Below are 115,343 nucleotides of genomic sequence, written 5' to 3' on the forward strand. Positions count from 1 at the left end.
GAGCAGAGGAATTATCCATTATCCCTTCAACAATTCAAAAAAGCTTTCGAATTAAGCGAAGAGGCCAACGATATCTACACCATGATTCGAAGTCTGAACAACATTGCATTCAACTACATACGAATGGACAAGTTGGATTCAGCTAAGTATTATGTAACTAAGGCCATTTCTACAAATGAGCATGCAGGTTCTCCCTATTTACTTTCTTTTTCAAATCGCTTGAGAGGTGACATCTACTTCAAAAACAACCAACTTGATTCTGCTGAGATAATCTTTGCCAAGGCTATTGAAAACGGTAAAATTCAAGGACTCGAGAATTTCACAGCCAGTGTTCTCAACTTACTCGGCAAAACCTATCTCGCTGACAATAAACCGGAGCAAGCGCTACAGGTTATAGAAGAAGGTATGGAAATATCCAACAGGCTTGGCATTTATGAGCAGCTGGCTATTTCTCACCAATTGCTTTCGGAATATTACTTTTTGAGAGGAGATTATAAAAAAGCCTATGAAAACCAATCTAAATTCATATCTCTAAATGACTCCCTGGTTACAAAATCAGGCAGTGATAGGTTAGCTCTCATGCAAGGGATGTTTAAAGATGATTTGGAACAATCAGAGCTTGAGTTATTGCTTGCTCAAAACGAAACCCAAGCAATAGCTTTAGAAAACAATAAGCGTATCATTCTGCTGGTGAGCATAGGTTCTATTTTGATTTTTTTCCTGGTAGTATGGTTGCTTTACCTCAATAGAAACATCAAAAGGTATAATAAGAATTTGATTCTTCGGAAGCAGCAAATACGAATTCAAAATGCTGATTTGGAAGCCAAATCAATCCAATTAGAAGAAATCAATCAAACCAAAAACAAGCTTTTTTCAATTTTAGGACATGATTTGAAAGGTCCTGTGGGTCAAGTAAAATCTGTAGTCGATTTACTTACTGATGGACATTTGGATCAGGAAGAGTTTGATATACTGATCCAGAATTTGAAAAAGGATGTGGACTCGGTTTATTTTACCTTGAACAATACCTTGAAGTGGTCACTTACGCAGATGGAGGGTTTTAACCTTCAAAAGGTGAATTTTAACTTGGCCATTTTGGTGAATTCCACGCTGTCCCTCATCGAGCCTCAGCTCAAAGAAAAGTCTATTGAAATAGACGACACCTCCTTGCTGACTGATATTGAAGTGTTTGCAGATAGGGATTTAATAGAAGTGGTCATCAGAAACATTTTGAACAACGCAATTAAATTTTCCAAAGCTGGCGATGTAATCAAAATCTCTGCTGAGCTAGAAAATGATATGATCGTGTGGTGCGTGAAAGATAGGGGAATAGGGATGAAGGATGAGCAAATCAAAAAGTTGCTTTCTTCTGAGTATGTAATATCTGATTCTAAGCGTGGTACCCAAATGGAAAAAGGATCAGGTCTAGGGCTACAGATCTGTAAGGAATTCACCCGTAGAAACGGTGGTGAATTGTCTATCACCAGCAGAGAGGGAGAAGGAACGAAAGTTTGTGTACGGATTCCTGCCAGCAGAATCCTAATCAATAATTAATAGCTGCTGATGAGTTAGAAATTTTTCCAGTAATATTTCTTCTTTTATGATCCCCAAATCCTTCATTCTTTTCATAGATTCTACTAATTGATTTCTGGAGATTTTTGCATCTACAGCCCAAGACGTCTGGCCGAGCCATTCTTTTACGTCTTCGATTTTTAGATCATAGTTTTTGGCTATTTCAGTACTGGCAGTTGGGCTAGTTTGAAGCTGCTTAGACGCCTCATAGACTAAGTCTCGCAAAAGAAAAATAACCTCCCCAAATTCAACTAGTGCTTTGTCAGAGGCAATAATCGCAAAACACGGCCAAGGACTTGGCACTTCCTTGATCCGTTTCATTTGTCCAGAATCTACCCAAGGTTTGGTGGTGTATTTTTCCCAAAGAAACATGTCGGGTCCTTTAGCAGTCATTGCTTCTAAAGCCCCAGGGAGATTGTTTACTATTTTAAATTCTAAGTTGGATGCACTCCATCCTGCCTGCTCCGCAAGAACATAGCTCATCAAGTGTGACCCTGAACCGCTTCTGCTGATCAAAAAAGTTGGGTCTTGAATATCAGCTATGACTTCTACTGTAGATTTTCCAGCTATATGAACTCCCCAAATCAGTGGGGAAAGGACGTGAAAACCAATCATTTTAGATGGATTTCCTGCCTCAAAATCTTTCAGGTAACTCTCCGTGAGCACCAGGGCTATATCGGTTTTGTCTTCCCTCAAATCCTTATTCATTTGCCCGGATCCTCGGGATTCATCTGTCCATTGGAGAAGAATCCCATTTTTTTCAAATGGTTGTTGTGCGATGATCTTTTTCCATGGAAAATTGAAATGCTCAGGAACTCCGGTGATTCTAAGGGTTTTCATAGGGATAATTTTCAGATGTGGCAAAGGTAATAACCACCTATAGAATCATTTTCCTATTAATAAAAAAATTCATCTGTATGAACATACGCTTACTTATCAGGAAAGAGCCAAAAGCACTATAACATCTGGATAACTTATGAATTCAGGCGGTATTAAACATCGGTCTTCAAGCTAGATAAACTAGGATTTCACGTCGGTCGGGCTCATGACGGATTAGCAAATTAAGCGTTTAATCGTGTGCTGCTTTTCGATCTTGAATCAAAAGATTACTCAATCCAGCCAAGATTAGAAGTGTGCCAGCTAGAAGCATGGTATTGATTATCGCTTCACCAAAAAGTAGTTTGTATAGGAAATTGACACCACCTAAGGCAGCAATGATCTGAGGTATGACGATAAACATATTGAAGATCCCCATGTAAACACCCATTTTTTTCGGATCAACAGAACTGGAAAGCATGGCGTATGGCATGGATAAAATACTTGCCCAAGCGATGCCAACCAACGCAAAACAAATGTGAAGCATCCAAGGCTCACTGATGAAATAAATCAGTATGAAACCAAATCCTCCAGCCATTAAGCTTACTAAATGGAGCAACTTTCGGTTGATTTTATATTTACTGGTGAACACCGACAATAGCAAAGCTGCAAACATAGATACCAGTCCGTAGGTGCCTAGATAATTTCCCACACTGTCAGCTGCGTTGTTGTAAGCTACCGAGCTGGTATCTGTGGCTTGGAAAATGTGCTCCGTGATCGCTGGAGTAGCAAAACTCCACATGGTGAAAAACGCAAACCAAGAGAAAAACTGTACTATCCCCAGTTGCTTCATGACCAATGGCATGGCGGCTATACTTCCAATAATTTCTTTAAATCCTGCCAGCAACCCTTTACTCTTAGCTTTTTCAGCTTCAAATTCCTCCAGATTTTCCGGTGGATATTCTTTGGTCGTAAGTATGGTATAGAGAATGGACGAGAAAAGCACAAAAGCTCCAATAGCAAAGGCATATTTCACAGAATCAGGCACTACTCCCTCAGGAGCAGTATTTGGCACACCTAGCTTAGTCATTAGCCAAGGTAAATTAGAAGCTATCCAAGTACCCGTACCGATAATTAATGTCTGTACTACGAACCCATAGGATCGTTGGGAATCCGGAAGCTTATCTGCCACCAAAGCTCGAAAGGGTTCCATGCTGATATTGATAGAAGCATCGAGTATCCATAGAGCACCTGCCGCCATCCATAGTGTGGATGAGTAGGGGGTAAAAAATAGAGCAATTGAAGTCATTACAGCCCCTACGAAAAAGTAGGGTTTTCTTCTACCAAACTTGTAGGACCAAGTACGATCACTCATATAACCCACGATCGGCTGAATCAATAATCCCGTCAGGGGAGCAGCAATCCAAAGCATGGGAATAGCGTCTTTGTCAGCTCCGAGTGTCTGAAAAATTCTCGACATGAATCCCCCTTGCAGCGCAAACCCAAATTGAATTCCTAACATTCCAAAACTCATATTCCAGATTTGCCAGAAGTCTAACTTCTTTTTCATAGGGGTCATTTGAGTGAATTTGTAAATAAAGTTGATAAAATAGCTTTAAACCAAGCCAGTGATTTCCATTCTCTCTGAATGTATCGGTAGCTCCAAATATTTCAGATTTGAAATGGACAAATGCGGAAAGCTTGAATCTGGCAAAGGATCAAACTCACTCAATGCATCTAGAAAAGCAAAATTCTCTTGTTTCAAGCTAAGGCATTGCTCCTTATATACAACGGAGTCGGTGGTGAAGCCATGTAGATAAACCCGAAGCCTATTAAATTGGCTGATGAAGTGACCCACTGCTTTATTGATAGTTAAGCATTGATTCATTGGGGAATAGCTAATCAATCGCTCATGGTAAACACCCGACTCAAAGTCAAAACTAACCCCATCATCTTCATAGTGAAGGTACTCACTCCCTTCTGAGCCCGCATACACATGGATTCTTAATATTCCGTCATGCTTGGCTGAGCTATGAGCTACGTCACTTTGCAGCGCAAGGATACTTCCTGCTTTGACAAAAACCGGAAGGTTATTCAACGGACAGTCTTGGTAGATAACCTGCCCACCGCTGTGGGCTTGATCATTGAAAAAGTAATACCAATCTCCAACCGGTAAATAGACTTTTAAAATTTCCTTGAAACTTTCTACAGGAGCTATTAGAAATGAATCACAGAATAAATATTGGTTCTGAAAGGCAGGCGTGAAAATCAGAGGGTCGTTCGAATAAGCTATCGCTAAACTAGCCGCTAAGGGTAATCCTGTATGGGAGCTTTGGCGAAATTTACTGTATATCGTCGGGAGTAAATTATACCTCAATTTCATGTAAGTTCTGGAGATCTCTTCCACTTCCTCGCCAAAAGCCCAAGGTTCAGCATCATTGCTGTTGATCATGGAATGTGCACGAAAGAGCGGAGAAAATGCGGCTATACTCATCCAGCGCGCATAGAGTGACTTAGTGGCCTCTCCCGCAAAACCTCCTAAATCATATCCTGAAAATGGGACACCGCTCAATCCTAAACTATTGACCAAGCGAACTCCAGCTAGCATATGCTCTTCGGTGGAGACATTGTCACCTGTCCAGACTGCTGCAAATCGTTGAACCCCTGCAAATCCCGCTCTGGTCAATACGAATGGACGTTGATTAGGTAGGTTTAAGACAGAACCTTCCTGGGTACTTTTGGCCATCTGCATGCCGTAAATATTTCGAGCTTTTCTATGGGAGGCGGTGGTTCCTTCGTAATCAAACTCGATTAAATTTGGAGTAAACTGACCCCAAGAAGCTGGCTCGTTCATATCGGTCCAGAATCCATCCACACCAGCTTCTGTGTAGAAAACTAGTTTTTCCATCCACCACGAACGAGTATCTGGATTGGTAAAGTCTGGAAAAGCGCACCATCCAGGCCAGACTTGAGCTACATAATCTTTGCCATCAGGATATTTTAAGAAAAGTCCCTTTGCCTTGCCTTCTTCATAAGGTAAATAACCCGCCTCGGTTTTGATGCCTGGATCTAAAATCACCACCACTCGAAATCCCTTTTCTTTAAGTCTAGAGATAAGATTTTTCGGATCCGAAAATTTCTCACCATCGAACGTGAACACCTTATATTGCTCCATGTGGTGGATATCCAGGTAAATGACGTCTGCGGGAATTTTTTTATCTCGAAAAGTCGTTGACAACGCCAATACCTCACTGTCTGGGTAATAGGAATATCGGCATTGCTGATATCCTAAAGCCCATTTCGGTGGCATTTTCATTTTTCCTGTCAATGTTGCATAGCTGCTAATGATTTCTGCTACAGTCGGCTCATGGATGAAATAATAGTCCATATCACCATCTTCTGCATTGAAGTAGGAAAATCTATCTGTAGAAGCACCAAAGTTGAAAACGCTTTTGTGGGTATTGTCAAAGTAAATCCCGTAGGCTTTCTCTCCGTGCAAACCAATATAGAATGGAATGCTGGCATACAAGGGATCGTCGTTGATTCCATAGCCGAAATAATCCGTGTTCCAATTGGTGTAAGCTCTTCCAGCTCGATTCAGATTCCCTGTTTTTTCTCCTAGACCTATGAATTTCTCGTTGGCTTGAACCTCCTTGTAGCAAGTAACTTCGGTACCTAGCCATGAAATCCCCAAAGAATCATCTTTATTTAGAAGGAAACCATTCAAATCGAAGAAGGAGCAAATACCTCCTTGTAGATCAAACTGTACTTGAACTTGAGAAGTAGTAAGGATAAGAGAGTCTTCCTGTTCTTCTAAGAAGAAATCAATTTCCTGAGGTTGGGCTACAATTGAATAGGGATTCACATCAAACGAATCATTTCTGGTTGCTTGAATGCGAATAATACCAGCTCGTATCACAGTGATTTGGACTTGGGCTATCTCACTTTTAGCAGAAAAACCATCTGAAGTTCTTGTCCATTTATCAATTTTCCCAATGGGTACGTATCGGGAGGAGGATTGGTGCTGAAGGGTCGGCTGTGGGTTTTGAATCATGGATTAAGTGTGCACGTTCTAGGTGAAACGGTTCTAATTTATAACCAATTCTTAATCACAAAAAATCATTTAACGCAACCCCAGCCGAGAATCTATAGCTATACTTATAGACGATCTGTCTTGATTGAAAAATTTGCCCTATTCAAACGTTTGCACTTTTATCTCAAAAAAATTCAATTTTTTTGAGATAATTTTTTCGAAGAATCCCTTTCCATCAATTTAGTCTCTAGAACGAGGGTTTTTTCCATCGTGCTAGGATCTAATTTCTTTTCTATAATGTCGAGTAATATCTCTGTCGCTCTTGCTCCCATCAAAAAACCTGGCTGTGAAACCGATGAAAGCTGAGGTTCTAGCATAGCGCAAAATTGCCAATCGCTGAATCCTACAACCCCAACATCCTCTGGTATCTTCATACCTGCATCACGACATGCCATCATGGCACCCACTGCACCGATATCATTGCAGGAAAAAAAGGCATCTGGCTTTTCGGGATGGGATGCTAGCAGTTCGCTGACCAACTCACGGCCTTCCTCCATGGTTCCTTTTGGGCAAGTAATAATATATGCGGGATTTACTTCGATTCCATATCTTTTGAGGGCATCCTTGTAGCCATTTTCTCTATCGATACTAATTTTAAGCGTTTTTGGTCCGGCTAGATGTACGATGTTTTTATACCCTTGGAGGATCAGATGCGAGGTAGCATCGAACGCGCCTTGATAGTCATCTACCATCACATTGATGGCATCGGGGATAGCGGGAGCACGGTCAAAAAAAACAATGGGGAATCCCTGATCTAAAACCTTTGTAAAATGCTCAAACGATTTTGTTTCCTTGGAATAACTAACTAAAACTCCATCGATTTGATTAGAAAGCATGGTTTCAATACTCGAAATTTCCCGTTCTAGTTTCTCGTTCGTTTGTGCTAAAATCACATTGTACCCTCTGGAATTAGCGATTTCTTCGACTCCGCTGATAACTGTTGAAAAAAAGAAATGAACCACTTCAGGAATGATTACACCTATGGTAAACGACCTGCTTTTACGAAGGGAAAGGGCGATAGCGTTAGGTCGATAATTCATTTTTTCGGCTATTTCCTTCACTCGACGCTTAGTTTCATCGCTGATACCTGGATAATCTTTCAATGCTCGAGAGATGGTGGATGCAGAGAGGTTGAGCTCCCTAGCTATATCCTTAATAGTGGCTTGTCCTAATTTCATAAATTTATTCTTTTACAGCAATTTTTTTAACTCAAAATCGGTAAACAGAGCAGATGGCAATCTATCCAATTTTGAAAGAAAAACTCCCTCCTTTTTCGTTTAATCTCTTAGTATTCAATTTTTTGTTTTTTATGCAAACGTTAACGCAAACGTTTGCAATAAAAAATTAGGTATTTACATACTTGGGTTACTTGTATTTACGATGAGTTTCAACTAAAATTTGGCAACCATTGTTGCCCTGCAAGCTATTTTCTCAAAAAATAGGAATGATTAAAAGGAAGTTATAGTGGTAAATAAACAGACAATTATAAATCAAGGTTAAACCCAAAAATTATGAAAACAAGCTACAAATTTGCCTATCTGGCTTTTCTACTTCCGGTGCTTTGGTCATGTGACAACTATGACATGCCGCCAATCATCCCTCAGACTGGAGCCGATATAACTAACCCTGCGCAGGGTTCAGCCTTAGAGCTGAGTTTGGATGATCAAGACGTAATGATTCCGTTCTCAGTGACTGCTGCGGATTTTGGCACTGCAGGAGAAGTAACTAATGTGCTACAAATGGATCTTCCGGGAGCTTCTTTTGCCAATGCAGTAGATTTAGGATCTTCTATGACCACAACGATTGAAGTTCAGACTAAAAAGCTAAATGACGCTTTGATAGCTAAAGGTCTTCCTGTAGATGCTGCTGCTAATGCAGAGTTCAGAGTGAAATCAACTTTCAATCAGCCGATGGCGCCAATAGTCGGACAGACACTTACGCTATCAGTAACACCGTATAGCACATTTGTGCCGTACCCATTGATGTACGTACCGGGCGATCACCAAGGCTGGAACCCAGGCAACCTAAACACTACGCTGAAGTCGGTAGGTTATAATACTACCTTCACTGGTTTTGTCCACATTCTTACTGGAAGCAAGGAATTTAAATTCACTGAGCAGCCAGCCTGGGTGGACGGGAAGAACTACGGTGATACTGGTGCTGATGGAAAGCTTGATAATGCAAGTGATGCAGCTAATATTAAAGTAGCTGAATTTGGTACTTATGAAATGACGGTAGATTTATCCTCAAAAACCTATACCATTTCAGCGCCTAAGCTTTGGGGTGTCATAGGCAATGCCACAGCAGGTGGATGGGATGCTGAAACTCCTATGAATTTCAACAGAGATCTGAATGTGTTGACTCTTACACTAGATCTCAAAGTGGGAGACATCAAATTCAGAGCAAATCAATCCTGGGATTATAACCTCGGTCCAAAAGATGGCAAGTTGGTCAAAGACGGTGATAACATTCCCATCGCAACAGCAGGCAACTACACTGTTACGCTCGATTTCAATGTGCCAGGGGAAGTTTCTTATACGCTTAAAAAGAATTAAAGCTAATCTCAATTCACCAAAGTTTACCTATGACTGGCTTGGGCATCTATGTCTAAGCCAGTCATTCTTACTATAAACCCATGAAGACCAATCTACTTATCCTTAGACTTCTGCTGCTTCTGATTTTTTCCTCAGAAACTATGGCGCAGGTGACTACGGATCCTACAGTACCAAATGCCGCAAATAAAGTTAAGATTACTTTTGATGCTTCACAGGGCACAGGAGGGTTGAAAGACTGTAATTGTGAGGTCTATATTCATATTGGGGCAGTGACAGAAAGTGTACAGTCCATCACTTGGGCTATTGTACCATTTACCTGGGGAACAGCTGATGACAAGGCTAAAATGACTAAAGTGCCAGGTCAAAATAACCTATACACTTACGAACTAACTCCAAATACATTTTTTCTAAACCCCAACGGACAAACGATCTATCGGTTAGGCATGGTTTTCCGAAATGCTGATGGTTCTAAAGAAGGCAAAACTGCCAGCGGAGGAGATATTTTCGTTACACTCACTCAAGGTTTTCAGGTAGTTTTTACTTCCCCATTGACTTCCTCTATTTCTTTGGAAGTAGGAGAAAACTATACTTTCAAAGCCGAAACATCTTCTTCATCGGCAGATATAGCATTTGAATTAGATGGGGCAGTTGTGAAAAGCGAGGCAGGTGTACAATCACTTTCCTATAGCTATACAGCTACTCAGGCAGGTAATTTTAAGCTAGTAGCCAAGGCAAGCAGCGGTTCAAATCAGGATACGGAAACTGTAAACATCGAAGTTTTTGCGCCTTCTACAGTCGCTCCACTTCCTGCTGGCGCAAAGCTAGGAATCAATTACCTCTCTGATACCGAAGTTATTTTGGCGCTTCATGCTCCAGGGAAAAAGCTCGTCAACGTCATCGGTGATTTCAATGACTGGTCCAAAGTACCAGAATACCAAATGAACAGGACTCCTGACGGAGAGATTTTTTGGTTAAAAATATCCGGCCTTACTCCCAAGAAAGAATACATTTTTCAATACTTAGTAGATGGTGAGATCCGAATTGGAGATCCTTATGCGGACAAAACTTCAGATCCAAACCATGATCAAGAAATTATCAGCCAAGGTAGATACCCTGGTTTGAAGCCTTTTCCAGCTGGAAAAACTCAATTTCAGGCCACTTACTTGCAGACTGCTCAGGATGAATTTATATGGAAAAACACAAACTACGAGAGACCAAGACCTGAGGAATTGGTGATTTATGAGCTTTTAGTCCGGGATTTTGATGACAGGAGAAGTTACAAAGCAGTGGAATCTCGACTTGATTACCTCAAGGAGCTGGGAGTGAATGCCATAGAGTTGATGCCCGTTGGTGAGTTTGAAGGTAACCTTTCGTGGGGTTATAATCCTTCATTTTTCTTTGCTCCAGATAAATACTATGGTACCAAAAATGATCTTAAACAACTCATAGACGCAGCCCATGGTAAAGGAATAATGATCATTATGGACATGGTGCTCAATCACGCATTTGGTCAGAACCCTATGGTAAGATTGTACAATGATGGAGATTATGGCGCACCTACACCAGACAATCCATGGTTCAATAGGGACGCTAAGCATCCCTTCAATGTAGGCTATGACTTCAACCATGAGAGCGAGTACACTCAGGCTTTTGTGGACTCAGTGAACAGCTACTGGCTGACTGAGTACAAGGTAGATGGCTTCCGATTCGATCTTAGCAAGGGTTTTACGCAGGTTTTTTCTGGAACAGACGTAGGGAAATGGGGACAGTACGATCCGTCTCGAGTCAAAATTTGGAAGCATATTTATGACAAAATCAAGGCAAATCACCCAGAGACCTATGTGATTTTGGAGCATCTTTCAGAGAATAGGGAAGAGAAAGAATTGGCTGATTATGGTATGATGTTTTGGGGGAATATGAATTTTGATTTCCGAGAGATGGCCAAAGGAGGCAATAAAAATTTCAACTGGGCTTATCATGGCACCAGAGGATGGAACGATCCAAATCTGGTCGCCTATCAAGAAAGCCACGACGAAGAGCGCGTCATGTGGGAGACGTTGAACTTCGGTGCCATTTCTCCTATTAATTTGAAGCAATTAGAGAACGGTGTTAACAGAAATCAACTTTTAACTGCCTTCTATTTTGGGATTCCCGGACCAAAAATGATCTGGCAATTCGGGGAGTTTGGTTACGATGAAGAGCTGAATAACGACCGATTGGGTGTCAAGCCTACAAAGTGGCAATACTTAGATAGTCCTCAACGTCAGCGATTATTTCAGCTTTATCAAGAAATGATCAAATTAAAAGATGCACATGAAGTATTCAATAAACCAGATAATACGACACTTTTCCTCAACGAAACCGTCAAATCTATTTTTTTAGAGAGTGAGGAAATGGATGTGGTAATGCATGGTAATTTCGGGTTGAGCACTGCAGCGAATGTTCCTCTTAGGTTTCCTAAAACGGGCACTTGGTACAATTACTTCACTGGGGAAGAACTTATCGTCAGCAGCACCACCGTCAATTTTAGCCTTAGATCTAGTGAGTTCTATCTCTTCACAGATCAGAAGCTAGCCAAGCCAGTTGCTGGAATACTTCAGGAGGATTTTGTAACCGAAATCCCCAAAGAGATAGGTGCAGATGATGCCTTCAAACTCTATCCTGTTCCTGCTCAGAGTCAACTGATGATTCAAATGCCTAGCGATATGAGTGTGGCAAATTACCGTGTAATTGACATGACAGGGAGGATTCTGATAGAAGGAACTTCAGCTGAAGGCTCGCAAATTTTAGAATTGGATGTAAGGGATATTCAGGCAGGGATTTATATCTTTGAAGCTTATGACACGAAAAGAGTGCTTTTCAAGCGCTTCATTAAGAACTAATCAAATCTATTAACCTATGAAATTTAAACCTGGAGTAAAGTACGGGGAAGAGCTTAGAGACCTCTATGCATACGCAAAAGAGAATGAGTTCGCCATGCCAGCTGTGAACGTCATCAACACCAACTCTGTGAATGCAGTGTTGGAGACAGCAAAGAAGTTGAACTCCCCGGTGATCATCCAATTCTCCAATGGTGGAGCTCAATTTTTTGCAGGAAAGTCTCTAGCAAATGATAAGCAGCAGGCAAGCATTGCAGGTGGAATCTCAGGTGCACATCACGTGCATTTGATGGCTGAAGCTTATGGAGTGCCGGTTGTGTTGCATACTGATCATGCTGCCAAGAAGTTACTGCCTTGGATAGATGGTTTGCTGGACGCAGGCAAGGCTTACTATGCTACGCACAAAAAACCTTTGTATAGCTCACACATGCTCGATCTTTCCGAAGAGCCTTTGGAAGAAAATGTGGAGATTTCTTGCAAATACTTCAAGGAATTTGAAAAGCTAGAAATGGCGATTGAAATCGAACTTGGTGTAACTGGTGGTGAAGAAGATGGAGTTGATAACACAGATGTCGATTCTTCTAAATTATATACTCAGCCAGAGGAAGTTGCTTATGCTTACGAGCACCTGAAAGAAATCGGTGATCTATTCACGATCGCGGCCGCATTTGGAAATGTACACGGTGTTTATAAGCCTGGTAACGTAAGCTTGAAGCCAATCATTTTGAAGAATTCTCAGGATTTCATCAACCAGAAGTATGGCTTGACAGGTAAGCCACTAAATTTCGTGTTCCATGGTGGTTCTGGATCTACTTTAGAAGAGATCAGAGAAGCGAATAGCTATGGTTCTATCAAGATGAATATCGATACAGATATGCAATGGGCATTCTGGGAAGGTATTTTGAACAACTACAAAAAGAATGAGGCCTACCTTCAGACTCAATTGGGTAATCCTGATGGAGCAGATAGTCCAAATAAAAAACATTACGATCCAAGGAATTGGTTGCGTAAGGGGGAAGAGAACTTTGTGAAGAGACTTGAACTTGCCTTTGAAATGCTTAACGCAGTGAACAGAAATTAAAACGATCAAAACGCAAAAAAGTCACTTTGTAATGAAGTGACTTTTTTTTTCTCAAATTTTTATGAAAACATCCAAAATTTCCTCTGTCTTGATAGGGCTAGCATTACTTTCTTCCTGTTCTGAAAAACCTACACCACCAGTAGTAAATTACTGGCCTCAGGCAGGAGTCACGTATGAGATTTTTGTGCAGTCGTTCCATGACAGCGATGGAGATGGAATTGGGGATTTGAATGGGGTCACTGAGAAGTTAGATTATGTGAAGGAATTGGGAGCCAATGCGATTTGGTTTATGCCTATCATGCCTTCCCCGAGTTACCACAAGTACGATGTGACGGACTACAAAGCCATACATCCGGACTATGGGACCATGGAAGATTTCAAAAATCTTTTGGTAGAAGCACACAAGCGAGACATCAGGATTGTGATCGATCTGATCATCAATCATAGCGGAAGTGGCCACCCTTGGTTTGAGGAGGCACGAAAAGGCCGGGATAATCCCTATCGAGAGTATTACGTGTGGGCGCAAAAGGATACCATCGCTGAATTCATCAATAAGAAAGTGATCACCCTGGACAGTGATAACATCCGTCAATGGCATGAACCAGGAAATGGAGATGATTTTTACTACGGATTTTTCATTGGTGGTATGCCTGATTTGAATTATGACAGTCAAAAGCTACGAGAAGAAATCTACGAGATTGGTCGATTCTGGCTAGAAGAAGTAGGAGTGGATGGCTTCCGATTGGATGCCGCCAAGCATATTTTTCCGGATGATAGACCTCTGGATAATCATGCATTTTGGAAGGAGTTTCGTGCCAAAATGGAAGCAATCAAACCGGATGTCTATTTAGTAGGAGAGGTCTATGATAAAAAAGAAATAGTTGCTCCTTATTTGACAGGTTTACCTGCTTTGTTCAATTTTGATTTTCATTACACTCTTCTGGAAGCGCTGAATACTGAAAATGGAATGCTGCTTCCTACAAAACAGAAAGAGATTTTAGACTTTTATCAAGGGATCACACCAAATTTTATAGACGCTACTATTTCCTCTAACCATGATCAGCCGCGCTTGCTCAATGAACTCGGCTCGGACCCCCAGCGCTACAAACAAGCAAGTGCGATTTTGATGACTATGCCTGGTGCTCCTTATATTTATTATGGTGAGGAAATTGGTATGCTAGGATTGAAGCCTGATGAGAATATCCGTGAACCCTTTCTTTGGGATGAGAAAGAAAAAGATACCGGTAGAACGAGTTGGATCGAGCCAGTGTACACTACGGATGCTACAGTGACTCCCTTGGCAGCTCAGAAAAATGATCCTGAGAGTTATTTTAATCATTACAAAAATCTCATCTCACTTCGAAATACCAATCCAGCTTTGGCAATAGGAACTTTGGAATTGCCTGAAGAAGAATTTCCCTCAGAAATCATGGCGTATGCTAGGAAGTCAGATAATCAGGAGATTTTTGTGATTCATAATCTAGGGAAAAAGGAAGTATCAGTTGCCGCTCCAGAAGGTTTTAATCAATTAGTTTTTTCACTTGGTAAGGTCGAGCAAGTGGGAGATAAATTCAAATTGGGTAAAAACTCCAGTCTGTTAGTCACGAAATAAACTGAAAGACTAACTGGAATGGGATGAATTGCTACTATGCCAATTGCCTTGATTTGGTTCCTGATTAAGTTATAGGACCGAAGTATTCTCAATCTTTACATTTGTATTTCCTTTCTTATTTTGCCTCTGTACAGGTAGAATAGCAGATATATATTAATTTTTCAGTTGGTTTTTTGTCTCAGATTGATCCTCCAATTCTTTCAGTTTAGCTACAGCACTATCAAAGGTAGGTTCTAAGGCAACAACTCTTTTGAAAACTTCTATGGCACGAGCTGTCTGCTCATTCTTCGCCAATGCTTCTGCATAGCTATTTAGCACTCGCGGGGAATAGGGAAAAATCACCGAATTGATTTCATACGTGAGTAAGGCTTCCGGCAAACGGTCTGAAGTTTCGAATAAATATCCTAACGTATTCAATTCCTTTTCCTTGCCAATTCGCTGATACACTTCATTGAAATGTGTTTGGACATTTTTGTAGATAGAATCCAGTGGTACTGAATCAAATAAGTTAAGAAGGTAAGTTGCCGCTCGATAATTTGGTTCCGAGGAATATCCCAGGGCGATTTGAGCTAAATCAGTTTCTAAATCATTCACAGGAAATTCAACAATGCGAGCGTATTCTTGATCATTTTCCGTGAATATGAACGTCGGTACACGGTGAATTAACTTCCCTTTTTCTTCTCCATTGGGGCCTTGTTTGTAATGTTCTTCCCCGTCATACAAGGCTGTGAATTTTAGTTGATTTTCTTCCAGTCCAATCTCTTTCCAAAGTTTGACAAACTGCGGAACCCAGCGTTTGCTATCTCCACACCATGTGCCCAAGAATATCTCGACCTCAGTATTCACAAATCGCTTTTTCCAGTCGGTATTTTTTCCTGAAAGTTGAAAAACTTCAGAATACTGATCAAACCAAACTTGGTAGGTGGTGTCCGTTCGCAATATATCAAGCTCAAAATCACCGGCTAGGTGTATGTCTCCCGAAGAGTTTGTGTAGAAAACTGGAGTTTGAGCATAACTTTTTAGTGAGTACAAAAGAATACTGGCAAGAAGAAAATAGTGCTTCATAGAAGTGTATTTAAAGCGTAGTGTAAAATTGAATTTTGGCTATTCGCTGGTAAAAATTCAGATTTACGAATTAAGCTAATACAAAAAGTCCAAGCGGAAATTCTTGGAGTTCTATTTTTAGAATTTTTAATAGATCCACCGCCTTGGTCTGTGTCCTTACAGGCCACTTCTGTATCAACACGCATCTGTTTTGGCAACTAGCAAAGCATGTTTTGGCATCATTTCGGCCAAAACCCGCCATCATTTGAATCATCCTTTCCCCCATGCTGAAAAATGGGGCTCCACCAAAGGCGGACAGTTACAATAAAAACGTATCTGCGATGCTATATCACAAATTGGCGATGTATTTCTATGTTTTCTATCATTTCTATGTGGTTTAAAAAATACCACATGTTTAATTAGAGTGAAAGATGTTTTGCCCCTACGGGTTCAATAATTTGTTGTAGGGCGAATCAATATTCGCCCTACTTTAAATTTTAAATCCTTTGAGGCTAATTGTTTACGTGGACAAAATCTTCGCTACACGGAAATCATCCTCATCTACAGATTTGTCATCTACAATTGCTTTCTTAATAGGGGTATAGACCACCTTATTATTGATCAAGCCAGCCATCACATCGTATTTTCCTTGCAACAATCCTTCTACAGCTGCCACACCGAGTTTGGAAGCAATGAGACGATCAAAGGAGCTAGGAGAACCGCCCCGCTGCAGGTGACCTAGAATAGTCACTTTAATATCGTAATAAGGCAGGTGTTTTTTGACAAGATTGGCTATTTCAGTTGCACCACCACTTTTTCCCCCTTCTGCTACGATCACGATATTAGATGCTTTTTTGGCTTTAGTTCTGATTTTCAATTTATCCACCAGATGCTCAATGGGCATTTTCTTCTCAGGAATCAAAATAGCTGCTGCAGCACTTCCGATTCCAGCGTTGATAGCAATAAAACCAGCATCTCTCCCCATCACTTCTACGAAGAAAAGCCTGTCGTGAGAAGTGGCAGTATCTCTGATTTTATCTATGGCCTCGATGGCGGTATTACAGGCCGTATCAAAACCGATGGTGGAGTCTGTGCCAGAGAGATCATTGTCTATCGTGCCAGGAAGGCCAATGGCTGGCACACCATATTCCTTGTAGAATAAGTGTGCTCCTGTGAGCGATCCATCTCCTCCGATTACCACCAAGGCATCGATTCCATGGGACTTGAGGTTATTATAGGCAGTTTGACGGCCTTCAGGTGTGCGGAACTCTGCACTTCTTGCAGACTTGAGAAAGGTGCCACCTCGCTCCAAGACATGGGTGATATGTCTTGATTCTAGTTTTTTGATATCATTCTGTATCATCCCCTCGTAGCCTCGGTAGATGCCATACATTTCTAAGTCATAATACAATCCTGCGCGAACTACCGCTCGGATCGCTGCATTCATACCTGGAGAATCGCCTCCAGAGGTCAGAACGCCAATTTTTTTAATGGTTTTAGGTTCCATTTTTTAGGTTTGAGTGAAAGCTTTAATCATCAATTCAGCCGAAGCTGGGTTCGTAGCCAAAGGAATATTGTGCACATCACAAATCCTCATCAGCATTTGTACATCCGGTTCATGGGGATGCTTATCAAGTGGATCTCTAAAGAAAACAACCATGGCTAGTTCTTTCTGTGCAGCCATAGCTGCTATCTGTGCATCACCCCCAATAGGACCCGAGAGTAATTTTTGAACATCAAAACCTGCTTTTTCAATATGAGAACCTGTGGTGCCGGTGGCGACCAACTCCACGTCTTTCTGAAGCAGTCTTTCGCGGAATCCACTTAAAAAATGGACCATGTCAGCTTTTTTACCGTCATGGGCTATTAGAGCGATTTTCATTAGGTTAAGTATAATAGGTTCGGGCCAAAGTTAGGAAAAAATATTTCTTCGAAGCCTTGGCATTGTTTATTTAAAGGTGGCTTAACGCTATACTCAAATCAATTTCTCCAAATAGAAAAGGAAGGTATATTCCAATGCCATTTCTCTAAGAGAATTGAATCTTCCTGAAGCCCCACCATGACCTGCATCCATATTCGTATGAAGGAAAAGTAACTTGGAATCCGTCTTCAATTCCCGAAGTTTTGCAGCCCATTTGGTAGGTTCCCAATACTGCACTTGGCTGTCATGAAGTCCAGAAGTAATCAGTAGATTAGGGTAATCTTTGGCTTCCACATTGTCATAAGGCGAATAGGAAAGCATGTATTCGTAAAACTCCTTGTTTTTTGGATTGCCCCATTCTTGAAACTCGCCGGTGGTCAATGGAATGCTCTCGTCCAGCATGGTAGTCACCACATCCACGAACGGTACAGCTGCTATCAGACCGTTAAATAAGTCTGGGCGCAGATTCATCACCGATCCCATCAATAAGCCCCCAGCACTGCCGCCCATAGCGTATAGGTGCTCCGAAGAGCTGTATTTCTCTTCAATCAAGTGCTCTGCGCAGGTAATGAAATCCGTGAAGGTGTTACGCTTTTTAAGCATTTTTCCATCTTCATACCATGCACGTCCCAGGTCTTCTCCACCTCTGATATGTGCTATCGCAAAGACAAATCCTCTATCCAAAAGACTCAGACGACTGCTGGAGAAGTAAGCATCCATGCTATAGCCATAGGATCCATAAGCATACAGTAGGAGAGGATTTGACCCATCTGGGGTGAAGGTGTCAATCTTATAGACCAACGAAATAGGAACCATAACACCATCGCTAGCCTTGGCCCAGATTCTAGCTGAGGTGTATTGTGAAGCATCGTAACCGCCAATAATTTCCTGTTGCTTCAGCAGCGTTTTCTCTTTAGTCACCATGTGGTAATCAAAGGTGCTGGCTGGGGTTACGAGTGAATTGTAGCCAAAACGGAGAATAGGTGTATCAAATTCTGGGTTTGTACTGATCCAGGCGGTGTAGGTTTCGTCGTCAAATTCTAGAAAGTGGCTAGCGGTACCATCCCAAGGTTTGATGTTGATTTTGCAAAGCCCCTTAGTTCTCTCCTGAACTACCAAGAAATCAGAGAATATATCAAAGTCCTCTAGCAATACGCTCTCCCTATGTGGGATTACATCTTCCCAATTCGCTAGTTGTGGAGAAGAAATAGGGGCTTTGACAAGCTTGAAATTCTGTGCGTTGAGGTTTGTTTTGATCCAAAAATGTTCTCCATAATGATCAGCGGCATACTCCAAGTGAGGAATTCTAGCCTGCAGCAGGGTAAATTCCCCAGTGGGGTTAGAGGCATCTAGAAATCTCATTTCGGAAGAAATGGTACTTTCAGAGTGAATCAGGATAAACTTTTCAGATTTGGTTTTGTGGACCATGCAGGAGAACTCCTCATCTTTTTCGGTATAAATCAGGAGATCTTCAGCGGTTGAAGTCCCTAGTTTATGCGAATATATTTGATAGGAGCGAAGCGTATCTGGGTCTTGCTTGGAGTAAAAAAGCGTCTGGTTGTCTTCAGCCCAAGCGTAATTCCCTGTGATTGCTGGAATTTGGTCTGCTAGGATTTCGCCGGTTTCTAGATTTTTGAAATAAATGGTATAAATTCTTCTCCCAACCTCATCAGCGGCAAAGGCGAGTGTTTTTAGATCTGAAGTAGCTGCTGTACCACCCACCTGATAATAGGACTTTCCTTCTGCAAGTTGGTTTACATTCAAAAACACCTCTTCCGGTGCATCTAAACTTCCTTTTTTGCGACAATAGAGCGGGTACTCACCTCCTGTTTCGTACTTCGCATACCAGTAGTAGCCAGATTTCAGATAGGGTACACTTTCGTCATCTTCTTTTATTCTGCCTTTCATTTCCTGGAATAATTTCTCTTGAAAATCTTCCGTGGATTTCAGGCTTGTTTTAAGGTATTCATTCTCAGCAGTGAGGTAGGCTATGACTTCTGGGTTTTCCCGATCACGCATCCAATAGTAGTTGTCAGTACGCTGATGACCATGAGTTTCTAACAGATGAGGGATCTTTTTGGCTTTGGGTGCCTGCATTTTTTCGATAATTAAGGATGCAATGTTAAGGAAAAAAGGCACTCAATAGTTCTGTTTTTTTGGAAGAAATAGGGATGATATTGCCGTTGAACCCAATAAAAATGAAGTCGAAATGTTACATGTGCTTGTTTGAAAACATTTTTTTTGAAATATTCCACAAATAATTCAACCATCAATCAAACATTATGGGATTTCTAAAAGAATTTAAAGAGTTTGCTATTAAAGGCAACGTAGTAGATCTAGCTGTGGCGGTGATCATAGGTGGAGCATTTGGGAAGATCGTGGCTTCCTTCGTCAAAGACATAGTGATGCCACCGATAGGGCTATTGCTAGGTGGTGTAGAATTCACTGATTTAGCAATAGTACTGAAGGAAAATAGTGTAGGGCCTACCGGTGAAGACTTGGGTCCGGTATTGTTGACCTATGGTGTTTTTATTCAGAATGTGGTTGATTTTGTGATTGTTGCGTTTGTGATTTTTGTAGCTGTCAAAGGGCTAAATAGCCTGAAAAAGAAAGAAGCTGTAGATCCAACCCCTCCGCCTCCTGCATTATCTAAATCTGAAGTTCTCCTCGAAGAGATCCGAGACCTTTTGAAAAAAGGGAATTAAAAAGAAAAAGCGGCCTTAGAGCCGCTTTTTTTTTAATTTTTACTATCCTCCCTTTTATGCCTTTGATAGATATGTCGGGCAAATTCTCTGGATAAACCGTTTAATTGAATGATCTGATTGTAGGTGAGGACACTAGATAGGTCTTTGACAAACTTCTCCTCATCAGCAATTAATTTTCTTTGAAGCTCGAATTTTTTTCCAATTCTTGCTTTAGCTTCTGCTTCAGAGAGTTTGATGTCTTTTACTCTTCCCAATTCAGACATTTCTTTAAGAATCTTATCTCTTGTCTCGTCAAAGACATTATATATGGGCCAAAATTTTTCTGCCTGTTCAGGTCTCAGATCTAACCTGGTGGTGATAAATGCCACGCGGGCAGCTTCTAACTTTTCTTTGTCATACCGTTCATCAGAACGCTGAGCGAAGGTAGTACCCAACCCCAAGAAAAACAGGATAGCTATTGATATGTATTTTTTCATAGTCATTAATACCAGTTTTGATCATTTTCATCAATGACGTCCACCTCGAACGCCATTTCTTCAACAATAATCTGATCCAAAATTTCTTCTGGATTATCCACCATGCTCAAAACGTCTTCTGCTGTCCAGTATTGACTATCAATATAGAAAGCCACCTCTTCATCCATGGATAGAACCTCCACCTTTTGATTAGTATTGGAAAATTGCCAGACGCCAAGACTGATGATTACCATAGCTGCGGCTGCCGCATACTTCATCCAATGGATAGTCCGCTGTGGCTTGATCTTTTCCATGATTTCATCTGGAAGGTGATCGAAGTAAGTATCTGGTGCTTTGAATTCCTTAAGTTTTGGAAGTTTATGCATGGTATAAGTTTAGACTGGGTTGGAGGTCAATAGTTTATTCTTTGGTCAGTGAAAGTTCGATTTTTTTCACTGCGTGGTGGTAGCTAGCTTTGAGCGCACCAATACTAGTGCCAGTGATTTCCGATATATCTTCATAGGATAGATCTTCTTGGTACTTGAGATGAAACACCAGACGTTGCTTATCTGGCAATGTAAGCAGGGCTTTCTGCAGCAGACGTTGGATTTCATCCCCGTCTATATTTCCAGGCTGATCTATGTAGGACTCTAATTTCTCCTGATGATCATCTAGAGAAAAAAAGTAGCGTTTTTTCTTCTTTTCCAGGAAGGTGAGGGCTTCATTTGTCGCTATTCTATATAGCCAGGTAAAAAGGCTGGATTGCCCTTGGAACTTGTCTATATACTGATGTGCTTTGATGAAGGCATTTTGGGTGACATCGTCGGCATCTTCATGGATCAAAACCATTCTTCTGATCACATGATATACACGCTTTTGGTAGGTCAGGATGAGCTGCCTGAAACCCATATCCCTGGTTTTGGGATTTTGTATGAGTTGTAGGATTTCCTGATCACCGATTTTATTCATTGGCCTTTTAGACCCAAGTTATGGAAAAGGGTTTAGAGGCTACATGAAAAATGAAGCTTAAGGCTTGATTTTCAGAGGAAAAAAAACAAAAACAGAGTTAACTCCAATATTGCCACTGTCCAAGATTTTTTGAATCATCTGAAATGAGGCCTGAAATAGCTTCAGATCTTAAGTTATCCAAAGGCTAAATTGCTTTTATGATTATCCGCAATAATGCCAGTCATCTTAAATTCCTTGCTTATCTGGTCGGAAGACCGATGACTGAAGTGGCCTCAATTCTTAAGTTTAACATTTGCTACATTGCTTATTCCACCTTACTGGTAGAAAGGCGGATAAACATAATTGCTTTTGATCCTTTTTTGCTTTGAAAGCAGATTTACTTTTTTTTCAAAAATCCTTTTCTCTTAGATTTCGAGAATATAATCCAAGATTCCGGCATTCTTTCCTTTTGGCCGTGTTACCAACAGTGGTATGCTGTCATTGTACTGAATCAATCGCTCCGCCATACTTCCGATGAAAAGGGCGGTGGCAGCTGTTCGGCCTTTAGCGCCTATTATTATTCCATCAGCTCCAATTTCTCTGGCTTTGGCGACGATTTCTTCTACAGGATCATCATTCACATCTTGGGTATATACCGGCTTGATTGTATTGCTTTTGGTGTCAATCTTACGGATGAATTTTTTGTAATTGATTTCAGCATGCATCTTCATGATCTGCGTGAATTCCTCGTAGCTTTTACCGGTATAATGATAGCCTGAAGGGACAGTGAAAACATTCTGGCAGACGATTTCAATTCCGCCATGCTTTTCTCCGATCATGATAGCTTCTTCCAATGCATCTTTGGAGTAATCTGAAAAGTCGCTAGGTACCAATAGACGTTGCATTCTGGTAACAGATCCTTCAGGAACGATCAGTAAGGAGCAGCTAGCGCGTCTAGCCAGTCGAGATGAAGCAACTCCAGTGCCTGGCAGATGGACTTTTCTTCCAATCAGGATCATATCTGCAGATTTCTCCTCGGCTAGCTTAAGTATTTTCTTAGATAAAGAACCTTCCTTTACGATGAAATTCAGGGAGATTCCTTTGGTATTTTTGAAATGCTCCTTGACAGTAGCTTCCATAGCCTCCTGTCTTTCATTGATCATGTTTTCGACCAAATTTGGGAATTCCTCTAACACTTCTTTCGGAATGCTGAGGTTCTTAATCACATTTACGAAGTAGATTTTTTTGGTTTGGTTAACCTGAGCAATAAAAGCTGCATGTTGAACCAGAGTTTGATCCAGTGAAGTCTGATCCAGGCAAACGACCATTTTTTTAATCAAATACATAAAGCGCCAACGGTTTTAGAAATGCAAATTTAAGGGTAAATGAAATAAGAAATCAGCTTGCTGTTAAAATAAAATTCTGAATAATCGCTATATCTATCTAATTAAAGCTATTTATGCCTTGTATTGCTGGTATGGATAGAATTTTATTCGGATATAAGATTTCAACTACTATAAGTTTTGTTTATTTGACTCTACATAATCGGCATCAACTTTCATTTTTGCCAACCTACCGTGTAATAAATCGTATATTTGCACTGTCCGGGTCGCCGACATGTTCAAACTTCACAAATTACATAATTACCGAGTATAGCTATTTCCAAAAGCAGGCCTCATCCCAGTTCCGATCTATTAGGACGGGACCTCGCCCCTCAGAAGGCAGGTTAACAGTGGAAGTTTGCGGTCAAAAAGCAGCTCAAATCTTGTCAAGTAGGAGGTTTGCAACACTCTAAGATCCGGACTTTTTTACTTTATTTTTTATCCATTCCCACTCTTCATTTCCCACGTTTAGTAATCGGGAGAAGAACCAATAAACCAATACCACTGCAATGCTTGTGAAAAGCATGTTTGCAACTGGTGACTCAGTGAATAAATTCAGGTAGCCAGGCATACAGGCTGTTATTCCAACTAAAATGATTCTAGACGTTTCCCAGGAAAAGGGATCAAAACCAAGTTTAATTTTGAGAAACAAGTATTTCACAAAATTGTACAAAAACATCACCGCAGCCGAAGCCATGGCTGCACCGTCAATCCCATATATAGGAATCAGGAGGTAATTCAGTGCAATAATCAAGACACTCATCCCGATGGTAGCGATAAGATTGAAGCGGTAATGCTTTGAGAAAACTAGTATTTCACTGTTTACTGAGAATACCACATCAAAGAGTTTTCCCATACCGATCAATAGAACCACCTGCTTTCCTGTTGCGTAGATTTCGCGATTAGGGATGAAATAATACAGGGAATCGAGATTTGACCAGATGCCTATGAAAAGCAGCAAACAAATGTAGAGTTGCCGGTTGGAGACCTGCTTGTAGAGGATATTTATTTCCTCATGATTTCCCTTAGCAAAATGATCTGCTATCACTGGCATCACTACCTGGGAGATTGCTCGTCGGGGAAGCTCTATTACCAAAGCCATGCTAAAAGCTATAGTATAGACTGCGTTTGCTTCAAGACTAATCATCGAACTCACCATGATGCTGTCGATTTTCATGATCAAGGTAGAAGCGGCAGTAGCTAAGAAGGTGATAAGGCTAAATTGTATAAATGAGCTTCGAAATCCCTTCGGGAAAGTGTTCCATCTAAAGTCAAACTTCACCACTCCCAGCCATAGCAAATAGACCAATACACCCAATAAAGCAAAACCATACACCGCTACTAGGCCCTGCATCACCTGAGGGAAGCTGATCCACTGTAGCAAATAGGAAGCTACTAAAATTCCCGTGAGTAGGCGAAGGAAAACTTCCCGAACTAGGGTAGGGACGGCTACTTTCAGAAATGACCGACTATACGCATCGAAAATGCTACTTAATAAAGCGAATAAAGTAATCAGCAATACGATCCCGAAAAAGTCAATCACCTCTGGTGAGTTGACAGCAAATAAGTCGATAATCTGAGTTTTGAAACCCAGGAATATCAAGCTGACCAGCACAAAACCAACTAAAGAAAATACCAATCCATAGCTGAGGAAGGCAGATTGATTGGATTTGAGTTGAGGGAAAAAGCGGGTAATGCCATGCCCTACTCCGAGCTGAGCAAAAGGAACAAATAGCAGCCCTAAATCTTGGATCGTACGAAATGTCCCCAGCTGAGAGGCGTCCAACGCATAAGGATACAGCCAAAGTACATTGACATATCCTATGACTACGCCTAGGTAAGAAAAAATGGTGGTTTGAATGCTCTGCTTGGCTACGTTGCCCATGAGCTTAAAAGTATAAAAAACTAATTATAAGACGTAGCTTGGCATGAAAATCAAGGTTTGGCGCATTTGTCACATCCAGCCTTTGTGCTTGATTTGATGAAGTATTTTTTCACCAAATAAGCCAAAGCAGCTAATACGATTACTCCAACTAGAATTTCTTGCCACATTTTATGAGAGGATTTGATACACCAATAGCGCAGATATGTACGCCAAAGCCGTCATATATACCGTCTGAATCAACGGCCATTTCCAACCTTTAGTTTCTCGATAGACTACAGCGAGCGTACTCATGCACTGCATCGCAAAAGCATAGAAAACCATTAAGGAAAATGCTGTAGCAGTAGTATAGACCTTTTCTCCCGTATCCGGATTGACCTGTTGATTAAGCTTTTCACGAATAGTTAGTTCATCTTCAGTATCTGATCCTATGCTATAAATGGTAGCGATAGTAGATACGAAAACTTCCCTTGCCGCAAAAGAAGTGATCAGCGCAATTCCTATTTTCCAGTCATAGCCAAGTGGCTTTATGACAGGTTCTATCGCTTTTCCCATGATCCCAATGAAGGAATTCTCCAGAAGTTGAGACGCTGTTTCATTCTCGATTTCGGCGATTTGCTCCTCGGAAGTTGTGGCTGTTATTTTTGCGTCTGCCTCAGCCCGCACTGCATCCATACGCTCTGGCGGTCCGTAAGATGCCAAAACCCAAAGGATAATTGATATAGCTAGAATAACTTTACCTGCCTCAAAGACAAATGTTTTGGATTTATTAAACATCGTCATCAACACATCCAGCCAGCGTGGAGCGCGATAGGTAGGAAGCTCTACCATCAAGAAGCTTTTTTCTTCAGATTTCAGAATATGCTTCATTACAGATGCTGTCATCAATACGCCCACTACGCCAAGTAGGTAAAGCCCCAGCAAAGCAATGGCTTGAAGATTGAAAACCCCAAAAATTAACTCCTCAGGGACCACTAGGCCGATTAGAATAATGTAAACAGGAAGTCTTGCAGAGCAACTCATCAATGGAGTAACCATGATGGTGATGATCTTTTCTTTCCAGTTTCCAATATTCCTGGCTGCCATTACTCCAGGTATAGCACAGGCTACTCCAGATACTAGCGGCACTATGCTTTTGCCATGCAGACCAAAAGGACGCATCCAGCGATCCATTAAAAATACAACTCTTGACATGTAGCCGGTATCCTCTAGGATGGCTAAGAACCCGAAAAGCATGGCTATTTGCGGAATGAATATAACCACCCCGCCAATGCCAGGAATAATTCCTTCGGTGATCAAATCAGAGAGAGGACCTGCTGGCAAGGCGTCAGAAACCCAACCTGAAAACTCCGCAAAAAAACCATCGATCAGGTCCATTGGTACGGATGCCCAGGCAAAAATTGCTTGAAAAATGAGGAGAAGAATGGCCCCAAAAATCACATACCCGAATATAGGATGTAACAATACTTTATCAATACCCGACTCTTGCTTGACCTCAGGGGTTTTCACTACTGTCTTTTCAACAATAGCTGTGATTTTTTGATAGCGAATCTTTGTTTCTTCCAGCTGAGCCTTATCCAATTCAAAATTGTTTTCGGCTAGCTTGGTAGTGATCCAGCTCCTGTCTTCTTGAGAATATGCCTTGTCTTTCTCTCCAAATCGCAGCATTTGATATGCCTGATAGGAATTGCTAAGCTGAAATTTATCTTTTACTTCACTAAGTAATTTGGCGTCAACTACCTCCTCTATGTTAATGAAGGATGATTTTTTACTGAAATTTTGCTGATGAATTAGTTCACGTATTTGATCTAATCCTTTTTCCCCTCTAGCATCTGTGCTCAAGATCGGAACACCCAGCGCTTTAAAAATCTCGAAGCTCTTGATGGCGATATTCTTTCTGGTAGCTACGTCAGCCATATTAAGTACTAGTGCCAGATTGAGTCCGAGGTCAATCAGCTGAGTGGCCAGAAATAATCCCCTAGAAAGTTGGCAGGAGTCGATGACCATCAGGACGAAGTCAGGCTTGTCCTCCTCATTCAACTGGTTCAAAACCCGGTGAGCGATGACCTCATCTTCTGAGTTTGGGTAAAGACTGTAAGTGCCAGGAAGATCTATGATTTCATACTTGCTGCCTTGATACTGCATCCAGCCAGTCTTCTTATCCACCGTGACTCCAGGATAATTACCGATTTTTTGGCTTAGTCCCGTGAGCTGATTGAAGATGGTAGATTTCCCAACATTTGGATTTCCGATGATCGCAATTTTTGGGATTTTGATAAGGTGAGGTATAGTTGACTCAGACATTTATTTCAGAGCAATTCCACTTCAATAAGCGAAGCTTCGGTTTTTCTTAATGCTAATAGGGTCTCATCTAGCTTGAAAGCCATCGGACCTCCCATAGGTGCAGAATGATGAAGGATGATAGTCTTTCCTGGCAAAAAACCTAGTTCCATCAAGTTGATTTTCAAGGGAGAATCTAAGATTTCTCTGATTATTGCTGCGCTGGTGACAGGTATGAAATCTGCGGTTGTGAACATATAGTTTGGATTTGGCAAGGTGACCAATCGCAAAAGTAGGGCTATTTGGAATAAATCTAAAGAAAAATAAAGAAGATTTTTGTCATATTTTTTTGTTGAAAATATTCTTTTGTTCCGATTTAATAATTTGTGGGCAGATACTTTTTCCCTATCGAAATACTAGGGAAGTGATTATTTGTTTGAAGCAATTGTCCTGAATGCCGAGTTATTTTGAGTTATGCCCGTCTTAAAATTACCGGGGACAGAAAACCTATTTACTATTTTTCCAGTTTTATTAAGCCCTTAGCTCGCTCACGTTTTTATTGTTTTATACTAAAATAAAGATCAGTAATTGCTGGAATTACAAGGTTTTACGATTTTTTTGCTGGGGTTTTATTTTAGAAGTAGCTACCTTTTGAGAGCTTTTTTTAACGAGAATTTGCTTCGAGAAAATTTTTATTTCTAGCCTACCGACCAGGTTCTTCTGGAGAAAAGCATCAATCGTCTAAACACTTTTTACCATGGAAAAAGATCAACTTGAGTCCCTTTTGTCCAATATTTTTGGACACCTAAATGCTGACACAGCCAAGGATAAAAAACAATGGGAAGAAGCAATTCCCTTGCTGGCAAAATCTCTGCTAATCCAAGATGGCGTCGATATCAAATCTGAAAATCTCAGCTTTGAACGATCTGAGATGTTTTTTCAAGAGCGAATACCTAAAGAAAAAATTGAGCTTATTCAAAGGCAACTTGTCAAAGCAAATGTCGATCAACCTACTACTCCCATAAAAGACAAAAAGGAGTCTCCTGTTGAAAAACCAAGGCTGGGGTCAGTTGAAAAGCAACCAGAAATAAAATCAGAGTCAAAAATCCCGTCAGGTAGGACGATTTCTGACAAGCAAAACCTGGATACTGAGGATCCAAAGTTCAAAGCTTTTATCCGCGAAGTTCCTGTCAAAAGTACCCAAATCCGCGCAAGTGTACCGGCCTGGGCAGCTGGGGCAAAGGTGGAAAAAACAATTGGGCCATTGAACCAAATCGATGGAAGGGTAATCCTAATAGACTTTTACCGAGTGACAAAACTCATCGGTATTTACCAGCAGAATAGCAATCTGCCAGTTTTATTGTTCAAAGCGTCGTTCGTTGACCCTAAGATCAAAGCAATCAATGCGCCTCCCATAGAAATTTCAAAAAATTATGATGTATCGGCAGGTAGTTTTTACATACGGGCTGATATGCTGGCCGCAAATGCTCCGAATACGCGATATGCAGGAATCAAAGTTACCGATGGTAAAATTCAGCTTAGTGCTGAGCCGGTTCTTCAAGGAGACAAACTCGTGTTGGCAGCTAATGCCACTGTCCAAGTGCAATTGGATGTAGCACAAAGTCCTGAAGCTGTAGATTCTAATCAAAATCATGGAAAAGATGCTTTTGAGGCAAAAGTTCAGAACCCAGGAAGTTTGAAATTCTCCTTTACTGGAGCTTCTAAGGCTCAAATTTCCGAGAGTGGCCCTGCCCAATGGTCAGTGTATGGGCAAACGGCTTCCTTCAGCCGAACTAATAAAGCTCCAGCCTATAATGCTCAATTTTCTCGCTTATTGATCCCTTATTCCTGCTCGGTTGCTGTATTTGAACCAAAAGTTCAAAAAAGTCCGATGATTGAATTGCATGAATCAGCTTCAGTAATCGAGTCCTGGTGGGGAATCCCAGCTGCTGAACTCGATGTCTCCGCACCGCTCGAAGTTGCTGGTTCCGGAGGAATGCTTCAGCAGTTGAAGCCCGGGCTTAAATTTAGATGGACGGGTCTATCTGGCAGAAATTTGAAGTTAGACAAGCCATTCGTTTTAGTTGAAAATGGCAGAATTGGCATTACTGATTTACTTTCGAATGGGGAAGGGGCATTCCAAGAAATTGACCATTGGAGAGATGATCTGAATGCTCATGGTACATCCGTCTCCTTTGCCTTCACTAAGGCTTCGATATTTATGTATAATTCTCTCGCAGAAGGAGCTGAAATGTTGGTTGCCTTAGGTAATGCCCATATTAAAGTGGATCGGCCTATTTTGGTAAATGGCCTCCCCGTGGCGGTTAGAACAAAAGACTCAGCAGTTTTATTAGCAGGTTCTGACGCTAAGAATTTAATTTATGTAGTAGATGATAATATTCTATGGGACTATAAGTTACCATTTAATAAAGTTCCAGGTTTCAAGAGTATTGCGGTAGCCTTAGAGAATGCACTATTCACGCTTTCTCCTGTGAATGGAGCTATGATTTTTGGCGAATGTACTCCTGACTGGTCTAGAATTCTAAAGAGTCAGACTTTCTTAGTTTTTGGTATGATCAGCTATATGCCCACACTTCCAGATCCCTATGTAGCCAATTTGGGTATTTTGAGAAAGAGTTTTGGCAACAAGAGGAAGGGCATAGATGCTATCCAAAGTTGGATGATATGTCATATTTCCCAAGAGCCTAAAAATGAGCAGGAAGATGAGGTTAAGGTGGGCTTTTATTTTGGGCCTGCCAACAACAATTCTTCGACTGCTGCATCACCAAGAGAAGCAGAATCCATACAATCGGTTACCTTATCTCAGTTGATGTCCTCCGACTCAACGGTAGAAACCTTAAAATTTTCTACTTCTGTCAAAGACAATAAGTTGCCTCCATATGAAAATCAGGCTCAACAATTTACGAGACCTTATGAGATGGATTACTTTGCGTTGATGGATGTCAGTTCCAATGCCAATCAATTGGGCGTGAGCATAGGTCTTGCCAGAGGTCAGCGAGTGACAACTGGAATGGCAAGAGCTGTGAGTGAATCGGAGGCTACTATTTCTCAGACCAATGCACAGCCATTTTCGGTGGAAGGTATGGAAGTGATCGCGCCTGGCGCGATGACTCGCCTATTTATGATGCCTCAGGTAGCTTGGGAGCCTGTCTTGAATTTGACTCCTCCTGGAACTAACAAGCCTGGAGATCCACCTACACTTTTTAATTACTATCCTAATGATGGAGGCCCTACGCGATTAATCAATACGCATCCGGATAGAATTGCCGTCTCTCCCAGACCTCTGGTTGATTTTATCTTAAGTAAATATGAAGGAAAAGAAACTCCGGTATCAGCCTTATTTACTTTGCCTTTTGGTCTTAGGGCGTTAGCCGAGCTTTCCCATACCAATACTAGAGAATCTGTCAAACCCAAGCTCAGTCAGGTACGTCCTCATTTCCCCAATGACTTGCAAGGCGGAATTCAGATTAGAGCTACGGCGGGGGATTATGGTAAGAAGTTCCCAAGCGAACCGAAGAAAAACGACCTTCCTATGTTTGCAGGTTTTACAGTTCAGCTAGCCAATATTTTGGGAATTGGCGGAGTTCCAAACGGAGCAAGCACTTTAGGCGACAGCGTGACACAAATTTTCAATGGAGAGTTTTTTGTCAATCAAGGAAATCCTACTCAGATAAATGAAAGAGGAGTTCCGGTCAGCAAAATTGATTTTACAGGGTACGGCGCAAGTACGTTTAGCAATTGGCTAAGTCCCTCTGCCGCGATAGCACAAACAAGCCAAGCAAGATTTGATGTTATGCTGGGCCGAACTGCCCATGAGGTGATCCAAGTGAAAAGCATCGTTTATCCTTGGGGTATTCGAGTGGTCAGAACGATCACCATTTTTAGAACTAGTTCTGGCTTCGTCTATAGAACTGACAGTGGGTGGCAACCAGAATCTGATGGGATTTTTGATTTTAGGTATAAGTATATTGATAAGACCATAGCAGGAAATCCCGAAGTAGAAGAATCTCCTTATGAGCTGCATCCTGGTACTTTACGTGGGTTGTACAATATCACTAATATTCAAGAAGATGGTCGGGTAGCAGATTTTGTGGTCAATAATAGCATAGGTCACAATGGAACCTACATCAATGAAAATGGAGAAAAGGTGAAAAACCTTGGATCCCAATTTAATCAAGAAGTCAAATGCGTTGCAGTCTATTTTGATGCTGATGTAGCGATAGAAAACTTGGTAAAAGGCCATAAAAATGGCAAAACGCCCGCAAAGAAAATTTTAGGATATGTCCAGCTTTCTCCTCCGGGAGTCCCATTGACTCCTTCCCAATTGAAAGCCTTGCTTGCCGTCCAAGGTGGATTGATAGGAGGGGACGTTAACTGCGAAATGAATGTAAACCGATCTGGACAGATGATGCAGATCAACCGATTCGATATTTCTCACTCAGTAAAGCCTGGAAATTCTAACTCAGAACCTGTATTCGTGGCAGCTACTCGCGGATCAGTACTCTTGCCAAAGGATGGAAGCTGGAGTATGGTTCAGCATGAGACGGGCAGTGGAGAAGTGACGCCTCTGCCGCCCCACATTCCTATTCCATTGATTCGAATTGGTGAATGGCAGAAGGAGATTGTGGTCAAAGCAGCTGATGTGGCTAATAACTTAGTACGTTTAGCTCATCCGTTGGAAATCCTAAGAAATCCTGTTGCCGATACGATCAATTACGGCTTTCTCCAAAGTACTGCTACGCAAAAGGCACTTTTTCTTACGCCAAGTTTCAAAAATGGAGTCACTAAGCTGCTGAGTAAAACCCCGCCTGTGTTCTCTGATGCCTATAAATTGATGAATGGTAGTAGCATTTTTCCGAATGTGGGTGATGCCTATTCCAACTTCGGAAAAGCTATCGCTTTATTGGAAGGGATAGATGAAAATGGGAATAAGGTAGCTGCATTCATAGAAAATGCAGCCACAGATGGAGGAAGAAAAGTGCTGGAAATCATGGAAATTACGGCGAAAGAGGAGGGTGGTAAAATAGTGGATAAAGGCTTCAAGCTACTTTCTGGTGAAGCCAATGAACTGCTCAACAAAGCGATGGCATTTGATATCCCAAATTTTGATCCCCTGTATTTGGTGGATATGGATGCATTGAAGATTTACATCGAATATAAAGCTGAACAGAATAAAGGAGGATCAAAGCAATACGTGGACTCCAAGCTGAATTTTGATGTGGATTCTTTTGCTAGTGACTTAGCCGATACTTGGAAAAGTAAAGTTAACAACGTGGCTATGGTAGTGGACTTAGGTTCATTTGAGCGCCTTATGACCATCAAAGGAAACTTTGATGCCGCTAAAGGAAAGGAATCTGGCTACGCTGGAGACAAAGACAACCCAGGACCTTTAGATGGTATACCACTTCCGGAGGTAGAGTTTAGCGATGCATTGCAGCCTGTGATTGAATTGTTACAGATGCTTGCTGCGCTGAGCACAGGAGACTATGGTGCAGTGATGAGAAAAGGGCTCCAAATAGCAATGAGCAATGCAGGTGAAATTTGGGAGTATAAATTTGAAGCTACCAAAGAAATCCCGCTGATCCGCTTTCCACCTGAAGACTCGGTTTATAATTCTCCACAATGTCCCTTGCGATTAGAAGCAGGGCTGGCTTTAGGAGTTTATTTCAACGCAGCGCTTAAGGTCACCAGTGATCCTGCACAGCTGCTGCCTACTGCGGGAGGATTTGTCCAATTCAATGGTGGCCTAGAGGTGATGTGCGTAACGGTCGGTGCGGCTACGATTTATGCAGTGGGATCTGTAGAAGTGAAGATTGCCTGTGATACGAAGATTGGCCCTAGTTTGATGATGAAATTTGGCTTTGGTGCCAATATCTCAGTGGGATTGCCAGTTGTAGGGAATGTCAGCGTCACGTACATAGTAGGCTGCGAAATGTACGCCGATGCTACTGTGATAGAAGTTACGGCATTTATGCTATTCAAAGGCCATGCAAATCTCCTAGGTGGAATCGTCAGCGTGACTATTTACATAGAAGCAAGTGGCACAGTCAAACGAATCGCAAGTGAAGATAGAACTGACTGCACCGCTTCAGTGACTTTTGGACTGGACATCAGTATCTGCTTTATTATCAATATCAGTTTTGAAGAAACCTGGCAAGAAAGCCGTCAGATAGCTTAATTTTTTACCAAAAAAAAACAGATTATGGAACCTAGAAGATTGATTTCCCTAATGACTTTTCCTCAGCGTTTTGATGGAAATATATTGACAGTCAACATTGTGGTGGTACCTCGAAATACTGACCCGTTTACGGATTGGGCTACTGGACTTCCAAATCCCTCAAAAGTGCCGGGATTTGCAGAATTGCAGCCCGAATTTAGTCTTTCCGTTGTCAAAGGATCTGATGATTTTCCTTTAAGCAATGCAACAGAGCCTAGTAGAACTCCTATTGTCAAGGAGGTAAAAGTAATCCCAGTAAAAGACAAAATTTCTATTCTTAAAAAAGTAGCAGAAGCTATGCCGCTTCCGATTACCGATCAGGCGGATAAGCTATCAGACCCTGTACCTGTTGACAAAAGCATCAAGAAATACCTTCCCATATCCTATAGGGAAAAGTTTAATTTCACTCAGCCCAGACATCCCAATGCAATCACTGATGATGGGTATCACTGTGCTGTCCGTGATAAAACCCCCATCATCAACTATACACCTAGAAAAACGTTGAGTTGGGGAAAAGTATTCGCGAATATTCTGAGACAGCCCCTGCTAGCCAAAGCCTGCGGAATGATTTATGAAGTGAAGCTCGAAGTAGATTCAAGTTGGTTTGTCAATGGGGGTTACCTCTATGCCGATATTATAAATACCCCTTATTCTGAAGCGCAAGCAGGTTTACTAGAAAACGCTAACGGTCCATTGATTAAAAGATATGCTGCCAAAATACCCGCATTGACTGCTGGGACTGCGAGGCCTGTCTTTGCGCCAGTCTTGTTTCCGGTGCTTTATAAAAAAGCCTCAGACCCAAACGAACCAGTTCCTTTGGGGCCATGGGATGAGCTGTTTAAAGAGGCACAGTCTTATGATGATGGCTTCGCAAAAATAGTCCATGCCAATCAACCTGTGAGTGGTAATTTGCTCGAGGAGTCACAAGATGAATTGCCTCCACAGTCGGATGCTGGTATTCGACTTGGTTGGGATGACGAGCAAATTCTGGTTTGGTACTTGCGCCAGATGATAGAAAATCCATTGGATCCAGGCTCAAAAAACAGGATAGATGCACCTCTTGGTGTGATGGGTTATCATATAGACGTAAGGCAGGCAGCTATAGGCAGCCATTGGGAAAGTTTGAATAGAATAGAGATTAATGAATCTCAAAACCTATTCAAAGGACAGCTAGATTCCAGCACAACTGAACTTCCGTACCAGGTTTATCCTAATAAAATCAGTGGGCCTTCTAGTGATCATTATTGGCTACCTATGTATTATGCTCATTACATTGGGAAAAGCTTAGTCACAGAAGATCAGGATGGCCTGCAGATCTATAGAAACCATGAGAACAACGGTGGTCAACAGCATGTGGTTCAGGACAAAATTGTGACTCAAAATACTGCTTTGATTCCTTCTCCATTAAAAACAGAACTTCGCTATGGTAATTCCTATGAGTTCAGAGTAAGAATGACGGATATTTCCGGAGGTGGACCAAGCGTGAAAGATTCTCCATTAAATGACGCATCGAGCCCCGAAACCAGCGTTTCCTTTAAAAGATTTGTGAATCCAGGAATGCTGCGAATCCAAAAACCGCTGGAAATTAGAAATAACCAGAGAACCTATTTCAATGCGGTGAATGAAGAAGAGACCCAGTTTGATGCGAACCCAAGCTTTGTGATCCAAAGACCACTTCTGGAGTATCCTGCGGTTGTTTTCACCAATAAATACCAAAGTATCGGTCAGGATCCTATCAAATTATTGAAGGAATTGACCTTCCAGGCAGATGGTTTGAAGCCAGCTTTAGCTGATCCGGATGTTCAGCGGGTAAAAATACGTGTGGAAGTCAAATCGCTTCGAATGGATACTCAATTGAGCCAAGACGGTAGGGATAGTTTTATTACGCTGTATGAAACAAGTAGAGCTTTTCCTTCAGATTTCGACGGTTTACTGAATATTCCCATCGATTTTATGGATGTGGCAGTTTTGAATTTAGGGGAGCCAGCCAATCCCTTTTTGAACGAGGAACTCTTGATTGACTCAATCAATGAGATGGAAGGACTTATTCTTCCAACTGGCAGACATATCCGAGTTTCTTTACGCGCTGAGGCAAGTTCTGCTGTAGCTCCCGAAAGTTACTTTGGTTTTATTGACGATAATGAGGACAAGGACAGCAGATTTGGGAAAGTTCAGCAATTTATGTTTTACAAAGAGCCTCAGAGTGAATCTAATCTTTTGAAGCCATTTGAGACTGTTCAACCTGTCCAAGGTTTATTTCTAAAACCTGATAGCATTCCACCAATCAAAAATAATGTGTTTGCTTCTTTGCTCAGAAGAGAATCTGAAGAACAGCAATCTGGAGTCGTGGAGAGACTTGCCAATTCACTTGGCTTGGAATCCAAAGGCTTGACCTTGGTAGCCCCTAAGGGCGAACGCGTAGTTTTTGGATGTAATTCAAGAATCAGACATACACTGGCACCTGATGGTAGTTCTATCACATTTGCTACCAAAGCCGATTTATACAATCATTGGCTAGCTACCTTAAGCTACAAAATAGATCGAGACTGGTCTTGGGATGCATTAAACGACGTAGCATTTGAGATAGAAAGGGAGTTTAAGTTTCGTAGGGAAGCTGATTCAGATATGCGCTTGAATAGCTATTTGGGAGATATTGAACTGAAACATACCGTATCATTTGAAGCATTACAGCCGGATAGGTTTGATAGAGTCAACAGAAACTATACTCGAATCATCTACATAGATGCCTTAGATCCGAAAAATGATTTAAAGCAAGGAAATGGGGAGTTAAGATTCCCTGATGAACTTTGGGCTTGGTATAAAATAAAGCCAAAAACCAAAGCTGGCCATGCTACAGCTGAAGTCGTAGAAACTGGCCGCTTAACGCTACCTACAGTCCTTCCACCTTCCCAAATTCCAAAACTAGTCAGCGTGGGAATTGCTTTTTCTCCTTATGAGAGAACAGAGGATTATAGTTCATCCGAGGCTAGAAGGCGTTATTTATGGGTGGAGTTTGAGCAACCTATAGAGAATCCAGATGATACATATTTCTGTAGAATGCTTGGAAATGCACCTGATCAATTGATCGCCAGCAACGATGGAGAACAATTTGCACCTCCAGAGGAAGCACCGATCAGCTTAGATCCAGAACTGACTAGACAAATCATTCCTGGCCAGAGTGATGATAAGGCGGGATATAATGCCATGCAACCTATGATTAAATCTACTGATAGCGAGACGCATTATATGCTTCCAATTCCTCCAGGATTGCATGCTGAAAGCGCAGAAATGTTTGGGTTTTTTACTTACGAATTCAGAGTGGGGCATGCCCATACGGGTAATTTGAATGGGGACAATCTTTGGTCAACTGCCCAAGGTAGATTTGGCAGGCCTTTGAGAGTGACGGGCGTGCAACATCCAGCACCTACTTTACTTTGCTCTCTCAACAGGAATAAAAACCACATGTATGTAAGTGCGCCTTTTGCGAAAGCTGTTCACAACGGTAAAAATGTAACCAGCAAGCCTCCACGAACAAGTCTCTGGACTATGGTATATGCTCAGGTGAGTCAAGCTGACGGGAGAGACTTTCGGAATATCCTTTTGGGAGAAATTGAAATGAAGATTGGTGTTCGGGTAAATACTGACCCTAAACGCCAAAAAATTATTGATGATTTGACAAAGCAAGTGTATTTCCAACCGACCATTGGTGACTATACCGCTGGGAGTGTGAAGCTCAATCCTGCCTCTGTCCAAAGGGGTAATCTGCTGGCAAGTATAAAAGACGAACATCCTGTGGGCACTGCGATCGTAACATCTGAAGATTTAGCAGAGAAATTAAAGTCTTTTGGGTTGCCAGAGGATAGTCCGCTCAGTGTTTTGGTGGTTGAGGTTTTTGGAAATATTACCAATATTCATGACCATATGCATGACTTTAGAAAAGCGAATTTGAGTGGTGTTTCAGATAGGGTAGCAGAGGGATTGAAAGCGAAGCGACCAGAAGTGAATTTAATGTCTGACATTCGTCCCTTGAGTCAAGGATTAGGGCACTTTAGAATCTTACGGACTTCGCCACTGACCAAGGTTCCATTCGTTTGCTGTCCTACCTGTTAGCAATTAGCATTAGTTTGATTTCTATAAATGCCTCTCAATTTACGTGAGAGGCATTTTTTTTTGGAACTAAAATTCTTACTTAATTGTGATGATGATCATTATGATTATTCGCTATCTAGCCAACGCACAAACTTCCCTTGCTCATTCGGGCAAAAGTTCGAAGACACGTAAGCGAAAAGGTCTCACTTGTGAAGTTAACTAAACGTTATAATGCTTTTGGCGCTTGACTGGTAACCAAACGTGCACACTTATTTTCATCTGAAAGAATTTGGAATAACGACTTCATCACTATTTAAGATTATCATCATCAAAAAATCATGACACAAGAAGAATTAAAGGAAGCATTACCATTTTTTACTGACCCAGGGCTTTTAAAACAGCTCTTGGACAAGGGTCAAATTATGGATCTCAAGGCTGGGAAAATACTGATGGAGCCAGGGCAATTTGTGAAAATGGTACCTATAGTTTTGAATGGTTATATTAAGATTTCCCGCATGGATGAAGAGGGAAGAGAGTTATTCCTCTATTTTTTGGATGCTGGTGAGACCTGCGCGCTTTCATTGACCTGTTGCTCTGCTTCCAAACCAAGTGAAATAAAAGCGGTAGTGGAGGAGGATGCTAGAATCATAGCCATTCCTATCAATTTTATTGATCAATTGTCAAATGACTTTAAGCAGTGGAAGGATTTCGTCTCGAATACTTACCAGAGTAGATTTCAAGAAATGCTCACTGCATTGGATTCGGTAGCCTTCAAGCGTATGGATGAGCGACTGATGGATTATATAGTGAAAAAAATGAAGCAGCTCAAAACAAATGAAATCAGCACTACCCATCAGGAAATTGCCAATGAATTGACGACGTCTAGAGAAGTTGTCTCCCGCCTTTTGAAACAATTAGAGAAAAAGAAATGGATAGAATTGGGAAGAAATGTGATTTATATCCGCGATGATTTTGAGGAGTTAATTAGCAAATAATTAAGGAATTACCAGGAGAGGGACCTTAGAGTGAAATACCATTTCTATTGTTTGACTTCGGTTCAGAATCTGATCCCAAAGATTTTTGTGGTGGTGACACATGACTAAGATTACATTTTCATTTTCCTCGAGAAACTGATCTAATCCCTCTACGGGAGTTCGTCCATAAAATGTGTGGATTTTGATGGGTAAGCCGGGGAATTGAGAAGTGACTAATTTTTCAAGTTTTTTGATTCCCGGCTCTTCTTCAAATGCAGCTTCAGTTTGGACGTGAACGAACTCCATACCGAGCTCCCACCGCAAACTCATATTGATCACCCAATCGATAAATTTTTCCTCATGCGTAGCAAATTCCAATGCTAAGGCTATTTTTCGTATGTCAAGCGCATTCGAATTAGCTGGGATGACCAGAACCGGTGTGGTTGATTCTTTGATGGTGTTTATGGTAGTACTTCCTATAAGCGCAGCCTTGATGCCACTGGCGCCTTGTGTCCCCATTACGACCAAAGTCGCATCTACCTCCTGAGCTAAACGGGCTACCGCTATCGACGCTGTTCCTTCTCTAATCACAGTAGTGAATTTCAGGCTAGAATCAGTATAATCTTCCAGTGTCTTTTGCATCAGGGAATGTGCATCTCGATGCATACTTTCTATAGCTACAGAAGCCTGCGAAGCGAAATCAAAAACAGCCTCTATCACATGGATAAGGATGATCTCCCCGTCTTTTTTCCCTGCAAGGGTAATGGCAAAATCTAAGGCATTGAGTGAGTTGTCAGAAAAGTCGATGGGAATAATAATTTTCATAGCGCCAGTATTTCTTCTTTTAATTTAGACAATTTGAAGGATAATCAACAAGTAGAAGTTAGATCTCTTGGGTTGATTGGTCTTTTGACACCTGATTTTTCACTTTTACACGAGCGTCATTTACCTTAAATCTATAAGTGTAACATTTGTCACCTCGATTGGAAGGTGTCACTACTACTTTTGTGAGATACATTTGAAACTATTGTAATGGAAATTATCGTACTCGTGGGCTACGCTGCTGCAGTTATCATTGGTGTTAGTTTAGGGCTTATTGGTGGTGGAGGTTCTATTTTGACAGTGCCTGTGCTTGTTTATATTTTAGGTATTGACCCTGTTTTGGCTACGGCTTATTCACTTTTTGTCGTGGGAAGCACCTCGCTGGTAGGTTCTTTCACTTATATGAAAAAGCAATTGGTCGATTATAAAACTGCTTTAGTATTTGCGATTCCTTCGTTCATCGCGGTTTTTCTAACCCGAAAATTCATCGTCCCGGCGTTGCCTGATCCTCTGTTGGTACTTGGTGAACTCGAAATCACCAAGAGTATAGGTATCATGATTTTCTTTGCCCTGATTATGCTTGCTGCTTCCTATTCTATGATCAATGGAAATGGGAAAAGTAATTCAGATGAAGAAAGTAAAGTTCAGTTTAATATTCCATTGATTGCGCTGGAAGGAATAGTTGTTGGTTTGATTACCGGGGTAGTAGGAGCGGGCGGTGGATTTTTGATTATTCCTGCACTGGTATTGCTCGCTAAGCTACCTATGAAAATGGCAGTGGGAACTTCACTTTTGATAATTGCGGCCAAATCCCTTATTGGATTTCTAGGTGATGTATCTAATCAGACAATCGACTGGAAAATGCTCTTGATTTTCACAAGTTTGTCGATTATTGGGATTTTTATAGGTAGTTCTCTTTCTAAAAAAATCAATGAGCAGGCACTTAAGAAAGGCTTTGGATGGTTTGTGTTGATTATGGGGTTTTATATAATTGGAAAAGAACTGATGACCTTGTAATGTGTTAGCTAGATTGGTTTTTAGTAGAAATCACAGTGAAAACTTTCCAAAGTTATTTTCAAGCTTAATTTCTTCTTCACACCGAACTTGGGAAGTTTAATTGAACAGTAATTAAATTTGGGAACAGATGAGAAAGCGGATATTTATACTTAAAAAATAGAATTCTTGATAAATCCAGTTGGCTGCTTGACTCCGTATTTGAGTCAAATCAACTAACTCTACCAATGAAAAAATCAAGAATTTTTCCCGCACTTCTTGCCAGCACTATGATATCACTGGCGTTCTTCTCATGTGACGATAACGAGGATATGAATCCTGGTATGGAAATACCCGGTATGGCTCCCGAAGTCAGTTTTACTGCCTTGTCTTCTGATAATAAGCTTTTAATCTATGAAGCGCGTAACTTGTCTATGCCAACTAGCTCAATGGACATTACGGGCTTGGGATCAGGAGAAATGATCGTTTCGATAGATTATCGTCCTGCCACTGGGCAGTTATACGCCCTCAGTTCCATGAGTCGCTTGTATCACATCAATGAAAATTCTGGGGTAGCAACTGCTTTAGGCACAACGTCATTTTCCCCTGCTGTGCTAGGTGAAAATGCCTCCTTGGATTTTAACCCAACAGTAGATAGAATACGATTAGTCACTGAGTCTGGGCAAAATCTTCGACTTCATCCTGAATTAGGTACAGTAGTAGCTACGGATGGGTCTATTAATGGCGGCATGAATCCTAGAATTGGTGCTGTGGCTTATTCTAATAGTTTCTCTGGTACCACTTCTACTACGCTTTTTGATATAGACTTTGCGCAAGACAAACTCTATAAGCAAGTTCCTCCCAACGACGGTGGCTTGGAAGAAGTGGGGAGTTTGGGTGTTGACTTTGAAGGAATAGGAGATATGGATCTAAATCCTGACAATTCTATCGCGCTAGCAGTAAACAGAAAAGAAGGGGAGTCCAGACTTTATACCATAGATCTTGCGTCAGGAAAAGCCATGTGGATAGGCACTTTTGCGAAGCCAGTAATCAGCTTGGCTTTCAAAACCAATCCTATCGCCTATGCTACAGATTCAAGCAATAAACTATATAGATTTGACCCAACTGACCCAAGCCCAATCTCAGTAGATATGGTAGGTCTGAAAGCTGGTGAAATGATTACAGGTCTGGACTTTCGTCCGGTCAACGGTCAGCTTCTGGCAGTTTCTAATATGAGCCAGCTATACAGCGTCAATCCTTCTAGTGGTGCTCTAACTGCTATTGGTAGCCCCTTAATGCCGGCAGCGATGGGTTCGTTTATAGGTTTTGACTTTAATCCTACTGTGGATAGAATCCGTCTAATCACAGAAACTGGCCAAAATCTAAGACTACACCCTGACTTGGGAACAGTCGTTGCCGTTGATGGTAGTCTGAATCCCGGATCACCAATGGCTAGTGGAGCAGCTTACACCAAGAATTTTGCTGGAACTACTTCAACCGCACTTTTCGTGGTAGATGCTCAAAACGACATGCTTTACCAAGTTTCACCACCAAACGACGGGGTATTAGTACCGATTGGTTCAATGGGAATCAACCTGACAGACAATAATGGTTTCGATATTGGAGGAACCTCTGATATGGCGTACGGCGTGTTTACAGTTGGAGGTGCGGCTGGTGTCTATTCGATAAACTTAATGACGGGAGCAGCTTCCAAAGTATCTAACTTAAATTTCACACCTACTTCTATGGCTCTAGGCTTAGGTTTTTGATCAATCAGCAGACAGCCTTATCAACCTAAGCAAAGTTTTAGAAGCATAAAAAAATAGCTAGTGCAGAGTTTTAGGCTCTGTGCTAGCTATTTTTTTTGGATAATCTGATCAAAATTACCCTCTATACACCATTATGTACCAAGTCAGCCATATTGCCAAGGGCAGATAGTAGCTAATGATTACTGCCACTGTGCATTCTCCAAAAGGCCTTCTGCTGATCATGTGAAATCCATATACCCAGACTATTCCGTAGATAATCTCGAAGATATTCATGGTTGCGAGCGCATAATGATATTGAGCGGCGACATTTTCAGCTCCGATCAGGGAAAGTAGAGAAAGCGCCCTGTATTCATCTATTTCGTTATATGTAACGCCAGTCTGAGGAGAAATATAGACTAGCAAGCGGATTAATTCTGGGAAAACAAACACCAGTTCAGCAATAAGGGCAAATTGCCATAGTTCCTTATAAGGCACTTTGTACCCAATCAAAAACGCCCCCAACCAAAATAGAAAGGCAATCACAGTGAACTTCCAAAGCAAAGCAAAAGGCGTCCAGAGGTAATTCAGGGCGTTGAAAATATGAAAAATCATGAAGTCACCTCTTGCTTCCAGATTGTCATAATCTGGAATAGCTTCAAGAATCAGCGTATTTGTGAGGTAGCGTATGAATAGGAATAAAAAAACAAGTACTAAAAAATAAATCCGCTTATCGAAATCTATTAGTTCTTTCAGACGTTGTCCTTCTGGGGTTAAAGTTTTAGCCATTATATGATGAATCTGAGCCAAATCTAAAATTTTGTTTGGAAATACCTCTAATTTTAAAGTCTAATAAGAAAGAAATATATGTTGGCACGAGTTGCACTAATTCTTAGTATTTGGTTGGTAGGGCATGGTCTTGCTCTGGCTCAAAGCATGGAAGTAGATTCTATGCTATTTGCTCCGTCTAAATATCTTTTGCTGGATAGGGGACTCCAGTTTAGGATTACTAAGTCAATTAATAGCATGTACAACTTTGATTTCCCAAGTGCCGAGAGGGACTATGCTGTACTTGCTATCCAATACCCCAACCATCCGTTGCCGGAGTTTTTGGTGGCATTGGGCTACTGGTGGCGTATAGAAGTAGATGTGACTAATGAAAAGTACGATGCGACTTTTGTCAAATACCTGGACAGGTCAATCGCCAAAGCGCAAGCGATGTTCGACGAAGATGAGACTAATAAAGAGGCTGCTTTCTTTCTAGCCGCTGGGTATGGTTTTCAATCTCGTCTCTATTCCGAAAGGAAAAGCTGGACTAAAGCAGCATTTGCTGGGAAAAATGCCTTGAAATACATGAATTTGAGTAGGGGCGAGGAGGAGTTTAATCCTGAGTTACTGCTCGGAGATGCGCTTTTCAACTATTTCTCAGAATGGATTCCAGAAAATTACCCACTATTGAGGCCAGTAATGGCACTTTTCCCGAAGGGCAACAAGGAGCTAGGTCTTCAGCAATTAGAGCAGGTAGCCAACAATGCTTTTTACACACGGGTAGAAGCTCAATATTTCTTGTTTAGACTCTATGCTTCTGAGGAAAAAGAGCCCTTCAAAGCTTTGCAGATCTCAGAATATTTGCATTCAAAATACCCCAACAATCCCTATTTCCATAGGTCCTATGCTCGTCATCTCTACACAGTAGGACGCTGGACTGAAGCTGTGCAGCAATCCCATGAGATACTTGCCCGCATCGACAATAAAATGCCCGGATACGAATCTAATAGTGGAAGATATGCGGCTTTTTACATCGCTCAGTTTAACGATAGAATGGGGGATAAAACCGATGCAAAAAAATATTACCTTAAAACACTATCCTTTGGCGAAGAGTCAGAGTCTCAGGAAAGTGGGTACTACCTCTATTCTCTAGTACAATTAGGGAAAATAGCTACTAAAGAAAATAATAAGTCTTTGGCGAAAAAGTATTTTAAAGAAGTCAAGAAATATGCAAAGCGAAAACACCCCGCTCATCAGGAAGCTAGGGATTTTATCAAAAAGAATAAACTTTAACTATAAAATCGATGTTTTTTGCCTAATTAACAGGAGAAAATTTGAATTTTTCGAATGAGGCAAGGGAATTTGAAAGGAATGCTCTTGTTTTCACTTAGAAATATTAAGAAAATTTTGAATTTACTCTTTAAAATTCTGATGAATGGTTTAAAACAATCATCAATTATATTAACTTTGCACCATATAAAATTTTGTAAATGCAAGAGATCATGGATCATAGCTTAAGAATAAAATTCGATAAAATCGATAGAAAGATTCTGGAAATCCTTCAGGCTAATGCCAAAATCACCAACGCTCAACTTTCAAAAGATATAGGGCTTTCTCCTGCTCCAACTTTGGAACGAGTGAAGAAATTAGAGCAATCAGGAATCATCAAGAGTTATCATGCTAAGCTTGATCCTGAAAAGATCGGTTTGGGTGTGAGCACTTTCGTGTTGGTAAGTTTGATCGGTCACAATAAAGGCAATATTGACGCCTTTATGCGTGAGATAAATGTAATCCAAGAGGTGATAGAATGTCACCACATTACAGGTACTGGTGATTTTATCCTGAAAATCATCGCAAAAGATATTACGTCTTACCAAAGCTTGATGCTAGAGAAAGTATCTGAAATCAAAGAAGTAGATTCCATGCAATCCATGGTTATTTTATCTACTTTCAAGGATTCTAAAGTAATGCCTATCCCGGCTTAATCAGCCCTAAAATGTTATCAAGGGTGGCGTGAGTCACCCTTTTTTTTTGAGTAAATGGAAAAAAATCCCTGGAAAACAACGACCATCAGCCCGATTTACGAGAATCCATGGATTGCTGTAGAAGAGCATAAAGTGATCAACCCCGCCGGAAATGACGGGATCTATGGCAAGGTTCACTTCAAAAACAGAGCAATGGCTATCCTTCCGATAGACAAGGATCTCAATACTTGGCTCATAGGACAATACCGCTATCCACTCGATGAATATTCTTGGGAGATTCCCATGGGTGGTGGACCTCTTGATGAAGATTTATTGGTCAGTGCCAAGCGAGAGCTTAAAGAAGAAACTGGGCTGCTAGCAGGCAAATGGACTGAGATTATGAAAATACATACCTCTAATTCAGTGACTGATGAAGTTGGCTATGTCTATATGGCTGAGGAACTGACTCAGGGTGAAACTGAATTTGAAGAAACGGAAGTCTTGAAAATTGCGAAATTACCCTTCGTTGAGGTTTTGAAGATGGTTATGAATGGCCAAATCACCGATGGAATCAGTGTAGCTGCGATTCTCAAAGCTGCTAGAATATTAAACTTGTAAAATGACGATCAAAGATCATATCAAAATCACCTTTACGCTGGCTTTTCCAGTAGTCTTAAGTCAATTAGGACAAGTGCTAGTTGGTGTAGCTGATAGTATGATGGTGGGTCAGACCGGAGCAGTTCCTTTAGCAGCTGCATCCTTGGGCAACAGCATATTTTTTGTGATTCTTATGTTTGGGATGGGAATTTCAATGGGAATTACACCATTGGTGTCTGCTGCAGAAGGAAAAGGGAAAGTCAAGAGAATTGGCCATCTTTTTCAGCATGGGTTATGGATCAACATCACTACAGCCATCCTTCTAACGATTGTAGTGATCGGCTTGTCTCAGGGTTTACACTTTCTGGATCAGCCTGATGAAGTGGTGATCCTTACCATACCGTACTTGTATATAATCACTGCATCCCTGCTACCATTTATGATTTTTCAATCCTTCAAGCAGTTTGCCGAAGGACTTTCACAGACTAAGCAGGCGATGTATGTGACTATTTTTTGCAACATCATCAACGTGTTGCTAAACTGGGTGCTCATCTATGGTAATCTAGGTTTTCCGGAAATGGGCTTGAACGGTGCAGGTTGGGCTACTTTGATTTCGCGGATTCTAATGCCGATAATGATGGGACTCTACATGCTGCGTTCCAAAAGATACCATGTCTTTAATCTGAAATTAGGACTGGGAAAACTGAGATTTTTACTCCTGAATAGGATTTTGAAGATTGGAGTTCCTACAGGCTTCCAATACATTTTTGAAGTGAGTGCTTTTAGTACCGCTGCCATCATGATGGGCTGGATTGGAGTAAATGCCCTTGCTTCACATCAGATCGCAATCAACCTCGCCTCAGTGAGTTACATGATGGTATCTGGACTGAGCACCGCAGGCATGATCCGAGTAAGTAATCAGATCGGTCGAGGTAATTTTAAAAGCATGAGAGAAGCCGGAATGGTGGTATTTGGGATGACTCTTGCCTTCATGACTGTCACAGGATTACTTTTTATTCTGATGAGGTTCTATCTTCCTACCCTCTATATCGACAACGAAGAGGTGATAGCGCTGTCTGCATCTTTATTGATTATTGCAGGGCTATTCCAACTATCCGACGGAATCCAAGTGGCTGGTCTAGGTGTATTGAGAGGCATGGAGGATGTGAAATTCCCTACGGTGATCACCTTGGTAGCTTATTGGGTTCTGGGACTTCCACTCGGATATTTCCTGGCTTTTGAGATGGGACTAGCAGAAATGGGGATTTGGTATGGGTTGCTTATAGGATTGACCGTGACAGCTATCGTGCTATTCGTCCGCTTTCACAAGCTGAGTAAAAGAATGATAGCAAGTAATAAACCGACTGTCACCGAGTAGTTCGCAGCAATCAGATTCTTGCATTCAGTTTCTAATTTTATTTTTACCTTCCAGCCTAACCCACTATAGTTATGCTGAAGAAGTTGTGTTTCGTATTTTCTTTATTTCTGATTTCTAATCTGAGTACTGCCCAAGATGTGGCCGTCCTCACGCAGCGAGAGCAAGCTGAGATCATTGACCAATGGCTAGAGTACCGCATTGAAAATCTCCTGCCAAAGTTGATGACCGAGACGGGATTTGATATGTGGGTGGTGATTTCTAGAGAATACAACGAAGATCCGGTGATCCGAACCCTCCTGCCGGCTACTTGGCATGCAGCCAGGAGAAGGACGATTCTGGTAATGTATCAGCCTACGGCAAATGCACCTGTAGAAACGTATGCGGTAGCCAGATACGATGTAGGGAAATCCTTCAAGAGAGCATGGGATCCCGAAAAACAGCCAGATCAATGGAAGGCCCTCATGGAGTTGATCGCCTCCAAAAACCCTAAGAAAATAGGCTTGAACTACGCCAAAGACTATGGACATGCGGATGGCTTGACTACGAACGAGCACCAGATGTTTTTAGAATATCTTCCTCAAAACCTCCAGCCTAATGTCACCTCTGCCCAAACCCTCGCCGTAAGATGGTTAGAGACTCGAACTGAACCTGAAATGGCAACTTACAAGCACATTCAGGAAATAGCTCATTCCATTATCAGCGAGGGTTTTTCTAAGGCGGTTATTACCCCGGGTGTGACTACCACAGAGGATGTGGTCTGGTGGTACAGAGAGCGCATCAAAGAATTGAAACTGGATACGTGGTTTCATCCTTCGGTGGACATTCAACGTCCAGATCCCGCAAATAATGAGCAGAACAGGAATTTCGCAACCAAGTCTCCAGACTCTGTGATTTTACCTGGCGACTTGCTCCATGTGGATTTTGGGATCACCTACCTCAGGCTGAATACAGACACGCAGGAAATGGCCTACGTGTTGAAAGCTGGCGAAACGGAAGTTCCAAGCTATTTACAGGAAGCGTTCAAGCAAGGCAATAGAGTTCAGGATATATTGACTGAAAATTATGTGCCTGGCCGTACAGGCAATGAAATCCTTCGAGCTTCTCGCAAATTGTTAGAGGAAGAAAATCTTCGCGGCACCATTTATACGCATCCGCTTGGTTTCTACGGTCACTCTGCTGGACCTACTATCGGCATGTGGGACAACCAAGGCGATACTCCAGGGGCGGGGGATTTTCCACTTCATGCTATGACAGGGTACGCTATTGAGTTAAATGCAGTGGTTTTTGTAAAGGAGTGGAACAAAGATGTGCGTATTATGCTGGAGGAAGGTGCTTTATTTGATGGGGAAAAAGTGACTTATTATAACGGAAGGCAAAAATCCATTTTGGCTATTCCTAGAGGCGGCACACACCTTGGGTACTGATAAATTTCCACAGACCTAGCTGAGTGATCCATCAATAATCCCCGTTAATCTGCGGGGATTTTTCATGTCAAACAAACCCTTTTTTTCGCAGATCTTTACAGAGAAAGTCGCTGATCCTCGTGCAATAAATTATAAATCTGTGTGAATCTGAACCTTTTATTCCCGTGAATCTGTGGGAAATCCTCTCAGAAAAAGCAACCATACAAAAGCCAATCCTGCAAAACCAGCGCTTGTTAAAAACACCATACGGAAGTTTTCAGCACTATTTGCAAATAGAAAACCAGATAGAAGTGCACCTATACCTATGCCCGCTTCCAAAAAAATATACATGGTAGCCAATGCCCGACCACGAAATTGATCCAAAGAAAGATCCACAACCCAGGCAGATGTGGTCGGACTATACATTCCCACAGCACATCCGAATAGCACTCCAGAACCTAGAAGTGCAAATTTGGTTTCCGAAAAAGCAATCAAAACCATAGCTAAAACCAAGGTAGCACTGGCAGCACGCATAACAGGAACTCTTCCATAGCGGTCAGAAGTTCGCCCAGCTAAAAGGCGAATCCCTAAGGAAGAAAGAGTAAAAACCCCAAAGAACAATCCCTTATTTTCTATCCCCAAATGGCTGGAGAAATCCGGTATAATCGTTAGTACCACCCCAAAGGAAAAACAACAGAGAAAAAGTACCCCCGAAGGTATCAACACTCGTTTTTCCAAGATCTCATGCCTTTTCAACTGCAGCATTTTCCAGGTAATACGCTGCTTATCAGGCAATGTTTCCTTCAATTTGAATAGGATAAGTATAGAAAAAATGGAAGTGAAAGCTGAGACATAGAACACCGTGTCAATAGAAACCCAAGTTGCTAGCCATCCACCCAAAGCCGGTCCAGCCGCCATTCCCATCGAACCGAATAACGAAAACAAGCCCATCGCTTCGCCTCTTTTCTGGTAAGGAACAATATCTGCTACGTAGGCCGATGCACCGGTAGGGGTGAAGCCCGTAGAGAATCCGTTGGCAAACCTCAGAAATAGAAAGCCACCCACAAAACTCAGAAGGGGATATAATATACCCACCACAAAGCAAACTCCTGCACCAAACATCATCACAGGAATCCGTCCGATTTTATCCGCCAACTTACCACTAAAAGGCCTGGAAAGTCCCGCCGATAAGGTGAACAAAGCAATTATCAACCCCTTGTAATCTTCGCCACCCAGCGAAGTCAAATAATCCGGAAGCTCCGGAATTATCATATTGAAGGAGGCGAAAAACAGAAATGAGCTCAGGCAGAGCAGAGAAAAGTCAACCGTAAAAAAGGAGGGAAGGAATCGCATGAGTTTGGCGAAAGTAGGGAAGAAGCAGCAAAACGTCTTGGTGAAGATGAAAGTATTTTATCCCGAACGCTGATGAAAAAAGGAAAAAGGATTGAAGAGACAAAAACCAAGACCTAACTGGATAAACGGCATACTGAGGGTGGCATAACCAGTTCGTGGTCGATCAAGGAATAGTTACAGATTTACTTTTATCAATTTTCCCCTAAGTATCCCGAAAGGATCGAACCATCGATAGCCCAGAATGCACCCCCGTGTTCTGAAATATAATTGAGAATATCTCGACGGTGAAGCTGTAGAAGTGTTTGGGATTTGTTTTTTATGCGTCCTAGGTTCCATGCGGTTCAAAGATCCCCGCCTTGCTATACCCAACCGCTTTCTTTTCTATTGAACTCTACGCAGCCACAGCACAGAATCTCTATTCAAAATAGTAGCCCCGAGTTAAAACCCGGGGCTACAAAATTATCGCACCGTTGGAGCCGTCGCTGATAAATTATTGAAAGTTTTGTTAAGTGGTTCCAGCTTTTTGTTGACCCTATGATGTGATTTACAAACGCAATGAGCTTTTAACGCAGGGCTTCAACGTTACTCCGGCTTACGCCATCATCTCCTTTTAGTAGATTCTAAATTTTATCTACCCAGCCTGCTCTTACCCAACTTCTAAAACCTACTATTAATTATCACTATTCGCTTGCTCCTCGCTTTGCGCTAGCAGGAATGCTTTCATAAAGTCATTCAGACCACCATCCAGAACATGTTGGGTGTCGGAGGTCTCATGGCCTGTACGGTTGTCTTTCACCAGTTTGTAAGGATGAAGTACGTAGTTTCGGATCTGAGAACCGAAGTCCACACGCATTTTAGAAGATTCGATTTTGGCGATTTCTGCATTTCGCTTTTCCAACTCCATCTGATACAATCTAGACTTAAGCATTTGCATGGCCTTTTCTCGGTTGGCTAGCTGAGAACGCTCGATCTGACATACTACCACTATACCCGTAGGTTTGTGAGTCAGCTGAACTTTGGTCTCCACCTTGTTGACATTTTGCCCACCGGCACCTCCTGATCGGGAAGTGTGGAGCTCGATGTCGGCCGGGTTGATGTCGATTTCTATCGTGTCATCCACCTCTGGGTAGGCATAGACCGAGGCAAAGGAAGTGTGTCTTCTTCCACCCGAATCAAAGGGAGAAATCCGCACTAAGCGGTGCACGCCTGTCTCAGACTTGAGAAATCCGTAAGCAAGTGGTCCTTCAAATTCTAAAGTACAGGATTTGATACCTGCCACTTCACCTTGTTGCACGTCCACTTCACGGACTTTGTAGCCGTTTTTCTCACCCCACATGATGTACATCCGCATGAGGATAGAGGCCCAGTCGTTGCTCTCTGTTCCGCCGGCACCAGGATTGATTTCCAGCACGGCATTGAGTTGATCCTCCTCAGAGGAGAGCATTTTCTTGAGCTCCAGCTCCTGTACTGCGGCTTCAGCTTTGATGTACTCGGCTTTGATTTCCTCTTCAGATACTTCATCAGCACTGTAGAATTCATACAGTACTTCGAGGTCTTCGATGATCTTGTTGAGATCTTCAAAAGAGCCAGTCCAAGCTTTGCGGGCCTGTATTTGTTTCATTGATTTTTCTGCCTCTTCTGGATTGTTCCAAAAATCAGGCTGGGCCGATACGGCCTCTAGGTCTTCTATCTCTGCTTTCTTACGATCGTAGTCAAAGATACCTCCTCAAAGCCGATGTGCGGGCTTTCAAGTCTTTCAGTTGTTCTGAAGTCATCTGTCTAGGTTAAAATTTAAGCTGCGAAAGTCCGAAAAAATATCTGTTTATGCCAGTAATCTGCGATTAATCCATACGCATTTGGATAAGTTGAATCTTATTTCGGCCGGAATTCTTGAATGTTTTATAGCGCAAAGGGATCAGAGCCAAACTTGTTCCTATCAAAATCCCCGATGCCAGACCTACCCCGCTACTGATGGAGAATTCTTGATCGTGGTAGATGCTATTGATGGATTCTGCGCCAATTAAGATGACGCCCGCGCCCATGGTTAGGACGGTCAGTGCACGCAGGGTACTGTTTCTTCGATCCTTGTCCCTAATGTCTATTGCTGTAATGGACTCTGGGGAAAGGATGTTTTCTGAGAGGTAAATGTAGTTTTGATCTATTTTCTGGATTACATCCGTCACATAGTAATCTATTTTGGTGCTTTTATAGGTGATTTCTTCGCCAGGGTAGAAACGGATTTGAGACTTCTGCTTAGTTCCTCTTTTCAGTAAAACAAAATCAGTTCCTTGCCCAAAGAGTGCATGTGATCCTAGGAAGATCAGAAGAAGCAGTACTAGATTTTTCATTGGGCTAAATAACAGTAAAATGCGGAAAATACCACTGGAAATTGAATGGAAATGTTGTTAAAAACTCAATGAAGTAGTCTTTTAGACTTTTTAAACTCTTCAAATTAGCTCAAGGTTTAAACAAAAGTTTTTTATTTGCGATAAATTTGTCTGAAATAGAATTTTTCACTTACATTTGACCTAACCAATACCGAAGCCATGTTTTCTAAAGCCTGCGAATACGGAATCAAAGCCATCATCTACATCGCCTCTCAATCTATGCAAGGGAGAAGAGTGAAGATAGGAGAGGTGGTGGAGCATATAGATTCTCCAGAGGCGTTCACGGCCAAGATCGTGGGAGCATTGGTCAAAGAGAACATCGTCCAATCTGTGACAGGGCCTTACGGAGGCTTTTACATAGACCGGCATCGCATGGATCAAATCATGATGATTGATATAGTCAGCGCCATCGATGGAGATTCCATCTTCAACGGATGTGGACTAGGGCTGAAAGAATGTGATGATGAACAGCCTTGTCCTATGCATAACAAATTTGTTCAGATCAGAGCTGACTTGAAAAGCATGCTGAATTCTACTTCTATTCTGGAATTGGCTCAAGGGCTAGAGACAGGTAAGTCCACCTTGATGCGATTATAGAGCGTTAAAAAAATTTGCTTCTATTTAAGATAAAATTGTCATAAATAAACCTCCTTCGTTTTGAATTATGTCACTCGTCAAAAATCCCATTGCCCTGATGTCCACCTTCCTTTGGGTAGGATTTGTATGTGCGATAAGTTTCATGGAAGCTTGGCTGAAGTTCAAAGCTCCGGGGATTACCATTCCCTTAGGATTGGGAATAGGCAGGTTGGTTTTTGGGGCATTGAACAAGGTGGAGTGGGTCTTTGCACTGGCCATTTTGATCAGCGGCATTATGGGAAGAGAAAATTGGCTCAAGTTACTGAACCTAGCCTATTTCATACCCTTGCTGATTTTACTACTTCAGACCTTCTGGCTACTTCCAGCGTTGGATGCGCGGGCAGAAATCATCATCCACATCCATGATCTAAAACCTTCTAATCATCATCTCTACTATGTGATAATGGAAGTAATAAAAGTATTCACCCTTACACTATTCGGAATTTTACACTTCAAAACTTTAAAATCATGAGTCTTACAAAACAAGCAATCATCGGAGAATTAGTAGCACAGGATTACCGTTTTGCTACCGTATTTCAAAAAAACAAAATCGATTTCTGCTGCCAAGGCAATAGAACGATCGAAGAAGCCTGTGACAAAAAGAATGTCAGCAGTGAGGCTTTACTTAATGAATTGGCTGAGGCTGTTCAAACTAACAATGGATCTGGCACAGACTTCAATTCCTGGCCTTTGGATTTGCTGGCTACCTATATTGAGAAAAAGCACCACACATACGTAGAAAAAAGAATTACGGAAATCAAGCCTTTGCTCGCTAAAATTGTGAAGGTACACGGTGCTGAGCATCCAGAATTGTTGGAAGTAGAGGAACTGTTCATAGGTTCGGCAGGCGAACTGACGGCTCACATGAAAAAGGAGGAGTTTGTGCTGTTTCCTTTCGTGAAAAAATTGGTAGCAGCTTCGGAAGGAAATTCGGAGGTAGCGCCGGGGCATTTTGGAACCGTAGCAAATCCCGTGGCTATGATGATGGAAGAGCATGCCGCAGAGGGCGAGCGATTCAGAAAAATAGCCGAGCTTACGAATGATTACACGCCTCCAGTAGGAGCATGCACTACCTACATGGTTACTTTCGCACTCTTGAAGGAATTTGAACAGGACCTACACCTTCATATTCACTTGGAGAATAATATCTTGTTTCCAAAAGCTATTGAATTAGAAAAATCCCTAATCTATGCCTAATCAGCCGATTAAAAGACAAAAGGAACTACAGCCTTTAAGCCGTGATCATCATCACGGCTTATTGTTCTGCTGGAAGATCCGTTCTGGAGTGAAGCGAGGCAAAGCTGTGAGCCGTTTGAAAGCACACGCATCCTGGTTTTGGAATACCCATTTGATCCCTCATTTTGAGGAGGAGGAAAGAGTTGTGTTTCCGATTTTGGGTAGTGAAAATGAATTGGTGCAACAGGCACTGGCTGAACATTCAGAATTGGAAAAGCTATTTTCTCAAGAGGAGATGGACTACGAGTTTTTGAATTACCTCCAAGTTGCGGTAGAAAAACATATTCGCTTTGAAGAGCGCATACTTTTCAATCATATCCAGGAAATAGCAGACGCTGATCAGCTCGCAGCTGTATCAAGACACAATTCGGAGGCGAAGGATGTCCCGGAATGGGAGGATGACTATTGGAATTGGCAGAAGGCGGAAACCACTCAGCCAACTGATAATTTTTCTCCTCAGCAGGAATAGGTACGAGGTGGGTATTTCGGTGAACTCCAGTAAATTTTCAACCTTTTTGAGTCGAGTTCGTAGGTGTACTAGATCAAATGAGTAGCAAAACTTTCCGTTTTTAGCTAGATTTGGTTACGAGAAAAAAAACATCCCTTGAATTTACAGGCGCTACATAGTTTGATTGGTATTTTCCCTGCAGCTTCAGCTGACAGACCAGAACTGTGTTTCCTTTGCAGAAAGAATAAAGCCTTTATTCATTAGCCCTCAGTGATCTGTAGCATTACGTAGGAAGGGCAATTTTTCCAGACTCTTCTTGTTTTCACCCGACCTTAGCTGGTTCGGATCCACCTTTATACTTTAAAATCTTATGAAACCGATACTCACCAAAACCGACTACAATACTATTAAGGACTTGATTCTCAATACTCCCTCACATCTGATCACTAAGGAGATTTCTCTCTTGGCGAAGGAAATAGAATTAGCAAAAAAAGTCCCTGATGCTAAAATTGAACCGCAGGTAATCCGAATCAATTCATTTTTTGAAGTTCAGGATGTAGCTACTGGAAAGCTTTTGAATTTCCAGCTGACTCTACCGAAGTTTGGCAACTTGGCGGAAAAGAAACTTTCCGTTTTGTCACCTTTAGGCGTGGCACTGATAGGATTTCAGGAAGGTATGGAAATCGAATGGAATTTGCCGGCGGGATTGAAAAAGTTCAAGATACTCAAGGTTCAGACTGAAGTTCCTGCGAACTAAAATAAAAAGGCTGTCTTATTAGTAACTGAACTTGTCAACTTAGCGGAGTCCGAGCCATTTGCAGCGAATGCAGTGGCATTTCGATTTTGAAACTCTTGTTTCTCAAGTGCCCCAAGTGACAAACAGCAGCTATAAGACAGCCTTTTATTGTTCAGATTTAATGAAACTAAGTAAGCATTAACTTAGAAGATATGTCAAACTTAGTTTCTTATGTAAGCTATGTTTATCGAATTTCTGGCCTGTTGACCTAAGAAAATATAGTCTAACTATATTTGCGGTCAATCTTATTTTTCTAGATAGAAATGATCCAATTGTGCGGGTCGGCAAGTTGCCCGTATTTAATACCATCTAATTCAGCCAATACTCTATGAGAGAAGGCATCTTCAGACTTAGCTGGAAGTGTATAATCCGTGCCGTTCACGTGTATTCTCTGTACGTGGGCAATAGTCGCAGCTGTACCCGTTCCAAAAGCCTCCTCGAGCGTGCCATCTTTCAGGGCGGCTTCAAGCTCTGCTACTGTCAGGAATCTCTCCTCTAAGGGCTCATTCCAGTCTTTCGCCAATTGGATCACAGAAGCTCTAGTTATTCCTTTGAGTATGGTTCCCGTATTTGTCGGAGCGGTAATAAGCTTACCGTTGATTTTGAACATGACGTTCATGGTTCCACTTTCTTCGATTTTGCTATGGCTTTTTCCATCAGTCCAAAGTAGCTGATCGTAACCTGCATTTTGAGCTTGACGGGCAGGATAGAGAGAGGCAGCATAGTTACCGGCAGTTTTGGCAGCACCTACGCCACCTTCATTTGCACGAGTAAAAGTAGTTTCTACCTTGACACTCACAGGCTTGCTGTAATAATTACCGACAGGACAAGTGAGGATGATGAATTTGTAGGTATCAGAAGGTTTTACCCCTATGTAATCATCTGTAGCAAACATGAACGGCCTGATGTAAAGGGATGCACCCTTAGCGGTAGGCACCCAATCTCTATCCAGATCTACAAGCTGAGAAAGTCCTTCCATGAAAATCTCTTCCGGAATCTGAGGCATACACATGCGATCAGCGGATTCATTTAGTCTCTTCCAATTGGCATCAGCACGGAACACCAATATTTCTCCCTTATCGTTTCTGTAGGCTTTCATTCCTTCAAAAATGGACTGTCCATAATGCAAAGTAGCGTTGGCTGGATTTAGGCTGAGTGGTGCGTATGGCTCAATTCTGAAGTTAGACCATTGACCATCTTTGTAATCCGCCACAAACATGTGGTCACTGATGGTACGTCCGAATATTAAGTTAGAAAAATCTGTATCCGCTAATCTAGAGTTCTGAACTTTAGTTATCGGTAGGGCAAGCTGAGTTTTCATTGGTTTTGCCTTTAGTCTGGCTGAGCCAGGTAGTTAATTATTTATTTCTGGGATTCCAGGTTACTTCATCCACTTTGAGTTCGAAAGCCATCATGCGGCCTAGTACAAAAAGGAAATCTGAAAGTCGATTTAGGTATTGAATGACGAGCTCTGAGACAGGTTCCTGAGAGTTCAGTTCCACAGCTATACGTTCTGCTCTACGGCAGACCGTACGTGCGAGATGACAAAATGAAACAGATTGATGACCTCCAGGAAGGATAAAAGCTGTAAGCGGAGGGAGCAATTCTTGCATCTGATCCATTTCCTGCTCCAGTAATGTGATGTCCTCTAGGTGCAAATCCGGTTTCTTAACTTTGTCTTTTCCTGGAGAAGTTGCCAAGTCGGCACCCAATGTGAAAAGGCGATCTTGAATTTCCTTGAGTAAGTCTGATCTATTTTCATTTACATGCTGATCCCGAAGTAATCCAATGTAAGAGTTAAGTTCGTCCACCGTTCCATAGGCATCGATTCTTAAGTTGGACTTGGGTACTCTTGCACCCCCCAACAAAGAGGTGTTTCCCTGATCGCCTGTTTTTGTATAGATTTTCATCGTTCTGCCTTGATTTCGCTCAGGGCAAAAATAAGAATCTATTTGAAATTATTAGGTGTATTTAGACCTCCATTGGGATTCCTCGGGTAGGATTTGGATTAATTGTGTCCGTTTCTACCAGTCCATCTCTCAATCTGACTACTCTATGTGCATAATGCGCTATGTCATCTTCGTGTGTCACCATGATGATGGTATTGCCTTTGACGTGTAGTTCATGAAAAAGCTCCATAATACTGTAGGAAGTTTTGGAGTCCAAGTTACCCGTAGGCTCATCGGCAAGTATTATACTTGGATTGTTTACCAAAGCTCTTGCTATCGCTACTCGCTGTCTTTGACCACCCGAAAGTTCATTTGGACGGTGCTGGGTACGGTCTCCAAGTCCCACGTTAGAAAGTGCTTCAAAAGCGATTTCCTCACGCTCTGACTTGTTTAGTCCAGCATAGACTAATGGAAGGGCTACGTTTTCAAGGCAGCTCGCTCTAGGCAAAAGGTTGAATGTCTGGAATACAAATCCAATTTCTTTGTTTCTGATTTCAGCCAATTCATTCTCGGTCATATCCGACACATCCTTGTTGTTTAGAATATAGCTACCCGCGGTAGGCGTATCCAAACAGCCAATGATATTCATCAAGGTGGACTTACCTGAACCTGATGGTCCCATGAAAGCAACGTATTCCCCTTTATTTACGGTAATGGAAACTGACTTCAGCGCTTGGATCACTTCAGATCCCATTCTGTAGGTCTTGTTGATTTCTGTGGTTTCTATAATTTTCGTCATAATTGGGGATTTTGCTAAAGGTAATATGTTGGATTGGGTAAATTGTTTCCGCTTGTACAAAAAACGTCACCGGTTCTCAATAGTTCGTATTTTGAAGGGTTTCAATTTCCTCTTCATTAACCCATTGTTTTAATATCTCTAGGGACTCGTTGGCATAAGTGTCAAGACCGCTGGCCTTTGCGGCTTTTATTTTCATAAGCCAAAGAATGGGATCTTGATTGAATTCAGTAGCCGCATTCAGGATTTCATATTGAGAAAGTGGATCAGTTACAGCAGCTACTGCACTACTAATCAGCGGACTAAAGTAGGGATTTGCCGTGAGCTCTTCACTGGCATTTAGCCAGACAAGCAATGCCATTACCGACTCTTTATTTTTCAAATCAGGGTTTTTGACAAAGGTGTTTAGCTTTTCCTGAGTACCAATTTTATCAGAAATATACGCTGCTAAACTTTCCAATTCCACCTGATTTAGCCCGTGGGATTTGTGGGCAATGAGTCGAATTGCTATGTCCGTTTTCATCTCATTCTCAGCAAGTGTTCGCCATTGAGACAGTAGATTTTTAGGAGCAGTTTGATGGAATTTACCGATCACATTAAAATAGGCTTGAATAGCTGGATTTTCTTGTGCCAAATATGCCGGTAACTCAAGCTGGTAAGTTTCCCGGATTTCTACAGATTTTTCTGGCATCCCTGCTAATCCAAAAATACTCCAATGATGCGTATCAAATCCAGTAAAGCCTTTATCCTCAGCAGCAATATATTCATTGGCAGACTTTTGGAAATCCAGGTTTTGGGCCAAAATACTCCCCGACAGTTGCAGGTAGTAGGCTGCGTCATTAGGATTACGAAAGGCCAGTCCATTCAGATTTTTTACCGCTTCTGTGACTCTTCCGGCAGCCAAGCTTCTAATGACAGCAGTCTCCTGAAGTGCCATCACGTACTCGATCATCTCTGGCTTTTGTCCTAAGGTATCTAATAGATGCAGGTCGTCAGTAGGGCTGTTTCTGTCTTTTTGAGAAAAATAGTTTCTCCAACCGGCGTTGATCAGCATGGGGGAATCCTCAGTTTGAAGATTGCGTTTGACTCCGTCCAACAGGGCTGTGGAAGGAATATTAGCCAGGGCATTGCTCGCAGCCAATTCGTTGATTTGTGAAATCAAATCTGAAGGTAGTTCTGGATTGAGCTCTGCTTTGCCAAGTTTTGTTTTTAGGGCCGAAAAATTGGCAGCCAACACCGGATTCTCGACTGCGATTTCCATCAGGTGCAATGCCTCATCTGACTTATTCACTTTGGCATAAAGCAAGCTAAGATTATTCACTAAATGAGGTTCATTCGGAAATAGCTCTAAGCCTCTTTCCAGGTAATAAATAGCGTCAAAGACGCTGTTTTCCTGATGAAGCCTATCGCTTAGCAGAATAATATAGTCCAGCTGTGGTGCATTTGCCAGGCTTTCCTCCAGGTGTTGTTTGGCGAGTGAAGGTTGCTTCAGTTCAAAAAGTAATTGTGCGGCAGCAAACTTAGCCTTGGGATTTTTGCGGTAGCGCAACCAAGCATTCTCATACACAATACTTGCCTCTAATTTCTTGTCGATTTGATAATAGTAGTCCGCCAGAATATTGCTGGTCATGGCATTAGCCTGTACGCCCACTATTCCTCCTGTGTAGGTGGTCAGCACTAGAATGACGATTAATCCTCCTATTCTAATATGGTAATAAACAAGGGAGTATGGCTTGTATAGTACTTTCTCGATGGCCTTGCCGGAGTTCATGACAGACATGAAATTGGCTAGAAGGTAAACATAGAAAAACAGTGAAAAACCAAATTGGGAATAGATCAGCAGATGCTTGAATAATTCTTCTCCAGGTTGATTTCCGGAAAGTTTTAATTTCCAAACCAGCCAAAGAGCAAGACCAAATCCTATCAGATAAAGCGCTTTGACCACCGTTGATGAGGAGACCAACTGATCACTTTGAGCTACTTTTTCCCCCACAGAAATCCACCCCAAAACACCAAGTGGGACTAGTAGGAAAAGAGGAGAGAAGGCAGGGAGAGGAAGGCTGCTATCGCCTTGCAGATTCAATAATAAACTGAAAAGAATGCCCAGATAAAGCAGGGCAATGATGCTAATCTGAACAGTGATGTTCAGGGTAAGATTCCGATTGGCTCTAGCGAGCAAAATATATAGTCCAGAAAGTATCCCGTGACCATTCCAAAATACCCAAGCCAAGGCCAGCACATAACCTATCGTCAAGGAATGCTCAGCTAGGTAAATCTCCGGATTTGGGATAGGGCTTAGCTTTAAGAGTATGAGAAGGGCGGAGCTTGTAAAAGCCATCAGGATGAGCCATCTGAGAACTAGGGATATTTTTTCTCCCCAGATATGAATTAGGATCAAGGGAACCAAAGTTGCGCTGAGTAGGATGATCAAAGGATAATTGGCGCTTTGACCACCGATATTCATTCCATTGAAATCACTGAACGTGAGCAGCATTATCCATGCTATGCCACCTAGGATAAAGTAGGTTTTTTTGAAATTAGTCAATAATGCCAGCACAGAAACGGCTGCGATCCATACGATGCCAGCATAGACCAAGGATTCTTGGATGGTAAATACAGGTGCAAGCGTTTTAAACTCCTGGAAAACTAGATAATTATCAACCTCAATGGGAAATGAAATAGGCCCAATCTGAACCCAGTCGAAGGGAATAGGAATGCTATCTAGAAATGAAGCAGCCTGAATATTGACATAAGGCTGAGGATCAAAAATCAGGTAATACAGCGCAAAAAGCCCTCCCGAAATGATAAATAGGAGGGCAGTGATTTTAAAAAGAGTTGAGGTATTCAAGGCGATTTTCAAGTTGGTTACTCCATTACTTTCGGTACTCGGAAGTAGTCAGCGTCTCTTTTGGGAGCATTTTTCAATCCAGATTCATGATCGAGTTGTTGTCCGATTTTATCCTCACGCATGTCATTGATTTCTGAAGACATCGTCGTCAGAGGCTCCACATGCTCAGTGTCAATTTCATTTAATTTTTCCACCCAGTCCAGGATTTGAGTCATGTCTGAAGACATTTTCTCCGCACTGCTTTCATCAAATTCAAGCCTCGCCAGGTGGGCAATTTTCTTAATGGAATTGGTATCTATTTTCATGCGCTTGTATTATCTAGGTTGAGTTGGTTTTGAATCACTTCAAAGCACTTGTCTTTCAATGCTTGTTCCGATTCAAATTGTTCGGGGATCAAAGGGTCGTGAAGAACCATTTTGGCGGGTCTCCAGTGAACCAGTAGTTTCCCGTCGTCGGGTAAAATTAGATGATTATAAGATAATGTGACAGGGATAATGGGGATTTGTTTGTCTTTAGCCATCCGAAACGCGCCATTTTTAAAAGGAATCATCTGCGGAGGATTTTGGGTGTAGATTCCCCCTTCAGGAAAAATGATCACAGAACTTCCTGATTCCAGTGCTTGATCTGTGCGTTTCATGGTTTCAGCTCTACTTTTCAGCCGGTCTCTATCCACAGCGATATGAAGGTTTTTGAAATAGTAGCCGAAAAGTGGCGCTTTTTTAATCGAAGCTTTACCCACAAAAAGAACATCACCTGGAATAAATCCCATCATGGCAATGTCTAGGTAGCTGAAGTGGTTTGCTAGGAAGATGTACGGTTTGTTCTTCTCTAGCTGCTTGGTCTTCTGAATTTTTACAGGAAGGAAAATACAAATAAAATACCCTCTGGCCCAGTAACGATTGATTTTACGTCCGTACTTTCTCCAGCCAGGTATCCAGATGCAAATCAGAATAAATGGAAAAATGAGTAGAAAACTCACTCCGAAAACTAATGCCGCATAAATAGAATACAGCCTGGCAAGAAGGTCACGCATGATTGATCAGGTGATTTGCTGCTCTTACAAAATAGCTCATCATCGCATCCTTAATGTCCTGCTCGAGCTTAAGTTGGTCCAATCCTTTCAACATCGCATTCATCCAGTGATCACGCATGTCTGCATCGATTTTCCATTGTGCATGGCGCATTCGGAGTCGCGGGTGGCCTCGCTGCTCTGAATAAGTGTCTGGCCCTCCAAAAACCTGAATGAGGAATAAGGCCAGCCGTTCTTCCGCAGGAGATAAATCCTCCGGATAGAGCTTTCTGAGTGCATCGTTTTTGCCAACTTCCAGGTAGAAATAGCGGGTAAGTGAGCGTATCTTTTCCTCACCAACTAGGTCATATATAGTTTGGGCCGAATTCATGGCGCAAACATACTACTTTACTATCAAGCCTCCCATTTTTTCACTTTCAGCGAGGTGCCTTCGGTGGAAATGACGATGATTTTCTCTCCCTGATCGATAAATTCCCCTCTGGAATAGGCGTCAAATACATCTCCATCGATTTCTATTTTTCCGCTCGGTCTTAGTCGGGAGTGGACTACGCCAGTTTTGCCTATAAGGGTATTTGCATAAAAAGAGGAAGTGTATCCTTCACTTCTTTGCTGAGTGGTGGCGAGGGTGATGTTCTTAAATGCACCCCATTCATTCACTTTTGGTGTAAGCCAGAAAACCAAACCAACGGAAGCTATTGCCGCCAATATCACCGTAAGCAAAGCCCCAAAAAGATCTGCAGCCGGCACAAAGTCAAAGTTGAAATTTTGATTTGGAATCATGCCAAGCACTAAGCCTGTCAGTATGCCAATGATCCCTAGCACACCAAATATTCCAAACCCAGGGATTACAAATAGCTCCACAGCCAGCAAAATCACTCCAATGAAGAATACCAAAATTTCCCAGTTTTCTGCCAGGCCATTTAGATAATATGGAGTGAAATAAAGCAATACGGCGACCATTGAAGCAAGAATAGGGAAGCCCACTCCGGGAGTTTGCAATTCAAAGTAGATACCGCCAATAATAATCAGAATCAAAAATCCGCTGACCGCAGGACTCAGAAAAAAGGCTATTACATTTTCAGAAAAACTGGTCTCATAAGCTATTACTTCAGCATCTTCGAGATTTTTGGAAGCCAAAATTTCAGCTATAGAAGCAAATTGACCTTCACAGAAACCGTATTTTTCGGCTTCAGAAACTGAGAAAGTAATCACTGAACCAGCCTCAGAAATCCCTTCAATCTCTATTTTTTCGTCCACCATCGCTTCTGCTATTTTTGGATCCCGCCCTTGAGCTTCTGCTGAACTTCGCATCATAGAGCGCATGTAAGATTGATATTTGTCTGGAGCTGCCGCACCGTCTGTGCCATTGACTACGGTGGCTGCGCCAATACTCGCACCCGGCGCCATGTAGATGCTGTCGCTGGCAATGGAAATCAATGCTCCCGCTGAAGCCGCATCTTTATTGATGAAGACATAAATGGGAATGGAGGAATTCAGAATCATCGTTCGGATTTCATCCGCATCATTCACAGCTCCACCATAGGTATCCATTTCTATAATGATCAGGTCCACTTTTGATGCCTCAGCATTTTCCAGGGCTAGCTTTACTCTGCGAGTCATGGCTGGATCTATGTCTGAATCGATCTTGAAGGTGAAGACTTTCTTGTCAATCTTAGTATCCGTTTGAGCTAGAAGCAGTTGAGAAGAAAATAGCGTGAAAATGAGTAGTAGGGTGAAATAGCGTTTCATTTGAGGGGGAGTGTTCGAACCGTTTAAGATACGAAATACAGGCTCAAACAGATACTTTTCTTTGTCAGACTACGATTATTGGATTTTATTTTCAGGCTTAAATTCCAATTGCTGCTGTATTCTTTGATCTTTGCGCCGGGGATTGGCAAGAATTTCTCGTTTTTCTCCTAACTAAAAAATCACTCTAAAGATCTAAAGCCGGTTAGTTCGCACCAAAAATATCTCGCTGGTGAATGAATTCTACCCCAGTGGAGCTTGCTTCCTGATCGATTTCTAGCATAATTCTTGCGCCTTTAGACTTTGAAAATTAATCTTGTATTTCTAATTCGTTTACTCCCAACACAGCATATCCTTATGAACAATAGATCACAGTTTTTCTGGTCCTTTCTTCTTGTTTTCGTCCTTTCTTCTTCATATTCAGTAGCTTCTGAGTTTACTGCTATCGACTCAGTAGGGGTACAGCGTATCGGCGACCAATCCTATATTTTACATGAAGTCGATCCCAAGGAGACGCTTTTTGGGATTTCCCGCCGGTATAAATCTCCGGTAAGTGATATCGTTGAGGCTAATCCTGTACTTAAAGAAGGGTTGAAAATCGGTCAAACGATCAAAGTTCCCTTTATATCTATGGCTGAACTTCCTGCAGGATCAGTTTTACATAATGTGGTAGCAGGTGAGACACTTTTTTCTATATCTAAGAAGTATGGTGTTTCGGTAGAAAGCGTGATGCAGCAAAATGGCTTAAAAGGAAACGACCTCAGTGTAGGTCAATCGTTGATCATCGAGCCGGCTGTTCCTATAGCTGTAGAAAAAGAACCGGTAGTAGCGGTGGTTACAACGGCTGAGGTGAAAAAAGCGGAACCACAACCTAAAGAAAAACCAGCCAAAAAAGCTGAAGAAGCTCCAAAAGTCAAAGCCAAGCCAGAATCTGCTCCAAAACCTGCGGCTGCAGAAGCTAAAGTAGAAACCAGCAAACCAATGGTTCCTGGTGACTGGAGATCTCATACCGTGCAAAGTGGCGAGACGTTATTTTCGATCGCTAGTCAGTACTCCGCTCGCGTGGAAGATTTGATTACTTGGAATGCCTTGACTTCAAATAATTTGCAACAAGGGCAAGTGCTAAAAGTAGGTCGAGGCCCTATACAAGAATCGACCGTTCCTGTGATAGGTACTCCAAAGGTAGCCTCTAGTGTAGATGAGATGATGGTGGAACCAGCAGATGCAAGTGCCTCCGGAGGTTTTAAAAATATCAAGGAAACAGGACAGGCTGAGTTAATTGAAGGTACGGGTAGTCATAAAAAATACTTGGTTCTCCATAGAACAGCGCCAGTAGGTACAATCATGCGGGTGAAAAATGAGGAGAATGATGTGACCATTTTCGCTAGAGTGGTAGGCACACTCCCTGAAACAGGAGATAATAGTAAATTAGTAATCAAACTTTCACAGGCAGCATTTGATCAGCTAAAAGCTGTAAATGGAAGATTCCCTGTTGAGGTGATGTACTAGAAGCTGGTAGCTGGAAGTTTGATATCCTGTGACCGATGTCAGGTCTATCTTTGGCTTCGAATAGTAAGTGACTAATGATTACTTTTATAACTGGAGAAGACCGTCGTTCTGGCGGTCTTCTTTAGTTTTGAACCTATTGTAGAGAGTCAGAGGTTTTACCATTGAATTTTGCTTTCCGCACCGCCACTGCTAATTTTGCACACCAGCTATGAACAAAGTCCAACTCCTTTTCCATCACATATTCCGATTTATCTGGAATCTGATATTCATCATTTCCTATCCGGTTTTGGCGAGCTTTGGGTTGCTGTTCATTGGCGTAACGTATTTGTTTTCTCTTCTTTCCAGATTTTTGAATAGGCTGAGACCAGAAGGGAAAAAGGTGGTTTTAAAAGAGTCGGCTTGGGAAGAATTGCCGCATTCGGAGGGATTACTTGAAGCCAAATTGATTAAGCAAATTATGTTTGGTCCATCTGGTTTTGAATTTAGGAGAAAAGATGGAGTGCCATCTGTGCTTTCCGATTATGTTTTTGGAAACAAAGTGCGGGTTTTGGAGGAAGGATTTATCCTAGAAAAATGGAATTCAACTGAATCAAAGGATTTACCTGATTTCGATATCTGCCTATACAATCCCAACCAAGATTCCCTTAGACTACTTACGAATATCAGATGCTTCGATTGGCACGTGTCTGAAAAAGACGAGAATGAGCTTTCGTTTAAGTGGTTTGATGGTACGCAGGGAGGAGAGGTAAAAGTCGCCCTTTGATGCAAGATTTAAAGGGTTTTTTAGACGAGAAAGTCGAGCAATACAACCGTCCAGGCTTCATTATACTCGATCCTATTTCCATTCCCCATCGTTTTTCTAAGAAAGAAGACATAGAAATCTCTGGTTTCTTTGCTTCGATTTTAGCCTGGGGACAGCGGAAAACCATCATTAATAAATGCATAGAATTGTTTGATCTGATGGACAATGCACCGCATGACTTTTTGGTCAATCATCAGGAAGATGACCTCAAACCATTTCTCAGCTTCAAGCACAGAACCTTCAATGACGTGGATACGCTTTATTTTATCCATTTCCTGAGTTGGTTTTACAAAAAACACAATTCGCTGGAAGAAGCTTTTCTTCTTGGACAAACTGGAGGATTAGATGCGATGGAATCTATTTTGACTAAGTTTCAGGAATTTTTCTTTTCCCTTCCAGATTCCCCACATCGAACCCGAAAGCACATCGCAACTCCAGCAAGAAAAGCAGCTTGCAAGCGCATCAACATGTATCTCCGTTGGATGGTGCGGGATGATGATAAAGGAGTTGATTTTGGGATTTGGAAAAATATCTCAGCAGCACAGTTGATCTGCCCATGTGACCTGCATGTGGATCGGGTGGGGCGGAAGCTCGGGTTGATTTCCAGAAAGCAAACTGATTGGCTAACGGCGCTGGAGTTGACAGCGAAACTTCGAGAATTTGATGCGGATGATCCTGTCAAATATGACTTTGCGCTCTTTGGGCTGGGAGTAGAAGAGAAGTTTTGAGCTGGAAAAGTATCATCCAACCCAAAACCATAGGATCAAGGTGCTGAATTAGTGAAACTTCTTCAGTTCAGGGGCATCAGCCACAGTAGAGAATTCATTGGCGATACGCACTGCATAATCATCCAGCAATTGCATTACGCGATCCTGATTTTTAGACTTGACGATCAAGCCAGCATGGTATTCCAGCGGAACGCGAAAGTAAACCTCCGGGTCATCGAAACTACTTAAATCCGGATGCTTGAATTTGGACAGCGTAAGCAAGATTCCAGCATAATTCTTAGTCACTTTTGGCAATTTATACTTACTGCCTTTGGCAAGAGAATCCTCGATTTTGGCCCATTCAGCCCAGAGATTTATACTGGTAGCAGCTTCGACCATTTCTGCCAGGTGAGCACCTCCCACCCGCGAGGAGGTTTCGAGGAAGTATATTTTCCCATCCTCATGGCATTTAATAAACTCCGTATGTGTTGCTCCGGACTTCATGCCGAAGGCCTTCATCACATCTGCATTCGCTTTTTTAAGCGCTTTTTCATCCTCAGTTCCAAACTTCAGGTTGGCAGAGCGAAAAATCCCACCGCCTTGTGAAATTTCCATTGGTGTGGATAGATATTTTGACACAGAGCAAAATAAATTCTTGCCTTCCAGCATCAAGCCATCCGCGTGATAGACATCTCCAGGCTTGAATTGCTCGACCAGGTAATAGAGTCTATTGTCTCCCAACTGGTGAATATTTTCCCATAGGGATTCCTTGTCGTGAACCTTGATAATTCCATGTGCTGAAGCTTCTGATCTAGGCTTGAGCACCCAAGGGGCAGGAATGTGATCAGCAAATTGATTGATGTCGTCATCGTTGAAAAGCGGTGCAAAAGGAGGCACTAGGATGTGAGAGTCATGCGCTTTGATACGCATGGCCAGCTTATCCCTGAAAAATCTTCCGGTAGTCTGACCCATTCCTTGGATTCTCAGGCTTTCCCGCAGGAAAGTAGCCTTCTCCACATCGTAATCATCCAGCGCCACGATGCTTTCAATCTTGTGGTTTTTCATTAATCCACCCACGCCTTTCATGAGTAATTCTAGATCCCAATCCAGATCTTGACCCGGCATGTAGAAAATCTCATCTATGTATTCAAAGGCCCAAGGCTTATCTTTCAGTTTCTCTGAGGTAATTAAAAATACCCGATTACCCTGTTTTTTCAACGCTGTTAAAAAAGCATTTCCCTTGAAAAAGTTAGAAATGCAAAGAAATGTCTTGCCTTGCTCGCTCATACTTACAATTGATTTTCGATGAATTTAAGTAATAATTGAACGCCAAAAGCAGTTCCTGACTTGGTTTTTGCAAATTCACTATCTCCGAATGCCACACCGGCTATATCCAAATGAGCCCATGAAGGATGCTCGTGAATAAAAGCCTCGAGAAATTTAGCAGCCGTAATCGCACCTGCGATAGGTTTTCCATGGTAATTTTTGATGTCTGCGATCTCTGAATCCATCTCCTTCCGATAGTTTTCCCACATCGGTAATGGCCATACTTTCTCGCCTGACTGCATTCCTGCCGCACGCAGCGCATCCGAGATGGAGTCAGAGTTGGAGAAAAGCGCGCCGCATTCATACCCAAATGTACCTACGCTACTGCCTGTCAACGTAGCTAGATCAATCACCTGATCTACTTGATAATTCTTCACCAGGTAGGATAGCCCATCCGCCAATATCAACCTTCCCTCTGCATCCGTATCGATCACTTCTATGCTCAGTCCTGCGTGAGAACCGATTACTTCAGAAGGAAGGTAGGCGTCCTTGTCCACTGAGTTTTCTACCGCTGGTACGATTGAGGTGAGATTGATTGGAAGTTTCAGTGACGCGATCAGTTGGGTTGCAGCCAAAACTGCCGCGGCTCCACCCATATCTGACTTCATATAGACCATCCCTTGGGTTTTGATATTAAGTCCTCCCGTGTCAAACGTAACTCCTTTTCCCACCAGTCCTAAATGAACTTTGGCTTCCGGGCTTCGGTATTCCATGATGATGAATTTCGGTGCTTTGGCACTGCCACGAGCTACTGCGAGAAAAGCCTCAAGTCCTTCTGATTTTGCTTTTTCCTGATCAAAAATAGTCACATCAAAACCATGCTCGGCACCTTGCTTTAATGCCCAATCTGCCAAATAAGCCGGGGTTAGCACATTTGGAGGGAGATCTACCAGTTTGAACCCTTCCATTTTGGCGGCGGCAATTTTCACCGCTCGGGCTATCGTTTTTTCAAGATCTGACAGCGTAGAACGTATGTTGACTTGAAGGGCTGAAAAATCCTTACTCGATTCTTCCTTCTTTTTAAAAAAGCCTAGGTTATACTCCCCAAGCTGAAACCCCACCAAGGCACTTTCGACTAGTTCGGCAGAGAAGTCTTTGGAAAAATCAATAGTAACCAACTCGTCCACCACCTCTTTATTCTTTGACAAAATTCTGCGGAATGACTTTTCTATGCTTCCAACTTCTGTTTTTTCTCCTAAACCTATCAGCAGAATCAGTCTTCCATTGAGTTCAAATTGGTAGGAAGAATCTTTTTTACCTGAGAAAAGGGAAGCATTGAGCTGATATCCCGGTAGTTTATCCTGAAGAATCTCCTGATAATTCCCGCTTAGAACCGGAATGATGAGAAGTCCTGAATTGTCACTAGATGCTGATTGTATGTTGATGTGCATAGGAGGTTGGTCTCACTGTTTTAGTCTTCTTTGGTACTGAAAAATAGCCATTCTATGGCTTTGGGAAACTCGTCGCTCCAGTAGGTCTCGCTGTGTTTGCCTTCTTCGTTGATGCTGAGATGTACTTTCATCTTCCCTTTTAAGCTTTCCTTTTTGAGGAGGCGTTTGCGAAGTTTGGTGACGTGTTTGATCATCGTTTCGCTTTCATCTCCACCAGCATAGAGGTAGAGGCGGGTTTCTAAGGGCTCAAAGAAATCCAGAAATCCCAGTTTGATTTTTGGGATTACCCATAAAGAAGGGGAAAATACCATCAATTTGCCGAAAACCTCTGGATAGATAAGGCCGGAGAAAATACTCACTAGTCCTCCCATGGAACTTCCGCCTATCCCGGTAAATTCTCGATCGGTTTTGGTGCGAAAAGTTTTGTCCACAAAGGGCTTTAGGGTATCTGTGATGAAGCGAATGTACTTTTTGCCACTTCCAATTCCTAAGACGGTTTTGCCCACATTATACTCTTGAAGTCGCTCTGATTCTCCATGCTCCACCGCTATAATGATGATCTTGCCGATTCCATAATCAGACATGACGGCTAACTTCTTATCGATCTGCCAGTTCCCAAATTCTGCATTTTCATTGAACAGGTTTTGGGCATCATGAAGGTAAAGCACCGGGTAGGATTCCTCGCTTGTATCGTAGTCATGCGGTAGGAGAGCCCAGATTTTTCTGGTCTTGTTGAGTTGGGGAATTTCAAATTCCTCTGAAATCAAGTGTATTTTCGGAAGCTGGCTAGGGCGGTAAGGAAGCCAGTTTTTACGCCATTTGGCTACTTTTTCAATCTTAGTTTGCTGGTCATTGTGCCAATGCCGATTAGGCGTTCTGTTGCCATATCGATCGATTTCTACCTCAGACCAGTCGCCTTTGGTGAATTTATATATTAGCTCATTTTCATAGGCTTCACCTTCAGGAAAAGTAAATTCATACTTTCCTTTGGAGATTTTTTTCATCAGAAAACGTCGATCTTGAGTCGTCCAATTATTGAAATTACCGGAGATATAGACTGGTCTATCATCATCGTCGGGAGTATTCAGCACTATGGTTTTAGACTTTTTGACTTGGGTGGTAGGTGTTAGAGTCGGTAATTCAGAATTCATTCCAATGGGTGATTAGGGTTAAAACCCAGTTTGCAAAAATAAGGTTTGCAGATTTATCAGTGAAATATATTTTCCGTGTTTGTCTTGTAGATCAACTACCTGCTATTAGTCCAGCAAATTTCCAGATCGACCAGTTGGCTGCAAAAGAGGTTATCAAGAAAGCTCCATTTATAGCTAATCGAAAGGGAGAAATTAAAAAAACGCTTTAAAGGTTGCGTCTTTCTACATAATCTCAATGCCTACTCCATAATTCGAATCGAGTACGACTTAAACGTTGTTTCTCCTGCGGCCAAGGTTTGGATTCCATCCTTTTCCTTGAATTGCTGATTAGAATCAACGCTGTCTCCTATGCCTAACCAAGGTTCTAGACAAACAAATGATCCGCCCGATTTTGCCCAGATTCCCAGGTAGTCAAAATCTTCAAAATTGACTGAAAGTACTGCTCCTCTGACTTTGTGAGCAAGAGTTACCTCTCGGGATTTTAAGTGCTTAAAAATCAATGCATCCCCGTCGAATAGTTGACCGTGAAGTTGAAGAACATTCGTGTTGTCTAGGACTAATTTCTGGTCTAAGCCGATTAGACCTGATGGATCTACTAACTGTGTATGCGCTATTTCTGCTTCAGCAAATTCCAACAGGTAATCCTCGTAAACTTCACCGGCTAGCATTGGACAATTGAACGCAGGATGTGCGCCTAGAGAATAGTACATCGTCTGAGTACCCAAATTACTTATGTGATGCTCGATTGTCAGCGTTTTGGCCGCGAGCGTAAAAATCATGTCTAGCTGAAATTGGTAAGGATAGCTCGCCAAGGTTTCCTGATCTGAGCTTAGTCGAAACCAGAGCGAAGAATCTGTTTGTTGAAGGAGTTTGGTTTTGTCGCAATTGCGGACGATTCCATGCTTGGGCATTTGGTATTTCAATCCCTCGATCAGTGTAAACCCTTCCTTTAATCCACCAACTATGGGGAAAAGAACAGGAGCCTGACCTCCCCAGATGGCTGGATCTCCTTGCCATAGGTATTCTTGACCGGTTTGAGTTGACTTAATGGAACTGAGCTCTAGGCCTGTGGAATTGACTTCAACTGATAGCTCAGTCGATTGAATCGTATATTTCATGGGTGAGTTGGAAGTTAGTATTCCAGATTTATTGAGGGTTCGCAAGCCCATCCAGGCTCAGGAAATCTTGGTTTAGGGTAATTTATCAAAGTTGATGGTAGGAGGTATGCCGTTAGTTTTTCTTTGATGTAAGCTATTCAACTCTATTAGACCATTAAAAAAACCGTCATTTCTAAGGTAAAATTGACCGTTATTTTCACCTCCTTCAAAGTCTTTTCTATAGCCTCTTCTTGCAATATCATCTCCGGTGAATTTGGCCTCAGTGAGCTCATGCCAGTTGCCATATGTGTCTGCTGCCCATTGATTTCCGTAGGTAGCGGTGCGCTCTAGGTATCCAGTTTCTGGGACGAAGTTTTCCAAGAAGGAATGTGGTCTCTTGTACCAAGTATCGGTTTTGGGTCTAAGAAAACTAGCGATGAGCATCCATTCTCCAACAGACGGATCCATGAAATAGGCGGTGTAAATGGTATTTCCTTTTCCATCGGGCGTGACAGAGTTGAGGAAGCTGTAGGTTTGACCGGCTTCCCAGGTGTATTTTAGGTAGCTTTGCCCACCAGAGCCTTCATTTCCAAACTCCCCTGTATATACTCCTTCTCCTTTTTTCAGCAGAATGATTTTTTCCTCCTCAGGAATCTCTCCAGGATTGTCTGTTTTGAAAGGACTCCAAACAGAGAAAAGTATTCTTCTTTCCATTTCCGAATTGACCTGAATACCAAAATATCCTTCAGCAAAACCATTGGCCATAAAGTAAGAGCCGATGGGGTCAGAACCTTCAGGGACTGTCACTTCATTGTAAAACCATTGGTAGTTTTCGTCAGTCGGAAGCGTATAACTCAAATGTACTGAGGGACCTCTGCGACCCCAATAAAAGCGATTATCGATATCGTCTTTGACAAAGTCAAGATTCAGCTTTTGCGCTGACTTGAGTTGAATGCTTTTGATTTTGGCGAAATCGTGCCCCGCTTTTTCCAGACCGACAAGTTTGATCTCATTGTATCCATTTATCAAGTTGAACTCGCCCACGTTTAAGGTGGTGCTAGATCCGGAAGAAAGATTTACTATATGCTTCTGACCGTTGAGTTCTACACTGATTTTACTTTGATATGACTGGGGAAAAATGTCTAGTTCTAGATCTAAGGTTGCCGCCTGATCTGATCCGATAAAAACAGAAAACTCTGTATCCTTATTTACCCATGCGGTAATTCCATCAGCTTTAATTTTCTCCGTAAGTGTTCCTTTTGTTTGATAAGTATTTCCTCCGAGGGGAATTACAGTGGTGTTATTCGCAGACCTGGATTGCAAGGAACTTGAAAAAGCGACATGGGAAATAAGTAGAAAGAATAGGAGGGTAGGTCTAAGATTCATTTTGGGTATTTTGGCCTAAAGGTAGGAATGGCCTTGATAAAAAGTAAGTATAACCCCGACTTACCCGAGTGATAGTTCTTTGTTTACCTACTTGGAAAATAGCTCAGACAGGTTTTAGATTTTTCTAATAAGCTTTTAAAAATCCCGAAGTTTCAAGGCTAAATAGTTTGTTATAGAGAAGTTGGCTGGGAATTCTTGGGTTTTCATTCTTCTTCGTATCTTATTCAGCGTAAATACGATACAGTAGGCTACGCAATCAAGATTTAATGTCACATTGAGCGAAGTCGAAAATTTCAAGTTTACCAAATTAGGGTTCGACCTGGCTGTGTATGACAGATAAAAGACAGCTGAGACAGCCTTCTTGCATTAACATTTTTATTCAACACAGCATGAAAATATTTTATCACAGAAAGCTAGTTTGTTTAGCCTATTTTTCACTGCTACTAGCCGCATGCAGCTGCGTCAATTTGCAGGCAGTGACTGAATATTCTGCTACATCGATGGCAGGAATTCAGAATTTTGAGGAAATCGATTATTCTTTTCTCCAGCACTGCTTGGATCGATGTACAGATGAAGCCATAGCAACCTATGCTATCAAACCAGCTCAAGAATGTTCCTGTTCCCTTTATCAACAGGCTGACAGCGTCACACAAGTAATCTATAATACCCTCGCGGGCTATTTCGAAGGGTTGAATAACCTCTCGAATAATCAACTGACAAACTACAGCAGCGACGCGTTAGTTAGTGCTTTGAGTGCTGATGCACTGGGACCTGTCAAAGTCGATGCTGCATCAGTTACCGCATTCTCCAGTCTTTCCAATACACTGCTGAGAGCTTCTACGGATTTGTATAGAAAAAAGAAATTAGGGTTTTACATCGAGCAAGCAAACGAACCGATTCAGGTATTGTTGAAAAACTTCACTACGATTATTAACACTAATCTGAGGGGAGAACTGAAGTTCAAGCGTGCGCGACTTTATAAATACTACATGGATATGAAGATGAATCGTACGCTGGTTTCTGAGTACGAAAAAGGGCAAGCAACTTCGGATTATTATCAGGAGCTAGAAGAGATCAATCGAAAAGAAAAGGCATTAGCCGTCTTTGCTGAGAGTGTTGTGGAGATTGCCGAGGGGCATCAGGTATTGTATGATAATCGCAATAAACTTTCTGTTAAAGAGCTATCAGGGTTGCTGTTTAGCTATTCTAGCAATGTGAAAGATTTAATATCTGAATTCAACAAACTTAAAGACTAAACCTATGGCAAATTTGACCTCAGAACAAGCATCTCAATTAGCTGACAACTTTTATTATTTGGGGATGGCAATCGGTGAGTTTAGGTATGCCAACTGGGACAGGTTAAGTCTAGAGGAAAACAAGGAACTCAGTGAAATGCAAAATTCTATACTAAGATGCGGTGAAGATATTCTCGCTTATGCCACTAAACTTATTATGGATGAAGTAGCTACCTCGTTGGTGCAAATAAACACGATATCTCAGGAGATCAAAGGCTCTATAAAAACGTTGAAGAATATTCAAAAAGGGCTGAATGTAGCCGCGGTAATTCTGATTCTCGGTGTGGCTATTGTCAATCGGAAGCCTGATGAAATAAGTAGCTCACTGAAGGATCTGGTGGATACCTGGAATACTCCTCTGGACTGAGGTTTGCAGAATTTTCTTATCCATTTCTGAGCTTTTGGGAAAAAAAAGACGATGAGTCAACTACCCATCGTCTTTTTAATTTCTTGCTTATAGAGAGAAAAACTATCTCGCAAATAGTGTCAAGGACTTCATGGCCCAAGCAGCATCACCTTGTTCAGTGGTTTCAATTTTCAAGAATCTAACCTGCTCAGTAGATTTCCATTGAATGGTGTTCAGACCCATGTTACCAGCTCCTGAAGCTACTTCAGTCCAGTTTTTGCCATCGGTGGAAACCGACACTTTATACGCCTCTGGGTATTCAATATTTCCAGAATTAAACTGTATTTCAGTCAAGTTTCTTTCTTTAGGGAGCTCTACTTGGTACCACATGCCAGGTTCTTGAGGGGTTTCAGTTTTCCAACCTTTGAAAGTGAAAGCGTAAGAGGGATCTTTGGTAGAACCAACACCCTGTAGCGCAGTACTGCTAGCGGTAATTTTCCAATTATCCTGTGGGGTGAGTGCCTTAGGGATTTCTCCGATCAGCTCGTCAAAATCATAAGTTCCATCTTTGCTTGAAGACTCTTTTCTCACCTCAGCTACAAACTCCGGACTGACGAAAGTGCCTGAATTTCCAAAGTCATTTCGAATATATGAAACTACCGAAGCGATGTACTCATCGTCGTTGCCATCCATCGCTATCATTATTCCCTCGTATTCCTTGCCTTCAATCGCTCCGGTCAACCCATGAAGCAGAGTTTTGACCGCGTATTCTGGATGTCCCATGACCCTAGGAGAACCTGAAAACGCAGGTGCAAGCAAATCCCCTTTTCCGGTAGGAGTGCCCAAGCCTTTTGGCCCATGGCAAGTAGAGCAGTAGCTGTCAAAAATGCTTTTTCCTTTGGTAAATAAGGCTAATTCCTGAGGGGCAAACTTCGTAGCAGCTACTTCTTTTTCTTTGGCCAATCTCTCCAAAAGTTGAGTGCCCACTACTTCTATTCCTTCAGAAGAGTTTTCTTTCATTATCTCTTTGATCAAGTCTTCTTTGGCGTCAAAATTCAAAACATAAGCACTCAACAAGGCTTGAATTGCAACATCCACCGCAGGGTCTCGAGTGGCTTGTCGGTAGGTAGCTTCGAGCGTTTTCTCACCGTATTTGTACAAGCTTTCACCAGCTCTTAATGCTTGGATTCTCATGTGTACACGAGGATCCTGGATTAATCTTACGACCATTTTGGCATCCAGAGAATTCAATCCTTCTAGCGTCCACAGGGCGTGAATTCTGGCCAATTCATTATCCGAAGTGTTGATGAGCTTTTCAAGTTCTTTCACTACAGACTTGTCCTGACTCAGGATAATCAGTTGCTGCGCTTGATCTCTCCACCAGCCATTCGGATGACTTAGATGTCGCACGAGTTCGGCTGGAGTTTCCTCGTACATTCTTGGTTTTTCCTTATTTCTCTCCATACCCTCATGGGTCAAACGCCAGATTCGGCCATTTCCAGCGATATCATCCATCTGATATTGTTGGATTTTGGTGCGAAGGTAGCTTCCAGCCTGAGTCCAATTACCCTGCTGAATAATTCCACGATACATATCCACAATATACATGGTGCCATCAGGTGCAGTTGCGATATCTACAGGTCTGAACAAAGGGTCTGACGATTGGATAAATTCTGATTTGGCTTTTCTGTAGGTGTTTTGCAAATAGGAGAGTCCTTCTTCTTTTTCCACCGACACTTGTCTGACAATTCTTGCTACAGGCTCTCCATAGAAATATTGGTTTTGAATTTCTTTTGGAAGCCTGTCTCCTCGGAAAACATCATTCCCTGCCGATCCGGTCACATTACTCAGAGATCCATCCGGCTTGGTTTCTCGCATTCCGGGCTGAAAATCCGCCAACTTCACCAAGCTAAAAGGCTCTCTAAATCCTTCTCTCAATTGATCTTTCACATTAATATTCCCATAGACAAGCGGAAACTGGTAGTTCTGAGGAATTCCGCCAGCACCATCCTGGAACCAAACCTGACCATAGTTATCCTGTGTCACTCCCCACTGGCCATAGGGATTTCCGGTAGGTTCTTGGATGATGCCATCAGGTGTCCAACGAATCCGCCGGGCATTGTAAGTACTATACATCCAGTTGTCAAGGGTCCAGGTCAGGAAACTCGTCTGATGCTCTACATTACCGGATCTTCCTAGACCTGATGCAAAAAGCTCCTTCTTATCAGCCTGCCCATCCCCATCGGTATCAGTGTATTTATAGACATTGTCTTCGTTTGACTCCATGGACAAAATGGTGTTTTTGCCAAAGGGCACTACAAATCTTGGAAAGACCAAGCTATCTAGAAAAACAACACCCGTTTCATAGACTCCATCGTTGTCTTTGTCTTCCCATCTCGATATTCTAGATGTAGGATTGAGCTCCCCCACAGCATCGATATCCTGCATGTAGGTACGGAGTTCCAAGACATACATTCGCCCATTACCGTCAAATTGTATAGCGGCAGGTTCTCTGATTTGCGGTTCAGATAAAATAGGGGTGAGTTTATAGCCTGGTTGTAAGACAAAGGATTTCAACTGCTCATTGGCGGAAACTGGAGCGACTGGTGCCACCGGTGTCAGGTCTATGCCTTTCCAAATGGGCGATTCCAAATCAGCATCTTCGGGAATGTTGATGACAGGATAGGGAGCTTCCATTCTTTTAGGATCCATAGAATCAGCTGGGGAAACGTCAAAAGGAGATTTTTCGGGAGTACAGCTGGCAAAAAGAGCGAAGGAGATCCCGACTAAAAGCGTTTGTTTTTTAGGAAAAAGCATAAGAAGTTTTTTGGGTCTTGAATAGGTTTGAAATAAGCTTTGTCTTTTCTGACTAAGAGGCTACAAAATATAAGTTTCTGGACAGAATGAACTTACCGAAGAAAAAAATCTGGCTATCGGCAGTGTCAAGGAGCAATACACTAGGATGACTTTTTTTCGGAATCCATCCTCTCTTGTCCATACTTCAGTTTCGCTTTTTCAAAAATTCGAACATTCGCATCGGTACAAAAGTTGTATTTAGTCATGTCATCAAATCTCCAACTCAAAATTTTTCCATGCTAAAATTTACTGACAAAGGTATTTACTGTCCCCAGGCTGATGTTTACATCGATCCGTGGAAACCCGTAAAATCTGCCATCATCACACATGGGCACAGCGATCATGCTAGATCGGGGATGAAAAAATACCTTTGCCATGAGGAAACCCAAGCAATTTTAAGACTCAGACTAGGGGCAGACATTAATGTTCAAAGCTTGCCTTACGGACAGGAAGTTTCCATTAATGGTGTGAAAATCAGCTTGCATCCTGCGGGTCATATTATAGGTTCGGCACAGGTTCGGCTGGAATATCAAGGAGAAGTTTGGGTAGTTTCTGGGGATTATAAGCTGATGCCGGATGGATTAAGTGTTCCTTTTGAGCCTGTGAGATGCCATCATTTTATCACAGAATCAACCTTTGGATTACCTATTTATACGTTTCCACCTGCCGAGGAAGTCTATCTCAGTATCAATCAATGGTGGAAGCAAAACGCCGCTGATGGCTTTAATTCTATCATTTTTGCCTATGCTTTGGGTAAATCCCAATCCATTATTCATCACTTGGATCAGGAAATAGGAGATATCTACCTTCACGGCGCAGTAGCTAATGTTAACAAGGCTTTCAATGAAAATGGATATGATTTTGCCGGAACTTGGGTCAATTCAGAAATGGATAGAAAAGGGATCAAAGGAGCGATAATAGTCACTCCTGCATCAGCCCAATCCACTCCCTGGATTCGAAAATTCTCCCCTTCACGCACTGCACTTTGCAGCGGTTGGATGCAGCTCAGAGGTACGAGAAGACGATCAGGGGTTGACCGGGGATTTGTGCTGTCAGATCACTGCGACTGGCCGCAACTCAATGAAGCTGTCCTTGCTACGGGAGCAGAAAATGTCTATGTGACGCATGGCTATCAAACCACCTACGCCAAATGGCTAAGTGAACGATATCACCTAAATGCGGTAGAAATCAAAACTCAATTCGAACCTACCACCGGAGATTTAGACTAAGATGAAAGCTTTCACCGCATTATTTACTGCCATAGATCAGACGTCCAAGACCAATCTGAAGGTGCAGGCTATGGTAGATTATTTTTCCCATGCTGAGGAGGAGGATAAGATATTTGCGGTTTCCATTTTGATCGGCAATAAACCCAAGCGTCCAGTCAAAACCTCTGAGCTCAGGGAATGGGCGGCAGAATTAGCAGATCTTCCTATCTGGCTTTTTGAAGAATCTTATCATATAGTAGGAGATTTGGCTGAAGCCATTGCTTTGATGCTTCCTCCTCCTGAAAGAAAACATCAAACATCCCTGCGAGAAACCTTAGAATTTTTATCTGAATTAGCCACTTTTCCGGAGGAAGTGAAAAAAGCTAAACTCATAGATTATTGGATGAGCACGGATAAGCAGGAGCGATTTGTATTCAATAAGTTGATCACGGGGAATTTCAGAATGGGTGTGTCCAAACAGCTTGTGATCAAAGCCCTGGCAAAATACCTAGACCAAGAGCAAACTTCTATCGCACATCAGCTGATGGGAAAATGGGATCCCTACATGGAAACCATGAAATCTATGTTTGCAGGAGAAGCTCACTTGGACAAAAATTACCTGCCTTATCCTTTCTTTTTAGCGTATCCGCTGGACATTGACCCAGAGACTCTTGGTGATATCTCGGACTGGTATATTGAGAAAAAACTGGATGGAATTCGTGGGCAGATCATTGTCAGAAATGAGGAGCTTTTTGTTTGGAGTAGAGGTGAGGAACTGCTCACGGATAAGTTTCCCGAGTTTACTTCTTTACAAACTTCTCTCCCCAACGGAACTGTGCTGGACGGCGAAGTCATTCCTTGGAAAGAGGGTAATCCCATGCCTTTTCAAGTCATGCAAACCAGAATAGGCAGAAAGAATCTATCTGCCAAATTCCTCAAAGAAGCGCCTTTGGTCATGGTTTGTTTTGATATTTTGGAATATAGAGGAGAGGATTTGAGACAAAAACCTTTGACTGAAAGGAGATCAATATTGAAACAATTGATTGAAAATCACAAGGAGGAGAACATATTGCTCTCCGAAGCCATGGATTTCAATACCTGGGAAGAAGTTGCTGATTTTCGAAAAAATGCCCGAGATTATCACTGCGAGGGGTTGATGCTCAAAAGAAAAACTAGCGTTTACGAGACAGGAAGAAAACGTGGGAATTGGTGGAAGTGGAAAACAGAACCAATGACTGTCGATGGCGTCTTACTCTATGCCCAAAGCGGACATGGACGCAGAGCAAACCTTTTCACCGATTACACCTTCGCGGTTTGGGATGGGGATGTGTTGGTTCCATTTGCCAAAGCGTATTCGGGATTGAACGATAAAGAGATCAATGTCTTAGATAATTGGATCAAGAGAAATACTATTGAAAAATTCGGCCCTGTGCGTAGCGTAACTCCTGAGTATGTTTTTGAAATTGCCTTTGAAGGGATCAACGCCAGTCCTAGACATAAGTCAGGTGTGGCATTGAGATTTCCTAGGATTTTGAGATGGAGAAAAGATAAAACTGCTAAAGATGCCAACACCAAAAATGATTTATTGCAGTTACTTGAAGCGGTCAATCCATGAATAGTTTTGCGGAAGCTTGGTTTTCAAATGAGGGTTGGACGGCGCATCCTTTCCAGAAAAAAACCTGGTCTGCCATGGCCAAAGGGCATTCAGGACTTTTAAACGCACCTACTGGCTATGGCAAAACTATGGCGATTTGGTTTGGCGTACTTCACCATTATTACATTCAGCGGAAGGTCAAAAAAGGGAAGAATCAGCAAAAGCTGCATTGCCTCTGGATCACTCCCCTGAGAGCCTTGTCCAGTGAGATTCACCAAGCGACCAATCTGGTTAGCGATGATCTGGCTTTGGATTATGAGATTGGATTGAGAACAGGCGATACTTCGACCAAGATTCGTCAGCAGCAAAAAAAGAAACCTCCTCAAGCCCTCGTCACCACGCCGGAAAGTGTACATATTTTATTAGCTAGTAAAGGATACACCGATTACTTCTCAGGTTTGGAATTTGTCATAGTAGATGAATGGCATGAACTGATGGGAAGCAAGCGTGGCGTGTTGATAGAATTGGCTTTGAGCCGACTAAAAGCGCTGAATTCTAAATTGAAAATTTGGGGAATTTCAGCTACCATCGGTAACCTGGAAGAAGCTCAGGAAATCTTATTGGGAACGCACAATTCAGGAGTTTTGATCAAATCAGCCATCAAGAAGAAGATACAGATCGAGACGCTATTGCCTGAATTGATCGAACGCTTTCCCTGGGCTGGCCACTTGGGTGTACATATGGCAGATTCAGTTATTCCCATTATCGAGCAGAGTCAATCAACCCTGCTTTTCACCAACACCCGCTCCCAGGCTGAGATTTGGTACAGACAATTGCTCGAACTCAGACCAGATTGGGCTGGTGCGATTGCATTGCATCACGGGTCGCTGAGCAATGAAATCCGGGTTTGGGTAGAAGCAGCCTTGCACGAGGGAAGTTTGAAGGCGGTGATCTGCACGAGTAGTTTGGATTTGGGAGTGGATTTCAGACCAGTAGATGCGGTTATTCAGATAGGTTCTCCCAAGGGAATTGCACGATTTTTACAGCGTGCAGGAAGAAGCGGGCATCAGCCTGGCGCATTGAGTAAGGTGTATTTTTTACCTACACATTCACTGGAAATCATGGAGGGAGCATCGCTAAAGTATGCGGTAAAAGAAGGCATGATGGAAAAGCGGATTCCTTACATTCGATCCTTCGATGTGCTCATTCAATACCTCGTTACTTTGGCTATTTCTGAAGGATTCAAAGCGGAGGAAATCTATAGAGAAGTTAAATCCACCCATTGTTTTGCGTCTATAACAGCGGATGAATTCAATGAATGCATCTTGATGATTACCAAGGGCGGTAGGTCGTTGGGAGCCTACGACGAATTTCATAAGGTGGTAGCCGAAGAAGGAGTCTTTAAGGTTACTTCTCGTCGTATTGCTCATAGGCACCTGCTGAACATAGGCACTATTGTCAGCGATGCGATGATGCAGGTTAAATTTATGAGTGGAAAATTTCTGGGGACAATTGAAGAATGGTTTATTTCAAGATTGAAACCTGGTGATACTTTTTGGTTTTCCGGTAGAAATCTAGAACTCATCAAAGTGCGGGAAATGCAAGCATTGGTGAGACCTAGCTCTGGAAAAAAAGGTGCAATTCCATCCTGGATGGGAGGCAGGCTGCCACTTTCGGCAGATTTGGGTGTAGCACTTCGTCATTCCATGGATACGGTGCATCAGACCATCACGCAAAAGAATCCGGAATTACATTTTCTCGAGCCACTTTTCCTCAAGCAAAAAGAACTCTCTGCACTACCCGAAGAGGGCACGCTCTTGATGGAAAGTATTCAGACCAAATATGGCTATCACCTATTTGTCTATCCTTTTGAGGGGAAATTTGTGCATGAAGGAATGGCAGCGGTTATTGCCTACCGACTAAGCAAAATAAAACCTGCCACTTTCAGTATCGCTACTAATGAATATGGATTTGAGTTGCTGTCGGACGCACCTATTCCTGTGGAAGAAGCGCTGGAATTAGGGTTGTTTTTCACCGAAAACTTAATGGAGGATATTCGTTTGGGGATTAACACCACAGAAATGGCACGTCGAAGATTCAGAGATATAGCCAGTATTGCGGGGTTAGTTTTTCAAGGATATCCTGGCAAACCGATGAAGACCAAACATCTGCAAGCAAATTCTTCACTTTTCTTTTCAGTATTTGAAGATTATGATCCAAGCAATCTACTACTTCGCCAGGCTTATGACGAGGTCATGGATTTTCAGTTGGAAGCCGCTCGGATGTATGCAGCTTTCGTTCGGATCAGTACCCATGCCATCAATTTGACTTTTCCAGATAAGCTTACTCCCTTTTCTTTTCCTATTTTCGCGGAGTCATTCCGTGAGAAGTATAGCAATGAGGATTGGCAAAGCCGCCTAAGCAAACTTAAAGACAGACTGGAGAATTAGTAGCTCCAGAATGAACTATGGATTTTTATTACAAAGAGGAATTAATTCAATTATTACCTGAGAAAGTCGCTTTTTTGCCAGCTCATAGATTGCTGGTGGTAGCGGATCTGCACCTGGGAAAAGCTTCCCACTTCCAAAAAGCAGGAATCATGATTCCGGTGCCCCATTCATCAGCAGATCTGAAAATCGTAGCGCAGTTGATTGATAAGTTAGCACCCTTAACTGTGGTTTTTTTAGGTGATTTATTCCATAGCTCTTTGAATAAGGAATGGGAGGAGTTGAGATTATTTTTGGAGTATCTTCACCCTATTCGCTTTATTTTGACGAAGGGAAATCACGACATTCTTTCTCCAGAAGTGATGAAAAATACCAGAATAGAAGTTGTCGATGAGTTTGAAGTGGGTGATTATCTGCTACTGACACATGAACCAGAGACTTCCGTTCAAACTGAGCGTCTGAATATCTCAGGGCACATTCATCCAGGCGTAGTGATCAAAAGCAAAGGCCGCCAAAGCTTTAGGTTAGCCTGTTTTTACCTAGATAAGCAGTGTCTGATTCTTCCAGCTTTTGGCAAGTTGACAGGACTTCATATTCTCAAGAAAACAGCTACTGCAAAGATATTTGCAGTGTTCCAGGATGAAGTTGTTTCTTTGTAACAATGACTTTCTGATGAAGATTAACCACTTTAAATTACCTTTAAGGTTCATCCATATCCCCAAAAATAAGCTAATCAATGACTCCCAGCTATACCGTTAAAGCATTTGATGAACTCACAGTAAATGAGCTTTATGAGCTTCTAAAACTTAGAAGTGAGGTTTTTGTGGTGGAGCAGAACTGTGTTTTTTTGGATCAGGATGATAAGGATCAGAAATGTCATCATCTTCTTCTTTACGATGGGGGGAAGCTCGCGGGATACAGTCGCTTAGTTCCTGCAGGATTATCGTATAAGGAAGTGTCGATTGGTCGGGTGATTTCCTCTGACGCTATGCGCGGAAAAGGCTTTGGGAAAAAAGTGATGGAACTTTCGATTGAGGCCTGTAAGGAAATTTACGGCGATGGGAATATCCGTATTGGAGCACAGACTTATGCATTAGGTTTTTATTCTTCCTTAGGGTTTGTGGTGGATGGAGAGACTTACGACGAAGACGGAATTGAGCATGTGGAAATGCTTTTAAAAGGTTAAGTGAAATTCGATTTGTATTCGATTGAAAGCAGTTTTAAATGTGTTTTCATAGGTATATCCGCTAATACACGGGTCAAGGATAAAATCAAATTAATGAATGGTAACCACTCGCAGTTAGGCTAATTCCATCCTCTATTTTCGGCTTTTAAACCTAGCAAGCAAAGAAAATAAGGTAACTGGCACGATTGCAGATAATCATTTACCTAAGTTGAGTTTCGGCGCTACAATTTGAGAAACTTTTTTCCTAGCCTAGGCTCGAAATAAAGATCAGGATTTTACAAACCTGCCTCTACTGTGCGTGGTGCTGCATTGGATTGAATTGGCTAATCATTTGGATGTTTTTGTATGACTTTAACCCAAGAAATATGAAAACTCCAACTCAAGAAAACTCCCATTTTATAGAGACACTACAGCAATGCATCAAGGATTGTGAACTCATCATTACTACACAAGCTCAACTTCCTGGACGAGAACGCTGCATAGAACTTTGCAAGCTTTGCATAGATGCCTGCTACGACAGTTTGGATGCCTGTCAGTCCGTAGGACATGGGATCGGAAATATGCTTCAGCATTGCGTAGATGCTTGTAAATCATGCGCAAGGGAATGTAAACGACTGGCGTACGCGATGGATTTGAATCAGAACTTTCCTAGCTCAAAAGTTGAGGAATCCTCAATGAATAACCAACTTTCACTTCAATCCCCACAGTAAGGTTAAAAGCTAAGAAAAGAAAATGATGTATATTAAAATAAGTAGCACAACTAATAAACCAAAATAAGTGAACCATGGATAAATTAGAAAAAGTAGAATTGATGGATAAAATCCTCAACGAATTTGAAGATTTGAGAAACAGTCAAACTTCTGTGCTGAAGAAAATATCCAAGATAGAGGCCGACAACATCAACTTGGGAGTAAGCCTTCTGGAAAAGAAACTCCCAGAAATGTGGTCAAATGTAAATAGTAACCTAGAACTTGTCACCGCACTGGAAGAGGAATTCCAAGCACATCGGGACAAGTACTACACCGATAATAATATCAAAGCTCTGGAAGACGAGCAATAATATCTCTTCTTCAAAATCAATTAAAGTCCTCGCGGAAGCGGGGATTTTTTTATTAAAGATTTGGTCGATGAAAAGCTAAGATCTAGGTGAGAGTTGAGATTTCAGTCTGCTTTCTAGATCCGCTTGCTCGAAAATCAATAATTTCAAAACAAGAGATCAAAATTTAATTTTCAAAAACCCCAATTACCATGAACAATTTCAACAACTACATAGCAAAAGCTTCTGGTGTTCTAGTTGCACTTTTTTTAATTCCTTTCGTATCCTTTTCCCAAATTCCAAAAGGCATCCCCAAACCCACTGGTCCTATTGACTTTTCTGAGACCAGCAACGTGGTGATTTTCATCGTAATTCCTGCAGTTATTATAATCGTCTTTTTGATTTTTAGAAAGAGAATTATCAGAGTAATGAGAGAAAGACAGGAAAGAAGAAGAAAGGACTAAACTTCATCTACTTCAATACTGTGGTAAAAAAAATGGTTGGGCTTTTTTTGACTTACCTGTTATTTGATCAAAAATTATTTGGCTAAAGCCAATTGGAATAAAATGCCATTTTTAAAATGGGCCAAAGCCTAAATCGGTTTTTCTAAACCAACTCCCTCAAATCAACCGGAACTACCCTGGAAACCCCGGCCTCAATCATAGTAATGCCATAAATAATGTCAGTGCTAGCCATTGTGCGTTTGTTGTGCGTGACGATGATGAACTGGGATTCACCACTGAACTGCTGTATGATCTGGTTGAATTTATCGATGTTCGCATCGTCAAGAGGAGCATCGACTTCGTCAAAAATACAAAAGGGCGCAGGCTTCAACAGGTAGATGGAAAAGAGTAGGGAAGTAGCCGTCAGGGTTTTTTCCCCACCAGAAAGCTGATTGATTGTCAGCGGTCGCTTGCCTTTGGGCTTGGCCATGATCTCGATTGCGGATTCCAGCGGATTGTTGGGATCAACCAATGACAGATCGCAGTCGTCCTGCTCGGTGAACAAGGAGCGAAATACTTTCACGAAATTCTCTTTGATTTTGTCAAAGGCATCCAAAAAGGTATCCTTTGCAACCTGATCTATTTCTTTAATCGTGCTGAGCAAAGATTCCTTTGCTTTGACTAAATCGAATTTTTGGGAAGTGATGAAATCGTAACGCACCTTAATTTCATCATAGGCTTCCATCGCCATCGGGTTGATAGGCCCAATTTTGTCCAGTTTATCTTTCTGCTTGGTAACCAACTCCCGAAGTTTATCCTCCGCAAACTCGCGGAACTCCTCATCTATCTCAGGATTTTCGGCCATCAGTTCATCCAGATCCAGCTCAAATTCCACACTGAGTCTTTCTTTCATGCCAGTCATTTTCAGCTTGATCTCATTCACTGCATTTTCAAGTTCGTGAATCAGCTGATCGTAACTTTCCTTGGCTTTTTGAATGCTACGAATCTGTTGATCGGTATCGTCGATCTGCGCTCTTGAGGCGTAATAATCCTTCTCGGCTTCCTGCACGCCTTTTTCTATGCCTTCTTTCTCCGAGTAGAGTTCAATCAGTTCATCGTCTTTGACTTCATTGTTGTCCAAAAGTGATCGCACTTCGGTATCGAGTTGGGAAAGCTCAGTTTGTGACTTTCCTATGCGCTCTTTGGAACCTTCGTAGGCAGTTTGCTTAAATTCTATCTCTTGCTCCAGACTAGTGACCCGGTTCAAATGCTGATGGTAAAGTATATTCTCTGAGTTGAAAGCCTGGGATTTCTCTGTCAGCAGGGCAGACTCCTTTTCATGAGATTTATTCAGCTCTTCCAGTTCGTCGTGCATGGCTTCGAATTCCGCTCTTTCGTCAAAAAGCTGTGGCTGAATCTCAGTCAAACTTTCTTCTATAGAAGCAATTCTTTCCAAAATATCTTCACGCTTATTAGCATTGGAGCTGAGAAGCTCAGCCAGTTGCTCCTTTTTGGTGCGCACAGAAACGAAGTCTTGATTGATGGCATTGATCTTATTTTGCCATTCTTCCAGTGTCTTTTTGTAGCTGATTTCCTTCAGCTTCATCAGTTCCGAAAGTTTGTTGTCCAGGTTGTTTCTGGTGCTGCTGACTTTTTTATTGAGTTCTTTGATCTCCTTGTCCAGCTTCTCTAGATTTTTTGCTCGGCCTATTCTTTTTCCTTCGAAAAGACCTACGGATCCACCTGAAATACTGAATTTCCGTTTGGTGAATTTTCCACTTTCTGAGATAAAAATCGCGTCATTATCCTGCGGAAAATCCCGGTGCTCTCCTTGCACCAAATAGACATTATCCAGGATAAAGTTGATCAGGCGAGAATATTTCACATCAAACTCAATAATTTCCGTAGCTGCGGTGGCGTTCGCAAAAAGCTTGTTTTGACTGGGTTTGAACCGCTCAAAATGCTCTAGGACAAAGAAATTAGCTTTTCCTCTAGCCGAATCGCTCAGCAATTGTATGGCTGCTATCGCCTGAGATTCTGTATCGACTACATAGTAATTCATGTAGCTGTCCAGGTAATTTTCTATAGTCACTCGATACTTCTCCGAGGTAGTCAGGAGGTCAGAGAGGAGGGGGATATCCTTGCCCCAACTGGAGTTTTTCTTCAGAAATTTGATCGCCTCAGGAAAACCTTCCAGATTCTCCACCAGAGATTTGGTGAGATTGTATTCGTTGGTTTTGGAATCCAGCTTTCGGGAGGAAGTCGTGAGTTCTTCACGAATCATCTCTATCACCCGGTTGGTTTCTTCGATCTTTTGATCGAGATCTTCCTGCTTTCCTTTCAGCTCCTGATAGCCTTTGGTGGACTCGTCAAGTTCCGATTTGATGGTGACCAGTTTCTCTTCAAAATCCATCAAGTTGGCCTCTTGAGAAGAATCGTCACTAGACGTTCGCTCAAGCTCTTGCTTAAGTGTGGAAAGTTGGATCTGTTTGATCTCAATGTCTTTGCTTAGCTGATAGACTTTCTCTTTAAGCGTCTCGAAGTTTTGGTTGATAGTCTTTTGAGCAAGTTGTTTTTCCGCTTGAATTAGTTTCTGACTTTCGTAAGCCTCTCGCAGTTCGGCAACAATCACTTCTTTCTCTGCAAGCATCTTTTCAGCGGATTCTTTTTCTTGTTCCAACGATCGAATACTGAATCCAGCACGATCGTTTGACTTGCGGTCAGCATCAATTTGTTCGCGCAGTTTTTGAGATCGGTCTTCGAGAAACCTTAGCCGTTCATTCTTGATTTTTTTCTCTGATTCAAACGTCCGAATCTTGTTAACATGCTCGTTAAGTGCTTTTTGACGGCTTGCGAGGAGCTTTTCTTTTTGGATCAAATCCGCCTTAGATTGACTCAGGAGCGCTTCTTTGTCAGCAACCTGTGTTTGAAGCAGCAGTTTTTTGTCGCCTTCCTCCTGAATCTTTTGATTGGCATCGATCAGTGACCGAGTATATTTCTCTATGCTTTTCTTGGCCAGATTGATACTCGCCACACGATAATCCTTTTTGATTTCGAAATAGTTTGAAGCTTGTTTGGCCTGCTTTTCAAGGCTTTTCAGATTTTTCTCTATTTCATAAAGCACATCTTCCACGCGAGCCAAATCGTCGTCGGTGTCCTGAAGTTTGCGCAGCGTCTCTTTCTTTCTGTTTTTGAATTTGGAGATGCCAGCAGCCTCTTCGAAAAGTTCACGCCTGGAGTTATTCTTGTCGTTGAGGAGTTCATCGATCATTTTCAACTCGATAATCGCATAGCTATTCGAATTGATGCCGGTATCCATGAAGAGATTAGTGATATCCTTCAAGCGACAGCTGACGTCATTGATCAGGTATTCGCTGTCACCTGATCGGTAGTAGCGACGGGTGATGGTGACGTAGGTGTATTCGGTAGGGAGTAGGTTTTTGGTGTTTTCAAAGGTGAGGGAGACTTCAGCTAGATTGGAAGGTTTACGGTTTTTGGTTCCGTTGAAAATCACGTTCTCCATCTTGTCTGAGCGGAGCAAACGAGTTTTTTGCTCACCCAGCACCCAGCGTATCGCATCGACTACATTGGATTTGCCACAGCCATTTGGCCCAACCACCCCGGTGATTCCTTTGTCAAAGTTGATCACCATTTTATCACCAAAACTCTTAAACCCCTTGATCTCCAGCTTACTGAGCAGCATCCTTTTGTATTTGTATTAAATAGAGAAACAAAATAAGATCATTTAGGAGATTGTACAAGGAATTGGGCTTAATAGCTCTCAGTAATCGGTTTTTAGACCCCACTGAAAAATGAACAATAGTCAAGTTCAAAATTCAATTATCACCAAAATTAATACTACGTTCATCTCTCACGAACGGCTATCATCACTTATTTAATGGGCTAACTGATATAGATTCGATTTGCGTTCTCCATATGTCCTGTGTACCCTCTGTGGTTAAAAAAATCTGTTTTACTTAATGAAATCAATTAACTTACCTCCGTGGATTTAGGAAATATAGTTTATATCGTAGCAGTCTTGGCCTATTTTATCTATCAGGCTACGCGTGGCAAAAAGAAAAATCAGGCTGATAATCAACCTGAAATGTCGGATGAACAGCAGCAGAAGCCAGTTTCTTTTGAAGATCTGATGCGAGAAATCCGAGATGCCCAGAAACCTAAGCAAGCCGAGCCTGTAACCACAAGACAGCCTACACCCGTAGATCTCCCTAAACCAGTGGAATACAAACGTGCGGCAGAACCGGTGGTTAGACCCGAATGGCGCCCAGATCCCGCCCCAGCAGTGAAGCGTTTTCCTACCAAAAAGTGGGAGGAAGCTGATGATGAGATTGAATATTATCAGGGAGCTTTTGAGAAAACAGAATCGGCACTGACCAAAACTTCTAAAGGAATTCCTGAAATCCCTTCTTTTAAAAAGATAGAAGTAGAGTCGTCCAATTCCATAAAAAATCGATATGAACGCCTGCTCAAAGACCCTAAATCTATTAAAGATGCGATTATCCTGAAGGAGATTTTGGATAGAAAGCACTTCTAACCTATTCTCTAACTTTTCACTTTAGGACTTTTGTCAATTTTGATCTAAAAGGAAAAGAGGAGTCCTTTCCGTGTATTCTTACATGAATTCACTGACATGGAAGAACTTCACTCTTCAAAATGCTCATTATTTGGTTCTTGATTTAAACAAGCAGATCCAATCTTGGTTCTACTCTCGTATTTCTAAAAAAATGAGACCATGGATCAGATCAATTCAAAAACAGGTAAGCTCACCCAATCCCGTAGGGAATTTGTAGAACGAGCTGGTATCACCGCAGTCATGTCGACTTTCGGTTTGGCATTTTTCACGGCTTGTTCTGAATCTGAAGATACGGCTCCAGGTACTACTACCACGCCACCACCTGCTTCAGCACCAACCGGCACAAATGGTGTTTCTGTTTCCGGTAATATTATCCGGATAGATTTGGCTGCACAGGCGCGACTAGCCACTGCTGGAGGCTGGTTATTGATCATCAATGCGCAAACCTTGGTGGTCAATGTAGGCGGAGGATATTTTGCGATGACCTCAGTATGTACTCACTCAGGCTGTGACAGGAACTGGACATTCTCAGATAGTAAATTCACGTGCACTTGTCATGGTTCTGAATTTGACACGACCGGGACTGTACTCAAAGGACCAGCCACCCAAGCGTTAAGATCCTATGCTACCGCATTGAACGGCAACACGCTAACGGTGACGAAATGATGAAATGGTTAGTCCTTTTCTTCATTTTTCAAAGCATCTTCTGTTCTGCACAGACTTTTCAGACCGGCTCAGGAAATGTAAATTTTCTTTCCAAAGCCCCATTGAGTGAATTTAATGGAGTGTCTGACAAGCTTCATGGTTTAATTGATCTGACTGAGAATGTGCTTGATTTCTATATTGATCTCAACACCTTAGAGACAGGAATAGGGCTGCGAGATAAGCACATGCGGGATAATTACCTAGAAACCAAAAAGTATCCCTTTGCTGAGTTCACCGGAAAAATGAATGCAATTCCCTCTTTCACTGCGGGGGTAAAGAATAATGTACAGGCTGTGGGAGTTTTTAAAATTCATGGAGTGGAGCGACCTGTGGAAATAGAAGGTACGCTGAGCAAAAAATCCACTGGTGAATTAGAGCTAGTCGCAACCTTCGATATTCTTCTTTCAGATTACGACATTCCCGTTCCCTCTCTAGTGTTCTATGAGCTTGCAGAAAAGCAAGTTGTAACTATCAAGGCCACTCTCCAACCCAAAAACTAATGACAAGACTGCTACTTCTTTTATTTATTGGCATGTTTCCTATGACACTTTTTGCTCAACTGGAGCGAAAGCTAGAAAATGAAAATCAGCCTGTAGAATTGATTTTTCACGCGCCCAGGCATATCAATCTCCTTACGGTAGAACCCTTGAGTAAAAAATCCATGCATTTCGCCATTATGCACACCTTTGGCACCTTGGACGGTGGGATAGAAAATCTTTTTGGATTAGATAATGGTGCTAATATTCAATTCAGCTTCGAATTTGCACTTAGCGAAAAACTGTCTCTGGCGGCTTCCCGAAGTAGTAGAGACAAAGTTTATAATGTATTTGGGCGCTACCATATCTTTCAGCAAACTCAGAATGGAAACTTGCCTTTTTCACTCAGTGTGGCAGGCGGAGGAGGCGTGAATACTTCTAGCTATGATTTTCTTCCAGAATCTGCACCGAATTTCGGTGAGCGAATGAGTTATTTTGGTCAAGTTATGTTAGCTCGGAAGTTTTCTCCTAAAATCGCTGTACAGGTGACGCCAATGATGGCATATTTTACAGACCCGCGACCAGTATATCAAATAGAAGGAACTGAAAATTTCTACCTCGCACTTGGCTTTTCAGGCAAATACAAAGTGACCGATAGATCTTCTCTTACGCTTCAATTCATCCCTAACCTAAACACAGATTTGCGAAATAATTTTGGAATCGGATGGGACGTGGAAGCAGGAGGACATGTTTTTCAGATGTACTTCGTCACCTCGCAGGCCTTGAATGAACAATATCTTTTGGCTGGAGGAAATGGCACCATTGGAGATGAGTTCCGATTGGGATTTAATGTGAATCGTATTTTTGCAACAGGGAAAAAGAAAAGAAATAAGGAATAGTAGCTTCACAGTTAATCACAGTACCTACATATGCGTGACTTTTTACTTTGTTGATATTCTTTCATACGTTTTTACGGTGATGTTACCTTGTCGGCAACTATCCTGCAGTACATAGTTGTAGTGTAGCCATGAAGAAATATCGTCTAAGTCCTCTTGCTCTTCTGGATAGGCATGTAAGTAGTAATCATAAATCAACACCTTCAATCGCTGAGGAAATTCTGGTGGATTTTCTGGAAATTGATAGAGAGAAAAGAGTGAGCTCTGGGCGATGGAATCATCGGGGATTAGAATTTCCTTGCTGAAAGTCAGAAAGCTATGTGTGTATATAGGTATTTTAAAATCAGTGCTTTGTGTGATTTTTTCTAAGTTGCTTATTAGGTTGTCAAATTGTTTGAGATTTTGCTGATAGGGTATGGCGAGTATGGCAGGTGCAGTGAGTGTTAGACTCAAATAGAGTGGGAATGATTTCAGATTAGCAAGTTGAATACCCAGCACGAGTGCGAGATTAAATCCCGCCATTTTTAGATCGAGTTGGGTCAAACTGACTCCGACTCCAACCAGTAAAAGTAGTGTCAAATAATTTTTCCAATTCTTGGAATTGATCCATTCTTTGGTACCCAGCGCTATCAACATACTGAGTATAGGAACCAATATAATCAGGTGCCTCGGATTGAGGTAAATGGGATTGTAGAATTCAAGTGTGGAAGTCATAAACCAGAAGCCTATAATCAAGCAAAGAATCGCTAGCGCAAACTCATAAGCTGGAGATCTTTTTGACTTTAGCCCAAGCGCAATTCCCGGGATGGCAAATACAATCCATGCCCAGTACGAACGCTCTACCAAGGTGATGACGGGGAGTATAGTGAGCCGTCTAAGGATGGACCACAAACCCTTGTCTGCATAAGTGTATTCAGAGATGTAATGTCCGGCATTGATAGAGGTAATCCGGTGGAGTGGATCGCCGAATTTTACCCAGAAATAGCTAAGATAGAGCGCAGAGAGTACAATTGCCGTTGCCACTAAAGACAGATAAAAAGAAGGCTTGAGGTCTTTTCTTTTCCAGTCAAAATAAAATAATAGGATGGGAAAGGGTGCGAGTAGAACGATTGTTTCTTTTGTCAAAAAGCCCACAAATAAGCTCAATACTAAGATAAACGCAGAAAGTATTGGGCTACTTTTTCTGAATGTAGCAGCCACAGGAACCAAACAAGTCCATAGAACGAGCGAGCTATCAGGATAAACTTTTGTCAGAAAATGAAGAAAATAAACCTGAGTGCAAAACCAAACTGTCAACATCCAAGCTGGGGCAGATTTGGGCAGGATTTTCATCAAGAAAAGAAGACTCAAACCATAACTCAGCAGGGAAATCAGGGAAATTCTATGCGGCTCAAAACCCAGCAAATGCCCAATCAAGCCAGAGGGGACATAAGCACCCCAGCGAGATGAAAAATGGTAATCATTCACTTCCATCGATCCTTCCCAGAAATTTTTCCCAGCGAGCAAATAATATACGTCATCACTGAAAGTGATCCCATCATAGCCGAAGGACCAGTACAAGACCAGGAAAAGAATACCTCCTGCAAATGCCGTGAATTGGGCTTTGGATAAAAAAGGTTGAGGATTGAGATGATTCATTGCACTAAAAGTAGATGGTTTTTTATTCTTCTTCAGAAAAAACACCAGATTGATTTGCGACAATACACGTCAATTGTAGCGATAGCTTACCGCGATTGTTTACTTTTAACTTACCAAAATTAGAAGCACCATGAGCCAAGCTGGAAAGATCGAGCAACAGAAAATATTACGGGTTTTTAAACTGATTAATTTGCTGCAAAGCCCAATCGGGAAGGCAGTTCATCGACTTGCTGAATTGTTGGAAACAGACGAGCGGACTATTTACCGGTATTTCAAGCTATTGGACGCTCTGGGCTTTGAGGTGATCAAAGAATTCAGCAAATATAAGATCCAGCAGAGACCAGGGAACGACCAGACACTGAACTTCAGCACTTTTTCGCAGGAGGAAAATCAGTGGCTCAGAAGTCTGATCGAAAGCCAGGGCAAAGGGAATTTGCTTCATGATTCGATCTTAAAGAAACTAGCTGTTCGCTCGGAAGTGAAGCAGGGAACGGAGCAGCTGTTCAAAGCGAATATGAGTAGATTAGTGGATGAAATAGGCCTAGGAATTCAGCAGAAGAAGCAGGTTTGGCTGAAAGAATATTATTCCCTGAGTTCGGATACGACCAGTGATCGCTTGGTGGAGCCTGTCGCTTTCTCAGCCAATTATGAAGCTATCCACGCCTTTGAACCGGCTAGTAAAAGTATGAAGGTATTTAAAATCGAACGAATTGGGGAGGTAATTCTAAGTCAGGAAGCATGGAAATATGAAGCTAAGCATCAGCTTCCAGGCACACAACTTTTTGGTTTCACAGGTAAAAACAAATTTAAGGTCAAATTGAAATTAAGTAAAAAAGCCTACCAACTGATGATGGAAGAGCATCCCAATGCACGACCTTTTATGACGATCAAAAATAGGAATCAGTATTGTTTCGAAGGAGAGATTCCTCAGCTTCCAGGACTTGCCAGATTCATCTTAGGTTTGCCAGGTGAGATCAAAGTGGAAGAAGGAGAGGAGATGAAGGTTTATTTGGCGGAGCAGCTCAATAAGATGGCTCTTTAGATCAGGGTAATCTGAAAGATGTGCAGAAGCATAAACCGAGAGAACTACAAATTCATGACGACCTTCTAATTACTGGTAAATCTATTTCCAAAAACAATAATAACTACCGCACCGAGTAAGGTCACTCCAACGAAAATACCGGTACTCAAAGGCGGATTTGCTAGTAAAATGGAAATATAATATCCTGAAATAGCCAGAACTCCCATAACTATCAATACGGTCATCACAAAAGTGGGCAAACCGTTTCTTTCAGCATTTCCCTTCTCTCTTTGCGGTAAGCTACTATAACCCGCAATTAGGTTTGGGTAAAATTTGGCCAATATCCCAAGTCCGATATAAAGCAGTCCAATGAAGATAGTTTCCATGATTTTTGATAATTAAGGAGATAATTTTCTGTCAAGATACTAATCTGAACTTAGACTGAAAAAAGAAGCTTAGTTTACGCTGAAACCTTACTAACTAAACAAAAGAAACGGGCCTAGAAATTAATTTAAGCCCGTTTTCTCAAGTCTAATGTCTAACGTCTAGCATCTTATTTCAGAGACTTTGTCATCTTATCCACTTTTTTACTCAAATCCAGAATAGCTTTTGCGTAGCGAGAATCCCACTCTTCCAGGCGATCAGTAGCTTTCGTTTCCACTTCATACTTGATACCCGGAAGGATCCATGAAGCATAGCCAGAGAATGGATCATTAGCTACATAAAGCGATTTATACCAGCCACCGAAATACATTCCTTTGGGATCTAGCCAGCTTTTCTCTAAGGAAATCAATTGCTTGTTCAGCGTGGAGATATGCTTGTCAGCTAATTTTCCAGAGGCAAGCTTTGCATTCATCGCAGTTTCGTAAGCTGCAGAGCTGGCTTTTAGCTTTGCGATAGCTGCATCGACTTCGTCAAAAGAAGTAAAGGAAGAATCCAATTCTTTTACAGATTTCACTGCATTATCAAAGTGCAGCCTCAAGTCCTGTGCATATCTCGGCACATCGTAAGGGATAATCGTAGCATTGGCTAAGCGAAGGGTGAGCACACCAATCACAGATGCGACCGTTCCACCCATTTTGAAAGTTGGGTCAACGAATTTGCTGTAATAATGGAAGTTGTCATAGTTAGAATGATAGGCAGAAGTACCGCCTGATCCGCCGCTCATACTTGGCACGCCCGCATACATGTAGAAAGCAATATGATCTGATCCACCACCTAAGTTTCCGATTGATGGTTCTTTTTTATTTCCTGCCCAAACTTCAAAAACCGTCTTCGAAGAATCTGGGAAGGCTACTTCTTTGGAAGCTTGAATAATCAGATTTTTCAAAGTAGGAGCTGCTGAAATACCAAAGTTTCTACCCGAAACCGCTCCATCGAAATTCATATAAATTACCCCTTTTGCGCCAAGTTCATCCGTGAATTGCTCCACCCATTCCGTAGAACCGATCACCCCCTGCTCTTCAGCATCCCAGTGACCAATTAGAATGGAACGCTTAGGTCGGTCGCCGTTTTTCACCAATTCGCCTATAGCTTCGGCCAAAGTCAGCATCATGGCTGTGCCTGAATTAGGGTCAGTAGCTCCGAAACTCCATGCATCATAGTGACTGCCTAGAATGATCCATTCGTCTGGATATTCAGATCCCACAAACTTGCCCACAATATTATTTGCCCGGATAAAATCCACCGGCTGCTCTACTTTTACGCGTACTTTTAGGTCCGATCCGCCGGTAATTCTATAGTCAAAAGGCAAGCCTCCCTGCCATCCTTCTGGAACGGATGAGCCTTTCATTCTGCTCAAAATCTCCTTAGCTGCACCATAGCCAATCGGCGAAACTGGAATGGTGTGAAATGCCACGTCTTTTGGGTCCAGGCGTTTTATTTTTTTATCACCATCCAATGGAAGCGCAGGCTCAAATGGCGTCAAAGGATCTCCTGTATAGTCCAGCGTCAGCAAAGAACCACGCTGAATCGTCGTTTCATTATAGAAAGGTCCGTCTGGATACACATCGCCTTTTCCAAAACCTGAGTCTTTGGGATCGGTATAGATGATCAATGCTGCTGCGCCATATTGCTCAGCAAATTTGGCTTTGAAGCCTCTGAAGTTTCCGCCATACCGTGCAATCACTACTTTTCCTTTCAAATCAACGCCCATTTCGGCGAGTTTTTCAAAGTCAGCCTTCACGCCATAATTCACATAAACTACCTCCGCGGTGACGTCTCCAGAACCAGAATAGGCATTGAAGCCCTTGTGAAGTCTCGGGTCTGTAGAAAAAGGATCACCCTCAATAGGTCCTTCTTGCTGAGAAAGAAGAATCTTTTCAGGTGTGATAATCTCCAAAAGTGACTCGCCTGGATCATTTGGCAAATAAACATCATAAGGGTAGGATGTCACTTCCATACCCGCATCTTTCATCACCTTAGTCATATAGGCTGCCACGGCTTCATTTTCAGGCGTACCAGCGATGTGCGGAGCTTTGGTCAGTTCTTTCAAATGCACTTTGAACTGGTCGAATTGAACAGCCTTGAGGTATTCTTGCTCCAGGTTTGCTTCTTTACTTTTATCCTGCGGAAAAAAGCCTGTGACCTGTTGGGCTTGGGTAGCTAGGCTTATGCCAAAAGCGAATGCGATCCCTAAAAAAGGTTTGGTTATGGACATGATTAATTATTGGTTAAAAGCGATGAAACGGATAATACGTGTTCGGAAGGGACATTGACGATGCGCTTTGTTCTGAGGTATCTTCCAAGTTCGTATTCGTCATAATTTGGATTTTCAGGATCAAAGCTGGAGATTCTGACTAAGCCTCGGGAATGGATAAATTCTCCATTTCCTATCCACATACCTACGTGGACTACTCGTTCTTTTTTCTCCTCAGTACCTTTTACCCCGAAAAACAACAAGTCACCGACCTGTAATTTGCTCCAGTCCTTATCCGCATCCACGAGTTCGCCTTCGTTAATCTGCTGGGAAGCATCACGAGGTATGATCTGACCATTGAGGTAAAATACCGTTTTGGTAAATCCGCTGCAATCCACGCCTTTGATGGATGTTCCTCCCCAGAGGTAAGGGGTTCCCATCATTTGCTTGGCGGTAGTGATCAAGGCTTCTGGAGTTGTGCTTCTTGAAGCGATCCAGCTTTCCCAGTCTTGGGCTTCGCGCGCTGCGATCCAACCTTCTCTACCATCTGGAAGGGAAATCTTAAGCTTATCCTTAGTCTCATCCTGGACAGTTAAAATATCTCCGGCAACTAAATCAGAAACCATTTCTGACTCATTTTCATCTTTCCACACGTATCCTGTGAGCGCAGTGAAAACCACCTTTGGTTCTCTAAACCAATGGGCTAATTCCTCCTCGGTCATCAGATGAATTCCTGCCCGATCCACCCAAGAAAGATAACCATCAGGAGTTTGGACTAGGTACCAACCATCGTCTTTTTTGAGGACAGTTAAGGGAGTTCCCATCAAGGCTTGGGTAGCTAATTCGGCGGAGTGCTTTGGGTTGCTTCGGATATTGGCCACAGATATGGTGACTAGTGCTTTGGTTTTCTCCCCCAGAGCAGCATCTGGCAATCGAAGTACAGCGTCAGTGAATTTTATCTGCTGAGCCTCAATCTCTTTGATCAATTCCTGAAGTGCTTCCAATTGATCGGTTTCACCTTTCAGGGAATCGTTTTCAAAATTGAGATCCCAAAGAGCTACCCGCTTGTCTGGAGCAACTTCAGCTCTTTTGGCTTCGATCAGGTTGGTTACTTCTTCTGTATTCTCATTTTTTTCGCAGGAAAATAAGAGGGTAGTCAAAAGGACTAAATTGAGGATATGGTTACTTTTCATATGTTTATAATTTGATCTTTAATGGCCATATGGAATCTCGCATTTCGAATAATCATCCCAATATGTGACTTTTTAGTCAGGCAGGCCTGTATGCCTCAGTCAGGCAGACTCGATTTCATCTGGTATTTGTTGGAACTCAAAGGTAATTAGATTAGCTGTATCGTGGAATCTTCTTACTATTCAGGTGTTATCAGCCTCGGTTTTATATTTTGTGATCGCAAAGTAAAAAAACCACAAGAATTGCCGAGACTCTCAGCATTCCTTGTGGTTATAATTGAATTGTAATTGATAATTAATTCATTTTCAATCCTGGAGAACGATCGAGGAATTCCTGATAAAGTCTGATCTGACGGTTAGAAAGAGGCATTCTATATCCTTCTATGAACACGTGCATTACGTTTGTTTTTGTCTCGAAAGGATCTCCATCGGCTACGATAAGGTTGGCTACTTTTCCAGCTTCCACAGAACCATACTTGTCAGCTACTCCGAAGATTTCTGCAGAATTGATAGTAACAGCTTTCCAAGCTTCTTCTTTACCGAGGCCATAAGCCGCCGCAAAAGCAGCGAAGAAAGGTAAGTTTCTTACGTTCTCTTGTTCGTCTGTTCTTATAGCTACTTTCACTCCCGCTTTTGCCATTTTGCCTGCATTAGCATAAGGGGTGTCGTAGCGATCTGAATCACGGGTTGGGAGTGCTTGAATAGGGCCAGTTACTACTGGGATACCAGACTTGGCGATGTCCTCAGCTACTCTCCAGCCTTCAGATACGCCAGTAAAGATCACTTTTGCATCTTTACCTTCTACCCATTTGATGGCTTCTTTGATATCTGCTGCAGCATTTACTTCAATCAAAAGTGGAAGTTCGCCGGTAGTTGCTTTTGCTAGTTGTTCCATTTCTGGGTAATAATCTAACTCAGCACCATTAGCGACCATTTCACCGTAGGTTTTAGCGTTATTCCACAAATCGTTAGCTTCTTTTAGTGTTTTCTCAAACGCTTTTTTGATATCGTCATCCGAGCGACGATCATACCTGCCTCTGCGGCCTGAGCTTGGGAAGTTCATTACGATTCCTTTGAATCCAGCATACATCTGATCTGGTGTATAACCATTGAGGTTAATAAGTGCTGCAGTACCAGGAAATAATCCTCCTGCAGGTACTGTAAGTACAGTAGTCACTCCAGAAACTCTCGTCACCGGAATCGCCATGGAATTAGGATTGACAGCTGTCAACGCTTGCATGTTAGGAGAGAAGTTACCGATTTCGGCATAGTCCACTGTCTCTGGAACAGAAGCTACTTCTACCAAGCCAAGCTTGGTACCACCATCGATCATACCTGGGTAGATAAATTGCCCGCTGCAATCAATGACTTCAGCGCCTACTTCTGAGATATTAGTCCCGATTTCCTTGATCTTACCATCTTCTATCAGAACAGAGGTATTGTTTAATACTCCTTTGGTGATCGTTACTACTGTCGCATTTTTCAATAAGAACTTACCCGCTCTTGGTTTGATTACTTCCCCGTCGATCTGCGCCATAGCCATTGCTGGCAAGAAGGCTAGGAGGAAGGCGATAAAGATTTTATTTAGTCTTTTCATGTCTTCTTTGAGTACGGGGGATTAATAATTTAATTCGAAAAGTGAGTTGGTTGTCTCAAAAAGGTGCTCAGTATCCTGCATGCATCTGCTGTCATGTCCTGCAAAAAGCATCACTGGCTCTACCATCTCTGTAGCACTTACTTTCAAACGCTGATCATCCGCATCTTCTTTGATGTCAAAATATTTCACTCCATCCACAAAAGTCATTTGAGGAATAGCATAAGAGGAAAGTGGGTGTCCCTCGAAGATCACCAAATCCGCTTGCTTGCCTTCTTCAATAGATCCTACCTTGTCGGCAATTCCTAATTGCTTGGCAGGATTGATCGTGATCATAGCGAGTGCCTGCTCGTCGGTCATGCCACCGTAGCGTTGCGTTTTAGCAGCCTCGTGGTACAGGTGACGGATCAGCTCAGCATCATCCGAATTGATAGAAGTGATCGCGCCGTTTTCAGTTAGGATCGCTGCGTTATATGCTGTTGAGTAATACACTTCAAATTTGTAAGCCCACCAATCAGCAAATACAGAAGCCCCCATGGTGTATTCAGCGATTTCTGGCGCTACTTTGAAGCCTTCGTTGGTATGTTGGAAAACCAACTTGGTGATACCAAAGTCTCTCGCCACATTGATCAGCATGTAGATTTCGTCTGCACGATAGGAATGACAATGGATGATAATTTTTCCATTCAATATATCTACAAGTGTCTGGAGCCTTTCATCATGCACTGGAGGCATGGCAGTACTTCCTTTTTGGGAAGATGCTTTTTCATAATCTGCCCAAGCTTTTTGGTATTGTAGCGCTTCATTAAAGCCATTTCTAAGAATAGCTTCTACCCCCATTCTAGTACGCGGCTGGATTCCATTTCCTCTTCCATGAACTCGAGTAGGGTTTTCACCCAAAGCGAATTTGATCGTACGAGGAGCATCTTGCATGATGATATCAGCCGGGTCGGTAGAACCGTATCTGTGCTTTAATGTGGCGTTTTGTCCACCGATTACGTTGGCAGAACCGTGCATGGCATGAGAAATAGTCACTCCACCTGCTAGTGCTCGATAGATTCCTATTTCGTAAGGATTCACTACATCTTTCATCCGAACTTCTGCTACGATAGGAGCGGAAGCTTCATTGACTACGTCCAATGCTATGTGAGAGTGTGCATCGATGATACCTGGCATGAGGAATTTACCTGTAGCGTCTATCGTGGTGACACCATTAGGCGCACTGAGATTTTGACCTACTTTTTTGATCATTCCATCTTGTACTAGGACATCAGAATTTTCGAGTGTCCCATTGGTCACCGTAAGAACAGTAGCATTCTTGATCAATACACTGCCTTTTTTCACTTGTGCTGACGCAAACTGACTACTCAGAACCAACAGCGCGGCAAGAAAATAAGTTATCTTTTTCATCTGTTTACTTGTTTGCGATTAAAGTTGGATTGAGTGTGGCTTCGAATGGGAAGGACCCAAATTCACCTACTGTCATGGTACCTTTGAAGGATCCTGAGTCAACATCTCCAGAAACCTGGACTTCTATTGTCATTCCACCTGCATTGACATCGAATGAAAAAGACAGGGTGGAGCCTTCCAATACTACATTTTTGATGTCAGATGAAGCCTTGCCAGAACCTGCCGGATCGTCATAGGAGATAGTTCCTCCATATTGAGAACCATCTTTTTTGATTATTAGTGTTCCTCCTGAGGATCCAGCTGGGCTTTCAGATGTATAATCCCAATTGCCCTCGATTTTCACAGAACCATCGCCTTTGCCATCGTTCGAAGCTTTTTTCTTGGCTTTGGTTTCATAATCGAAGATAAAGCCATCAATGATCATGTGTTTGATCTGGGAATCTTCTGCAAATAGCGAGTCAGTACTTACAATTAGATTTGCCATTTTTCCTTTTTCGATGGTGCCAGCTACTTTGCTTAGTCCTAGAATAGATGCTGGATTGGTAGTCAAGGCTGCCATTGCGGCTTTTTCTGAAAGACCATTAGCTATCATAGTTTGAATAGTCTTCATGATATCTCCTGATTTCACGCCTGTAGTAGAAAAAGCAAACGGGATACCGGCTGCTTCCAGCTTACTAGCTTGTGCGAGCGCTTCGTCGTAGGATTTTTTCACTCTAGCATTTAAAGCTTTGACTTCCTCAGAGGCGTCTTCTTTTTGTGCTTTGATCGCTTTGTCATCTGGAATTTCCAGTTTCACTAAAACACTAGCCCCGGATGCTTTGATCACATCTATTACGGCTTCGTATTCTTCCAAACCTGTCAATATTAGTTTGAAACCTTTCTCTTTTTGAAGACTGATGGCTCTCCTAACCTCTAATTCTGAGGAAGAAGAAAAAATCACAGGAATCTGTCCACTCGTTACTTCCTGCATTGCACTATAAGTAGGAGTGATCTCCGGTCTCTTTGATCCTGAAACGGTGGTGTATTTTTGAGCGCGTTGTGAAGTAAGCTCAGTATTGTCATATACCTCACGGAACTTCGCCATCACACCCACAGCAGTACCCGGATACATTCCTCTAGAACCTCTAAAGCTCGCAGCGAGTGCTGTGTTCTCGGCAATCACATTGGTGGATTTTTCAGACCCAAGCATGACAATAGCAGCCTTTCCAGCGATCATTCCTCCTTCTGGAAGAATCTGCACTATGCTAAAACCTACTTTTCGCAAGTCATCAACTTTACTGTCTTTGATTGAGAACTGATCTAAAGCTGATCTCCATGGAGTGACTCCAGCGAGTTCATCTGGAGGATTGGATGAGACGAAATCATCCGGTCTTTCAAGATCTTTTGGTTTGGTGATACCTACGTCACTTGAGCCCGCCAGGAAGCCTGGGTAAATAAAGAGAGAATCTCCGGCAATTACTTTAGCATCTTTCGGGAAGTTAAGGTTAGTACCCACCCCTTGAATCAATCCGTCTTTGATGAGGACTGTTGTTTTGACACCTGGTTGGCCAGGTGCTGTGAAGACAGTTGCATTAGTTATTGCATAGGAGTCTGTGATTGGTTTCTTTCCTGTGGGATCGCTTTGGGCGATCACCGTCGTAGAAGAAAGCCATCCTGCCACCAGCATGCAAAAGACTCCTGTATTCAGTAGTTCTTTTTTCATATAGTTGAAATGGTTTTAAAATGTTGAGGTTATATCGAATTGGATATGAGATAGGATTATTTCCTATTTTCTCCAATTCAATACTACTCATGGTTGATGGTGAAATTTCAGTAAGCAAGCTAATAAAAGCGATTTTGGAATCCAGATGGAATTATTTTTTACAACCCATTATTTGATCAATGGCAGGATACTGGATTTGAAATGCGCTTTCGATTCTATAAGATTCATGCAGCTAAACCTAAATTTATTTGACTGGTAAAAAGTGCTTGTTTTTCTGCAGTAGCTACTATCTTTGATCGAATTGTCACCCTTCTTTTAGCATGAAAAGAATCCTAATTATAGAGGATGATCTGCTTATTTCTAGCCTTGTCCAATTCCGCCTGAAAAAAGATGGATACGAAACTGTCTTGGTAAAAGACGGGAATGCTGGGATTGATGCGATCAACTCTGAGTATCTTGATATGATTATCACTGACGTGATGATTCCATTCAAAAATGGGATTGAGATCATTCATCATGCACGAAATCACAAACCCGAAGTGCCTATTATTGTATTAAGTTCCTTAGGTGAGGAAGAAAAAATCGTATTGGAGGCTTTTAACCTAGGCGTCGCAGATTTTATTCCCAAACCATTCAATCCTAATGAATTGGCTATTCGTGTGAAACGAATTTTTAGATCTTAATCCATGTCTGTCAGAAACACAGTTTCACTTGTGTTCTTGCTGTTAGGGATAGTTAACGCAAGTGTTGTTTTTGGTCAAGATGATGAGGTATTCGCGGACTCGACTTCGTTCGCTGATTTTTTGATGAACCAGGGAGAGGTTCCAGGCCTGCAGTTTCAACTCATAGATACTGAAGCTATCTCTTATGATAGTAGTACATCTATAATAGGTAGTTATGTGGATTTTGCTAAGGCCAATTCGGTAAAGGATAGCCTTTCTAGCGCAGGAATAAGCTTTCCAAGTATGCGTTTTTTGATTTTTTCCGAAGCCAACACATTTCAAGCAGTTCAAGAGTATGTGTCTATACTTTTGTTGAATGGTGAAATAGAACCCAAAACGGCTGAAAGTTCTACAGATCTAGATCTTATTACTTTAGCAAGTAGAGAGCGGTACTCGCCTTTGTTCACTGCGAAATACTTCTCGTACTCAGGTGATTTTAAAATATTTATTGTCATCCTCACCATCTCTATTTTCTTCATTTTTGCCTTCTTCATGATTCTTTTCATGTTGATTTTTAAAGCAAAAAGAAATAGAAATGAGAAGCTGAAAGCAATCTACGATGAGCAGATTGTGGGACCACTTTCTGAGATTTTATTTGAAAAAAGCCTGGAGGAATTAGAAAGCTTAAGTAATGAGGAACTATACCTTAATTTCCCAGAAAAACAGCTCAAAAAAGCCATTTATGTAGAAGTGTTGGTTGACCGTATAATTGCCCTAAATAAAAAAATGAAGGGGGATTTTAAGCTCAAATTGAAAGCACTTTATAAAAGATTGGAATTGGATAAAGTTTCGATTAAAAAGCTAAAAAGTTCAAAGTGGGATAGGGTGGTATCAGGATTGGTAGAGGTGAATGAAATGGATTTGACCGAAGCAGTGGGAGAGGTGAACAAGCATATTAATTCTTCAAACTTTCATGTCCGCTCTCAAGCCGTTGCTACGATTCTTAATCTCTCGGAAAGCGTGGACCTTTCGTTTTTGAGGGATCAAACTTTTCCGCTATCGAGATGGCAGCAGATGAATTACCTGAGGATAATCAAGTATCTAAGTTCCTCCCGAGACCTTCAGATCAATAGTCTATTTAGCTCTACTAATCAGAGTATTCGATTGTTTGGCTACAAGCTAGTTCGAGTACTTGGTCTGGTGGAGCTTTTGGCAGAGTTAGAAGTGAATTTTGTATCTGTTTCGGATGAGGAGAAAATTGAGATTCTCAAGGCATTCGAGTATTTGGGAGTTCCAGCGAATCCTAGTCTTATCAATGAAAGTCTTCGCTCTGATAATTTCAAAGTAGTATCCATAGCCGCCAAGGCCGCTGGTGCGATTGGTGATGAAAGCAATGCAGTTACTATCTGTGAAATATTAAAGACAGGTCCTGAATTTGGCTTGAAACTAGTTTTGCTTAAGAGCCTAAAAAACCTCCATCCTGAGCGCTATCAACAGTTCGTCGAACAAGGTACTGACCCTGAGCTGCAGAGAATTAATAAGCACTTAATAGACCCATTGCTTCAAGATGTATAGTTTTCTATTTTATTTCATCATGGAGGTACTGGGGATAGTTTTTCTATTCCTCAGCTTTTCAGTGATTGTTATCTATTTGACGATCATGATTTTGAGTGCGCTGGAGATGCGAGATCATAGGAGGAAAAATCGATTTGCAGACTACCAAGATATTATCACATCGCCTATTGCACCTGGAGTGTCTATTTTGGCACCCGCTTTCAATGAAGGACAATCTATCGTACAAAATGTAAAGAGCTTACTCTCGCTACATTATGGAAAGTTTGAGGTAGTGGTGATCAATGATGGTTCCAAAGACGATACGCTAAGCAAACTCATCCAGTCCTTTGAAATGGAGCTCACTGATTTTGCCTACCATGAAGAAATCCCTGCACAGCGAGTTCGTGGAATATACAAGTCGAGGAATCGCTCTTACAACAGGCTGATCGTCATTGATAAGGAGAATGGGGGGAAAGCAGATGCGCTGAATGCCGGTATCAACGTTTCTTCTAAGGAGATTTTGGCATGTATCGATGTGGATTGCATCCTTTCCCACGAATCTATCACTAGAATGGTGAGGCCATTTATGGAGGAGACCAACAGGAAAGTGATTGCTGTGGGCGGTGTGATCGGTATTGCAAATAATTGTGATGTGCAAGATGGCACTGTGACGAATTATCGTGTGCCTACTACACTGTTGGGAAGATTTCAGGTGATTGAATACTGTAGAGCTTTTCTCATGGGAAGAATGGCCTGGACTCGCGTGAATGGTTTGATGTTGATTTCGGGGGCATTTGGATTTTTCAATCGAGAGTTGGTCGTAGAAGTAGGGGGTTATTTTCCCAAAACCGTGGGTGAGGACATGGAGCTAGTCGTGAGGATGCGGCGACATATGGAGGAGCATAGAATTCCTTACAAAGTTGGATTTGTACCCGATCCTCTGTGTTGGACTGAAGTGCCAGAACAAGAGGCTGTTCTCTCTCGGCAAAGGAATAGATGGATCCGTGGAACTATAGAGACACTTCAACTTCACCGAACGATTCGCTTGAATCCTAGCTATGGGCTCATGGGCATGTTATCCTATCCTTACTGGAATGTCTTTGAAAAGATGGCTCCGGTTCTGGAATTACTTGGGTTGATCTACACCTTGATTTTAATAGTTATCGGTGATTTTTCAGCCTTCTATTTCGTGGCCTTGTTCTTTGTTTTGTATTTGCTATCTATTTTGGTTTCCTCCTTCAGTATTTTGTTTGAGCAGGTTTCTTATAATAATTATAAAGACAAAAAGGATCTGAATAAGCTCATTATGACCATTTTGCTTGAACCGATGTTGATCCATCCGAAGATCGTTTATTGGGGACTAGGCGGTCATTGGGACTTTATCAAAGGAAAAGGAGGCTGGGGGCAGATGATCCGGGCTGGCTTTAAGAAGTCAGATGATAAAAAGAATTTAGATCCAGATACATTGAATTTGTAAGTATGAAAAAGGTAATTATTCTTCTGATTTGCTGGTTTGGGTTCGGGATAGCTTTGAAAGCTCAGGATACATTTGACCCAGATGTATTGTTAGTGGATGCGAGGACATTGATTCTGGATGGGAAATATAATGAAGGTAGAAAAATTGCTTTTCGAGCCTTGGCAAGCTATCCAGAATATGCTGACATTTTGATTTTGGTAGGAAGAAGCTATGCTTGGGAAGGCAAAAATGACTCAGCTTCTATCTACTTGGAACGGGCTATTCAAGCTTCACCTGCGTACGAGGATGGCTATGCCGCTTACTTGGATAATTTGTCCTGGGCAGGTCAATACGACCAAGCAAACACTGTACTGGCGAAAGCCCGAGAAAATCTAGGCCAACCACTTCCCGATGCTATTCGCTTCAAAGAATCTCGTTTACTATATTATAAGGAAGATTACAATGCGGCCTATGATATCGCAGAAGAGCTTTTTGAAAAGAAGTATAAAAATGAAACCCTGCTAGACTACATGCAAAATCTGCGGAGATTGCGAAGGGAAAATGCCGTGGGCCTGACGTATGACTATGACAATTTCAGAGGAGATATCACCCCTTGGAACACATTTTCGTTTTACGCCAGAACTAGGACCAAACTGACAGGGGCGATGATTGCCCGAGTGACTCAGTCCTCCCGCTTTGATGACACAGGCACTTTGTTTGAGTTGGACGCCTATCCTTCTCTGGGTGAAAAAGCTTACGCATATGTGAATATCGGGGGCTCTGGAGCTAGTTTTTTTCCAAACTTCAGATTTGGAGCGTCTATTTATTACAATCTTCCAAACGCCTGGGAAGTCGAAGGTGGCTATAGGTATTTGAAGTTTTCCGATCCTACGAATATTTATACTGCTTCTGTAGGGAAATATGTAGGGAATTGGTGGATTAACCTGCGAGGGAATTTGATTCCCGGCGAAGGAAATAGTCTAGGAACGTCTGGCAACCTTCAAGCTCGATATTATTTTAAAACAGCGGAGGACTTCTTCTCCATGCAACTCAGTACAGGCGTCTCTCCAGACGAGGAGACCAGAGATCCTACCCAGCTATTAAATTCCTATCGAGTGCGAGTGGGTTATCAGCAGTTGGTCACTGATCGCTTTATGATCATCGGGTTCACTGGATACAGTAGGGACGAGTTGAGTTTGGATAAGTTTAGGAACAATTTGAATGTATCTCTGGGCGTAGAATACCGATTTTGATGAAGAAAATTTTCACAGAAGAGTTTAGAATTACGTTTGGAAGGTTTTTACCCTTCATATTACTTCTGGTATTTATACCCATGATCAGCTATCTAATATGGCTGATTTATCCCACTACTGAGATGGAGATCTTGGTGATAGACAAAACCGTACCTACTGATAGTTACCAAGAACATCAGGCGTTATATTGGGCTTTCGAGCACTTGAAGATCCAGAATAAGCAGGGTAATTTTTATGATAAGAAGTCAGATTATTTTGGTTTTTTCCCTGACCATTCACCGTCTTTTGGCACTTCAAAAGACCTCAGTCAACTAACTGAAAATGAAATCGTAGAAACTGCTTCGACTGTCGATGTTCTGTATTTTGCTGACACCTATGGGGTGTTTGAGGATGATTTCAAGGAAAATAAATCTGAAGAAATTTCGAAAAAGATATATGGTGGCATGAATCGCGGGGATATTAATCTACTCCGTGCGGCAGTAGCACAGAAAAAAACCATAATCGCCGAATTCAACAGCATGGCTTCTCCGACTCCAGTGGGTATCCGCACGGAGTTTGAGAATTTGATGGGATTGAAATGGACAGGTTGGATAGCACGCTATTTTGAGGAGATGGATACTACCATCAATACGGATATTCCAAAATGGCTCATCAAACAATACATAGCACAGCATGACGATACTTGGGCGCCTGCTGGTCCAGGGATTGTTTTTGTACACGAGAAAGGTAGAATTGAAGCCTTTACCAATGGGATAGATTACTTTGGTGACACCCCTAAAATCCGTACCCAGAGGATCAATCAGCAAGGGTTTAAGTTGCCTGAGATTGTTCCTTATCCGGATTGGTTTGATATAGTATTAATAGAGCGAGACTACCAGGTGATTTCTTATTATGATATAGATCCTTCAGCTAGTGGTAAAGATAAGTTGAGAGATATGGGTCTTCCCAGATTTTTTCCAGCTGCTGTTCAGAAAAATGTGGGAGAAGGACAGTTCTATTATTTCGCGGGTGATTTTTCCGATACTCTGGGATCTATTGGCTCACCTCAGTTTATGGGTTTGCCGGTACTTTGGAGAGGATTTCACTTAGTGTCCGATTATAGAGATCGCAAGAGTTTTTATTGGAATTACTTCTATCCTTTGCTTTCTCAGATATTAGAAAAAGTACCTACTAAGAATCAGAGTGAATAAGTGATGTGCGCTTATTTTTTGGAGGAATGATTGCCGATTTCCACGAGATCAAGCGAAGGGTGGTAAGCACTAATCTTAGTCTTTTGGAAGCAGTTTTCGGGTTTGGATGACGTAGTTGTTCTTGTTCTTGAAGTCCTCAAACTCCCCAGTCAGCTTATTCTTGATGTTTTGATCTTCCACAGGATCGATATTCAATCCATCCGTAATGACAAATAATTGATCGTCTGATAGAAAATATTCCCCATTGATATATTCTAGCAGTTGATTCTTATTTCGCATGAGAGGCATGGCTATCTTGGACTGGAAGACCTTAGAAGTATCCAAAACCTGCCCCATCCAAATCGTTTGCTCGGGGAGTTGAATTTCATTTTGAGCTTTTAAGAAGGCTAGCAGGGAAGGAGTGACTTCAAAATGACTGCTCATTCCCTTGAAGTAGGTTGGTCGATTGATGAGCGGAGAATATATAATCAGCGGAACGTGAAATCTATCCAATCTCGAAGCCATAGGGATATCCGGCAATCTATGATCACCTGTAAACACAAAAATAGTATTCGCAAATTCGGGCTTTTGACTATAGCTGGTGATAAAATCCCGTACAGCATCATCGGCATAAAGAATGGTCATGTAGATGTCCTGATAGTCTCTGTATTCTTTCATTCTGGACTCTTCCACTTGGAGGATATTTTCCAGATGATTTTCAAATTTCTTTAGGTAAAAATCCCGCTGCGGAACCAAGTAAGGATCATGGGATGTGACTGTCTGAAATACTCCTAGCTGGGGATTTCCATTGCTTTTTGGGAAAAAGGAAAGGCCATTACTGAAAATTTCCTTATCTCCATAGCCCCAAGTGAAGCCATTTGCGGGAGGCATTTTTTCATACTTAGGATCAAACCTATTGATATCGATGATTTGGGATACATTCGCATATTCCAAAAACTCCTTTTGATGGTCAAAATTGACGTCACTACCTATGAAAAAGCTGGTTTCGTATCCATTTTCCTTCATTACACTCAGAAAGCTCTCATGGTGAGGGAAGTTATCAAAGAACTCCTGGAACCCCCTTTCTCCATACGGAAGCCCGGCAAATAGTCCAGGAAGAATCCCGAAAGTTCTTCCGGTGGATGAGATAGCATTAGTCCAAACTAAACTATGTTGCTCTAGAGAATCAAGAAAAGGAGTGAAGCTACCTAGATAGGCGTCCTTTCCTGAGTATGCCTTACCTAAGCTCTCAACCAACACAAAAACGATGTCTGGAGGTGAAGATAAACTGTCAAAATACGGACTTAATACATCCGGATAATCAGCTGTGTGGAGAAAAGGATAGGATGGATCAGGGTATTCCTTTTTTACAAACAGTACATCACTCAGTGACCTCAGGTAAAAATCGAAGTAATATTCGTTTTTATACATGAAGTAATCGAACGACTGCTCGGAGAGGTATTTTGATTTGTTGAGCTGAATATTGGTTTTGACGTCATCAAGTTTATTAGAATCTGTGATCGGTATAAAATAGAGCAAGATCAAAAACCAATACATAGCTATAGTGAAGACCAGCCCAGTTTTTAAGCTGAAAATCAACTTCTTATTAGCTATTGAAAAAATGAACAACAAGACAAAACTTACCAACAATCCACCGCCAATTGTCATGAAATTCAGCTGACCCGAAGACTTAATGGTAAGAATAATATCATCAAGATTATAAGCATAGAGATCTTTGCCCAGAGGCAAAAGTGTCTTCAGAAAATAAAATATCAAGGCCGCCTGAGCCAGCAGTGCGATGACTAACCATACTTGAGTAAACCACTTGGCGAATGAAATAGAGAGTAAACTTATAATGGCGTGAAGGATAAATAACAGGCCAAGAAAATAGAGTGTCCAGTGGAAGTCCTCGAACAAACTAAAGACAATAATCTCTCGAAATGTGATGCGAAGGGAGTGAGAATTGAAAACTAACATCAATTCAAGCCCTCGTAACAAGAACATTAAAACAGAGAATATCAGTGACATACTCCAGAAATTGCTGAGAGTAGTTTGAAATTTTGCTGGAAGATTAGATCGAATTTCAGCCTTTTGGGCCATATTTACGCGTTACTAATTGGGTGAATGCCCAAAAGATAAGGCAAAATAAGGTATCTTCAAGGAGAGAATTAATTAATATATGGGTAAATCAGATTTGTTGTTGGAGTTATATTCCAATCTGGGCACTACTGGAGCATTGTCATTCAGCTCAAAAACATTGGTAAAGAAAATGCTTAATCATGTTGATTTTAAAGGTGCCAAATTAATTATAGAATTGGGTGGGGGAGATGGAAGTATCACCAAAGGAATAGTAGATAAATTAGAACCAGGAACAGAACTATTGGTTTTTGAAATCAGCAAGTCATTTTGCAAATCCATGGAAAGTCAGTTTCCTCAAGAAAATGTAAGAATCATTAATGACTCAGCTGAAAACATCGGCGAGTATTTACTAGGTAGAAAGGCTGATTACGTCCTTTCTAGCCTACCATTTAGCTTTTTTGCACCTGAATTAAGAGATCAGGTACTTTCCCAAAGTAAAACCGCACTAACTCAGCGCGGTTTTTTCATTCAAGGTTGCTATTCCTACTTGTTGAAAAACCATTTCAAAAAACATTTCACCCAAGTTAAAACTAGTTTTACTCTCAAAAATCTTCCTCCGGCCTTCGTGATGGTTTGTAAATAAATCATATTCATGGAAGTTCTCCGAACAGCCATATTAGATAAGCTCGGGCGTAGCCGAGGAAAGAGTTTTACCTCAGCCGAAATCGTCCAACAGATGTACCCCGAAGATTGGAAGCACTTTCTAGTTGATGTAAACTTGGAAGTCCTTGAAATGCACCGAGAGGGACTTATCTCCATTCAGGGCCAAATAACAGATCTCGAATCTTCCTCTAGTTTGGAGATCTGTGCACCTAACAAACTTTAGAGGAAGCTCTACTGTTCGGTGGTACTCAACTCATTTAGACTATGATTAACGACTTGAAACTTCCTAATACAGCAGTACAAGTACCAAAAGGATTGGAGTTAATTACCCTGGGTGCTGGTTGCTTTTGGTGTATTGAAGCTGTTTTTCAGCGTTTGAAAGGTGTAAAAAAGGTAGTGTCAGGATATGCAGGAGGATATGTAGAAAATCCAACCTATCAAGCAATTTGCACTGGTACTACTGGACATGCTGAGGTGATTCAGGTCTATTACGACCCAGCTGTAATTAGCCTTTCAGCGTTATTGGAGGTATTTTGGGCTACACATGATCCAACTACACTGAATAGACAGGGCGCTGATGCCGGGCCGCAATATAGATCTGTAATTTTTTACCATAATCCTGATCAGGAACACTTGGCAAAAAACATCAAATATCAACTGAACGACGCGAAGGTTTTTGATGATCAGATAGTTACAGAGATAACAGCTTTCACTAATTTTTACGAAGCAGAAAAGGAACATCACGATTATTACAATCAGAACGCCGCGCAGCCTTATTGTCAGTTGGTGATCAAACCAAAAGTGGATAAGCTTAAGAAGTTTTTTGCAGAGCGCTTAAAATAGTATTTGCTACTTTTGCCTTATCGAATAAGCTACCCTAGTCTATCAGACAGTACTAGCGTGACATTGCTACCTATTATATGATTAGGTAGTACAAATTAGTCAAAGACGGATGACTTTATAATTCAAAATATAAACCAATGAAAAGAACCCGAGCACATGAATCCAGAGCAGCGATAGAGCGCTTATATATTACCATGCGTCACCTTTTTACCCGTGGGAGTTACAAACCAATGGGGATTTCTGGTGAAAGCCTGGTAGATGCGCTACGGGTTTTGAGTCCTGAGATTTACGGTTTGGTGACGGATAATGAAAAAATCGAACTGGATGGATTGCTGTATGTCATGGAGCGTTTGCCACGAGGAATCGAAGAATGTCGATTTGTAAGGCTAATCAGCCGAGAAGGTTACGAAACTTCTAAGCTCGATGTGATAGTTCCTGCCAAGAGAAAGAGAAACTGCTACCGTCTGGACGAGCATATCATGTATGTGGAGATGACTCGAGGTCGCTCTGATATCTATGACATTCTCACCCATTTGACCTTCCTGAATATTGAGTCTAACAAAATCTACAACAACAGCACTGATCCAAAAGGTAAGATTTCTACCAACTGGTTAATGCTGGAGGAATTTGTGAAAAAGGAAGCAGCGGGTGAGGATTTTGAAAAAGAAGCAGCATGTGCTTACTTAAGTCATTTGATCGGAAGGACGTATGAAGAGACCATGGCTGCAGTAGATAAGTTTGAAAAGAGTAGCAATTCGAACAGCCTTTTTTCCATCGTTTATCACATGGGCAAATTAGCTCAGGATGAAGCCACCAAGAACCTAGATCGAGAAATTTCCTTCTCGACCACCCTCAGAGAGCGAATTGGGCATCACGTCTATGGAGAGCTGTGGGCCAGAAGGATAAAGATAGCTTTGGATCAGCATGAGCTATTGAAGAGACCAATTCATATCATTTCGGCCAACTTACACTCTGTAGTGAATACGATCTATGCTCCGCAGCTTTTGGGGTTGAAAAACTATGAAGAGCTGGAGGAAGTGGTGATGGAAATTTCTGTTAAAGCAAAAAACCACAAAGGAGAGGCAATCAGTAAGTATGCAGCGAAGCATGGATTTATCGATTTGCCAGATGAGTCTGGGACGAATATTGGCGCTCAGATCATCGATACTGCTAAGCTAGAAAAGGACGATTTAATTCCGGGAGTGAAGCTGCCAAAAGAGAAATCCAAGCGACCAGTATTTGTAGTCATGGATTACGCTTTTGGTGAGCAGGCATATGAGTGTTTTGACGAGTTGCTCAAGCCTTATGAGAAAGATGGTAAATCCATTCCTCTGGATGTAGTATCTACATCTATTATGGGAAAAGCCGGGATACTCTATGGAGGAAAAGGTGATCTGATGATCCCAAATGCACATGTTTTTGAAGGAACGGCGGATAATTATCCTTTCAAAAATGAATTGAAAAAAGCGGACTTCGAAGGTTTTGGTCTGGGAGTATATTCGGGTCCTATGATATCCGTGTTAGGGACTTCACTTCAGAACAAAGACATCCTGACTTATTTCATGCAATCCTCCTGGAAAGCAGTAGGCCTGGAAATGGAAGGAGCACATTACCAAAAGGCTATTCAATCAGCCTCAAAAATCCGTAAATCTATTCGCTCTAATGTGAAGGTTCTTTATGCCTATTATGCTTCGGATAATCCCCTGGAAACAGGAAGCACTTTGGCATCAGGCGCTTTAGGAATGGAAGGAGTAAGGCCTACCTACTTGATTACCTATAAGATTTTGGAGAAACTTTTCGGATAAAAGTGATATCACTGAGGCTGGCGAGAATGGATTGATGGACGTTAAGTCGATAGCGGTAAGTCAAGAATATTACAAGTTGAGCACGATGCTTGACCTATGTTCAAATTAGAAAGTGTCCAGGAATTATTCCTGGGCACTTTTTTCTTTTTTCGTTCTTATCGGAATCCAAAAGTCTTCCTCAGACTCCGAATCATTGTTCTTGTACTTTTCTCCCATTACAGCAAAATGAGGACGATGATCCAATTCGTAAGTTGAGTTGGGAATCCACTTCCCTATAATATATTGATACAACTTGGGAGCCTCACTATCTGACCCTTTGAATGGAAATACAGCATAAAGACCGGCGGGAATTATCATGCTCTTCATAGATTCTGGAATTGAATCAAAATCTGATACTGACACAGCCGCCCATTTTTCAAACTGCGACACAGGATTAAAGTGCTTGAAGTAAGTCGGATCAGAATAGATTTCAACAGAATACAATTCTGAACCAACTTGATTTTTTACTTCCTTTTTCCTAGGCATAAATCCACGCCAAAGCTCTGGAATTCTATTGTTTAAGAAGCTCATTCGAACGCTCATTCCCACGAGTTTGGTGTCAGGGAGTTGTTGAATAGTTGGTTTGATCATTGGATTTAAATGGTAACTCGAAGCTTTATTTTTGGAAGCTTTGTATCTTGATTTTAATTTATAAGTTGAATTCTAAAAGGAATATCTGCTTTTCCAACAGTAAGCAGGCAACAGCAAGCTAGGCAATATTAAACCAACTACTTGAGGCCGCTTCCGTCCTCCGAACAGCTAAACAAAGAATCTAAGGGGACAGGCGTTAGTGCGAAAAATACTAAATCCTTTCC

92 protein-coding genes (1 of these 92 cut by a window edge) are annotated in these 115,343 nt (G+C 41.9%); 48 read left to right on the plus strand and 44 right to left on the minus strand.

The genetic code is table 11. The features are described from left to right. Window positions 1-1,554 carry the 3' portion of an ATP-binding protein gene (locus tag ABJH64_RS19285; RefSeq protein ID WP_348275605.1) on the plus strand. The gene continues 396 nt to the left of window position 1, outside the view, so 1,554 of the gene's 1,950 nt are visible here — the last part of the coding sequence; its start codon lies off the left edge, out of view; the stop codon is at window positions 1,552-1,554. On the opposite strand, the gene ABJH64_RS19290 is transcribed toward ABJH64_RS19285, so the two are convergent. The 4 genes from ABJH64_RS19290 to ABJH64_RS19305 form a co-directional block, all read right to left on the minus strand. After that, window positions 1,540-2,412, minus strand: a complete 873-nt coding sequence (locus tag ABJH64_RS19290; RefSeq protein WP_348299470.1) for an ABC transporter substrate-binding protein — start codon at window positions 2,410-2,412, stop codon at window positions 1,540-1,542. The two genes, ABJH64_RS19285 and ABJH64_RS19290, sit on opposite strands and share 15 nt — an antisense overlap. Window positions 2,413-2,641: 229 nt before the next feature. Beyond that, window positions 2,642-3,958 carry an MFS transporter gene (locus ABJH64_RS19295; protein ID WP_348273813.1) on the minus strand — a complete coding sequence of 439 codons (1,317 nt, stop codon included), beginning with the start codon at window positions 3,956-3,958 and terminating at the stop codon, window positions 2,642-2,644. A 45-nt stretch (window positions 3,959-4,003) separates the two neighbouring features. Continuing rightward, the gene (locus tag ABJH64_RS19300) at window positions 4,004-6,442 is read right to left on the minus strand and encodes a glycoside hydrolase family 31 protein (protein WP_348273814.1); all 2,439 of its coding nucleotides are present in this window, start codon (window positions 6,440-6,442) and stop codon (window positions 4,004-4,006) included. Window positions 6,443-6,615: 173 nt separating this feature from the next. Next, on the minus strand, window positions 6,616-7,659 hold the full coding sequence (locus ABJH64_RS19305) for a LacI family DNA-binding transcriptional regulator (RefSeq protein WP_348273815.1): 1,044 nt from the start codon (window positions 7,657-7,659) through the stop codon (window positions 6,616-6,618). A 333-nt stretch (window positions 7,660-7,992) separates the two neighbouring features. Between ABJH64_RS19305 and ABJH64_RS19310 the strand changes: the two genes are divergently transcribed. The 4 genes from ABJH64_RS19310 (at window position 7,993) to ABJH64_RS19325 (ending at window position 14,608) form a co-directional block, all read left to right on the plus strand. Continuing rightward, window positions 7,993-9,036 (plus strand): SusE domain-containing protein, encoded by a 1,044-nt coding sequence (locus tag ABJH64_RS19310; RefSeq protein ID WP_348273816.1) that lies wholly within the window; start codon window positions 7,993-7,995, stop codon window positions 9,034-9,036. Window positions 9,037-9,116: 80 nt separating this feature from the next. Further along, entirely contained in the window at window positions 9,117-11,918 is a 2,802-nt protein-coding gene (locus ABJH64_RS19315) for an alpha-amylase family glycosyl hydrolase (RefSeq protein WP_348273817.1), read from the plus strand. A 16-nt stretch (window positions 11,919-11,934) separates the two neighbouring features. Then, window positions 11,935-12,996, plus strand: coding sequence for a class II fructose-bisphosphate aldolase (gene fbaA, locus ABJH64_RS19320; RefSeq protein ID WP_348273818.1), 1,062 nt, complete (start codon window positions 11,935-11,937; stop codon window positions 12,994-12,996). 61 nt (window positions 12,997-13,057) lie between these two features. Beyond that, window positions 13,058-14,608 carry an alpha-amylase family glycosyl hydrolase gene (locus ABJH64_RS19325; RefSeq protein WP_348273819.1) on the plus strand — a complete coding sequence of 517 codons (1,551 nt, stop codon included), beginning with the start codon at window positions 13,058-13,060 and terminating at the stop codon, window positions 14,606-14,608. A gap of 153 nt (window positions 14,609-14,761) precedes the next feature. Here the strand turns inward: ABJH64_RS19325 and ABJH64_RS19330 are convergent, their stop codons facing one another. The 4 genes from ABJH64_RS19330 to ABJH64_RS19345 all read right to left on the minus strand — a co-directional run bounded on the left by ABJH64_RS19330 (window position 14,762) and on the right by ABJH64_RS19345 (window position 19,670). Beyond that, window positions 14,762-15,673: a hypothetical protein gene (locus ABJH64_RS19330; protein ID WP_348273820.1), complete on the minus strand. Its 912-nt coding sequence runs from the start codon at window positions 15,671-15,673 to the stop codon at window positions 14,762-14,764. 499 nt (window positions 15,674-16,172) lie between these two features. Then, the gene (gene pfkA, locus ABJH64_RS19335; protein ID WP_348273821.1) at window positions 16,173-17,159 is read right to left on the minus strand and encodes a 6-phosphofructokinase; all 987 of its coding nucleotides are present in this window, start codon (window positions 17,157-17,159) and stop codon (window positions 16,173-16,175) included. Between the two features lie 3 nt (window positions 17,160-17,162). Next, complete coding sequence (locus ABJH64_RS19340) at window positions 17,163-17,534, minus strand: methylglyoxal synthase (RefSeq protein WP_348273822.1); 372 nt, start codon at window positions 17,532-17,534, stop codon at window positions 17,163-17,165. 93 nt (window positions 17,535-17,627) lie between these two features. Beyond that, a complete protein-coding gene (locus ABJH64_RS19345; RefSeq protein ID WP_348273823.1) occupies window positions 17,628-19,670 on the minus strand; it encodes a S9 family peptidase in 2,043 nt (680 codons plus the stop codon). A gap of 185 nt (window positions 19,671-19,855) precedes the next feature. Between ABJH64_RS19345 and mscL the strand changes: the two genes are divergently transcribed. Beyond that, window positions 19,856-20,278, plus strand: a complete 423-nt coding sequence (mscL, locus tag ABJH64_RS19350) for a large-conductance mechanosensitive channel protein MscL (RefSeq protein WP_348273824.1) — start codon at window positions 19,856-19,858, stop codon at window positions 20,276-20,278. Between the two features lie 32 nt (window positions 20,279-20,310). Here mscL and ABJH64_RS19355 read toward each other — a convergent pair whose 3' ends face one another. The 7 genes from ABJH64_RS19355 to ABJH64_RS19385 form a co-directional block, all read right to left on the minus strand. Beyond that, window positions 20,311-20,754, minus strand: coding sequence for a hypothetical protein (locus tag ABJH64_RS19355; protein WP_348273825.1), 444 nt, complete (start codon window positions 20,752-20,754; stop codon window positions 20,311-20,313). Window positions 20,755-20,759: 5 nt separating this feature from the next. Further along, complete coding sequence (locus ABJH64_RS19360; protein WP_348273826.1) at window positions 20,760-21,119, minus strand: hypothetical protein; 360 nt, start codon at window positions 21,117-21,119, stop codon at window positions 20,760-20,762. Between the two features lie 34 nt (window positions 21,120-21,153). Beyond that, window positions 21,154-21,702, minus strand: a complete 549-nt coding sequence (locus tag ABJH64_RS19365; protein ID WP_348273827.1) for an RNA polymerase sigma factor — start codon at window positions 21,700-21,702, stop codon at window positions 21,154-21,156. Between the two features lie 404 nt (window positions 21,703-22,106). Then, window positions 22,107-23,027, minus strand: a complete 921-nt coding sequence (locus ABJH64_RS19370; protein ID WP_348273828.1) for a universal stress protein — start codon at window positions 23,025-23,027, stop codon at window positions 22,107-22,109. A gap of 445 nt (window positions 23,028-23,472) precedes the next feature. Next, entirely contained in the window at window positions 23,473-24,948 is a 1,476-nt protein-coding gene (locus tag ABJH64_RS19375) for a polysaccharide biosynthesis C-terminal domain-containing protein (RefSeq protein WP_348273829.1), read from the minus strand. A gap of 168 nt (window positions 24,949-25,116) precedes the next feature. Then, the gene (gene feoB / locus ABJH64_RS19380) at window positions 25,117-27,249 is read right to left on the minus strand and encodes a ferrous iron transport protein B (RefSeq protein WP_348273830.1); all 2,133 of its coding nucleotides are present in this window, start codon (window positions 27,247-27,249) and stop codon (window positions 25,117-25,119) included. 5 nt (window positions 27,250-27,254) lie between these two features. Continuing rightward, window positions 27,255-27,482: a FeoA family protein gene (locus tag ABJH64_RS19385; protein ID WP_348273831.1), complete on the minus strand. Its 228-nt coding sequence runs from the start codon at window positions 27,480-27,482 to the stop codon at window positions 27,255-27,257. 500 nt (window positions 27,483-27,982) lie between these two features. Between ABJH64_RS19385 and ABJH64_RS19390 the strand changes: the two genes are divergently transcribed. The 3 genes from ABJH64_RS19390 to ABJH64_RS19400 all read left to right on the plus strand — a co-directional run bounded on the left by ABJH64_RS19390 (window position 27,983) and on the right by ABJH64_RS19400 (window position 38,547). Next, window positions 27,983-33,424: a hypothetical protein gene (locus ABJH64_RS19390; protein ID WP_348299274.1), complete on the plus strand. Its 5,442-nt coding sequence runs from the start codon at window positions 27,983-27,985 to the stop codon at window positions 33,422-33,424. Between the two features lie 24 nt (window positions 33,425-33,448). After that, the gene (locus ABJH64_RS19395) at window positions 33,449-37,573 is read left to right on the plus strand and encodes a hypothetical protein (RefSeq protein WP_348273833.1); all 4,125 of its coding nucleotides are present in this window, start codon (window positions 33,449-33,451) and stop codon (window positions 37,571-37,573) included. A gap of 317 nt (window positions 37,574-37,890) precedes the next feature. Next, entirely contained in the window at window positions 37,891-38,547 is a 657-nt protein-coding gene (locus tag ABJH64_RS19400; protein WP_348273834.1) for a Crp/Fnr family transcriptional regulator, read from the plus strand. Here ABJH64_RS19400 and ABJH64_RS19405 read toward each other — a convergent pair whose 3' ends face one another. Further along, on the minus strand, window positions 38,548-39,351 hold the full coding sequence (locus ABJH64_RS19405) for a universal stress protein (RefSeq protein WP_348273835.1): 804 nt from the start codon (window positions 39,349-39,351) through the stop codon (window positions 38,548-38,550). A gap of 207 nt (window positions 39,352-39,558) precedes the next feature. Here ABJH64_RS19405 and ABJH64_RS19410 point away from each other — a divergent pair, with 207 nt between their 5' ends. Both ABJH64_RS19410 and ABJH64_RS19415 read left to right on the plus strand, forming a co-directional pair. Beyond that, window positions 39,559-40,365 carry a sulfite exporter TauE/SafE family protein gene (locus ABJH64_RS19410; protein ID WP_348273836.1) on the plus strand — a complete coding sequence of 269 codons (807 nt, stop codon included), beginning with the start codon at window positions 39,559-39,561 and terminating at the stop codon, window positions 40,363-40,365. Window positions 40,366-40,589: 224 nt separating this feature from the next. Beyond that, the gene (locus tag ABJH64_RS19415) at window positions 40,590-42,110 is read left to right on the plus strand and encodes a DUF4394 domain-containing protein (RefSeq protein ID WP_348273837.1); all 1,521 of its coding nucleotides are present in this window, start codon (window positions 40,590-40,592) and stop codon (window positions 42,108-42,110) included. A 114-nt stretch (window positions 42,111-42,224) separates the two neighbouring features. On the opposite strand, the gene ABJH64_RS19420 is transcribed toward ABJH64_RS19415, so the two are convergent. Then, the gene (locus ABJH64_RS19420) at window positions 42,225-42,875 is read right to left on the minus strand and encodes a sulfate ABC transporter permease (RefSeq protein ID WP_348273838.1); all 651 of its coding nucleotides are present in this window, start codon (window positions 42,873-42,875) and stop codon (window positions 42,225-42,227) included. 78 nt (window positions 42,876-42,953) lie between these two features. On the opposite strand from ABJH64_RS19420, the gene ABJH64_RS19425 reads away from it, so the two are divergent. The 5 genes from ABJH64_RS19425 to ABJH64_RS19445 all read left to right on the plus strand — a co-directional run bounded on the left by ABJH64_RS19425 (window position 42,954) and on the right by ABJH64_RS19445 (window position 48,217). After that, the gene (locus ABJH64_RS19425; RefSeq protein ID WP_348273839.1) at window positions 42,954-44,147 is read left to right on the plus strand and encodes a tol-pal system protein YbgF; all 1,194 of its coding nucleotides are present in this window, start codon (window positions 42,954-42,956) and stop codon (window positions 44,145-44,147) included. Window positions 44,148-44,356: 209 nt separating this feature from the next. After that, window positions 44,357-44,839 carry an Lrp/AsnC family transcriptional regulator gene (locus tag ABJH64_RS19430; RefSeq protein WP_348273840.1) on the plus strand — a complete coding sequence of 161 codons (483 nt, stop codon included), beginning with the start codon at window positions 44,357-44,359 and terminating at the stop codon, window positions 44,837-44,839. A gap of 54 nt (window positions 44,840-44,893) precedes the next feature. Next, window positions 44,894-45,436: an NUDIX hydrolase gene (locus tag ABJH64_RS19435; RefSeq protein WP_348273841.1), complete on the plus strand. Its 543-nt coding sequence runs from the start codon at window positions 44,894-44,896 to the stop codon at window positions 45,434-45,436. Between the two features lies 1 nt (window position 45,437). Continuing rightward, window positions 45,438-46,793 carry an MATE family efflux transporter gene (locus ABJH64_RS19440; RefSeq protein WP_348273842.1) on the plus strand — a complete coding sequence of 452 codons (1,356 nt, stop codon included), beginning with the start codon at window positions 45,438-45,440 and terminating at the stop codon, window positions 46,791-46,793. Between the two features lie 71 nt (window positions 46,794-46,864). Continuing rightward, on the plus strand, window positions 46,865-48,217 hold the full coding sequence (locus ABJH64_RS19445) for a M24 family metallopeptidase (protein ID WP_348273843.1): 1,353 nt from the start codon (window positions 46,865-46,867) through the stop codon (window positions 48,215-48,217). 156 nt (window positions 48,218-48,373) lie between these two features. On the opposite strand, the gene ABJH64_RS19450 is transcribed toward ABJH64_RS19445, so the two are convergent. The 3 genes from ABJH64_RS19450 to ABJH64_RS19460 form a co-directional block, all read right to left on the minus strand. After that, window positions 48,374-49,549 carry an MFS transporter gene (locus tag ABJH64_RS19450; RefSeq protein ID WP_348273844.1) on the minus strand — a complete coding sequence of 392 codons (1,176 nt, stop codon included), beginning with the start codon at window positions 49,547-49,549 and terminating at the stop codon, window positions 48,374-48,376. Window positions 49,550-50,219: 670 nt separating this feature from the next. Beyond that, window positions 50,220-51,324, minus strand: a protein-coding gene (gene prfB / locus ABJH64_RS19455) for a peptide chain release factor 2 (RefSeq protein WP_348273845.1) whose coding sequence is annotated in 2 segments (ribosomal slippage) — window positions 50,220-51,263 and window positions 51,265-51,324 — 1,104 coding nt in all. Because the reading frame shifts where the segments join, the coding sequence is not laid out codon by codon here. A 66-nt stretch (window positions 51,325-51,390) separates the two neighbouring features. Next, a complete protein-coding gene (locus ABJH64_RS19460) occupies window positions 51,391-51,897 on the minus strand; it encodes a hypothetical protein (protein ID WP_348273846.1) in 507 nt (168 codons plus the stop codon). Between the two features lie 198 nt (window positions 51,898-52,095). Here ABJH64_RS19460 and ABJH64_RS19465 point away from each other — a divergent pair, with 198 nt between their 5' ends. The 5 genes from ABJH64_RS19465 to ABJH64_RS19485 all read left to right on the plus strand — a co-directional run bounded on the left by ABJH64_RS19465 (window position 52,096) and on the right by ABJH64_RS19485 (window position 55,013). Further along, window positions 52,096-52,533, plus strand: coding sequence for an Rrf2 family transcriptional regulator (locus ABJH64_RS19465; RefSeq protein WP_348299065.1), 438 nt, complete (start codon window positions 52,096-52,098; stop codon window positions 52,531-52,533). A 67-nt stretch (window positions 52,534-52,600) separates the two neighbouring features. After that, the gene (locus ABJH64_RS19470; protein WP_348273848.1) at window positions 52,601-53,044 is read left to right on the plus strand and encodes a hypothetical protein; all 444 of its coding nucleotides are present in this window, start codon (window positions 52,601-52,603) and stop codon (window positions 53,042-53,044) included. After that, window positions 53,041-53,769, plus strand: a complete 729-nt coding sequence (gene ric / locus ABJH64_RS19475; RefSeq protein WP_348273849.1) for an iron-sulfur cluster repair di-iron protein — start codon at window positions 53,041-53,043, stop codon at window positions 53,767-53,769. The genes ABJH64_RS19470 and ric overlap by 4 nt, the downstream gene beginning before the upstream one ends. After that, a complete protein-coding gene (locus ABJH64_RS19480) occupies window positions 53,762-54,277 on the plus strand; it encodes a hemerythrin domain-containing protein (RefSeq protein WP_348273850.1) in 516 nt (171 codons plus the stop codon). Before ric ends, ABJH64_RS19480 begins: the two co-directional genes overlap by 8 nt. 349 nt (window positions 54,278-54,626) lie before the next feature. Further along, window positions 54,627-55,013, plus strand: coding sequence for a GreA/GreB family elongation factor (locus tag ABJH64_RS19485; protein ID WP_348273851.1), 387 nt, complete (start codon window positions 54,627-54,629; stop codon window positions 55,011-55,013). A 292-nt stretch (window positions 55,014-55,305) separates the two neighbouring features. Here the strand turns inward: ABJH64_RS19485 and ABJH64_RS19490 are convergent, their stop codons facing one another. From ABJH64_RS19490 to ABJH64_RS19525, 8 genes are all read right to left on the minus strand, one after another. Next, complete coding sequence (locus ABJH64_RS19490; RefSeq protein ID WP_348273852.1) at window positions 55,306-56,373, minus strand: branched-chain amino acid aminotransferase; 1,068 nt, start codon at window positions 56,371-56,373, stop codon at window positions 55,306-55,308. 37 nt (window positions 56,374-56,410) lie between these two features. Then, the gene (locus tag ABJH64_RS19495; RefSeq protein WP_348273853.1) at window positions 56,411-56,962 is read right to left on the minus strand and encodes a cob(I)yrinic acid a,c-diamide adenosyltransferase; all 552 of its coding nucleotides are present in this window, start codon (window positions 56,960-56,962) and stop codon (window positions 56,411-56,413) included. Between the two features lie 61 nt (window positions 56,963-57,023). Next, window positions 57,024-57,740: an ABC transporter ATP-binding protein gene (locus tag ABJH64_RS19500; protein ID WP_348273854.1), complete on the minus strand. Its 717-nt coding sequence runs from the start codon at window positions 57,738-57,740 to the stop codon at window positions 57,024-57,026. A 76-nt stretch (window positions 57,741-57,816) separates the two neighbouring features. After that, a complete protein-coding gene (locus ABJH64_RS19505; RefSeq protein ID WP_348273855.1) occupies window positions 57,817-60,585 on the minus strand; it encodes a hypothetical protein in 2,769 nt (922 codons plus the stop codon). 17 nt (window positions 60,586-60,602) lie between these two features. After that, a complete protein-coding gene (gatC, locus tag ABJH64_RS19510) occupies window positions 60,603-60,890 on the minus strand; it encodes an Asp-tRNA(Asn)/Glu-tRNA(Gln) amidotransferase subunit GatC (RefSeq protein WP_348273856.1) in 288 nt (95 codons plus the stop codon). Beyond that, a complete protein-coding gene (locus tag ABJH64_RS19515; RefSeq protein WP_348273857.1) occupies window positions 60,887-61,618 on the minus strand; it encodes a lysophospholipid acyltransferase family protein in 732 nt (243 codons plus the stop codon). Before ABJH64_RS19515 ends, gatC begins: the two co-directional genes overlap by 4 nt. Then, window positions 61,611-61,985: a cyanoglobin gene (locus tag ABJH64_RS19520; protein WP_348273858.1), complete on the minus strand. Its 375-nt coding sequence runs from the start codon at window positions 61,983-61,985 to the stop codon at window positions 61,611-61,613. Before ABJH64_RS19520 ends, ABJH64_RS19515 begins: the two co-directional genes overlap by 8 nt. A gap of 23 nt (window positions 61,986-62,008) precedes the next feature. After that, window positions 62,009-63,364, minus strand: a complete 1,356-nt coding sequence (locus ABJH64_RS19525) for an NfeD family protein (protein ID WP_348299067.1) — start codon at window positions 63,362-63,364, stop codon at window positions 62,009-62,011. Between the two features lie 354 nt (window positions 63,365-63,718). Here ABJH64_RS19525 and ABJH64_RS19530 point away from each other — a divergent pair, with 354 nt between their 5' ends. The 3 genes from ABJH64_RS19530 (at window position 63,719) to ABJH64_RS19540 (ending at window position 66,400) form a co-directional block, all read left to right on the plus strand. Beyond that, window positions 63,719-64,870 carry a LysM peptidoglycan-binding domain-containing protein gene (locus ABJH64_RS19530; RefSeq protein ID WP_348275110.1) on the plus strand — a complete coding sequence of 384 codons (1,152 nt, stop codon included), beginning with the start codon at window positions 63,719-63,721 and terminating at the stop codon, window positions 64,868-64,870. A 208-nt stretch (window positions 64,871-65,078) separates the two neighbouring features. Beyond that, window positions 65,079-65,633 carry a hypothetical protein gene (locus tag ABJH64_RS19535; protein ID WP_348275109.1) on the plus strand — a complete coding sequence of 185 codons (555 nt, stop codon included), beginning with the start codon at window positions 65,079-65,081 and terminating at the stop codon, window positions 65,631-65,633. Next, window positions 65,633-66,400 carry a TIGR02757 family protein gene (locus ABJH64_RS19540; RefSeq protein ID WP_348275108.1) on the plus strand — a complete coding sequence of 256 codons (768 nt, stop codon included), beginning with the start codon at window positions 65,633-65,635 and terminating at the stop codon, window positions 66,398-66,400. The genes ABJH64_RS19535 and ABJH64_RS19540 overlap by 1 nt, the downstream gene beginning before the upstream one ends. 48 nt (window positions 66,401-66,448) lie before the next feature. Here ABJH64_RS19540 and ABJH64_RS19545 read toward each other — a convergent pair whose 3' ends face one another. From ABJH64_RS19545 to ABJH64_RS19565, 5 genes are all read right to left on the minus strand, one after another. Continuing rightward, on the minus strand, window positions 66,449-67,666 hold the full coding sequence (locus tag ABJH64_RS19545; RefSeq protein WP_348275107.1) for an ATP-grasp domain-containing protein: 1,218 nt from the start codon (window positions 67,664-67,666) through the stop codon (window positions 66,449-66,451). 2 nt (window positions 67,667-67,668) lie between these two features. Further along, on the minus strand, window positions 67,669-69,096 hold the full coding sequence (locus tag ABJH64_RS19550) for a leucyl aminopeptidase family protein (protein ID WP_348275106.1): 1,428 nt from the start codon (window positions 69,094-69,096) through the stop codon (window positions 67,669-67,671). A gap of 20 nt (window positions 69,097-69,116) precedes the next feature. Beyond that, window positions 69,117-70,247, minus strand: coding sequence for an alpha/beta hydrolase-fold protein (locus ABJH64_RS19555; protein ID WP_348275105.1), 1,131 nt, complete (start codon window positions 70,245-70,247; stop codon window positions 69,117-69,119). Window positions 70,248-70,486: 239 nt separating this feature from the next. Further along, window positions 70,487-71,365 carry an aldose 1-epimerase family protein gene (locus tag ABJH64_RS19560; protein ID WP_348275104.1) on the minus strand — a complete coding sequence of 293 codons (879 nt, stop codon included), beginning with the start codon at window positions 71,363-71,365 and terminating at the stop codon, window positions 70,487-70,489. A gap of 72 nt (window positions 71,366-71,437) precedes the next feature. Beyond that, a complete protein-coding gene (locus ABJH64_RS19565; protein WP_348275103.1) occupies window positions 71,438-72,730 on the minus strand; it encodes a DUF3472 domain-containing protein in 1,293 nt (430 codons plus the stop codon). Between the two features lie 389 nt (window positions 72,731-73,119). On the opposite strand from ABJH64_RS19565, the gene ABJH64_RS19570 reads away from it, so the two are divergent. Next, complete coding sequence (locus tag ABJH64_RS19570) at window positions 73,120-73,986, plus strand: hypothetical protein (RefSeq protein WP_348275102.1); 867 nt, start codon at window positions 73,120-73,122, stop codon at window positions 73,984-73,986. Between the two features lie 4 nt (window positions 73,987-73,990). Beyond that, window positions 73,991-74,392, plus strand: coding sequence for a hypothetical protein (locus ABJH64_RS19575; RefSeq protein WP_348275101.1), 402 nt, complete (start codon window positions 73,991-73,993; stop codon window positions 74,390-74,392). Between the two features lie 102 nt (window positions 74,393-74,494). On the opposite strand, the gene ABJH64_RS19580 is transcribed toward ABJH64_RS19575, so the two are convergent. Continuing rightward, complete coding sequence (locus ABJH64_RS19580) at window positions 74,495-77,188, minus strand: discoidin domain-containing protein (protein WP_348299069.1); 2,694 nt, start codon at window positions 77,186-77,188, stop codon at window positions 74,495-74,497. Window positions 77,189-77,463: 275 nt separating this feature from the next. Between ABJH64_RS19580 and ABJH64_RS19585 the strand changes: the two genes are divergently transcribed. From ABJH64_RS19585 to ABJH64_RS19620, 8 genes are all read left to right on the plus strand, one after another. Next, window positions 77,464-78,456 (plus strand): ligase-associated DNA damage response exonuclease, encoded by a 993-nt coding sequence (locus tag ABJH64_RS19585; RefSeq protein WP_348275658.1) that lies wholly within the window; start codon window positions 77,464-77,466, stop codon window positions 78,454-78,456. A 1-nt stretch (window position 78,457) separates the two neighbouring features. Next, window positions 78,458-80,050 carry an ATP-dependent DNA ligase gene (locus ABJH64_RS19590; RefSeq protein ID WP_348275657.1) on the plus strand — a complete coding sequence of 531 codons (1,593 nt, stop codon included), beginning with the start codon at window positions 78,458-78,460 and terminating at the stop codon, window positions 80,048-80,050. Beyond that, entirely contained in the window at window positions 80,047-82,479 is a 2,433-nt protein-coding gene (locus tag ABJH64_RS19595; RefSeq protein WP_348275656.1) for a ligase-associated DNA damage response DEXH box helicase, read from the plus strand. Before ABJH64_RS19590 ends, ABJH64_RS19595 begins: the two co-directional genes overlap by 4 nt. Before the next feature lie 17 nt (window positions 82,480-82,496). Continuing rightward, the gene (pdeM, locus tag ABJH64_RS19600; protein ID WP_348275655.1) at window positions 82,497-83,135 is read left to right on the plus strand and encodes a ligase-associated DNA damage response endonuclease PdeM; all 639 of its coding nucleotides are present in this window, start codon (window positions 82,497-82,499) and stop codon (window positions 83,133-83,135) included. Between the two features lie 77 nt (window positions 83,136-83,212). Next, on the plus strand, window positions 83,213-83,662 hold the full coding sequence (locus ABJH64_RS19605; RefSeq protein ID WP_348275654.1) for a GNAT family N-acetyltransferase: 450 nt from the start codon (window positions 83,213-83,215) through the stop codon (window positions 83,660-83,662). Between the two features lie 365 nt (window positions 83,663-84,027). Beyond that, window positions 84,028-84,372 (plus strand): hypothetical protein, encoded by a 345-nt coding sequence (locus ABJH64_RS19610; RefSeq protein ID WP_348275653.1) that lies wholly within the window; start codon window positions 84,028-84,030, stop codon window positions 84,370-84,372. Between the two features lie 74 nt (window positions 84,373-84,446). Next, window positions 84,447-84,722 carry a hypothetical protein gene (locus ABJH64_RS19615; protein ID WP_348275652.1) on the plus strand — a complete coding sequence of 92 codons (276 nt, stop codon included), beginning with the start codon at window positions 84,447-84,449 and terminating at the stop codon, window positions 84,720-84,722. Between the two features lie 188 nt (window positions 84,723-84,910). Next, a complete protein-coding gene (locus tag ABJH64_RS19620) occupies window positions 84,911-85,162 on the plus strand; it encodes a hypothetical protein (RefSeq protein WP_348275651.1) in 252 nt (83 codons plus the stop codon). A gap of 142 nt (window positions 85,163-85,304) precedes the next feature. On the opposite strand, the gene smc is transcribed toward ABJH64_RS19620, so the two are convergent. Then, the gene (gene smc, locus ABJH64_RS19625) at window positions 85,305-88,844 is read right to left on the minus strand and encodes a chromosome segregation protein SMC (RefSeq protein ID WP_348275650.1); all 3,540 of its coding nucleotides are present in this window, start codon (window positions 88,842-88,844) and stop codon (window positions 85,305-85,307) included. Between the two features lie 300 nt (window positions 88,845-89,144). Here smc and ABJH64_RS19630 point away from each other — a divergent pair, with 300 nt between their 5' ends. From ABJH64_RS19630 to ABJH64_RS19645, 4 genes are all read left to right on the plus strand, one after another. Beyond that, window positions 89,145-89,696 carry a hypothetical protein gene (locus ABJH64_RS19630; RefSeq protein WP_348275649.1) on the plus strand — a complete coding sequence of 184 codons (552 nt, stop codon included), beginning with the start codon at window positions 89,145-89,147 and terminating at the stop codon, window positions 89,694-89,696. A gap of 198 nt (window positions 89,697-89,894) precedes the next feature. Next, on the plus strand, window positions 89,895-90,401 hold the full coding sequence (locus tag ABJH64_RS19635; RefSeq protein WP_348275648.1) for a Rieske (2Fe-2S) protein: 507 nt from the start codon (window positions 89,895-89,897) through the stop codon (window positions 90,399-90,401). Beyond that, a complete protein-coding gene (locus tag ABJH64_RS19640) occupies window positions 90,398-90,940 on the plus strand; it encodes a YceI family protein (RefSeq protein ID WP_348275647.1) in 543 nt (180 codons plus the stop codon). Before ABJH64_RS19635 ends, ABJH64_RS19640 begins: the two co-directional genes overlap by 4 nt. Beyond that, the gene (locus ABJH64_RS19645) at window positions 90,940-91,815 is read left to right on the plus strand and encodes a DUF5777 family beta-barrel protein (protein ID WP_348275646.1); all 876 of its coding nucleotides are present in this window, start codon (window positions 90,940-90,942) and stop codon (window positions 91,813-91,815) included. Before ABJH64_RS19640 ends, ABJH64_RS19645 begins: the two co-directional genes overlap by 1 nt. Window positions 91,816-91,857: 42 nt before the next feature. Here ABJH64_RS19645 and ABJH64_RS19650 read toward each other — a convergent pair whose 3' ends face one another. Next, a complete protein-coding gene (locus ABJH64_RS19650) occupies window positions 91,858-93,450 on the minus strand; it encodes a hypothetical protein (protein WP_348275645.1) in 1,593 nt (530 codons plus the stop codon). A gap of 130 nt (window positions 93,451-93,580) precedes the next feature. On the opposite strand from ABJH64_RS19650, the gene ABJH64_RS19655 reads away from it, so the two are divergent. Beyond that, window positions 93,581-94,492 carry a WYL domain-containing protein gene (locus tag ABJH64_RS19655; protein ID WP_348275644.1) on the plus strand — a complete coding sequence of 304 codons (912 nt, stop codon included), beginning with the start codon at window positions 93,581-93,583 and terminating at the stop codon, window positions 94,490-94,492. 65 nt (window positions 94,493-94,557) lie between these two features. Here the strand turns inward: ABJH64_RS19655 and ABJH64_RS19660 are convergent, their stop codons facing one another. From ABJH64_RS19660 to ABJH64_RS19685, 6 genes are all read right to left on the minus strand, one after another. Further along, window positions 94,558-94,857: a DUF3784 domain-containing protein gene (locus tag ABJH64_RS19660; protein WP_348275643.1), complete on the minus strand. Its 300-nt coding sequence runs from the start codon at window positions 94,855-94,857 to the stop codon at window positions 94,558-94,560. A 167-nt stretch (window positions 94,858-95,024) separates the two neighbouring features. Continuing rightward, on the minus strand, window positions 95,025-97,130 hold the full coding sequence (locus tag ABJH64_RS19665) for a M28 family peptidase (protein WP_348275642.1): 2,106 nt from the start codon (window positions 97,128-97,130) through the stop codon (window positions 95,025-95,027). Between the two features lie 2 nt (window positions 97,131-97,132). Further along, window positions 97,133-98,302, minus strand: a complete 1,170-nt coding sequence (locus ABJH64_RS19670) for an NlpC/P60 family protein (protein ID WP_348275641.1) — start codon at window positions 98,300-98,302, stop codon at window positions 97,133-97,135. Window positions 98,303-98,594: 292 nt separating this feature from the next. Continuing rightward, complete coding sequence (locus ABJH64_RS19675; protein ID WP_348275640.1) at window positions 98,595-99,896, minus strand: amidohydrolase family protein; 1,302 nt, start codon at window positions 99,894-99,896, stop codon at window positions 98,595-98,597. A 21-nt stretch (window positions 99,897-99,917) separates the two neighbouring features. After that, window positions 99,918-101,303 carry an amidohydrolase family protein gene (locus tag ABJH64_RS19680; RefSeq protein ID WP_348275639.1) on the minus strand — a complete coding sequence of 462 codons (1,386 nt, stop codon included), beginning with the start codon at window positions 101,301-101,303 and terminating at the stop codon, window positions 99,918-99,920. 4 nt (window positions 101,304-101,307) lie between these two features. Beyond that, a complete protein-coding gene (locus tag ABJH64_RS19685; protein WP_348275638.1) occupies window positions 101,308-103,005 on the minus strand; it encodes an amidohydrolase family protein in 1,698 nt (565 codons plus the stop codon). A gap of 320 nt (window positions 103,006-103,325) precedes the next feature. On the opposite strand from ABJH64_RS19685, the gene ABJH64_RS19690 reads away from it, so the two are divergent. The 5 genes from ABJH64_RS19690 to ABJH64_RS19710 are packed head-to-tail and all read left to right on the plus strand — an operon-like array spanning window position 103,326 to window position 109,120. After that, window positions 103,326-103,688 carry a response regulator transcription factor gene (locus tag ABJH64_RS19690; RefSeq protein WP_348275637.1) on the plus strand — a complete coding sequence of 121 codons (363 nt, stop codon included), beginning with the start codon at window positions 103,326-103,328 and terminating at the stop codon, window positions 103,686-103,688. Between the two features lie 3 nt (window positions 103,689-103,691). Beyond that, window positions 103,692-105,242, plus strand: coding sequence for a hypothetical protein (locus ABJH64_RS19695; protein ID WP_348275636.1), 1,551 nt, complete (start codon window positions 103,692-103,694; stop codon window positions 105,240-105,242). Further along, window positions 105,235-106,698, plus strand: coding sequence for a glycosyltransferase (locus tag ABJH64_RS19700; protein ID WP_348334730.1), 1,464 nt, complete (start codon window positions 105,235-105,237; stop codon window positions 106,696-106,698). The genes ABJH64_RS19695 and ABJH64_RS19700 overlap by 8 nt, the downstream gene beginning before the upstream one ends. Window positions 106,699-106,700: 2 nt before the next feature. Next, on the plus strand, window positions 106,701-107,930 hold the full coding sequence (locus tag ABJH64_RS19705) for a YaiO family outer membrane beta-barrel protein (protein ID WP_348275767.1): 1,230 nt from the start codon (window positions 106,701-106,703) through the stop codon (window positions 107,928-107,930). Further along, window positions 107,930-109,120, plus strand: coding sequence for a hypothetical protein (locus ABJH64_RS19710; RefSeq protein ID WP_348275766.1), 1,191 nt, complete (start codon window positions 107,930-107,932; stop codon window positions 109,118-109,120). The genes ABJH64_RS19705 and ABJH64_RS19710 overlap by 1 nt, the downstream gene beginning before the upstream one ends. A gap of 75 nt (window positions 109,121-109,195) precedes the next feature. On the opposite strand, the gene ABJH64_RS19715 is transcribed toward ABJH64_RS19710, so the two are convergent. Further along, window positions 109,196-111,127, minus strand: a complete 1,932-nt coding sequence (locus tag ABJH64_RS19715) for an LTA synthase family protein (RefSeq protein WP_348338894.1) — start codon at window positions 111,125-111,127, stop codon at window positions 109,196-109,198. A gap of 151 nt (window positions 111,128-111,278) precedes the next feature. Here ABJH64_RS19715 and ABJH64_RS19720 point away from each other — a divergent pair, with 151 nt between their 5' ends. The 4 genes from ABJH64_RS19720 to ABJH64_RS19735 all read left to right on the plus strand — a co-directional run bounded on the left by ABJH64_RS19720 (window position 111,279) and on the right by ABJH64_RS19735 (window position 114,489). After that, the gene (locus ABJH64_RS19720) at window positions 111,279-111,821 is read left to right on the plus strand and encodes a methyltransferase (protein WP_348276350.1); all 543 of its coding nucleotides are present in this window, start codon (window positions 111,279-111,281) and stop codon (window positions 111,819-111,821) included. A 9-nt stretch (window positions 111,822-111,830) separates the two neighbouring features. Continuing rightward, entirely contained in the window at window positions 111,831-112,064 is a 234-nt protein-coding gene (locus ABJH64_RS19725; RefSeq protein ID WP_348276349.1) for a hypothetical protein, read from the plus strand. 41 nt (window positions 112,065-112,105) lie between these two features. Continuing rightward, on the plus strand, window positions 112,106-112,684 hold the full coding sequence (msrA, locus tag ABJH64_RS19730) for a peptide-methionine (S)-S-oxide reductase MsrA (protein WP_348276348.1): 579 nt from the start codon (window positions 112,106-112,108) through the stop codon (window positions 112,682-112,684). 137 nt (window positions 112,685-112,821) lie between these two features. Continuing rightward, window positions 112,822-114,489 carry a hypothetical protein gene (locus tag ABJH64_RS19735; protein ID WP_348276347.1) on the plus strand — a complete coding sequence of 556 codons (1,668 nt, stop codon included), beginning with the start codon at window positions 112,822-112,824 and terminating at the stop codon, window positions 114,487-114,489. 123 nt (window positions 114,490-114,612) lie between these two features. Here the strand turns inward: ABJH64_RS19735 and ABJH64_RS19740 are convergent, their stop codons facing one another. Next, window positions 114,613-115,119, minus strand: coding sequence for a GyrI-like domain-containing protein (locus ABJH64_RS19740; RefSeq protein WP_348276346.1), 507 nt, complete (start codon window positions 115,117-115,119; stop codon window positions 114,613-114,615). Window positions 115,120-115,343 lie beyond the last annotated feature (224 nt).

This window comes from Algoriphagus sp. (genome assembly GCF_039969895.1).
Classification (GTDB): Bacteria; Bacteroidota; Bacteroidia; order Cytophagales; family Cyclobacteriaceae; genus Algoriphagus.

Excerpts from the sequence above, each read along its gene's own strand:
- ABJH64_RS19290 (WP_348299470.1), bottom strand. The coding sequence starts at position 2,412 with ATGAAAACCCTTAGAATCACCGGAGTTCCTGAGCATTTCAATTTTCCA.
- ABJH64_RS19295 (WP_348273813.1), bottom strand. The coding sequence starts at position 3,958 with ATGAAAAAGAAGTTAGACTTCTGGCAAATCTGGAATATGAGTTTTGGA.
- ABJH64_RS19300 (WP_348273814.1), bottom strand. The coding sequence starts at position 6,442 with ATGATTCAAAACCCACAGCCGACCCTTCAGCACCAATCCTCCTCCCGA.
- ABJH64_RS19305 (WP_348273815.1), bottom strand. The coding sequence starts at position 7,659 with ATGAAATTAGGACAAGCCACTATTAAGGATATAGCTAGGGAGCTCAAC.
- ABJH64_RS19310 (WP_348273816.1), top strand. The coding sequence starts at position 7,993 with ATGAAAACAAGCTACAAATTTGCCTATCTGGCTTTTCTACTTCCGGTG.
- ABJH64_RS19315 (WP_348273817.1), top strand. The coding sequence starts at position 9,117 with ATGAAGACCAATCTACTTATCCTTAGACTTCTGCTGCTTCTGATTTTT.
- fbaA (WP_348273818.1), top strand. The coding sequence starts at position 11,935 with ATGAAATTTAAACCTGGAGTAAAGTACGGGGAAGAGCTTAGAGACCTC.
- ABJH64_RS19325 (WP_348273819.1), top strand. The coding sequence starts at position 13,058 with ATGAAAACATCCAAAATTTCCTCTGTCTTGATAGGGCTAGCATTACTT.
- ABJH64_RS19330 (WP_348273820.1), bottom strand. The coding sequence starts at position 15,673 with ATGAAGCACTATTTTCTTCTTGCCAGTATTCTTTTGTACTCACTAAAA.
- pfkA (WP_348273821.1), bottom strand. The coding sequence starts at position 17,159 with ATGGAACCTAAAACCATTAAAAAAATTGGCGTTCTGACCTCTGGAGGC.
- ABJH64_RS19340 (WP_348273822.1), bottom strand. The coding sequence starts at position 17,534 with ATGAAAATCGCTCTAATAGCCCATGACGGTAAAAAAGCTGACATGGTC.
- ABJH64_RS19345 (WP_348273823.1), bottom strand. The coding sequence starts at position 19,670 with ATGCAGGCACCCAAAGCCAAAAAGATCCCTCATCTGTTAGAAACTCAT.
- mscL (WP_348273824.1), top strand. The coding sequence starts at position 19,856 with ATGGGATTTCTAAAAGAATTTAAAGAGTTTGCTATTAAAGGCAACGTA.
- ABJH64_RS19355 (WP_348273825.1), bottom strand. The coding sequence starts at position 20,754 with ATGAAAAAATACATATCAATAGCTATCCTGTTTTTCTTGGGGTTGGGT.
- ABJH64_RS19360 (WP_348273826.1), bottom strand. The coding sequence starts at position 21,119 with ATGCATAAACTTCCAAAACTTAAGGAATTCAAAGCACCAGATACTTAC.
- ABJH64_RS19365 (WP_348273827.1), bottom strand. The coding sequence starts at position 21,702 with ATGAATAAAATCGGTGATCAGGAAATCCTACAACTCATACAAAATCCC.
- ABJH64_RS19370 (WP_348273828.1), bottom strand. The coding sequence starts at position 23,027 with ATGTATTTGATTAAAAAAATGGTCGTTTGCCTGGATCAGACTTCACTG.
- ABJH64_RS19375 (WP_348273829.1), bottom strand. The coding sequence starts at position 24,948 with ATGGGCAACGTAGCCAAGCAGAGCATTCAAACCACCATTTTTTCTTAC.
- feoB (WP_348273830.1), bottom strand. The coding sequence starts at position 27,249 with ATGTCTGAGTCAACTATACCTCACCTTATCAAAATCCCAAAAATTGCG.
- ABJH64_RS19385 (WP_348273831.1), bottom strand. The coding sequence starts at position 27,482 with ATGTTCACAACCGCAGATTTCATACCTGTCACCAGCGCAGCAATAATC.
- ABJH64_RS19390 (WP_348299274.1), top strand. The coding sequence starts at position 27,983 with ATGGAAAAAGATCAACTTGAGTCCCTTTTGTCCAATATTTTTGGACAC.
- ABJH64_RS19395 (WP_348273833.1), top strand. The coding sequence starts at position 33,449 with ATGGAACCTAGAAGATTGATTTCCCTAATGACTTTTCCTCAGCGTTTT.
- ABJH64_RS19400 (WP_348273834.1), top strand. The coding sequence starts at position 37,891 with ATGACACAAGAAGAATTAAAGGAAGCATTACCATTTTTTACTGACCCA.
- ABJH64_RS19405 (WP_348273835.1), bottom strand. The coding sequence starts at position 39,351 with ATGAAAATTATTATTCCCATCGACTTTTCTGACAACTCACTCAATGCC.
- ABJH64_RS19410 (WP_348273836.1), top strand. The coding sequence starts at position 39,559 with ATGGAAATTATCGTACTCGTGGGCTACGCTGCTGCAGTTATCATTGGT.
- ABJH64_RS19415 (WP_348273837.1), top strand. The coding sequence starts at position 40,590 with ATGAAAAAATCAAGAATTTTTCCCGCACTTCTTGCCAGCACTATGATA.
- ABJH64_RS19420 (WP_348273838.1), bottom strand. The coding sequence starts at position 42,875 with ATGGCTAAAACTTTAACCCCAGAAGGACAACGTCTGAAAGAACTAATA.
- ABJH64_RS19425 (WP_348273839.1), top strand. The coding sequence starts at position 42,954 with ATGTTGGCACGAGTTGCACTAATTCTTAGTATTTGGTTGGTAGGGCAT.
- ABJH64_RS19430 (WP_348273840.1), top strand. The coding sequence starts at position 44,357 with ATGGATCATAGCTTAAGAATAAAATTCGATAAAATCGATAGAAAGATT.
- ABJH64_RS19435 (WP_348273841.1), top strand. The coding sequence starts at position 44,894 with ATGGAAAAAAATCCCTGGAAAACAACGACCATCAGCCCGATTTACGAG.
- ABJH64_RS19440 (WP_348273842.1), top strand. The coding sequence starts at position 45,438 with ATGACGATCAAAGATCATATCAAAATCACCTTTACGCTGGCTTTTCCA.
- ABJH64_RS19445 (WP_348273843.1), top strand. The coding sequence starts at position 46,865 with ATGCTGAAGAAGTTGTGTTTCGTATTTTCTTTATTTCTGATTTCTAAT.
- ABJH64_RS19450 (WP_348273844.1), bottom strand. The coding sequence starts at position 49,549 with ATGCGATTCCTTCCCTCCTTTTTTACGGTTGACTTTTCTCTGCTCTGC.
- ABJH64_RS19460 (WP_348273846.1), bottom strand. The coding sequence starts at position 51,897 with ATGAAAAATCTAGTACTGCTTCTTCTGATCTTCCTAGGATCACATGCA.
- ABJH64_RS19465 (WP_348299065.1), top strand. The coding sequence starts at position 52,096 with ATGTTTTCTAAAGCCTGCGAATACGGAATCAAAGCCATCATCTACATC.
- ABJH64_RS19470 (WP_348273848.1), top strand. The coding sequence starts at position 52,601 with ATGTCACTCGTCAAAAATCCCATTGCCCTGATGTCCACCTTCCTTTGG.
- ric (WP_348273849.1), top strand. The coding sequence starts at position 53,041 with ATGAGTCTTACAAAACAAGCAATCATCGGAGAATTAGTAGCACAGGAT.
- ABJH64_RS19480 (WP_348273850.1), top strand. The coding sequence starts at position 53,762 with ATGCCTAATCAGCCGATTAAAAGACAAAAGGAACTACAGCCTTTAAGC.
- ABJH64_RS19485 (WP_348273851.1), top strand. The coding sequence starts at position 54,627 with ATGAAACCGATACTCACCAAAACCGACTACAATACTATTAAGGACTTG.
- ABJH64_RS19490 (WP_348273852.1), bottom strand. The coding sequence starts at position 56,373 with ATGAAAACTCAGCTTGCCCTACCGATAACTAAAGTTCAGAACTCTAGA.
- ABJH64_RS19495 (WP_348273853.1), bottom strand. The coding sequence starts at position 56,962 with ATGAAAATCTATACAAAAACAGGCGATCAGGGAAACACCTCTTTGTTG.
- ABJH64_RS19500 (WP_348273854.1), bottom strand. The coding sequence starts at position 57,740 with ATGACGAAAATTATAGAAACCACAGAAATCAACAAGACCTACAGAATG.
- gatC (WP_348273856.1), bottom strand. The coding sequence starts at position 60,890 with ATGAAAATAGATACCAATTCCATTAAGAAAATTGCCCACCTGGCGAGG.
- ABJH64_RS19515 (WP_348273857.1), bottom strand. The coding sequence starts at position 61,618 with ATGCGTGACCTTCTTGCCAGGCTGTATTCTATTTATGCGGCATTAGTT.
- ABJH64_RS19520 (WP_348273858.1), bottom strand. The coding sequence starts at position 61,985 with ATGAATTCGGCCCAAACTATATATGACCTAGTTGGTGAGGAAAAGATA.
- ABJH64_RS19525 (WP_348299067.1), bottom strand. The coding sequence starts at position 63,364 with ATGAAACGCTATTTCACCCTACTACTCATTTTCACGCTATTTTCTTCT.
- ABJH64_RS19530 (WP_348275110.1), top strand. The coding sequence starts at position 63,719 with ATGAACAATAGATCACAGTTTTTCTGGTCCTTTCTTCTTGTTTTCGTC.
- ABJH64_RS19535 (WP_348275109.1), top strand. The coding sequence starts at position 65,079 with ATGAACAAAGTCCAACTCCTTTTCCATCACATATTCCGATTTATCTGG.
- ABJH64_RS19540 (WP_348275108.1), top strand. The coding sequence starts at position 65,633 with ATGCAAGATTTAAAGGGTTTTTTAGACGAGAAAGTCGAGCAATACAAC.
- ABJH64_RS19545 (WP_348275107.1), bottom strand. The coding sequence starts at position 67,666 with ATGAGCGAGCAAGGCAAGACATTTCTTTGCATTTCTAACTTTTTCAAG.
- ABJH64_RS19550 (WP_348275106.1), bottom strand. The coding sequence starts at position 69,096 with ATGCACATCAACATACAATCAGCATCTAGTGACAATTCAGGACTTCTC.
- ABJH64_RS19555 (WP_348275105.1), bottom strand. The coding sequence starts at position 70,247 with ATGAATTCTGAATTACCGACTCTAACACCTACCACCCAAGTCAAAAAG.
- ABJH64_RS19560 (WP_348275104.1), bottom strand. The coding sequence starts at position 71,365 with ATGAAATATACGATTCAATCGACTGAGCTATCAGTTGAAGTCAATTCC.
- ABJH64_RS19565 (WP_348275103.1), bottom strand. The coding sequence starts at position 72,730 with ATGAATCTTAGACCTACCCTCCTATTCTTTCTACTTATTTCCCATGTC.
- ABJH64_RS19570 (WP_348275102.1), top strand. The coding sequence starts at position 73,120 with ATGAAAATATTTTATCACAGAAAGCTAGTTTGTTTAGCCTATTTTTCA.
- ABJH64_RS19575 (WP_348275101.1), top strand. The coding sequence starts at position 73,991 with ATGGCAAATTTGACCTCAGAACAAGCATCTCAATTAGCTGACAACTTT.
- ABJH64_RS19580 (WP_348299069.1), bottom strand. The coding sequence starts at position 77,188 with ATGCTTTTTCCTAAAAAACAAACGCTTTTAGTCGGGATCTCCTTCGCT.
- ABJH64_RS19585 (WP_348275658.1), top strand. The coding sequence starts at position 77,464 with ATGCTAAAATTTACTGACAAAGGTATTTACTGTCCCCAGGCTGATGTT.
- ABJH64_RS19590 (WP_348275657.1), top strand. The coding sequence starts at position 78,458 with ATGAAAGCTTTCACCGCATTATTTACTGCCATAGATCAGACGTCCAAG.
- ABJH64_RS19595 (WP_348275656.1), top strand. The coding sequence starts at position 80,047 with ATGAATAGTTTTGCGGAAGCTTGGTTTTCAAATGAGGGTTGGACGGCG.
- pdeM (WP_348275655.1), top strand. The coding sequence starts at position 82,497 with ATGGATTTTTATTACAAAGAGGAATTAATTCAATTATTACCTGAGAAA.
- ABJH64_RS19605 (WP_348275654.1), top strand. The coding sequence starts at position 83,213 with ATGACTCCCAGCTATACCGTTAAAGCATTTGATGAACTCACAGTAAAT.
- ABJH64_RS19610 (WP_348275653.1), top strand. The coding sequence starts at position 84,028 with ATGAAAACTCCAACTCAAGAAAACTCCCATTTTATAGAGACACTACAG.
- ABJH64_RS19615 (WP_348275652.1), top strand. The coding sequence starts at position 84,447 with ATGGATAAATTAGAAAAAGTAGAATTGATGGATAAAATCCTCAACGAA.
- ABJH64_RS19620 (WP_348275651.1), top strand. The coding sequence starts at position 84,911 with ATGAACAATTTCAACAACTACATAGCAAAAGCTTCTGGTGTTCTAGTT.
- smc (WP_348275650.1), bottom strand. The coding sequence starts at position 88,844 with ATGCTGCTCAGTAAGCTGGAGATCAAGGGGTTTAAGAGTTTTGGTGAT.
- ABJH64_RS19635 (WP_348275648.1), top strand. The coding sequence starts at position 89,895 with ATGGATCAGATCAATTCAAAAACAGGTAAGCTCACCCAATCCCGTAGG.
- ABJH64_RS19640 (WP_348275647.1), top strand. The coding sequence starts at position 90,398 with ATGATGAAATGGTTAGTCCTTTTCTTCATTTTTCAAAGCATCTTCTGT.
- ABJH64_RS19645 (WP_348275646.1), top strand. The coding sequence starts at position 90,940 with ATGACAAGACTGCTACTTCTTTTATTTATTGGCATGTTTCCTATGACA.
- ABJH64_RS19650 (WP_348275645.1), bottom strand. The coding sequence starts at position 93,450 with ATGAATCATCTCAATCCTCAACCTTTTTTATCCAAAGCCCAATTCACG.
- ABJH64_RS19655 (WP_348275644.1), top strand. The coding sequence starts at position 93,581 with ATGAGCCAAGCTGGAAAGATCGAGCAACAGAAAATATTACGGGTTTTT.
- ABJH64_RS19660 (WP_348275643.1), bottom strand. The coding sequence starts at position 94,857 with ATGGAAACTATCTTCATTGGACTGCTTTATATCGGACTTGGGATATTG.
- ABJH64_RS19665 (WP_348275642.1), bottom strand. The coding sequence starts at position 97,130 with ATGTCCATAACCAAACCTTTTTTAGGGATCGCATTCGCTTTTGGCATA.
- ABJH64_RS19670 (WP_348275641.1), bottom strand. The coding sequence starts at position 98,302 with ATGAAAAGTAACCATATCCTCAATTTAGTCCTTTTGACTACCCTCTTA.
- ABJH64_RS19675 (WP_348275640.1), bottom strand. The coding sequence starts at position 99,896 with ATGAAAAGACTAAATAAAATCTTTATCGCCTTCCTCCTAGCCTTCTTG.
- ABJH64_RS19680 (WP_348275639.1), bottom strand. The coding sequence starts at position 101,303 with ATGAAAAAGATAACTTATTTTCTTGCCGCGCTGTTGGTTCTGAGTAGT.
- ABJH64_RS19685 (WP_348275638.1), bottom strand. The coding sequence starts at position 103,005 with ATGAAAAAAGAACTACTGAATACAGGAGTCTTTTGCATGCTGGTGGCA.
- ABJH64_RS19690 (WP_348275637.1), top strand. The coding sequence starts at position 103,326 with ATGAAAAGAATCCTAATTATAGAGGATGATCTGCTTATTTCTAGCCTT.
- ABJH64_RS19695 (WP_348275636.1), top strand. The coding sequence starts at position 103,692 with ATGTCTGTCAGAAACACAGTTTCACTTGTGTTCTTGCTGTTAGGGATA.
- ABJH64_RS19700 (WP_348334730.1), top strand. The coding sequence starts at position 105,235 with ATGTATAGTTTTCTATTTTATTTCATCATGGAGGTACTGGGGATAGTT.
- ABJH64_RS19705 (WP_348275767.1), top strand. The coding sequence starts at position 106,701 with ATGAAAAAGGTAATTATTCTTCTGATTTGCTGGTTTGGGTTCGGGATA.
- ABJH64_RS19710 (WP_348275766.1), top strand. The coding sequence starts at position 107,930 with ATGAAGAAAATTTTCACAGAAGAGTTTAGAATTACGTTTGGAAGGTTT.
- ABJH64_RS19715 (WP_348338894.1), bottom strand. The coding sequence starts at position 111,127 with ATGTCACTGATATTCTCTGTTTTAATGTTCTTGTTACGAGGGCTTGAA.
- ABJH64_RS19720 (WP_348276350.1), top strand. The coding sequence starts at position 111,279 with ATGGGTAAATCAGATTTGTTGTTGGAGTTATATTCCAATCTGGGCACT.
- ABJH64_RS19725 (WP_348276349.1), top strand. The coding sequence starts at position 111,831 with ATGGAAGTTCTCCGAACAGCCATATTAGATAAGCTCGGGCGTAGCCGA.
- msrA (WP_348276348.1), top strand. The coding sequence starts at position 112,106 with ATGATTAACGACTTGAAACTTCCTAATACAGCAGTACAAGTACCAAAA.
- ABJH64_RS19735 (WP_348276347.1), top strand. The coding sequence starts at position 112,822 with ATGAAAAGAACCCGAGCACATGAATCCAGAGCAGCGATAGAGCGCTTA.
- ABJH64_RS19740 (WP_348276346.1), bottom strand. The coding sequence starts at position 115,119 with ATGATCAAACCAACTATTCAACAACTCCCTGACACCAAACTCGTGGGA.